93 protein-coding genes, 2 tRNA genes and 1 pseudogene (1 of these 96 running past the window's edge) are annotated in these 115,343 nt (G+C 49.5%); 27 read left to right on the top strand and 69 right to left on the bottom strand.

Annotated elements, in window-relative coordinates; translation table 11 throughout:
- On the top strand, nt 1-1,075 hold the 3' portion of the coding sequence (locus tag DWZ56_RS08795) for a Gfo/Idh/MocA family protein (RefSeq protein WP_118556125.1). Its footprint begins 227 nt before the window's first position; the window shows 1,075 of its 1,302 coding nt (coding positions 228-1,302); the start codon falls outside the window, past its left edge; the stop codon is at nt 1,073-1,075.
- A gap of 6 nt (nt 1,076-1,081) precedes the next feature.
- Here DWZ56_RS08795 and DWZ56_RS08790 read toward each other — a convergent pair whose 3' ends face one another.
- The 15 genes and pseudogenes from DWZ56_RS08790 to DWZ56_RS08720 form a co-directional block, all read right to left on the bottom strand.
- The gene (locus DWZ56_RS08790) at nt 1,082-2,563 is read right to left on the bottom strand and encodes a GH39 family glycosyl hydrolase (protein WP_118556123.1); all 1,482 of its coding nucleotides are present in this window, start codon (nt 2,561-2,563) and stop codon (nt 1,082-1,084) included.
- Nucleotides 2,564-2,581: 18 nt separating this feature from the next.
- A complete protein-coding gene (locus tag DWZ56_RS08785; RefSeq protein ID WP_118556122.1) occupies nt 2,582-3,484 on the bottom strand; it encodes an RraA family protein in 903 nt (300 codons plus the stop codon).
- 36 nt (nt 3,485-3,520) lie between these two features.
- Entirely contained in the window at nt 3,521-4,390 is an 870-nt protein-coding gene (locus tag DWZ56_RS08780; protein WP_118556120.1) for a carbohydrate ABC transporter permease, read from the bottom strand.
- 9 nt (nt 4,391-4,399) lie between these two features.
- Nucleotides 4,400-5,320 (bottom strand): ABC transporter permease, encoded by a 921-nt coding sequence (locus DWZ56_RS08775; RefSeq protein ID WP_118556447.1) that lies wholly within the window; start codon nt 5,318-5,320, stop codon nt 4,400-4,402.
- Nucleotides 5,321-5,325: 5 nt separating this feature from the next.
- Nucleotides 5,326-7,224: a glycosyl hydrolase 115 family protein gene (locus DWZ56_RS08770; protein ID WP_118556118.1), complete on the bottom strand. Its 1,899-nt coding sequence runs from the start codon at nt 7,222-7,224 to the stop codon at nt 5,326-5,328.
- A gap of 17 nt (nt 7,225-7,241) precedes the next feature.
- Nucleotides 7,242-8,198 carry a mannonate dehydratase gene (locus tag DWZ56_RS08765; RefSeq protein WP_118556116.1) on the bottom strand — a complete coding sequence of 319 codons (957 nt, stop codon included), beginning with the start codon at nt 8,196-8,198 and terminating at the stop codon, nt 7,242-7,244.
- 14 nt (nt 8,199-8,212) lie between these two features.
- Nucleotides 8,213-9,052 (bottom strand): SDR family NAD(P)-dependent oxidoreductase, encoded by an 840-nt coding sequence (locus DWZ56_RS08760; RefSeq protein WP_118556114.1) that lies wholly within the window; start codon nt 9,050-9,052, stop codon nt 8,213-8,215.
- Between the two features lies 1 nt (nt 9,053).
- Nucleotides 9,054-10,427, bottom strand: coding sequence for a glucuronate isomerase (locus DWZ56_RS08755; protein ID WP_279220282.1), 1,374 nt, complete (start codon nt 10,425-10,427; stop codon nt 9,054-9,056).
- Nucleotides 10,428-10,437: 10 nt separating this feature from the next.
- Nucleotides 10,438-12,168, bottom strand: a complete 1,731-nt coding sequence (locus DWZ56_RS08750) for an extracellular solute-binding protein (protein ID WP_118556110.1) — start codon at nt 12,166-12,168, stop codon at nt 10,438-10,440.
- A 264-nt stretch (nt 12,169-12,432) separates the two neighbouring features.
- Nucleotides 12,433-14,661 carry a helix-turn-helix domain-containing protein gene (locus DWZ56_RS08745; protein WP_118556108.1) on the bottom strand — a complete coding sequence of 743 codons (2,229 nt, stop codon included), beginning with the start codon at nt 14,659-14,661 and terminating at the stop codon, nt 12,433-12,435.
- 60 nt (nt 14,662-14,721) lie between these two features.
- Nucleotides 14,722-15,633: a nucleoside hydrolase gene (locus tag DWZ56_RS08740; protein ID WP_118556106.1), complete on the bottom strand. Its 912-nt coding sequence runs from the start codon at nt 15,631-15,633 to the stop codon at nt 14,722-14,724.
- A gap of 71 nt (nt 15,634-15,704) precedes the next feature.
- Nucleotides 15,705-15,830: pseudogene (locus DWZ56_RS08735) on the bottom strand (sugar O-acetyltransferase); the annotation flags it as partial.
- 141 nt (nt 15,831-15,971) lie between these two features.
- Nucleotides 15,972-16,466 carry a VanZ family protein gene (locus tag DWZ56_RS08730; protein ID WP_118556104.1) on the bottom strand — a complete coding sequence of 165 codons (495 nt, stop codon included), beginning with the start codon at nt 16,464-16,466 and terminating at the stop codon, nt 15,972-15,974.
- A gap of 200 nt (nt 16,467-16,666) precedes the next feature.
- Entirely contained in the window at nt 16,667-17,317 is a 651-nt protein-coding gene (locus tag DWZ56_RS08725; RefSeq protein ID WP_118556102.1) for a hypothetical protein, read from the bottom strand.
- A 95-nt stretch (nt 17,318-17,412) separates the two neighbouring features.
- Entirely contained in the window at nt 17,413-18,231 is an 819-nt protein-coding gene (locus DWZ56_RS08720; protein WP_147369403.1) for a helix-turn-helix domain-containing protein, read from the bottom strand.
- 438 nt (nt 18,232-18,669) lie between these two features.
- Here DWZ56_RS08720 and DWZ56_RS08715 point away from each other — a divergent pair, with 438 nt between their 5' ends.
- Both DWZ56_RS08715 and DWZ56_RS08710 read left to right on the top strand, forming a co-directional pair.
- On the top strand, nt 18,670-20,301 hold the full coding sequence (locus DWZ56_RS08715; RefSeq protein ID WP_118556098.1) for an extracellular solute-binding protein: 1,632 nt from the start codon (nt 18,670-18,672) through the stop codon (nt 20,299-20,301).
- 14 nt (nt 20,302-20,315) lie between these two features.
- On the top strand, nt 20,316-20,933 hold the full coding sequence (locus DWZ56_RS08710; RefSeq protein ID WP_118556096.1) for an oligogalacturonate lyase family protein: 618 nt from the start codon (nt 20,316-20,318) through the stop codon (nt 20,931-20,933).
- Nucleotides 20,934-21,149: 216 nt separating this feature from the next.
- Here the strand turns inward: DWZ56_RS08710 and DWZ56_RS08705 are convergent, their stop codons facing one another.
- From DWZ56_RS08705 to DWZ56_RS08670, 8 genes are all read right to left on the bottom strand, one after another.
- The gene (locus DWZ56_RS08705) at nt 21,150-21,968 is read right to left on the bottom strand and encodes a sugar phosphate isomerase/epimerase family protein (RefSeq protein WP_243095156.1); all 819 of its coding nucleotides are present in this window, start codon (nt 21,966-21,968) and stop codon (nt 21,150-21,152) included.
- A gap of 2 nt (nt 21,969-21,970) precedes the next feature.
- Nucleotides 21,971-23,608 (bottom strand): glycoside hydrolase family 28 protein, encoded by a 1,638-nt coding sequence (locus DWZ56_RS08700; protein WP_118556445.1) that lies wholly within the window; start codon nt 23,606-23,608, stop codon nt 21,971-21,973.
- Nucleotides 23,609-23,610: 2 nt separating this feature from the next.
- A complete protein-coding gene (locus tag DWZ56_RS08695) occupies nt 23,611-24,459 on the bottom strand; it encodes a carbohydrate ABC transporter permease (protein ID WP_118556444.1) in 849 nt (282 codons plus the stop codon).
- A gap of 41 nt (nt 24,460-24,500) precedes the next feature.
- The gene (locus DWZ56_RS08690; protein WP_118556094.1) at nt 24,501-25,418 is read right to left on the bottom strand and encodes a carbohydrate ABC transporter permease; all 918 of its coding nucleotides are present in this window, start codon (nt 25,416-25,418) and stop codon (nt 24,501-24,503) included.
- A gap of 6 nt (nt 25,419-25,424) precedes the next feature.
- Entirely contained in the window at nt 25,425-26,570 is a 1,146-nt protein-coding gene (locus tag DWZ56_RS08685) for a glycoside hydrolase family 88/105 protein (protein ID WP_118556092.1), read from the bottom strand.
- Between the two features lie 133 nt (nt 26,571-26,703).
- Nucleotides 26,704-28,074 carry an ABC transporter substrate-binding protein gene (locus DWZ56_RS08680; RefSeq protein WP_243095154.1) on the bottom strand — a complete coding sequence of 457 codons (1,371 nt, stop codon included), beginning with the start codon at nt 28,072-28,074 and terminating at the stop codon, nt 26,704-26,706.
- Between the two features lie 25 nt (nt 28,075-28,099).
- Entirely contained in the window at nt 28,100-28,834 is a 735-nt protein-coding gene (locus DWZ56_RS08675) for a cupin domain-containing protein (RefSeq protein WP_118556088.1), read from the bottom strand.
- 61 nt (nt 28,835-28,895) lie between these two features.
- Nucleotides 28,896-30,167 (bottom strand): ABC transporter substrate-binding protein, encoded by a 1,272-nt coding sequence (locus DWZ56_RS08670; protein ID WP_158584506.1) that lies wholly within the window; start codon nt 30,165-30,167, stop codon nt 28,896-28,898.
- Between the two features lie 263 nt (nt 30,168-30,430).
- On the opposite strand from DWZ56_RS08670, the gene DWZ56_RS08665 reads away from it, so the two are divergent.
- Nucleotides 30,431-32,419 carry a cache domain-containing sensor histidine kinase gene (locus DWZ56_RS08665; protein ID WP_158584505.1) on the top strand — a complete coding sequence of 663 codons (1,989 nt, stop codon included), beginning with the start codon at nt 30,431-30,433 and terminating at the stop codon, nt 32,417-32,419.
- Nucleotides 32,397-34,025, top strand: coding sequence for a helix-turn-helix domain-containing protein (locus DWZ56_RS08660; protein ID WP_158584504.1), 1,629 nt, complete (start codon nt 32,397-32,399; stop codon nt 34,023-34,025). Before DWZ56_RS08665 ends, DWZ56_RS08660 begins: the two co-directional genes overlap by 23 nt.
- Here DWZ56_RS08660 and DWZ56_RS08655 read toward each other — a convergent pair.
- Entirely contained in the window at nt 33,970-35,175 is a 1,206-nt protein-coding gene (locus tag DWZ56_RS08655; protein WP_158584503.1) for an MFS transporter, read from the bottom strand. The two genes, DWZ56_RS08660 and DWZ56_RS08655, sit on opposite strands and share 56 nt — an antisense overlap.
- 161 nt (nt 35,176-35,336) lie before the next feature.
- On the opposite strand from DWZ56_RS08655, the gene DWZ56_RS08650 reads away from it, so the two are divergent.
- The 3 genes from DWZ56_RS08650 (at nt 35,337) to DWZ56_RS08635 (ending at nt 38,757) form a co-directional block, all read left to right on the top strand.
- Nucleotides 35,337-37,475 (top strand): glycoside hydrolase family 3 C-terminal domain-containing protein, encoded by a 2,139-nt coding sequence (locus DWZ56_RS08650; protein ID WP_118556078.1) that lies wholly within the window; start codon nt 35,337-35,339, stop codon nt 37,473-37,475.
- 307 nt (nt 37,476-37,782) lie between these two features.
- Nucleotides 37,783-38,247 carry a MarR family winged helix-turn-helix transcriptional regulator gene (locus DWZ56_RS08645; RefSeq protein WP_118556076.1) on the top strand — a complete coding sequence of 155 codons (465 nt, stop codon included), beginning with the start codon at nt 37,783-37,785 and terminating at the stop codon, nt 38,245-38,247.
- A gap of 126 nt (nt 38,248-38,373) precedes the next feature.
- Nucleotides 38,374-38,757, top strand: coding sequence for an MATE family efflux transporter (locus DWZ56_RS08635; protein ID WP_118556072.1), 384 nt, complete (start codon nt 38,374-38,376; stop codon nt 38,755-38,757).
- 113 nt (nt 38,758-38,870) lie between these two features.
- Here DWZ56_RS08635 and DWZ56_RS08630 read toward each other — a convergent pair whose 3' ends face one another.
- Genes DWZ56_RS08630 through DWZ56_RS08610 form a run of 5 tightly spaced genes read right to left on the bottom strand, consistent with a single transcriptional unit; the run spans nt 38,871 to nt 44,398 of the window.
- On the bottom strand, nt 38,871-39,716 hold the full coding sequence (locus DWZ56_RS08630; RefSeq protein ID WP_118556071.1) for a polysaccharide deacetylase family protein: 846 nt from the start codon (nt 39,714-39,716) through the stop codon (nt 38,871-38,873).
- A gap of 47 nt (nt 39,717-39,763) precedes the next feature.
- Nucleotides 39,764-41,227 carry a 4Fe-4S dicluster domain-containing protein gene (locus DWZ56_RS08625; RefSeq protein WP_118556070.1) on the bottom strand — a complete coding sequence of 488 codons (1,464 nt, stop codon included), beginning with the start codon at nt 41,225-41,227 and terminating at the stop codon, nt 39,764-39,766.
- A gap of 19 nt (nt 41,228-41,246) precedes the next feature.
- Nucleotides 41,247-42,422, bottom strand: a complete 1,176-nt coding sequence (locus DWZ56_RS08620) for a SpoIIE family protein phosphatase (RefSeq protein WP_118556069.1) — start codon at nt 42,420-42,422, stop codon at nt 41,247-41,249.
- Nucleotides 42,423-44,156, bottom strand: a complete 1,734-nt coding sequence (locus tag DWZ56_RS08615) for a [Fe-Fe] hydrogenase large subunit C-terminal domain-containing protein (protein ID WP_118556067.1) — start codon at nt 44,154-44,156, stop codon at nt 42,423-42,425.
- Entirely contained in the window at nt 44,156-44,398 is a 243-nt protein-coding gene (locus DWZ56_RS08610) for a (2Fe-2S) ferredoxin domain-containing protein (RefSeq protein ID WP_118556065.1), read from the bottom strand. The genes DWZ56_RS08615 and DWZ56_RS08610 overlap by 1 nt, the downstream gene beginning before the upstream one ends.
- Before the next feature lie 318 nt (nt 44,399-44,716).
- Here DWZ56_RS08610 and DWZ56_RS08605 point away from each other — a divergent pair, with 318 nt between their 5' ends.
- Entirely contained in the window at nt 44,717-45,493 is a 777-nt protein-coding gene (locus tag DWZ56_RS08605; RefSeq protein WP_118556063.1) for a hypothetical protein, read from the top strand.
- Nucleotides 45,494-45,527: 34 nt separating this feature from the next.
- On the opposite strand, the gene DWZ56_RS08600 is transcribed toward DWZ56_RS08605, so the two are convergent.
- The 8 genes from DWZ56_RS08600 to DWZ56_RS08565 all read right to left on the bottom strand — a co-directional run bounded on the left by DWZ56_RS08600 (nt 45,528) and on the right by DWZ56_RS08565 (nt 54,819).
- Entirely contained in the window at nt 45,528-46,502 is a 975-nt protein-coding gene (locus tag DWZ56_RS08600) for a family 43 glycosylhydrolase (RefSeq protein WP_158584502.1), read from the bottom strand.
- A 122-nt stretch (nt 46,503-46,624) separates the two neighbouring features.
- A complete protein-coding gene (ytvI, locus tag DWZ56_RS08595) occupies nt 46,625-47,680 on the bottom strand; it encodes a sporulation integral membrane protein YtvI (protein ID WP_118556059.1) in 1,056 nt (351 codons plus the stop codon).
- A gap of 86 nt (nt 47,681-47,766) precedes the next feature.
- Nucleotides 47,767-48,456, bottom strand: coding sequence for a response regulator transcription factor (locus tag DWZ56_RS08590; RefSeq protein WP_118556057.1), 690 nt, complete (start codon nt 48,454-48,456; stop codon nt 47,767-47,769).
- Complete coding sequence (locus DWZ56_RS08585; RefSeq protein WP_118556055.1) at nt 48,449-49,945, bottom strand: sensor histidine kinase; 1,497 nt, start codon at nt 49,943-49,945, stop codon at nt 48,449-48,451. Before DWZ56_RS08585 ends, DWZ56_RS08590 begins: the two co-directional genes overlap by 8 nt.
- A 230-nt stretch (nt 49,946-50,175) precedes the next feature.
- Nucleotides 50,176-51,459 carry a DUF5711 family protein gene (locus DWZ56_RS08580; protein ID WP_147369401.1) on the bottom strand — a complete coding sequence of 428 codons (1,284 nt, stop codon included), beginning with the start codon at nt 51,457-51,459 and terminating at the stop codon, nt 50,176-50,178.
- A gap of 169 nt (nt 51,460-51,628) precedes the next feature.
- Nucleotides 51,629-52,822 (bottom strand): LysM peptidoglycan-binding domain-containing protein, encoded by a 1,194-nt coding sequence (locus DWZ56_RS08575; protein WP_158584501.1) that lies wholly within the window; start codon nt 52,820-52,822, stop codon nt 51,629-51,631.
- A gap of 69 nt (nt 52,823-52,891) precedes the next feature.
- Nucleotides 52,892-53,464 carry a spore protease YyaC gene (gene yyaC, locus DWZ56_RS08570; RefSeq protein ID WP_118556049.1) on the bottom strand — a complete coding sequence of 191 codons (573 nt, stop codon included), beginning with the start codon at nt 53,462-53,464 and terminating at the stop codon, nt 52,892-52,894.
- Between the two features lie 53 nt (nt 53,465-53,517).
- Complete coding sequence (locus tag DWZ56_RS08565) at nt 53,518-54,819, bottom strand: hypothetical protein (protein WP_118556047.1); 1,302 nt, start codon at nt 54,817-54,819, stop codon at nt 53,518-53,520.
- A 185-nt stretch (nt 54,820-55,004) separates the two neighbouring features.
- On the opposite strand from DWZ56_RS08565, the gene nagB reads away from it, so the two are divergent.
- Nucleotides 55,005-55,730, top strand: coding sequence for a glucosamine-6-phosphate deaminase (gene nagB / locus DWZ56_RS08560; RefSeq protein ID WP_118556045.1), 726 nt, complete (start codon nt 55,005-55,007; stop codon nt 55,728-55,730).
- Between the two features lie 167 nt (nt 55,731-55,897).
- Here nagB and DWZ56_RS08555 read toward each other — a convergent pair whose 3' ends face one another.
- The 3 genes from DWZ56_RS08555 to gdhA form a co-directional block, all read right to left on the bottom strand.
- On the bottom strand, nt 55,898-56,680 hold the full coding sequence (locus DWZ56_RS08555) for a SagB/ThcOx family dehydrogenase (protein ID WP_243095152.1): 783 nt from the start codon (nt 56,678-56,680) through the stop codon (nt 55,898-55,900).
- Nucleotides 56,681-56,722: 42 nt separating this feature from the next.
- Complete coding sequence (locus tag DWZ56_RS08550) at nt 56,723-57,469, bottom strand: GntR family transcriptional regulator (protein ID WP_118556043.1); 747 nt, start codon at nt 57,467-57,469, stop codon at nt 56,723-56,725.
- Nucleotides 57,470-57,845: 376 nt separating this feature from the next.
- Nucleotides 57,846-59,180 (bottom strand): NADP-specific glutamate dehydrogenase, encoded by a 1,335-nt coding sequence (gene gdhA / locus DWZ56_RS08545; RefSeq protein ID WP_118556041.1) that lies wholly within the window; start codon nt 59,178-59,180, stop codon nt 57,846-57,848.
- A 646-nt stretch (nt 59,181-59,826) separates the two neighbouring features.
- On the opposite strand from gdhA, the gene serS reads away from it, so the two are divergent.
- Together serS and DWZ56_RS08535 are read left to right on the top strand one after the other, a co-directional pair.
- The gene (gene serS, locus DWZ56_RS08540) at nt 59,827-61,104 is read left to right on the top strand and encodes a serine--tRNA ligase (RefSeq protein WP_118556039.1); all 1,278 of its coding nucleotides are present in this window, start codon (nt 59,827-59,829) and stop codon (nt 61,102-61,104) included.
- 15 nt (nt 61,105-61,119) lie between these two features.
- The gene (locus DWZ56_RS08535; protein WP_118556037.1) at nt 61,120-62,004 is read left to right on the top strand and encodes a DUF3881 family protein; all 885 of its coding nucleotides are present in this window, start codon (nt 61,120-61,122) and stop codon (nt 62,002-62,004) included.
- A gap of 3 nt (nt 62,005-62,007) precedes the next feature.
- Here the strand turns inward: DWZ56_RS08535 and DWZ56_RS08530 are convergent, their stop codons facing one another.
- The 5 genes from DWZ56_RS08530 to DWZ56_RS08510 all read right to left on the bottom strand — a co-directional run bounded on the left by DWZ56_RS08530 (nt 62,008) and on the right by DWZ56_RS08510 (nt 70,001).
- Nucleotides 62,008-63,207 (bottom strand): mandelate racemase/muconate lactonizing enzyme family protein, encoded by a 1,200-nt coding sequence (locus DWZ56_RS08530; RefSeq protein ID WP_158584500.1) that lies wholly within the window; start codon nt 63,205-63,207, stop codon nt 62,008-62,010.
- Nucleotides 63,200-66,304, bottom strand: coding sequence for a hypothetical protein (locus tag DWZ56_RS08525; RefSeq protein WP_118556033.1), 3,105 nt, complete (start codon nt 66,302-66,304; stop codon nt 63,200-63,202). The genes DWZ56_RS08530 and DWZ56_RS08525 overlap by 8 nt, the downstream gene beginning before the upstream one ends.
- A 163-nt stretch (nt 66,305-66,467) precedes the next feature.
- Complete coding sequence (locus DWZ56_RS08520; protein ID WP_118556031.1) at nt 66,468-68,081, bottom strand: extracellular solute-binding protein; 1,614 nt, start codon at nt 68,079-68,081, stop codon at nt 66,468-66,470.
- A 58-nt stretch (nt 68,082-68,139) separates the two neighbouring features.
- Entirely contained in the window at nt 68,140-69,009 is an 870-nt protein-coding gene (locus DWZ56_RS08515; protein ID WP_118556029.1) for a carbohydrate ABC transporter permease, read from the bottom strand.
- Between the two features lie 20 nt (nt 69,010-69,029).
- Entirely contained in the window at nt 69,030-70,001 is a 972-nt protein-coding gene (locus DWZ56_RS08510; RefSeq protein WP_243095150.1) for an ABC transporter permease, read from the bottom strand.
- A 249-nt stretch (nt 70,002-70,250) separates the two neighbouring features.
- Here DWZ56_RS08510 and DWZ56_RS08505 point away from each other — a divergent pair, with 249 nt between their 5' ends.
- Together DWZ56_RS08505 and DWZ56_RS08500 are read left to right on the top strand one after the other, a co-directional pair.
- Complete coding sequence (locus DWZ56_RS08505; protein ID WP_158584499.1) at nt 70,251-72,560, top strand: helix-turn-helix domain-containing protein; 2,310 nt, start codon at nt 70,251-70,253, stop codon at nt 72,558-72,560.
- Between the two features lie 43 nt (nt 72,561-72,603).
- Nucleotides 72,604-72,677 (top strand) — tRNA-Arg (locus DWZ56_RS08500).
- A 61-nt stretch (nt 72,678-72,738) separates the two neighbouring features.
- Here the strand turns inward: DWZ56_RS08500 and DWZ56_RS08495 are convergent.
- A complete protein-coding gene (locus tag DWZ56_RS08495; RefSeq protein WP_118556025.1) occupies nt 72,739-73,398 on the bottom strand; it encodes a Crp/Fnr family transcriptional regulator in 660 nt (219 codons plus the stop codon).
- A gap of 96 nt (nt 73,399-73,494) precedes the next feature.
- Here DWZ56_RS08495 and DWZ56_RS08490 point away from each other — a divergent pair, with 96 nt between their 5' ends.
- Nucleotides 73,495-74,040 carry an ECF transporter S component gene (locus tag DWZ56_RS08490; RefSeq protein WP_147369400.1) on the top strand — a complete coding sequence of 182 codons (546 nt, stop codon included), beginning with the start codon at nt 73,495-73,497 and terminating at the stop codon, nt 74,038-74,040.
- Between the two features lie 13 nt (nt 74,041-74,053).
- On the opposite strand, the gene DWZ56_RS08485 is transcribed toward DWZ56_RS08490, so the two are convergent.
- Complete coding sequence (locus DWZ56_RS08485; RefSeq protein WP_118556021.1) at nt 74,054-74,953, bottom strand: LysR family transcriptional regulator; 900 nt, start codon at nt 74,951-74,953, stop codon at nt 74,054-74,056.
- Between the two features lie 159 nt (nt 74,954-75,112).
- On the opposite strand from DWZ56_RS08485, the gene DWZ56_RS08480 reads away from it, so the two are divergent.
- A complete protein-coding gene (locus DWZ56_RS08480) occupies nt 75,113-76,396 on the top strand; it encodes an L-cysteine desulfidase family protein (RefSeq protein WP_118556019.1) in 1,284 nt (427 codons plus the stop codon).
- A gap of 216 nt (nt 76,397-76,612) precedes the next feature.
- Nucleotides 76,613-76,963, top strand: a complete 351-nt coding sequence (locus DWZ56_RS08475; protein ID WP_118556017.1) for a hypothetical protein — start codon at nt 76,613-76,615, stop codon at nt 76,961-76,963.
- Nucleotides 76,964-77,081: 118 nt separating this feature from the next.
- On the opposite strand, the gene DWZ56_RS08470 is transcribed toward DWZ56_RS08475, so the two are convergent.
- The 14 genes from DWZ56_RS08470 to DWZ56_RS08405 all read right to left on the bottom strand — a co-directional run bounded on the left by DWZ56_RS08470 (nt 77,082) and on the right by DWZ56_RS08405 (nt 93,930).
- Nucleotides 77,082-77,963, bottom strand: coding sequence for an ABC transporter permease (locus DWZ56_RS08470; RefSeq protein ID WP_118556015.1), 882 nt, complete (start codon nt 77,961-77,963; stop codon nt 77,082-77,084).
- Nucleotides 77,953-78,903, bottom strand: coding sequence for an ABC transporter ATP-binding protein (locus DWZ56_RS08465; protein WP_118556013.1), 951 nt, complete (start codon nt 78,901-78,903; stop codon nt 77,953-77,955). The genes DWZ56_RS08470 and DWZ56_RS08465 overlap by 11 nt, the downstream gene beginning before the upstream one ends.
- Nucleotides 78,903-81,188: a hypothetical protein gene (locus DWZ56_RS08460; protein ID WP_118556011.1), complete on the bottom strand. Its 2,286-nt coding sequence runs from the start codon at nt 81,186-81,188 to the stop codon at nt 78,903-78,905. The genes DWZ56_RS08465 and DWZ56_RS08460 overlap by 1 nt, the downstream gene beginning before the upstream one ends.
- On the bottom strand, nt 81,188-82,324 hold the full coding sequence (locus DWZ56_RS08455; RefSeq protein ID WP_118556009.1) for a sensor histidine kinase: 1,137 nt from the start codon (nt 82,322-82,324) through the stop codon (nt 81,188-81,190). Before DWZ56_RS08455 ends, DWZ56_RS08460 begins: the two co-directional genes overlap by 1 nt.
- Entirely contained in the window at nt 82,314-83,015 is a 702-nt protein-coding gene (locus tag DWZ56_RS08450; RefSeq protein ID WP_118556007.1) for a response regulator transcription factor, read from the bottom strand. The genes DWZ56_RS08455 and DWZ56_RS08450 overlap by 11 nt, the downstream gene beginning before the upstream one ends.
- Before the next feature lie 154 nt (nt 83,016-83,169).
- Nucleotides 83,170-84,660, bottom strand: coding sequence for a glycerol kinase GlpK (gene glpK, locus DWZ56_RS08445; protein ID WP_118556005.1), 1,491 nt, complete (start codon nt 84,658-84,660; stop codon nt 83,170-83,172).
- A gap of 41 nt (nt 84,661-84,701) precedes the next feature.
- Entirely contained in the window at nt 84,702-85,067 is a 366-nt protein-coding gene (locus DWZ56_RS08440; RefSeq protein WP_118556003.1) for a DUF1667 domain-containing protein, read from the bottom strand.
- A gap of 28 nt (nt 85,068-85,095) precedes the next feature.
- On the bottom strand, nt 85,096-86,358 hold the full coding sequence (locus DWZ56_RS08435; protein ID WP_118556001.1) for an NAD(P)/FAD-dependent oxidoreductase: 1,263 nt from the start codon (nt 86,356-86,358) through the stop codon (nt 85,096-85,098).
- A gap of 7 nt (nt 86,359-86,365) precedes the next feature.
- Nucleotides 86,366-87,790 (bottom strand): NAD(P)/FAD-dependent oxidoreductase, encoded by a 1,425-nt coding sequence (locus DWZ56_RS08430; RefSeq protein WP_118555999.1) that lies wholly within the window; start codon nt 87,788-87,790, stop codon nt 86,366-86,368.
- 58 nt (nt 87,791-87,848) lie between these two features.
- The gene (locus DWZ56_RS08425; protein ID WP_118555997.1) at nt 87,849-88,415 is read right to left on the bottom strand and encodes a glycerol-3-phosphate responsive antiterminator; all 567 of its coding nucleotides are present in this window, start codon (nt 88,413-88,415) and stop codon (nt 87,849-87,851) included.
- A gap of 254 nt (nt 88,416-88,669) precedes the next feature.
- Nucleotides 88,670-91,291 carry a bifunctional acetaldehyde-CoA/alcohol dehydrogenase gene (gene adhE, locus DWZ56_RS08420; protein WP_118555995.1) on the bottom strand — a complete coding sequence of 874 codons (2,622 nt, stop codon included), beginning with the start codon at nt 91,289-91,291 and terminating at the stop codon, nt 88,670-88,672.
- 395 nt (nt 91,292-91,686) lie between these two features.
- The gene (locus tag DWZ56_RS08415) at nt 91,687-92,187 is read right to left on the bottom strand and encodes a DUF4446 family protein (RefSeq protein ID WP_118555993.1); all 501 of its coding nucleotides are present in this window, start codon (nt 92,185-92,187) and stop codon (nt 91,687-91,689) included.
- Nucleotides 92,188-92,266: 79 nt separating this feature from the next.
- Nucleotides 92,267-93,166, bottom strand: a complete 900-nt coding sequence (locus DWZ56_RS08410; protein ID WP_118555991.1) for a ParB/RepB/Spo0J family partition protein — start codon at nt 93,164-93,166, stop codon at nt 92,267-92,269.
- The gene (locus tag DWZ56_RS08405; RefSeq protein WP_118555989.1) at nt 93,163-93,930 is read right to left on the bottom strand and encodes a ParA family protein; all 768 of its coding nucleotides are present in this window, start codon (nt 93,928-93,930) and stop codon (nt 93,163-93,165) included. Before DWZ56_RS08405 ends, DWZ56_RS08410 begins: the two co-directional genes overlap by 4 nt.
- A gap of 998 nt (nt 93,931-94,928) precedes the next feature.
- On the opposite strand from DWZ56_RS08405, the gene DWZ56_RS08400 reads away from it, so the two are divergent.
- A complete protein-coding gene (locus tag DWZ56_RS08400; RefSeq protein ID WP_118555987.1) occupies nt 94,929-95,900 on the top strand; it encodes an alpha/beta fold hydrolase in 972 nt (323 codons plus the stop codon).
- Between the two features lie 64 nt (nt 95,901-95,964).
- Here DWZ56_RS08400 and rsmG read toward each other — a convergent pair whose 3' ends face one another.
- The 8 genes from rsmG to rpmH all read right to left on the bottom strand — a co-directional run bounded on the left by rsmG (nt 95,965) and on the right by rpmH (nt 103,019).
- Nucleotides 95,965-96,675, bottom strand: coding sequence for a 16S rRNA (guanine(527)-N(7))-methyltransferase RsmG (gene rsmG / locus DWZ56_RS08395; RefSeq protein WP_118555985.1), 711 nt, complete (start codon nt 96,673-96,675; stop codon nt 95,965-95,967).
- A 24-nt stretch (nt 96,676-96,699) separates the two neighbouring features.
- Entirely contained in the window at nt 96,700-98,571 is a 1,872-nt protein-coding gene (gene mnmG / locus DWZ56_RS08390) for a tRNA uridine-5-carboxymethylaminomethyl(34) synthesis enzyme MnmG (RefSeq protein ID WP_118555983.1), read from the bottom strand.
- 13 nt (nt 98,572-98,584) lie between these two features.
- On the bottom strand, nt 98,585-99,961 hold the full coding sequence (gene mnmE / locus DWZ56_RS08385; protein ID WP_118555981.1) for a tRNA uridine-5-carboxymethylaminomethyl(34) synthesis GTPase MnmE: 1,377 nt from the start codon (nt 99,959-99,961) through the stop codon (nt 98,585-98,587).
- Nucleotides 99,962-100,035: 74 nt separating this feature from the next.
- Nucleotides 100,036-100,818: an RNA-binding cell elongation regulator Jag/EloR gene (jag, locus tag DWZ56_RS08380; protein ID WP_118555979.1), complete on the bottom strand. Its 783-nt coding sequence runs from the start codon at nt 100,816-100,818 to the stop codon at nt 100,036-100,038.
- Between the two features lie 71 nt (nt 100,819-100,889).
- Entirely contained in the window at nt 100,890-102,155 is a 1,266-nt protein-coding gene (locus DWZ56_RS08375; RefSeq protein ID WP_118555977.1) for a YidC/Oxa1 family membrane protein insertase, read from the bottom strand.
- A gap of 29 nt (nt 102,156-102,184) precedes the next feature.
- Complete coding sequence (yidD, locus tag DWZ56_RS08370; protein ID WP_118555975.1) at nt 102,185-102,397, bottom strand: membrane protein insertion efficiency factor YidD; 213 nt, start codon at nt 102,395-102,397, stop codon at nt 102,185-102,187.
- Nucleotides 102,398-102,463: 66 nt separating this feature from the next.
- Nucleotides 102,464-102,805, bottom strand: a complete 342-nt coding sequence (gene rnpA, locus DWZ56_RS08365) for a ribonuclease P protein component (protein WP_118555973.1) — start codon at nt 102,803-102,805, stop codon at nt 102,464-102,466.
- Between the two features lie 79 nt (nt 102,806-102,884).
- Nucleotides 102,885-103,019, bottom strand: coding sequence for a 50S ribosomal protein L34 (rpmH, locus tag DWZ56_RS08360; protein WP_118555971.1), 135 nt, complete (start codon nt 103,017-103,019; stop codon nt 102,885-102,887).
- 1,141 nt (nt 103,020-104,160) lie between these two features.
- Here rpmH and dnaA point away from each other — a divergent pair.
- The 9 genes from dnaA (at nt 104,161) to DWZ56_RS08315 (ending at nt 115,042) form a co-directional block, all read left to right on the top strand.
- Nucleotides 104,161-105,519, top strand: a complete 1,359-nt coding sequence (gene dnaA / locus DWZ56_RS08355; protein ID WP_118555969.1) for a chromosomal replication initiator protein DnaA — start codon at nt 104,161-104,163, stop codon at nt 105,517-105,519.
- Nucleotides 105,520-105,802: 283 nt separating this feature from the next.
- The gene (gene dnaN, locus DWZ56_RS08350; protein ID WP_118555967.1) at nt 105,803-106,912 is read left to right on the top strand and encodes a DNA polymerase III subunit beta; all 1,110 of its coding nucleotides are present in this window, start codon (nt 105,803-105,805) and stop codon (nt 106,910-106,912) included.
- Nucleotides 106,913-106,934: 22 nt separating this feature from the next.
- Nucleotides 106,935-107,144: an RNA-binding S4 domain-containing protein gene (locus tag DWZ56_RS08345; RefSeq protein ID WP_118555965.1), complete on the top strand. Its 210-nt coding sequence runs from the start codon at nt 106,935-106,937 to the stop codon at nt 107,142-107,144.
- Nucleotides 107,145-107,153: 9 nt separating this feature from the next.
- Nucleotides 107,154-108,239, top strand: coding sequence for a DNA replication/repair protein RecF (recF, locus tag DWZ56_RS08340; protein WP_118555963.1), 1,086 nt, complete (start codon nt 107,154-107,156; stop codon nt 108,237-108,239).
- A 19-nt stretch (nt 108,240-108,258) separates the two neighbouring features.
- Nucleotides 108,259-110,175, top strand: coding sequence for a DNA topoisomerase (ATP-hydrolyzing) subunit B (gene gyrB / locus DWZ56_RS08335; RefSeq protein ID WP_118555961.1), 1,917 nt, complete (start codon nt 108,259-108,261; stop codon nt 110,173-110,175).
- A 16-nt stretch (nt 110,176-110,191) separates the two neighbouring features.
- A complete protein-coding gene (gene gyrA, locus DWZ56_RS08330; RefSeq protein ID WP_118555959.1) occupies nt 110,192-112,696 on the top strand; it encodes a DNA gyrase subunit A in 2,505 nt (834 codons plus the stop codon).
- 450 nt (nt 112,697-113,146) lie between these two features.
- Entirely contained in the window at nt 113,147-113,989 is an 843-nt protein-coding gene (locus tag DWZ56_RS08325) for a fumarate hydratase (RefSeq protein WP_118555957.1), read from the top strand.
- A gap of 107 nt (nt 113,990-114,096) precedes the next feature.
- A complete protein-coding gene (locus tag DWZ56_RS08320) occupies nt 114,097-114,660 on the top strand; it encodes a Fe-S-containing hydro-lyase (protein WP_118555955.1) in 564 nt (187 codons plus the stop codon).
- 294 nt (nt 114,661-114,954) lie between these two features.
- Nucleotides 114,955-115,042: transfer RNA gene (locus DWZ56_RS08315), tRNA-Ser, on the top strand.
- The last annotated feature ends 301 nt before the right edge of the window (nt 115,043-115,343 follow it).

Here is a 115,343-nt window from a genome sequence, read left to right as displayed (position 1 = left end):
GATGTTCATCTGCACCCAGGACCGCCAGCATTACGCACAGGCTGCGGCGGCCATTAAAAAGGGGTATCATCTGCTGCTGGAAAAGCCGGTCTCCCCGGATAACAGTGAATGTGCAGAGATCGCCAGGCTGGCCAAGGAATACAAGCGCCTTGTGACAGTCTGCCATGTGCTGCGCTATACGCCCTTCTACCGGGAACTCAAGCGCCTGCTGGATGCGGGCACTATAGGTGAAGTCGTGACGGTCCAGGCCATTGAAAATGTACAGTACTGGCATCAGGCCCATAGCTTTGTGCGGGGGAACTGGGCCAGGGAAGAGGAAACCAGCCCCATGATCCTGCAGAAATGCTGCCACGATATGGATATCCTGCTGTGGCTCACCGGCAAGAGAAGCCGCTACGTGTCCTCATATGGAAGCCTCTTTCATTTCCGGCCTGAAAACGCGCCTCACAATGCGGCCTTGCGCTGCCTTGACTGCGTGGCAGGGGATACATGCCCTTATAATGCGGTTAAAATCTATCTGACCAATGAACGCACCGGCGTTCTGCACGGTAAAACCGACTGGCCCGCCAATGTGCTGGCCTTACGCCCGGATGAGGACAGTATCCGCCGGGCCCTGCGGGAGGGCCCTTACGGAATCTGTGTCTATAAAGCCGGCAACGATGTGGTGGACCATCAGGTGGTCAATATAGAGCTGGAAGACGGTTCCACGGTCAACTTCACCATGAGCGCCTTTACCAGCAGGGGCGGCCGCACGCTGAAGATCATGGGCACCATGGGTGATATACAGGCGGATATGGAAACCAACCTGATCGATGTGGGCGTGTTTGGAAAGGAGCATGAGATCATCGATGTAAATAAACTGGCCGACGATTTCAGCGGGCACGGCGGCGGCGATATCCGCATGGTGGAAGAGCTGCTGGATCAGGTAGCAAGCGGCGCCGAGCCCGGTACCGGCCTCACCTCCATCGACCGTTCCGTGGAAAGCCATTATCTGGCCATGGCCGCGGAATACTCACGGCTGCACCACGGGCAGAGCGTCTCAATGGAGGAGTGGCGGCAGAGGCTCATGTCATGAACAAGTTTAGCAAATTTCCACTAAAGCCACTGAATTATTTTGCATAATTAAGTGCAGGGATTCTTTAAAACTGCAGGATTCTGCGGTCAGAGTCCCCGTATCAGTGATGTCACAAATCTGTTTTGCTGTGGGCTGATTGGGTGCGCCGAGGCGTTCATAAGCTCTGTATGCATTTGCATGCTCACGGTCGATACGCCACAGCTTCGCCTCTCGGAGAGAGGAAATTCCTGTGAACTGTATATCCAGAGGCAGATCCGGCAGTTCTTCGCTAAAGTCTGCTGACGAATAGGATAACAGCACGGTGATTCGGCCGTCTTCCGATATTGCGGGCAGCACTGAGAGATTATCGTTTTCTGCAGCCGTATATGCGAGCTTCTGTGATCCAAGTTTTGCCGCAAGAACATATGCATTGTAAATCGGTTTAGGGTAAAAGTTCAAAGTAAAAAAGCCACGGAAACCTGAGAAGTCTGTTTTCATTTCATGCTGTCCGGACAGACAGATCATCAGCTTATCAATAGGGAGCTGCAGTTTTTCGTAAAGAGTAATCATTTTTATAAAATAAGCTGAATAGACCTCGTTTTCACGGAAAATAAGTTCAGGGCATTCCTCCATATTAAAGAAACCGCAGGAACTGGCTCCCCATTCGTCAATGATAAGCGGACAGTCCCCAAATCCGTACTGTCTTGCCAGAGAGCTGCATTTCATGATTCTGTCTACCGAATTAGCCGCATTGATTGGCAGTTCTTTGCTGTTTATCATGGACGGACTCGTACCATAGGTATGGAAACAGATAAAATTCAACTGTCTTTTGTTATCGCGGATATGCCTTAGGAAATATTCAAAAAAATCCAAATGTCCTGCGAGGGTCGGTCCGCCGATACAGAGGTCTTCACTGACTGACCGGATTCCTCGTTCAAAAGCATCATATAATCTGCAGTATTCAGCGGCCCGTTTCTGCATATCCGGTTCGTTCTTCATCCAGTACGGAGGGATATCCGGTTCGTTATAGCACTGCAGATACCATTTGGATACGCACGGCAAACCGTAACGCTTAACAATGTGATCCGTATAAACCCGGCATATTTCCTCCCATAAGGCATAGTCCTTCGGCGGTGATGTGATAATAAGTTTCCCTTTATATCGGGTGGTGTTTTTGCTCTGGCTGCTGGTTTCATTTGGATCACTCGCGATACAGGCGGGAATATAATTATAGGAAAGAAGGAGGTTAAAGCCCTTGCCGACCATATAATCCATGCGGATATCGTTTTCAGTAAAATCGTACTGCAGAGTGCCATCCGCTGCAATGGTTACAACATCCTCCAACATGGTGTACATGCGTACGGTTCCGGCTATGCCGTCTTCATGTATGCGGTTCAGAATGCGCTGACCCCAATCGTCTTCAATGGCATCCGTAGGGTGAAAATGTATGTGATTCCAGAAGTTATGAATCGTCCGGGTCCGTTCTGAGGTATTGATTTGTAATTCCATAATATTATTTTTCCTTTCTTAAAGGGCTGTCTGGGTATCGGAGGAATCGCCATGGAGGGCGGCATAATACTCTGCCGACCAGTCCAGGCTGCGGTAAGGTAATCCACGTTCATCCTCTCCTATAAATCGGATCAGCTTATCAAGCATATCCTCCGTCCAGACATTTTTGTCAATCTGTGCCGTTGTAAACAGGTTCTTTGAAATCATTTCAAAACCGAAAATGTCCTTAATATGAGTCTTGGCCGCCCCTTCCACCACCTCTGCCACCAAATGGCTGGGAATGAATAAGACGCCTCCCCCGGCTCCGAATACAATATCACCCGGCAGGCATACGGCCTTACCGATCCGTGTTACTGTATTGAATCCGGTCATAACCACTTCTCGGATAGGCGTGGGATCGATCCCCCGGTAGTATACCTGTACAGACGCAGCTTCCCTCATCTGCTCCACATCCCGTATGCCTCCCCAAATGACTCCTCCTCCGTTTTTGGTTTTTGCGGCGATGGCTGTGGTCAGATTTCCTCCCAGAAAAGTTCCTTTATACACCTTATCATACAGGTCGGCGACCACGACATCCCCCTCCTCCAGACTATCGATCACCCATTGATTATAGTTTCCTTTTCTGTGCTCCTTGGCTCCCTGCTCAAAAGCCGCCATATGCAGATCCGGCCTGGCAGGGCAAAAGCTGCATGTAACCGCCCGTCCGACCAATTTCCGCCCGTCGTCATGAAGGGTGTATAGATCCCCTTCAAATTGATTTTCGTATCCTTTCACATAAATGGGCTTCCACACTTCTTCCAGCGTCATATTCCTAAGCGCTTCCAAATAACTTGCGGCGACTTTAGGCCTGCCGTCTGCGAAACGTTCACCCCGCCATAACGGAGTCAGCGATATAATTTCCTCCCGGTCATTGAATTTCATGTTAATCCAACGCCTCCTTTCAAACTGTTTTTGGCTTCAGCCTTTGAGTGATCCTACCATAACGCCTTTGGTAAAATACTTCTGGGCAAATGGGTAGGCACACAAAATAGGAGCTGTTGAGACTACGATCAAAGCATATTTCAGCAGTTCGGCCATACCCCTCATTTTTTCTTCCAGCTCCGGATCCATAATTGTGTCGGCGCCCGCCGTATTCAGGACAAGTATCTCCCGCAGAAACAGCTGCAGTGGGTATAACGCTCTGTTGCTTAGATAGATCAGCGCGTTGAAGTATGCGTTCCAATGGCCAACCGCATAATACAGCATAAGCACGGCGATGATGGCCTTGGATAAAGGAACCACCATTTCAAAGAAATATCTTGCATGGGAGCAGCCGTCTATCATTGCGGCCTCCTCCAGATCGTCCGGAATGGAAGAGATAAAGGTCCTGGCAATAATCATGTTGGTTATGTTAATAGCTCCCGGAAAGATCATGGCGAAAGGCGTATTAATCAGATTCAGGCGGTTCATCACCAGATAAGTTGGCACCAGCCCTCCGGAAAACAGCATAGTAAAGGTAAATAGGAATGTAATAAACTTACGGCCGGGCAGACCCTTTCTGGACAGTCCAAACCCAGTCAGCATGGTGAGTACTACATTTAACACGGTTCCTGCAACCGTATATAATATGGTATTGCGATACCCGATCCAAACATCCGAATACTTCATCACTTCTTTATATCCCTCCAGAGAAAAGTCCACCGGGAACAGAATGACTTTTCCTGTTGAGACCGCATTGGGGGATGAAAAAGAAGCGGATACAATATAGATCAGTGGATACAGCACCACAATCAGCAGCAGGATGAGCACGGTATATACGATACTGTAAAAGAGTTTGTTTCTGTTCATATATCCTCCTTACCACAGGCTGGTCTCACTCAGCTTTCTGCTTATAGCATTCACTGTGCAGATCAGTATCAGGTTAATCACAGAGTTAAATAAACCGATCGCAGTAGAATAGGAATAATCCGGAACAGCGGATCCCACGCCCATACCGATCTTGTATACATAGGTCGAAATCACTTCACTGGCGGAAAGATTCAGATTATTCTGCATCAGGTATACCTTTTCAAAGCCCACACTCATGATTCTGCCGGTATTCAGTATCAGCATGATGGTGATGGTAGGAAGTATTCCGGGCAGATCGATGTGCAGCAGCCTCTTAAAACGGCTCGCGCCGTCAAGCTCGGCGGCCTCATGCAATTCCTGGCTGATTCCGGTCAGTGCGGCTATATATATGATAGAATCCCACCCAAAATTCTGCCAGATCCCGCTTAGTACATACAGATGAGGGAACGCGGACGGATTGGCAAGCAAATCTGAAGGTATGCTGCCGGTGACTGCATTATAAATTACCCCGTAGAGCCCCACTCTGCTGTTGAATATCTGCAGAATCATACCCACCAGCACAACTGTGGATATAAAATGCGGTATATAGGTAATGGTCTGCACGCATTTGCTGAATTTCCCCTGCCTGATGCTGTTTAGCATCAGAGCAAAAACGATCGGGATGGGGAAACTGGCCAATATACCGTATCCCGATATGACCAGCGTGTTTTTCAAAACACGGCTAAATTCATAAGAGCGGAAGAATCTGTCAAACTGGCGCAGACCCACAAACGGGCTGCCCCATATGCCATCAGCCAATGAAAATTTCTTAAATGCAATCTGCAGTCCCGTCATAGGCCAATAGCAAAACAGTATCAGATAGAGGATCGGAAGCAGCAGGAAAAGATAAACCTGCCAATAACGCTGCGCCCTTCTCCAAGTCAGTCTCATATGGCTCAAATAATCCCCTCCTTCAGACAGCGGGTATCCTCCATCAGCTTGCGGATCCCGATCTTTTTATCACCGCGGTACCAGTTTTTCCAAATCCCTTTTTCATCCTCTTGCTGCATGGCAAGGATTTCATCCAGATACTTCAACGCCTCTTCCAGTTCCTTCTGCTCCTTGCTAAGCCCGTAGCGGCAGCAGCACAGGCACCACGATTCCAGAGCTATCATGTACCGGATCTGCCAGATCATATCGTTAAAGTATGTATTGCAGGCAAGCTTCTCCGCCTCCTTAAGCACCTCGCAAAACTTCCGTATGCTCTCTTCAAATAACCGGAGCCAGCCAGGATCCGTGTCACCTGACAGAGCCGCTTTGGCCGTGGATCTCACAATACCATCCGTAGCCGGACAGTAAAGGAAGTCATAGCTGCCATGTTTTAAAGAAAAATGCCGGCTGTACCTTTTTTCCACTTCTTCCGCAGAGAGATCGGCAAATGCGTCAAAGTAACCGAGATATATTTTGTATGCCTGTTCATTGCCATAGTAGACACGGCACATCCTCCGGTAGTAGGCCATTACGTCGAACCTTTGGCCCCAGGCGGTGATGCAGGCATTTGCCTCTATGGACGGAATGAATCCCCGTACATTAGATACATTTAAAATGCTGTATTCCGTATCACCTTTTTGGATGGCCAGATCATAATTATAGGCCATTTTCCGCAGATCCGTTCCCTGGCACAGATGGGGACCGTCCCCGTAGTAACAGATATGGTAATACAGCCCATAGGAGCGGCCCGATTCCCTTTGAATTTCATAGAAATCCGGCGCCATCATCTGCGTCGGCCCCACGTCGGCAAATACAAGCGTCGTATTCTTCGGGAAACGCAGATAGCCCTTTTCATACATCAGCGCTCCCTCCATCCAGAGAGTGCTTGTGGAATAGAAATCAGTTCCGCACAGATCTTTTACAATATCGTACTGTACCTGAATGGCTTCCGATATGACATTACCCCATTCCTCCAGACCATGCGCCGAGGTATCATCATGCCATACCGGCCTGTCGCCCCTGCCGCGCAGGCCAAGCTGCCATATGACATTCTCCTTATACTTTGCCCATTTTGATGCATAATAGGTCCAGGCGGCGATCGCGTTATCTTTATGTGTGACGAAAGAAAACGTGGTATCTCTTCCCAACCGTTTCATATAGTCCTGATAATACCAGTGGCTGACACCCAGAGGCTCAATGTGATGCTGACTCACATACAGGCCGCGCTTGACGCAGTATGCCACAAGCACCTCCTGATGAGGATCGTCTATATCCATAAAGGAAGCAGGTATAATAAGGTTAATATTCATCCTTAAAGCTGTTTCTACTACATACTCAAGGCTTTCCAGCGACGTGATATGCTGATAAAACGGATAATCCAGCTCCCTCGTATACGCGTAGTGCCACTCTGTAAGCAGATCCTCATCATTTAGGAACCAGCCGCGGAATTTATATGTGAACGGTTCCGATTCAAAATCTCCCTCCTCCAGAATATGCCGGGGTTCCTCAAGCAGCTGTGTGAAACAAATGCCTGCCGGAATCCCCAGTAGGCCAGACAGCCGATATATCCCCCACATAGTTCCGCGGGCATCACTGCCTGCAATAATGATTCTGTCTTTTTCAATATGCAGGAGATACCGCTCCCAGCCTTCGGGAACGGCTAGCCCCCATCCCCGCATCTTATCTGCATATTCAACGTCTTGTGCACAGCCCGCGGTTATGGTCCAGACATTTGCAGGCCCCCGGTATTTCAAAAGAGCCTTTTGACCGCTGACTTTATAGCAGTCCTTCTGCAAATCTTCACAGGCGCAGCCTATGCACTCATCACCGTACCAGTTAATCTGCACTATATCTTTAATATTCATTAAAACCCTCCCCAATGTTAAATCAGCCTGATATTTTTACCCTCTGCCAGCCCTCTGATATAGCCTGTAGCAAACAGATTCCCCAAAACGGTATAGCCGGTATTTTCATTTGTTTCCCCCGCCATTGCGGGGGTATGATCCGGACGCACGATACAGTCCGGAATATGCTGTCCTGCTGCCTCCATGAGCGCCGCCATATCCGTGTCGCCGTTGTCATGAAAGGTTTCGGTGAAATGCTCCGCGTTTCCCCGGGCATCCCTAAAGTGCAGAAAGAAAATTCTCTCACGGAATTCATGCATAAGCTCATACACATCCTCCCCCATCATACGGAAGGTCGCCTGACAGAAGGTTATCCCATGAGACGGGCTCTCTGACAGCTCCATCGCCCGCCTAAAGGCTGATGCGCAGGTAAAGATCCTGGGATAGCCCATCAATTCGGGTATTGGCGGATCATCCGGATGCAGCCCCATTTTTACTCCGGCCCGCTCTGCGGCCGGTAAGACCGATTCGATAAAGTATTGATAGTTGTTCCACATCTTTTCATGGGTCAGTTTCAGGGGAACCTCTTCCACGCTGTTTCTGTCAAAACCGCAAGTCAGCGCTCCGCCGCGTTCCAGAAGATTTATGTCGGTTCGAAACCATCCTATGCCACCCATGAAATTATAGCAAAGAAGTTTTATTCCAAGCTGCCCCATATTTTTAAGCATCCTGCAATATTTCTGAATATCTTCTTCACGGCCGGGCAGGCCGAGCTTGATACGGTTCATATCAAACTCGTCGCCTTCCAGCGCATACAATTTAAAACCAGCTTCCTGAAAACGGTCGCATACGGCCTTCAGTGAATCGTAATCGGACGGATCTTTGAGACCGCTTTGTTCAGGTGATGCCTTGGTAACGGCATATTTTATCCCGAGCTGTGCCGCCAGCTCCCACTGCCGGTCAGGGACTGCCGGCAGCATCATACCCAGTTTCATAATAACACCTCTTTTCAGACTCCGCTTCTTGCGAGAAAGCCTCCGTCCAACGGCACAGTAATACCCGTCACAAAGGCAGATGCTCTCTCATCGAGCAGCCAGCTGACACACCCAAGCAGATCTCTGCTTAGGCCAAAACGTTCCATGGGGGTATGGTCAATAACACTTTTTCCCCGTTGCGTCAGCCCCTGTTCTACCGTACCCAGATACTGTGCGCTGCGTTCATTTACAAAGAAACCCGGCGCTATGGCATTTACACGAACATTACAGGGGCCGAAATAAGCGCCAAGCCACTGTGTGAAGTTTGCAACGGCAGCTTTGCTCATTGCATATGCCGGGACACGGGTGAGGGGGCAATAGCTGTTCATCGAAGCGAAATTGATAATGGAGCCTCTGCCCGCATCAAGCATCTGCTTGCCAAAGGCACGGATCGGAATCACGGTGCCAAGCGTATTAATCTTCAGCACACTTTCAAATATATCCAGATCCAGATCAAACAGATTGCGGGCATCTTTCATTCCATCCGTATTCTTATATACGGTTTCAGTGGTCATAGCCGCCGTTTGATTGCCTCCCGCTCCGTTTATCAGGAAGTCGCAGGCGCCCCAACGCGCGCAGACTTCCTGCGCGATATCCATCATACCGGCTTCATCCGTGACATCGCAGGGTCTGACCATAGAACTGCCGGAAAAAGCCTTTATTTTCAACTCCGTTTTTTGAAGCTTATCGGCGCTTCTTCCGATCAGCACCACATTAGCTCCCTTTTGTGCGAGATCCACCGCAATTTCAGAGCAGAGCGTGCCGCCTGCTCCAGTGATAACCGCAACCCTGCCTCTATAATATGTATCCGTCATCTCAGGTTTTTCCTTTCTCCAAAGCTGTCCCAAGCAGCCTTTTTGCATTTCGGTAGCATATGTCTTCCGCAATATCTCTTAACAACTCGTAATCCCGGGGCATTTCCATACGCTCGCTCTTCTCCCCCAGCCATCCGCAGAGAATCCTGCGAAAATAATCATGCCTTGTAAAGGACAGCAGGCTTCTGGAATCAGTGGTCATCCCATAGAAAACGGACAGTACACTGTAAGCGCTGAAGGTTTCCAGTACATCCCGGATCCCCTTGATATGGTCGCACCACCACCATGCGCAGCCCTGCTGTACCTTACCGGGCATCCCCTGTTCCACAAAAGAACCGCTGAGCACGGAAAGCGCTTCATTGCAGGATGGGTTAAGGGTAAACAATATCGTTTTGGGGAGGGAACCCTTTTGCTCCAGATCGTTCAGCAGTCCGGAAAGGTCATCCGCCGCACAGTTTCCGATTCCGGCGTAGCCCCCTGCTGGACCGGTCATGCTGCGCAGACGGCTGCTGGTATAGCGCATTGCGCCCGCATGCAGCTGCATAGTCCAGCCGCGGGCAGCGTATTCACTTCCAAGCATTCTTAGAACCTCGCAGGACAGGGCCATGCTGTCCTGCAAATTCAAAGGCTCCCGTGACATAAGCTGCTGAAACCGCCTCTCATTATGGCCGTCATCCGGTATATAATGAAATCCGTGATCCAGGGCGTGATCAGCAAATCGGCATCCTTCCTGGTGAAACTCATCCAGCCTTGATGAAAATGCCGCTTTTAAATCCTCCCAATTCCGTATTGGGCCGCCCCTGTTTTGCCCGAGCTGACTGACGAATTCTGTGGTCAGCGGCAGGATACCGTCGCCGCGCAAAGACGGATACAGACTGTCAATTTCTCCGAAGGGTCCGAGGTCCTCCAGAATCGTACAGCAGGGTGCCGCATATTCTATGTGAAAGCGCCGCAGGAGTCCCTGCGCAAAATAGCTTTCATCCTCAAGCGCCCGGTTTGCCGTATGCCAGATTCTCTTTCCGCTGTCCGCACACAAGGGTTCTTCTATGCCAAATACCTGCGACAGCTCCATATTTGACCAATGATACAGCGGATTGCCGGCCAGCTTCGGGAGAACAGAACTATAAGCTGCGAATTTATCATAGCCGGAAGCCTTGCCGGTAATGAAGGCCTCATCAATCCCACAGATACGCATAGCCCTGTGTTTATATGGGTCCGCTGCTATCCAGAGTTCTGTTAGGTCACCAAAGTTTCTGTTCTTCGCAATATCTTTAACCGGAAGATGATTGTGATAATCAATGACCGGCAGGCTGCATATGTGTTCATGATAAAGCCGTTGTGCAAGTTTTGTATTCAATAAAAAATTTTCATCCATATTCAGTCCTTTATTTATACATGCGGTCATAGGATGCCTGTACACACTCCAGGATCTGGGAGAGCCCTATGCTATCCAGCTGATCCAGATACTGCTGCCATACGGCGTCGTCATTGATATCCATACCGTCATTGTTTGTACAGAAGTTAGCTATCATTTCCTTAACATAGGTAACCATGGATGCAAGGAGCGGGGTGACTGTTTCCTGTTCTTCCTGCGTATAGATCAGTTTCGAGATAATCTCCTCGGGATGTTTATCCGTATATTCCCCCTGAATGGTTGAGATAAGATAGCTTGTGTTGGACTTATCACCGTTCCATACCTCACCAAGCGCTATACCGTACTGCCTGATATAAGGTCCGGCCTGATACCAGTGGGAATTCTGCAGAGTACCCCAGGGAAGGACCGACTGCAGCACTGCCGGGTATCCCAGGTCTGCAAATATACTGATTTCATTCTCCTCGGGAACCAGCCAGTCAACGCCTTTTTCCCCCCATCGGGTCCAGATAGACATCTCTTCGCTCACCAGATAATCCAGCAGACGGAAGGCCGCCTCCGGATTCTCACAGTTGGAGGTGATTAGTCCGGACGGCTGGGGAGCAGAGGGGTTATAGGGAGTATACTGTGTGCCATCGGATGACAACAACGGCGCTATACCGACATATTCCGAACGGCGCGCGTCTGACGCCGGAATATCTGACATTGACGTGTATACATAAGCGCCTATAATGGGGTCTGTCTGTGTCAACAGGGCCTGTGTCTGGGAAAGATCGTTGGTAAAGCTGAGAGGATCTATTAAGCCCTCATCAAAGAGGCTTCTTAAATATTTGAGCCCTTCCCGAAATCCTTCTGTAGCATATGCCGCAGTCACTGTACCCTGATCTATATTCCACCACATCTGTGGGTCACCGGAACTTAGATATTGGAATGGGGTCATTAGAGCCGCAAACCACAAAAGATCGTTATTGTTTCTGGAAATCAGACCGATTTCATCTGCTTTTCCATTTCCGTTCGGATCCTTTTGCGTGAATGCTCTTAATACCGCTCTTAACTCTTCGGGCGTAGTGGGTACATCGAGATTCAATTTTTCAATCCAGGGACCGTACAGCCACATTTTTGCACTGTATTCGCTTACCAGGGACTGATTATAATAAGGCACATAATACATGTTCCCATCTGCCGAGGTAATAAGCGGATAGAAATCGGTTCCGGTTCTCTGTACTGCCTCTTTAAGATAGTAAGCACTGTGTTCATAATAATCATTTAATGGTATGATGGTCCCTGCCTCGCCCCAGGATGCCACAAGGCTGTCGTTGATTCCCTGTCCCCCGAGCAGGATGTCCGGCAGATCCTTTCCTCCGGCTGTAGCCGCGAGATTGATTTGTGTCGCATATTCTTCGGAGGGATAAATCTTAAAGGTGAGGTCATAATTTCCTACTTCTTCAAGCCAGACAGTCATTTTGTTCGTTTCGAAATCTTCCACATTAGGCTGCTGCGGTAAACCGATCGTCAGAGATACCTTATCCTTACAGATCGGATCCTTTCCTTCTCCTACCTCACCTGGCAGATTCAGATTGCTGTCATGTACAAAAGCATCGCCATCCGTACCGGCAGAAGATACCGGGTCTGATCCGCTGCCGGCTGTTGATTTATTCTGGCTGCCGCTGCAGGCTGACAATACAGAAATACTCATGGAAACGGTTAGTATGATACATATTGCTTTTTTCATCATTCTTTTCATATTGTTCTCTTCCTCCACTTCCGGGTTTGTTTAAAAACTTTTTGGCACCGCAATCTATCCTGCGCAGGATTGACTTGTGCCATCATTCTACAATGCCCATATAGCAGTCACAACTGGAAATATAAGAAAAAACGGCCTCCGATCTGCCTAACCGGCCGAAAAGTATTGAAATATACAAAAAAATATGGGTTGAAATTACCGAAAAGGTCCGAAATTCAGGGAAGAAATGGAGTATACTGAAAAATCAAAGGCGGAGACAATGAATTATTCCATTGTCTCCGCCGCCGCTTTGGGAGATAGATTATATCGTCTCTTAAAAACCTTATACATGGAGTTATAGGAAGAAAAACCGCACTGCAGCGCAACGCTTTCCGCCGGTATGGATGTAGTTTTCAAAAGGCGGACCGCCTGTTCCACTCTGCCCTGCTCCACATATTCGGCAAAAGTCTTACCTACAGCGGTCCTGACAATCTTCTGCAGTGTATTATCTGAAATACGGAAATGGTCTGAAGCCATCTGTGTGCTAAGACCACAGTCCGTTAAGTGCCTGTCGATAAACTCCATCACCTGTTTGCTTAGCTGGCGTCTTTTGGCTGCTTTATTTCCCAGACTTGCGCAGATATCATGGCAGCAGTTCCGGATCTCTTCAAAAAAGGATTCCACGTTTTTGAAACGCTGAATGGTTGGGATGGATACACCGCTTAGAATTTCAAAATAATTAAGCTTAACCTGAAGCAGAATGTTGCAAATACCGGACAGGGTACCCATATATACAGTGCGGTAAACGACCTCACCGATATGCTTATCATCAAAGGCTCCTGTGGTAGCCATGACTTTATCTTCTATTTTCCGTATCAGAGCTATGGCCATCATTTCTTCCCCATTGCTCAGCGCTTCGAAAAACTGCTGGTGATACATGAAATCAAATGATACAAACGGCGGCATTCCTGAAGTGCCGGCGATCCCTTCATTTTTTGTCCGTATTTCCAGCCCGGCTCTAAACCGGTATAAAGTGGTAATATATACGGACGGTATTTCTAAAACATCCGCAAAATTATCACTGACAGCGATCTGTGCCTTTTGTTGAAAACGATCCTCTAAAAATGCCTGCAGATGATTTTCTGTCGTTTTCCCGCTTACCTGCAATTCCTTTTCCACCGGCTCTGGCAGAAGGAACACCAGGGTGTCCGAATAGGTGGAAGTAATAGTTATTTCATATCCGTAAAAAGCTTTCAACGCATGCTGTATCAAGATAAAACGGGATATCTTCATATTCTCGGTGGCCATTTCTTCTTCTTTAAAAATAAGGATACCGATGCGGTAACCGCTTATTAAATCAGGAAAAAGCTGATGGAATTGTACCAGCGAATCATCTGAGCTGATTCCACCCTGAATCGCCTTGTCAAGTAAATGGCGTTTTTCCTCGGCTTTACGCTGCTCCAATTGCTCCGTCATATTTTCTACAGAGGTATGAAGCTGCTTGAGCACGCCGGAAATATAGGTCTGTTCATTTTTATAATAGGAGTCAGGCAGCCGGCAGGTCTGCACATAAGCGCGGGTAGAACTCATCAGGTTTCGCAGCGGTCTGTTGTTACGCCACGCGAAGAAAATACCAAGCATGACACCGCCCAGAAGGAGAAATGTAATATACATAATCAATGTAGATATCAGCGGTCGTGCGGTGATTTCCAAATAATCCCTGGGTATGCCGATCACATAGTTCAGCTGGGTATGAGTGTCAAATTTTTTTATCTCATAAAATTCCGAAGAAGCCGTATCTTCTCCATATCGGTAGGAAAGCAGGCTTTTATCCTGTGAATCGGTAATATAAAAATAACCGGTATCCAGTATTCCTTCGGGTATAAAAAAGCGGGCCAGATCCTCAATATTTAACACTGTGTACAAGGTGCCGTACCCCAAAGGCACCGTCCAGATCACGGCTTCATGCTGTCCGTACTCATGGGACGAAACATTCATTCCTGCGTATAGTGCCGATCTGGCTGACGCAGTCAGACACTGAAGCCACTCATCCCTGGAAAAGCCCTTTACATGAAAATAATTTTTATAGTATTCAAGTATACCCTCTTCTCCTATGTAAGAGCGGAATCTGGTTATAATCACACTGTCCGGATAATAAATGCCACAGTCACTGACCAGCAAATAGGGAAGCATTGTATATGAAAAATCCCTTTGAATCGCCGAAATGCCCACATAATCCGCATTGTCCCAGTCCGCCTTCTGCCGGTACAGCGAACGATATCTTGTATCCAACTCAATTCGCTGCCCCAGGGATTCGATATATGACAGCTGCTTCTGATATTCTGTCACTTTGTCTGTCAATGCCGTTGCATAAAGCTCAAGCTCGTTATTCTGCCAGGAGCGCATATTATGCCTATAATACGCCGCCATTACCGCAAGCAAAACCAGCAGATAAATCATATAGGTGAGCAAATAACGGAAAAAAGCCCCTCTAAAAACTACCGTATGTGACATCGTTACCCCCCATTATCAACCAAACTAAAAAGCACATACATACTAAATTGTAACAGCCGCTCACTCCATACCGAATACTCTCTCCATAAAAAACTTAAGATAAGCTTCCTGATCCACTTTTGCCGCAGCCTCTATCACCGCTGTGCCGGGCCCCGCCCCGTCCCTGATCAGGGTCCTCGCCCTCACCTCTTTCTCCAGCCCTACCTGCACGGGAATCTGCTCAAACTTCACAAAGTCCGGGCACAGCAATGTCCCCACCGTAAGAGGGTCGTGCAGCACCGGCGCATCGTTGCCGGTGGCTTTGAGCCAGCGCTTTGTCAGCCGGTTCAGCAGATTGGCAGGCTGTTCGTCCATACTTTCCAGCCTGTCTAGCATCTCCGGGGTCATGCGGCACTTTAATGTCACATCCAGACCCACAGCACGAATCGGGATGCCGGAAGTAAACACAATGCGCGCCGCTTCAGGATCGCAGAATATATTCCATTCCGGTATATCCTCATGAAAATATCCGCCCATCAGCGTAATGCCCTTCACCTCCTGCGCAATCTCCGGCGCTCTGCGGATGGCCGCCGCGATATTGGTGAGCGGACCGATGGGAACCAGCGTGATTTCTCCGGGAGCGCCATGGATCCGCTGTATCAGATAGTCCACCGCATGCAGAGTTTCATACTGCTCCAGGTCCATATCCGCTTCATACTGGCAGGGCAGAAATTCTCCCTTTTCGTTCACTCTGTCCTCCGGCCGGACCGGCAGCTCCTGAATAAAAGGTATATCCATCCCCGCATAGACCGGGATATCCGTCCTTTCGTAGGTTCTAAGGAGCGCCTTCGCCATCCGCGCCCTCGCCGCAGAACCCCTGAATACGGTTGTAACTCCCACCAGCTCGATCTCCGGGGATCTTACCGCAAGCGCCAGTGCAAACGCATCGTCAATATCATCACCGATATCTGTATCCAAAATTATTTTTTCCATGGTGTTTACCCTTTCTTACGTTTTTTAACTGACATTCCTTACCCGATTCACATGTTAAAACTGCGGTGCAATCACAATGTACGGATTACCTTACAGGGGTTACCCACAGCCAGGCTGTTCGGCGGAATATCTTTGGTTACCACGCTGCCAGCCCCGATCACACTGTTTGCGCCGATCGTTACGCCCGGCAGGATGATAAACATTACATGGTTTAATAATGCGTTTTTACATTTATAATATCATATTGGCTTGATCTGCTCAAGGTAATTTGGAGGCTGGATACTGTTCTATCGTAACAATTCAGACAGCGTATCCGCCGTCTGAACTGTTACGTTCTATCACACCTTTGTCCCTGCATCACCGCATAAGCGGTACAGTCCAAATCCAATAATACCGCCCACTACATGGAGGATCACATCATCCACGTCAAAGGAACCGCATCTCATCAGCAGCTGTCCCGTTTCAAACAAAAGCGATGCGGCCAGCACGGTGATGCTTAGATGCAGCAGTGTCTCTCCCCATTCGGATATATAGGGGAGAAAAAATCCCCACGGTATAAAAATAAACAGATGTATAAATATATTTTTGGCCAGAGCCGCCGCCGGATAGCTGCCCTGCATGCACAGTTCAATGCATTTTACCGTTTCCTTCATCGGTATCAGGTTCGTCATTTGTCTCACGAAATCCGGATACGCCATATACCTGTACAGTTCGCAGTATTCCATAGGAAACATCACATAGCACATCAGCACCAGATAGGGCACAAACACGCATTTGGACAGGACTCGCATAAAGGCCGCCGCATTCCGGTATTCCTCACCTTTACCCTCCATAAACTCACTCCCTTTTCGTATCCGGCAGAGCTGAAGCGGCTCTTTACTGCCGGGATCTGATCATTGATCCGTCTGGATATGCATTATAAAGGGCAAAGGCATCATTTCGGCATCAAACAGCCGTATTATGCGTTAAAAAATCAAAAGACTGAAAGCCATAACTGCCTTCAGTCTCTCACCAAAGGGCCGGGAAACACGCTCTAACCCATCGCAATCAGTGCCGGTATAAAGAAGAAATTTCCCTGCTGTCCTTCCTTACGCATAAAATGAGACTCCGGATCCACCGCGGACCACGCCTCAATCGCCGTGGACTGCTTGGTGAGATCACGTTTTACATTGATCTCCGTCCTGGGTTCCTCAAAGTAGGAGAACAGGATATTTTCATGCAATGCGATGGACTGATACTTATCCCCATGCAGGTATCCCTCTGTCGTGATCGCCACATGATGGTACACATACTGGAAGATCTTATCTGGCTTCAGATACGCGATTCTTCCTCTCCTCATGGCGGGCTCTGCCTTTCTCTTCCAGTCCTTTACACCTTCCGGTATGGCATGGTAGTACACATGGTACATATAAACCCAGTCCCTGCTGCCGTCCTCACCTGGCCATAATTCCAAAAGCTCACCCATGGGGCCGTAGACCTGCTGCGGGGCCAGTTCCTCCCCTATGCTTTCATAATACGCAAACAGCATGTCTTTATAGCGGTACAGGCAGGCGGTCATCACGCGCCCTTCCTCCATCAGTGCAGCGATATTCTTTTCAATTTCACGGATTTTCTCATCCAGTCTCCCGTCCGCGCCTTCCTTAAGCGCAGCCCGGTAATGATAACGGTATACTTTGTCTTCCATATTGCCCTCCTTTATCAACCTTTAACTAAGCCAACAAGAATTTTATCACAAATATTGTAACAGTTCAAACGGCTCATCCGATGGCCTTCCGGGCCTTACACAATCTTGGACGGCGCCACCCCGTATATCTTTTTAAAAGCCTTGGAAAAGGTATACTGATCTTCATAACCAAGACAGTCGGCAATCTCTTTTATAGAATATTTGTCTTCGTACAGAAATTCCCTCGCTTTCTTCATGCGAAGCTGCAGCATAAAGCTGGCCGGTGTGATGCCTACGGCATCTTTGAAAAATGAGATAAAATATTTCTCGGACATGCCGACAACGGCGGCCAGGTCCCTGACAGATACCGACTGATCGATATGCGTGCTGATATAATCAAGCACGGTATGTATCCTGGCAGCGGACTGACGTTTCGGATCATGCATGTCCGTTTCACTGTGTTCTGCATACTGGCTGCGGATGATGCTTGCCAGGAGCATGGTAAAACAGCCTTTGAGGTACAGAAAAGACAGCGTTTTCTTCTCCTTGAAGCTGCGGTAGCCATCCAGGAAAAAAGACAGTTCTCTCTTAATGTGTTCAGACGGTATAAGGCCCGAAAAGGGGAAGGCATCAAGGACCCTGCGGCTGTTCCCAATAATGGCATCAAAATGGACAAATGCGAGATGACAGACAGGCGTGACCGAAAAAGCTTCATACAGGCACTCCGGATACAGCAAAAAGACATCATTCTTGTAGAGATGATATTCTTTATCGGAATAGATCATCTTGATCTCTCCGTCCAATACAATCCACAGATCATAATCGGTTTTTGTGTTCACCTCGTACCAGCTGCTGTCCTTCATGCTGTCATGGCAGCTCTTCAGAGTAATGTCCATATAAGAAATGATGGATTCCCGTGCGCCGTTATCTTCCATATGCTTTCCTTTCACCAACTAATAAAATCACCTCTGTCCCTGTCATAAATGATTATACTGTATACCAGAACCAACTGCAATAGTTAAGATCCGGCGCGCCCCTGTGCGCATCCCTGTGAGTTACTGTTCACGGTTGTCGTAAACCTACCGCGAATGACAGGGCAGAGTATGGTCCTCATTGGGACGCGCTGCTCTGTCGATATCTCCGAGCGGCAGATTCTGGGTAATTTCCCTTCAAATATTTTTGTTATGTTCATTTTTATATTATAAAGTGACTTTTTGACATAAAAATCATACTATATGGCATTTTATAATTAGCCATATAGTTTATTATACTAAGTATATACGTTTTGCCCGCAAAATCCGGATGCGCGCAGGAAAAATTGTGTAAAATGCATACCCAATTTCATTAACCAGAAAATCAGGAGGGATATTTCTATGAAAAAATTCAGCAAAGCGGTCACATTGCTGCTGGCTGCGGCAATGCTCATGAGCGTTTTTGCCGCATGCGGTAAAAAGGGTACGGAACCTGCTGCCACCGATACTACTGCAGCAGGTACACCAGCAGCAACAACGGCAGGTGCAGAAGAAAGCACAGCGGGAACGGATGCCGCCACCGCCGAAAAACCTCACATCACATTTATGACCACAGATCATTACGGCACCGCCCTGACCAATAAAGGGGCCGATGAGGTCAAAAAGGTTTACGAGGAGTACACCAATACCATTGTGGACTGGACCTGGGTCAGCAACGACAACTATGAAGACGTGTTAGGCATCACATTGATGGATAAGCAGAATATGCCGATGGTTCTCACCATTACGGGCACAATTATGTCCCCGGCAGTGATTCAGGCCGCCAAAAACGATGCCTTCTGGGATTTAAACCAGTTTATCTGGGATGAGGAGAAATATCCGAACCTGTCTCAGGCGAACAAAGATGTATGTAAATCCTATACTCTGGACGGGAAACTGATCGGTTTATACCGCGCAAGAGATATCGGCCGCAACGGGCTGGGATACCGCACGGACTGGGCTGAGAAGCTGGGCCTGGATGTGCCGAAGACAATCGAAGACGTTTATAACATGGCCTATCAGTTTACCTATGGCGACCCCGACGGAAACGGCAAGGATGACACCTATGGAATCTCCATGTGTAAATTTACAGGCCCCATTGATATCGTACAGGCATGGTTCGGCGCAGGCAACGGCTGGACGGACAGGGACGGCAAACTGGTGCCGGTTCATATGACCGAAGAATATATGGAAGCGGTGAACTGGTTTAAGAGAATGTATGATGAAAAACTGATCTATGAAGACTGGGCCGTCCGCGATACTATCGCCTGGAAGGATTATGTCCGCAACGGAGAATGCGGTATGTTCCTGGACGTTCTGGACACCTCCAGATCCATCTGGGATTACTTTATCGACAACAAGATTCCATCCGTATTCAATCCCGATGAATATGCGGGCATGACGCTGGTCGGCGGCATTGCAAAGGATGCAAACAGCGAACCGGTTACCTTGGCCACTTCAGGCGCCAACGGATATTTCGTTATATCAAAGGCAGCCTGCAAGACCGAAGAGGAAGTAGAAACATGTCTGCGCTTCCTTGATAAAATGAACGACCCTGAAATGGTCCTCCTGGGAGAATACGGGCTTGAGGGTAAGGACTGGGAGTACGGAGATGACGGACTTGTACATGACTTACAGTCGGCAGCGCAGGCAGGCGAGAGGAGCAGCAGCGGGCTGAACCAGTGCCAGACCTTCGTACCGGGCAAAAATGAACTGCCGGTAGCAAGAACCGAGCGGGTACAGCTTGAGATGGACATCAAGGAAGCCAATATTGATATCGCCGTATTTAACCCGGCCATGGGTTATCTGGCTAATTCCACAACCTATGCCGAAAACGGCGGGGATCTGGATGACATACTGCTCTCTGCCAGAACACAGTATATCTGCGGCAACATTGACCAGGAAGAATTCCAGAAGCAGCTGGAGCTGTGGTTATCCCGCGGCGGCCAGGCTGTCATTGATGAAGTGAACGAACAGTATCAGGCGGATAAATAATTTGGGAGGCGGCAATGAAAGCGTACAAGACGTTCGCATCGGAAAAAAGGACTTTTAAAGACCGTATCACAGGGGCGAATATCACCCAGCTGACCGGATATCTGGGACACAGCTTCCATACTTATTTCACGAATAACGGGTGGTATGACGGAAACAGAAGGCTTCTGTTTACCTCTGACAGGGATAATGCCACGAATCTGTTCAGCATACAGGTCGAAAGCGGCGAAATCAGCCAGCTGACGGATTTTGAACCGGGCAGCAGACCCACCGTCCGTTTTACAAACGATGTGAACCCGAAACGGCCCGAGGTATATTATGCCATAGGACGGGAAATGCGCGCAGTCAACCTGAAGACGCTGGAAGACCGGCTGCTGTTTAAGGTGCCTGATGGGTTCAACGCGAAAGGCGGCAACGTGGGCGCCGACGGACAGTATATGTACGGGGCGCTGATGGAAGATCTGTCCGACCGCATCTATACGGATCTGAAAGCCAGCTATATCGGCATGAAGGAGATATCTTCGATAAGGCCCGGGTGCTGTGCATGCATGATGGCAGCTTCTTTTACGGCAACCACCATCCTCATCCCTGTTTCACCGCAGATGGCACGCAGATCCTGTATAACAGCAATGTGAGCGGCTACTGTAACCTTTATCTTGTGGATGTACCGGAGGATGTGACAGCGCTTCCGTTTGTAGAATAACTATATATACGCAATCAAATAGTCCCCGTATAGCCTATCCGCTTTTGACAGGCTATACGGGGGTTTTCTGTCGCATTACTTTTGCATTGCTATCACTATGCCATCTTAGGCAGCCTGCAGCATATAGATGCGCTGTGCCTCATCCATATCACTGCAAAAGCCTCCTAAGATACTCCAGACTCTTCCTGGCACTGACCTGTGTGGACGGCAGGTTGTTGGTCTCCAGCGCGAGCGCCCCCGCATATCCGATGTCCTTTAGAGCCTGAATGGTTTCTTCAAAGTTATAGTGCGCATGCCCGGGATAATATCTGTCGTTGTCCGCCACATGCACATGGCTGATGAACCCCCGGGCCCCGCGGATCGCTTCTTTGATATCCGCCTCTTCGATATTCATATGCACCGTATCGATGTGCAGCCCCAGCGTCTGAAAGGAGTGTTCCTTTAAGAACTCCACGCCCTCACAGATCCTTATGAGGTAATCGCTCTCAAACTGATTCATGATCTCAAATCCGAGCTTTACGCCATATCCTGCCGCCAGTTCGTCCAGCCGGTACAGGCTGTCGGTCAGGCTGCGCTTAAACTGCTCCGGCGAATCCGCATCGGCAAATCGTCCGGCAATCAGTCCGATGATGACCAGCCCCCCATACGGCCCGGCGGTGATCATGTGTTTTTCCAGGTGGCGTATTGCCGCCTCGCGCACTTTAGGATCGCGGTCTCCCAGATTATAATGCCTGCCTTCATAGATGGAGCCGGTGCCTATGGAGGTCAGCGTCACCCTGCTGGCATCCAGCGCTTTCCATAGCGCCTCCCGGTCAATCTCTCCGGAATCGTAGATATGCAGCTCCACCGCATCATAGCCGTCCTCCGCCATGCGCGGAAGGATCTCTTCATAGGGACCATGGTAGAGCAGAAAATTACCCTCCCTGTTCAGCGTCCCGGTCGCAGCGATTTTCATTTCGGTTCCCATGCTCACTCACCCCCATCCGGTTTCCTGTCTCCGGCACATGCGCGCGCCTGCGCATCCGCAGAACAATTACACCGTTTCTCACCGTCCGCGATCCATTCATCCACATTGTGCACATCGAATGCCGTTCCCCGGCTGCCTTTTATTCTCACGTTTTGGGTGACCAGCCGGCCCACGTTGTTGATATAAAGGCCCATCAGCGTAGCCTCTTCATCCACATCGTCCATCATAGCGGGTTCCATGGGGATGGGATTCTCAGCGTAATCCACGGTAATATTTTCAAATTCCACCAGGCTGATCTTCTTTTCCGGCAGCCCGTACAGAAACGCTCCCGCCACATGGCAGTTATGGCATTCAATATTTTTAAACGAAAGCTGGTTCACCTCCGGGGTGCGCCCGTCCACCGGCAGGGGCCTCTTGCTCTTCACATAATCCGAATGCCGGTCGGGATCACAGCAGTTATAGTAGCAGTTGACCACAAAAGGGGTTCTGACATGATCCATACGGATATCCTCAAAACATATACCCTCCACCACAGCATCCTTTCCGCGCCCCCTCCTTGTCTTGATGCGCAGGCCCCGATCCGTATTTTGGAATATGCAGTCCTTTGCGTGTACGTTTTTCACGCCTCCTGCCATCTCGCTCCCGATAGAGACGCCTCCATGTCCGTGCTGCATAAAGCATTGGCGGATTTCCACGTTCTGTGTGGGCGTCTTGTATTTATGCCCCATATAATACTTGCCGGATTTTAAGGCTATACAGTCGTCTCCCAAGGAAAAGCGCACGCCCACCACCTCCAGGCCGTTTACAGACTCCGGATCCATGCCGTCGGTATTGGGAGAATCCCAGGGATTTAACAGGGTCAGGCCGATGAAACGGATGTCCTCGGAGAAATAGGGATGCAGATTCCATGCGGGGCTGTTCTGTACGGTCAGGCCCTGCACCGTCACATTTTTACAGCCATTTAAAAATATCATGCGGGGGCGGTAGGCCTCGAACTCGGACCGGTCTTCCCTCCACCAGTCCCCTACAGCGGAATTGCCCTCCAGCACGCCTTCGCCGGTGATCACCACATTGGACACATGGATTCCTGTGATCATGCTGGCAAAAGAATTAAGGGGATTTCCCTCCCAGCTTCCCAGGTTGTAATCTTCCTTCTCATCATAGCTCTGGGTCATGCCCGGCAGTATGGGAAGGCTGCTCCTGTCCTTGGTTCCCAGAAGCACCGCGTCTTTCCCGATATCAATGGTCAGATCGCTTTTCAGAAACAGGCTGGTCACCGCATACACGCCTTTCGGCAGATACACCCTGCCGTGCTGAGGACAGGCCATGATGGCCGCCTGGATCGCCGCGGTATCGTCATGCCGGCCGTCCCCGAAGGCATGAAAGCGTTTCACATCCAGAGTGACATACTCATAATCGGTCCGAAAGACCGTTTCCTCCGAAGTCTCTTCCCCTCTTACAAGCTTTAGGCGATAGTCTGTATCCGGCTTTAATCCGGTGAGCGTTTCCACCGTTTTTTCTGAATCCAAAGCCTTAACGCCGTCCAGAAGGATATCATACGTTTTTGTATAATAGGCTCCCTGTCCGGAAAGCTCAATCACCGCCTTCCTGGATGTTTTGAATATGATTTTAAATTCTATCATCAGCCCTTCACACCTCCTGCCGCGATACCTTCCACAAACTGATCCTGCGCGGCAAAGAAGACGATCAGCGTGGGGATAATCGTGATGACGGACAATGCCAGCACCTGGTTCCATTCAAATCCTGTTTCGGTATCCGCGATGATGCGCAGCCCCAGGGACGCCGTATACTTGGCCGTGGTATTCACATAGATCAGGGGGCCCTGGAAGTCATTGGAGGACCACATGAACTGGAACAGTGCACAGGAAACCACCGCAGGCTTCACCACAGGAACCACCACATAGAGCAGCCGCTTCAGGGAATTGCATCCGTCGATCTCCGCCGCTTCCTCCATCTCCCTGGATACGGAACGCATAAACTGAGTCAGCATAAATACAAAATAAGCTTCCCCCGCAAAAAAGGTGGGGACAATCAGCGGCTTATAGGTATCCACCCATCCCCAGCTGGTAAACAGCAGGAACTGCGGAACGTTGAGCACTACCTGCGGCAGAAACAGCGTCGACATCATCAGGGCGAACATAGCCTTTTTTCCGATAAACTCAAATCTGGAAAAACCGTAAGCCGTCAGCACCGAAGAGATCACCGTTCCAATCACCTTGGGGATCACGACTTTATAGGTGTTGAGCATAAACACGCCAAAATTAAAACCGCTGGCCGTCCAGCCTTTCACATACGCCTGCAGGGACGGATGCTTCGGGATGAAATTGATTGTCGCGAAAATTTCATTATTGTTCTCTTTGAGGGAAGCTCCGAACATCCACAGCATGGGATAAAACATCAGAATCCCCACTAAAATCAATACGATATACCGAAAGCAGGTGGACAGAAAACTTCTCGTCTTTCTTCTCATCACATACTTCGGTTTTGCCTGTGTCACTGCGGCCATATCCGCTACCTCCCATCATCCGAATAATATACCCAATACTTCTGGCTGATAAAGGCCACCGCCGAGAATATGCCTACTATGAGAAAGAGAATCCAGGCCATTGCACAGGCCATGCCCATATCATAGGACTTAAAGGCATTTTGATATACCAGCAGAGAAATCAGGGTTGTGGAGCCTAAAGGGCCCCCCTTTGTAATCAGGTATGCGCTGTTGAATTCCTGGAACGCTTCGCACAGCTGCGTCACCAGGTTATAGAAGATGACAGGTGTGATCATCGGCAGCGTGATGCGGGTGAACTGCTTCCATTTGCCGGCGCCGTCGATGGCTGCCGCCTCATACAGGCTGGTGGGAACACCTTTTAATGCCGCCAGGAAGATCACCATAGCCGACCCGAACTGCCAGATCTTTAACAGGCAGATCACCCAGATCGCCGTCTTGCTGCTGCCCAGCCAGTTGATTTCGTCAATCCCGATGAAGCCCAGCGCCTTGTTAACCAATCCGGTGGAATTGAAGATGGATTTCCATACGACGGATATGGCCACCGAGCTTCCCAGGATGGACGGGATATAATAAATCGTCCTGAAGCCTTTCACAAATTTGATGTTAAAATTCAGTATATATGCGATAAACAGAGAAAACATCAGCTTCAGAGGAACCGTGATGAACGCATAGAGAAAGGTCACCTTATATGCGTTTATGTATTTTTTTGTAGCCAGTATTGTGGCATAGTTTCCCAGCCCCACAAAAGAAGAATCTGTTTTGAACAGGTTGTAGTCCATCGCGCTGTAGTACAGGGATGATATAAAGGGAAGTCCCTTAAAGATAATAAATCCGATCAGCCATGGCATCACATATAAAAGCCCTCTGTTGCGCCTCCAGAAACCCTTTCCTGCCGGCCGGACCGCTGCTTTTGCTCCCGCCATTCACTCTCACCGCCCTTTTTCCGGTTCTTTGTTATCGTGTGTCCGCATGTATTCGCTGCATGCCATCATCAGTATGCCCTGACCCTTGGGATCATCTGTCACCACAGGCTCGGACAGGTAATAAGCCACGCTGCCGTCGCGCTCATGCCTGGGGCCCAGCCCCGCGCTTTCCACCGTGCCGTACAGATGCAGGGTATCCCCATCATAGCGCAGCTGCTGATCCAGCACGGCCTGCAGGATTTCCTCTCCGACGGACAGGTATTTATCCGAAAGCAGTATTTCCAGCCTGCACGCTTTTAAGATGGAATACGCCACCATCAGCGTTCCCGAGGTCTCGAAGTAATTGCCCTCCGCCTCCGGCAGGGCGATCAGCTGGTAGAACATGCCGGACTGCCGATCCCGGTAACGGAGCACGCCCCGGATGGCTTCTCGGTACAGATCGCAGAATTCCCGTTTGCAGTCATAGAGCTCCTCGCTGGCCATCTCATAGCAGTCCACCAGGGCCATCAGATACCATCCTATGGATCGGAGCCAGAAGTTAGGCGACAGCCCCGTCTCCTTATCCGCCCAGTCGCGTTCCTTATATTCGTCGTATGCGTGATAATACAGGCCGGTTTGCTCATCATACAGATATTTTCTTACCATCTTAAACTGGTTCACTATATCGTAATAATTTTTTCTGCCGTTAAACCGGTTCTCATATTCCAGATAAAAGGGCTGCCCCATATACAGTCCGTCCAGCCACACCTGGAACGGATAGATCAGCTTGTGCCAGAAGTTTCCGGTGGTAAGGCGCGGCTGGTGCCGGATCTGGTCCATCAGGGTCTCAACCGCCTTCCTGTATTTTTCCTCTCCTGTCACATCGTATAAGAAATAAAAAAGCTTACCGGAATTGATGAAATCCAAATTGTACTCGCCGGGGACATAGCTGTGTATGCCGCCGTCCTCATCCACATAGGGTTTTACAAAGCGCACTGCATAGTCCCTGTAGCTCTCATCTCCTGTCACCTCATACATCATCTTCACGCCCAGCAGAAGGCATCCGTCCTCATAATTCCACTGGCCGAACTGCGTATCCTCATAGCCGTCCTTATACGCATCGATGCCTCTGTACCTGCTCATGTATTCCTTGAAATAATCCTGCAGTCCCATAACCGCCCTCACTTCCTCCTGTTTCTTCTCCGCCCGTCTGACCCGTATGACACCGGACGGCCTTACATATCTGCTCCAACACGCTCTAAGCCACTGACGTATACACACCAATGGCTTAGTCTGTTAACATACATTAATAAGGGTTCGCAGCATTCACATCGTTAACGGAATCGATCAGGTACTGTGCCAGCTCCGCCGGATCACCGCCGGCGCTCAGATTCTCAAATACTTCGATGTATACACCGGTATCCGCATAGAGGGTGGAATTCTCAAAGTTCGGGTCGATGCTGAACGCGCAGGTGTCCGCCACAATGCTGGCCGCCTGCTCCACGACAGGGCTGATCATGCCCTCCGCTTCCAGGTACTCTCTGGCCTTTGTGTTGCAGGGGATCCCCCTCTGGGTTCCCATGGCTTTTACACCGGTCTCATTGGATGTTATGAACTCTAAAAGCAGCGCAGCTTCTTCCTTATGTTCAGAGGTCTCCGTGATCGCAAACCCCTGGGACACCTTCGTAAAACCGAACGGCTTTGCGCCTTCCATGGTCAGAAACTCGCCGGGAACCACTTCCTGATCTTCGTTTACGGAATTTAAATTGTTCTCAGTGCCGGACTCATACTCTAAGAATCCTGCGTAGCGGCCGTCCATCCACTTGGGGTTTGTCAGGTCGTTTTCCACGCCGTCAGCCTGTCTCTGGGCGATGGTTGGCTCCACGTGATTCTCCTCCAGTGAATTGATGAATTCCATACCCTCTTTTACCTCATCTGCCGTGTACTGGCATTCCATATTTTCCACCCACGGTTTGCCGTATTTCTGCTGCAGCCATAAAAGCATCATCCAGAATCTCGCATAGGCGCCGTCGCTCATCGGATAATATTCGTCGCCCAGCTTTTCCTTGAATACGCTGCCGGCAGCGATCAGCTCATCCCATGTGGCGGGTACTGCAAGGCCGGCCTTCTCATAGCTGGTCTTGTTAAAGAAGAACATCTTGGAGCTGACGCTGATCGGCACACCCTGCATCTTGCCGCCGACCGTCATGGCCTCCAGATCCTTTTGCGGGAAATTGCCCAGGGAAATGATGTCGGAATAATCGTTTAAGTCCACAAATTTTGAGCCGTCATTGGAATACTGATACAGCCAGTTCCAGTTGATCTGCAGCAGATCCGGTGCTGTTCCACCCGCCAGCTGCGTGGCAACCTTATCCTGCCAGCCGCCGTCAAATGAGCCGTACTCGCATTCCACGGTAATCCAGGGGTACTCCTTCATAAATGCATCCACAGCCGCCTTTGTAGCTTCATGTCTGGATTCTCCTCCCCACCAGCTGAAACGGATGCTCACAGGCTCCTGGTCAGAGCCGGTGCCGCCGTTGGCTGGCTGCTGTGCCAAAGCTGTCGTTTCTTTTATAGCAGCTGTTGTGCTCTCTGCGGCCGGTGCGCTGCAGCCTGCTGCTGTTAAAAGCATGACCAGCGCAAGAACCAGAGCGAGTGTTTTTGTAAATCTCCTCATAACCTTACCCTCCATTTATTATAATTTACTGTTTTTCTGTTTCTGCCTTAGGAACTTCAATCTCGAACCACACATAGTTCACCTGCTCGCCGTCCCCGATCTCTATCGCATGCTCGATGTCGGTCGGAATAAAAGCCCAGTCACCTTCGGTCAGGACGATTTCCTCGCCGCCGGCACGGTATGTAAACTTTGTTCCGGGCATTCCGTAATACCACTGATACAGGTTATCGTGGCTGTGAGGTTCCGCCTTGTTGGGTCCCTTGCCGATGATGGCTCCCATGGTCATGCGGGTTATAAAATGTGTGTCCAGTATGGAGTATGCCCTGATCGCTTCCGGGCGGAAGCCTTCCACATATTCAATACATCCGCTGATCGGGCAGAACCTGGGAAGCGCGATATGCCAGTGGTTCCAGAGCTCCTTATCCTCCGGCAGCATCACACAGGTCAGCTGCAGCCATTCCATATCGGTAGATGCGTGGAGCCGGTTCTCCTCCCTGTCCATATTGGGGATGAACAGTGACGGCTCATTGACGGAGAAGGCCTTGTCCTTCGTAGTCACGTAGCCGCAGCCCCCGGTGAAATAAATCAGCTGCGTCACATCGGCAAATGTCTCCAGCACGATATCACTTCCTGCTTTTGCCGTGCATTTGTAAGTATGCACGCCTTCCACCGCGCCCTGCAGCATCTCCGCTCTTAGGACTCCGTTCGGCTGTTTTGTGAAAGTCATGTCCTCTCTCTTCTGATACTTGATAATGCTCATGATACCATCCTCCTTGCTTTATTTTAAATCATTGAAATGATTTACAAAGATATGCGCAGTCCTAGCGGAAGCTCTTCCAGTACTGCTGATAACTGTCCAGAAACTCCCTGCGCTGTATTTCTCCGTCTATATACTTCGCCCAAAGCTCTCTGTTATCCTCACATACGGCTCTTGGCAGCATGCCGTTCATATCCGGCGAAGCCTTATCCGCCTGTATCTGTTCACAAGTCTGTCCGGCCAGCACCGTCAGCCCGTCTCTCCTTAGATCCTCTATAACCGGCAGGGCGCCTGCGGCACTTTTTAAGATATCGGCAGCCTCTTCGCTGCGGGCCAGCCAGCTCAAAAACGCGAAAGCATCTTCACGGTTCTTCCCGGAAGAGACCGCTCCGAGCCTGACTACGTCCAGCTGCAGCCTGTTTTCTTCGGAATCCTCCGACATCAGCAGCGGACCGATCACAATCGATTCTTCACTCAGATCCTTGACCTCCCGCATGCCCTTGATGCAGCCCGCCCCGTCATTGGTGAGCATGGCATACTTTCCGATAAAGAAATAATTCCTGGCCAGATCCCGGTCCATCTCCAGGCTGCGCCGGTTTCCGTAACGGATCGTAAGATCCAGATAGTTCATCATCTGATCCCAGCTGCGGTCACTCATTATGCTGTTCTGGTTTCCGTTTTTCAGAAAATCAATATAAAGTTCCGGAGCGGCCTTCATGGAGATCATCTGCAGCAGATCGGTCTCCGCGCAGGAGGTGATGTTATAGCACGAATTCATAAAGGGACGGATATCCTCCTGCTCCAGATCCTCACACAGCATCTCAAGTTCATTCCGGTTTTCCGGCAGACGATGCCATCCGGCCTTTTTAAGCAGTTCGGTATTATACAGAATCCCCTTGCCGTAGACCGATACAGGCACGGTATAACACACATCTTTAATTTTGCTGCCCTTTAAAATCCAGGGATCCATTCCGTATAGGATGCGCTCATCCGCCACAGGCGACAGATGGCAGTACCATGCGTCCATCTCCTCCCCTGCACCCACATCCATGATATCCGGCAGCTGGTTCATAGCCAGCTTCATATTCATCAGATCCCAGTAGGATGCCTCATCAATCAGTTCCCAGCGGATGTCCGCTATCTCCGGATGCAGCAAAAGATACCTCTCCGTAAGCAAATCCGCCGCCTCGCTCCAGTCTGTCCGCGATATGCAGACAGTCAGAATCTTTCCTTCCGCCTCCGCATCAGGCGTCCGTCTCTTTTCACGGCATCCCGTAAGCAGCATAGCCGCGGCCAGCAGCCCCGCGGCCGCACGCAGTAACACTGTCTTCTTCATGTATTCGTCCCCCTGTCCTGTGTGTTCAGGATACAATCCGTAAAGCCGCAAGCCAATGCATGCCCCAATTGTATTCTGCTTCACCTGAAACATAAACTCACAACATTGATAAATGAAGTGGACTATTTTGACATTTCCGATTTGAAGGTCAAAAAAATCCGTTGATTCCTATTATAGCTTATTATAATATGATAACGAAACGGGGAGGGAATCCGGGGCATCGGCAGCTTTCCCAAATAATGTACAAAAAGGAGTCCTGCCTTATGGAACATCCGTCCTATTTCAGCATTCAGAAGAAGCTGCTGACAGCTCTGTCGGTATTTCTTCTGCTCCCTATGATCGTCTACAGCTACCTATCCTATCAGAACATGAAGACCTCCTTCGGCGAAAAATATGAACAGCAGACCTTAAACATACTGGATTCCAGCGCCCAGGCAGTCTCCTCCTATATCACCATGGCGGACCACGCCGTGCGCAGCGTCCACTTCAACAGCCAGCTGATGGAACTGATCTCTCAAAACGGCCAAGAGCTCTCCCCCAGTGAACGCCTGTCCGTTTCCGGTCAGATTTTTTCCTATATGCAGCAGATCTACAGCAGTGTGCCAGACGCTTCTCTCGTGCGTCTGGACGGTTTCCGGCTGCGCAGGCAGATGATCATCACTAAGGATTTCAAGCAGTATGAGAAGGAGCATATCTATATCATGTCAGAGCGCACCTCTGACACCGCTCCCTACAGTACCGCGATTGTGCCCACCCATATGCAGTATGACTATAACTTTATCAACAGCAATATAGAAAGCTATCCCCTAGTTTTTGGCGTAAGCATGCCCATCTATCAGACCCCTTCCATCGAGGAGCCCATGGGCAAACTGACCATCGATATACCCATAGAAATCCTGGCCAAACACTGCAGGGCACTGGCAGAGGAAGAGGAAACCGTATATATCATAGACGGCAGCGGCAGCATCATCTACTCCTCCGATTCCTCACAGATCATGAGACAGGCGGACGGACAGCTGCAGTCCGTCATCAGGCAGGCCTCCGAAAACTCAAGCCAGGTCATCGAATCCAGTTCCCAAAACATCTTTTTCTGCACCAGGATCGAGGGGGCTTCTCTGGACTGGAACCTGATCAAGGTCGCGCCCAAGAGCTACGTCTATGCGGATGCCCGCATATTTTTTCTGAACAGCCTGCTGCTTCTGGGTCTGTGCATGATCATCATCATGGCGCTCTGCTCCATGAGTATCATCCAGTTTACGGTTCCGCTGAAAAAGCTCACCCGGTACACGGACTCCATAGAAAAGGGGAATTTAACCGGACACATGTCCGCCTATCTGACCTACACCAAAAATGACGAGATCGGCGCACTGGTCATGAGCATAAAGAAAATGATGTACGCCATCAATCATTTCACCATACAGCAGTACCAGCTGGAGCTGGCCAACCGCACCAACGAGCTGAAAGCCCTGCAGGCGCAGATCAACCCACACTTTATCTACAACACGCTTCAGTGCCTCGCCTCCCAGGCCCTGGATAACGAAAACATGCAGCTGTACAGCTCCATCGCCACCCTCGGACAGCTCATGCAGTATTCCATGGATACCGGCACCCGTCTGGTGCCATTGGAGCAGGAAATCGCCCACTGTCTGAATTATATCCGGCTGCAGGAGCTCCGGTTTGAGGGCTCCGGTTTTCAGGTGATCCACGAGGCCGGGCCGGATACCCTGGATCTCATGATTCCCAAAATGGTGATCCAGCCCCTGGCTGAAAACGCGTTCAAACACGGAAATCTGCTGAAGCTGAAGGACAGGCGTCTGCTCATACGATGCCAGATCCGGGACCGATCCCTGCTCATACGCATCAGCGATGACGGGGCGGGCATATCGCGGCAGGACTCAGAAAGAGTGAATGCGCTGCTCCTGGAACTTAAATCCAGCCTGAACAACTCCCCCAGCAGCGAAGTGATCAAGCTCTTTGAAACGACGCCGAAGGACGCCGGAAAGAAAGGCGGTTTCCCGGAATCAAAAAAAGAGCCTCCGGCAGGCAAAACGGGAGCGGACTTCATCCATACATCGAACCATATCGGACTCTGCAACGTATTTATGCGCCTGCTGCTGGAATACAAAAACCAGTGCATGCTGCGCATATTTCCCGGAGAGCCCTGCGGTACCATTGTGGAGATTCAGATCAGCCTGAATATGATGCGGCGCTTTGATAAGGAGGAGAACTGTGAAACTTTTAATCGTAGATGATGAATATCATGTGATCCGTGCCATCAAATTTCTGCTGTCCGCAACCAGCCTGGAGATTGACCAGATTCTGGAAGCTTCCTCCGCCAGAGAGGCGATGGATATTATCGGCAGGGAACACCCGGAGCTGCTGATTACGGATATCGCGATGAACGATCTGACCGGCATCGATCTCATGGAATACTTAAACGGATTGGATTATACGGTTAAGACGATTGTCATCTCCGGATATAATAATTTCGATTATATACGCGAGACACTGCGCAACGGCGGGATCGACTATCTCTTAAAGCCCATCGACAGCGCGCAGCTGAACGCAGCGCTGGAAAAGGCCATACGGCGTTACCGCGAAGAGGAGAACAGAAAACAGGAACAGCAAAAAAACAGGGAAATCATCAGCAGCATGAGCGCGCTCTGCAAAGAAACGCTGCTGTACCGGATGATGACCCAGGCGCATTGCGGGAAATACTTTGAAGAGCTGTATCATATCGTTCCCCGCCTGACCTTCTGCACCTCCTGCATCGTGGGCTATCTGAATCTGTCGGACTGCTGCCCGGACTGCACGGAGAGCAGGCAGGAACGCATCACCCAGGCGGCACTCATGCTCGGCGGTGAATTGGAAAGCACCTCCACCGGATTTTGCTTTCTGAATCCTTACCGTGAGGATGAGATGCTCCTGTTTCTGTACCAGGACTGTACGGGGAGCCGCAGACGGCTTGAAAGTCTGCTGCCCCTAATCGGCCGTAAAACTTCCTTAGACCTCACCTTTGGCCTAAGCCTGCTTAACCGGTTCCCGGACGGCATACAAACCGCATATAATCAGGCCGTCACCGCATTTTATGACCAAGATGCCTCCGGCAGCGCCAAACCGGTACTGTCCTATAATCCCAGGAGAGTGAGCCTGAAGCTCCCCGCCAATCCCGAAAAGGAGCGGCTGATCTTTTCCGCGCTGATCACAGGCAATGAGGCGCTGATTGACCGGGCCCTGAACCAGTGGCTGCAGGCCGTATTTCCGGAGGGCAGCTGCCCGCTGTATTATATCTTTGCTTTTATCGATTATTACAATCAGCTGTCGGAAGACTGGAAAAAGCAGCTGCAGACCCATTATCCGAACCTGCACCTTGACAGCTCCCCTGTCAGGCTCCAGTACGCCCGGCTGATCGGGGGCGAGCGGGACAGTCTGCTCCCCGCTCTCTCCGCCCGGATCAAAAAGGACATATTCAGCATGTACCGGGCCCTGACTTCTCAAAACAGCAATCCGGATAACGATGTAATCTATCAGATCGCACATTACATCGATCTGAATTACAACAAGCCGTTCAGCCAGAACGGCTGCGCCCAGCTTTTCTTCATCAACAAGGACTACATGTGCCGCAAGTTTAAAAGCGTGTTCCAGGTCAATATGATCGCCTATCTGACTTCTCTGCGCATCGGCCACGCCAAAGAATTCCTGGCAAATCCGGATATACGGATCAAGGATATCGCTTCACTGGTGGGTTTTGAAGATGAGAAGTATTTCTCGCGTCAGTTCCGCAAGACTACGGGCATGACGCCTAACGAGTACCGGCGCCGCGTGCTGACCTCCCCGGACGCGGACGGATCCGTGTGAGCGCCGCGGTCATAAACGCCGCCAGCCCGAACAGCGCCGCCGAAGCAATAAAGGGCAGCCTGGCGAATATACCGTATAATGCGCCGGAGGACAGGGAGCCGATGATCTGCCCCAGCGCTTCAAAGGACATGTACCTGCCGAATCCGTCACTGCCCGGCGCATCCATTCCAAGCACCGCAATCAGGTTCTGCATAGGCGCCCGGTAGACCACGGCCCAGACATAATAGAGCATATGAAAGGCCACAAACAGCAGAAAAGGAAGCTTCATGCAGACTGGAAGAAGCGTGGCGGCACACAGCAGAAACACGGCCGTCACCGCCCGGTCGGAGCGCAGTTTCTTCCCGATCCAAACGCCCAGCGTGAAATTGCTGATCAGTGCGACCAGACCCAGGCCGGCCCTGACCATACCGTTATAGATAGGATTCAAATCATAGAAATCGCGGATATAGTAGTCCATGGCATTGCTCTGGCAGTTATAGGCCGCTCCCGCAGCAGCCGCGGCGGCAAAAAACAGCAGGGCTGTCCCCCGCCCGCAGATACCGCCTGCGGGGCCGGTTTTTCGGACTTTTGCCGCTGCATCTCCATCCGGTGAGGTATCCGGCGCACGGCCAGTCAGAAAAAACAGGTTGGCCGCCGCAGATATTAGGCAGAGCGCACACTGTACATAAAACGTCACCTTAATGTTTCCGTTACCCAGAAAGCCGCCGGTATAATACCCGATGCACTCCGCCACGGCGCTGACTGCGGCCTGACAGGCCAGCAGTCTCGGACGTTCCTCTTTCTTCGTGATCTGAAAAAAATAGGCCAGATAACCCACCAGAAAACCGGCGTTACATACCCCCGCCCCCGCACGGATCAGTACCACCTGCCACACGGACCGCACATTGGCATATCCCAGCTGGATCAATGCAAAGAATCCGACTCCCGCCGCGATGATCTGATTCTTTTTCATATACGGATAGAGGCGTTTCACCTGAGGGGAGAGCAGAAATACCACCAGTGACAGGCAGGCAAATTGCACCCCATACATATAATCGGGAAAGTCCAGGCTTTTAAACAGAGTGGGCACTACGGGATGAGCCATATTGAGGCTGATGTGTGTCAGAAAGATAACTGCAAAATATTTGCGGACCGTCTTTGATAGTTTCATTTCACATCTCCTGTCCATGATATAGTCGGTATACAGGATTCAGCTTAACAGACTGCGCCCGGAAGGAAACGGACAATTTTGACCCATCCCTTCCACTATTTTGACTTAGCGCCCAACAAAAAAGAACACTAAAACGAATAGACAACGAAATGGAGGATACTATGGAACTTACTGAAAACAAAAAAATGACTGAGATTTACAAGGAGCGGGCCCGCCGTCTTATCAGCCGCATGACTCTGGAAGAAAAGGTGATGCAGACCATGAATTCTGCGCCGGCCATCCCGCGGCTCGGCATAAAAGCATACGATTACTCCAATGAAGCGCTCCACGGCGTCGCCCGCGCGGGCACCGCCACCGTGTTTCCACAGGTGATCGGCCTGGCCGCCACCTTTGATGAGGAGCTGATGGAACAAGTCGGCGATGCTGTGTCCACCGAGGCCAGGGGCAAATACAATATGCAGCAGAGCTATGATGACACCGATACCTACAAGGGGCTCACCTTCTGGGCGCCCAATGTCAACATATTCCGGGACCCGCGCTGGGGGAGGGGGCATGAAACTTTCGGAGAAGATCCCTGGCTGACCGGCCGCATGGCCATGCGCTATATCCGCGGCCTTCAGGGACATGATGAGCATTATCTCAAGACGGCCGCCTGCGCCAAGCATTTTGCGGTGCACAGCGGCCCTGAAGATCTGCGCCATGAGTTCAATGCCGAGGTCTCCGTTCAGGATCTCTATGAAACCTATCTGCCGGCCTTTCGCACCTGTGTCCGGGAGGGCAGAGCAGAGGCGGTCATGGGCGCCTATAACCGCACCAACGGCGAAGCCTGCTGCGGCAGCCGTTTTCTCCTCACCGGACTCCTTAGGGAAACCTGGGGTTTTGACGGCCATGTGGTCTCGGACTGCGGCGCTGTCAAGGATTTCTACGACGGGCATATGGTGGTCAGCACTCCGGCCGAGGCAGCGGCGCTGGGCATAAACAGCGGCTGCGACCTGGAGTGCGGGCACATCTACCTCTATCTGATAGAAGCAGTAAAGCAGGGCCTGGTAACAGAAGAAGCCATCGATGAAGCGGTGGTCCGCCTCTTTACCACCCGCATGAAATTGGGATTCTTTGATAAGGATAAAGGGGACAATCCCTATGACAGCATCACCTATGACGCCGTAGATACCCCGGCAATGCAAGAGCTGAATCTCACCGCAGCCAGAGAAAGCATCGTGCTCCTCAAAAATGAAGACAGCCTGCTGCCGCTCTCGACGAAACGGTATCCTGTCATCGGTGTGATCGGCCCCAATGCCAACAGCCGCACCGCGCTGGTCGGCAACTATGAAGGAACCGCCTCCAGATATGTCACAGTGCTGGAGGGCATACAGGATTTTGTAAAGGGCCGCTGCCGGGTGCTGTATTCCGAAGGCTGCCACCTCTATAAGGACAGAGTGCGCTATGACAGCGGCAAGGAAAATGACCGCCTGTCAGAAGTAAAAGCCGTCTGTGCAGCAAGCGATGCGGTGGTGGTCTGCCTGGGTCTGGACGCGCTGATCGAAGGGGAGGAAGCCACCGAAGCCAACGGGCTGATCGGCGGCGATAAAAAAGATCTCAAACTTCCCGGTCTGCAGCAGAGCATACTGGAGACCGCCTGTGACAGCGGCAAGCCCGTGATACTGGTCATGCTCTCCGGCAGCGCCATGGATCTGTCCTGGGCCGACCGGCATGTCCCTGCGATCCTGCAGGGCTGGTACCCCGGCGCCGCGGGCGGACGGGCCATCGCAGATATCCTGTTTGGCACGGCCAATCCGGAAGGGCGGCTGCCCATAACATTTTACAGAAATCTTGAGGAGCTGCCCGCATTCACCGATTACTCTATGAAAGGCAGAACCTACCGCTATATGAGGCAGGAGGCGCTGTATCCCTTCGGCTATGGCCTTTCCTATACGTGCTGCTCCTATGCCGCTCCCCGGATATCCGGCAAAATCTCCCCCGAAGGCCTGACCGTCCGCTTTACGCTCACAAACGAGGGGGAACGGGCATATACGGAAACCGTTCAGGTTTATATAAAGCGCTGCGAAGGGGATACGCCCAACGCACAGCTCAAAGATGTCCGCAAGGTGCACCTGGCCGCCCGTGAATCGCGTGAAGTGGAGTTCGTCCTCCCCGAGGAGGCGTTTGGCCTGTATGATGAGGAAGGAATATTCCGGATCAGTCCCGGAGAATACAGGGTCTATATCGGGGGATCACAGCCCGATGCGCGCAGCATAGCGCTGACCGGCATGAATCCGCTGTGCCTGCAGGTGCGAAAATAGAGTATGGTCCTCATTGGGACACGCTCTCGCTCCGTGAAGCGCGCAGTAACTGTCACCAACCGTCAGGTTGATGACCTGCGCGCACATCAGTGCGCTTCCTCGTGCGGGCTTCAAGGGATCCCAATGAGGACCATACTCCTTCCCGCCATGCGCTGCTTTACCGCCAACCGTGAATAGTAACGAGATATGGTAACCTGGAAACTCTTTTTTATTTAGCCATTGACAAATGGAGAAAACGCGCTTATAGTTACTAATAGTAATTATTAGTAGTAACAAATAATTCTAAACAGGAGCCGAAGAATACATCATGAATACAACAAGCTTAAAATGTCTGCTGGATGCCTGCTTTGCTGCCAAACGCATCGTGGAAACCCTGCCGGCACTGCCAAAGGGAATGAAGCCGCGTCATATCCATGTTCTGGAAGCCATTTATGAAGTGAATGCCGAACGGTCCGACTGCCGCGTCAGCGATGTCAGCACAAGGCTGAACATTACGGCGCCCAGCATCACCAAGCTCATCCAGGAGCTGGAAGGACTGGGGCTGGTGGAAAAATGTCCGTCACAGTCGGATAAGCGTGTGGTCCACCTGTACCTGACGAATGAGGGCCTGGCCTGTGTCAGGGAACATGTTCTGGATTTTCACCGTGATTGGGCCGCTGCCCTGGGAAGTGTCACGGATGAACAGGCTTCGGAAACGGCGCGCGTCATCGGTGAACTGATGCGGACGATGCCTGGAAAGAGGCAGGAGGCACAAAATGGCCAAAGAAAATAATCAGGAACTCTCTTTCACGGAAGGACCCATTTTCGGATCACTGATCCGTTTCGCGCTGCCTGTGCTGGGGGCGCTGATACTGCAGGCCGCATACGGCGCCGTTCCCGCAGAGGTTTTCTCACAGCTATGGCGGCCGGCTGCATTGCAGGAGCCGCCATCTTTCTGGCCGGTTTCTTCGGCGGTTCGCAGCTGTCCTCGCTGTTTACCAAAGATGCGGAGGTAATCGCCCAGAGCGCGGCTTATCTGAAGGGGTTTTCAGCGGAATGCATCCTGACCTGCATCCTTTTCAGCAGCATCGGCTATCTCAATGGGCGCGGCATCAGCATTCCGGTCATGATCCAGGGCATCACTTCCGCCTTCTGCATCCGCATACCGCTGTCCATCCTGATGTCCCGGCTGCCAGGCACCTCCCTTGCCATGGTGGGATTGGCAACGCCGTTAACTTCATTATACGGCATCGCTTTCTTCCTCATATGCTTTGCCTGGCTTAGGCACAGGAAGCCGGCATAAAATCCTGGAAACATACGCCGTCCGGCACACATACATAAACGCCGCCCTGCAAGACCGGTACAGGCACCTACTGCCTTTGCCGGTTCCACAGGGCGGCGTTTATGTTATGTAAATCAGAGCCTCACGAGTTTACCCGCAGGCACACAGATCTTTTCTTTCGTTTCGGTTTTCAGCAGCCAGACATCCGTGCAGGACAGGTTCTGGATCAGGTTCCCGTCAGCGGAAGTTCTCAAGCCTTTCAGAGACTGAACATAATCATACACTTCGATGTTGGCGGCGTACCAGATCTCATCCCGGTTTCCCAGCCTGCGGCACACGTCCTCCATATGCTCCCAGTTGTTTTTCGCTTCGAACTCATAGCTGTGCCCCCAGATATAGAACAGGGAAAAGCCGGAATCGTCGGGCAGCCCCAGGAAACGGTCGGTCAGCGGCAGTATCTGTTCGTCATCGTGATGTACGGTGGGATGCCAGGTCAGAAATTCTGCCGGCAGCCCGAAACCGTGAGTCGGCACTACAGTTCTGGCGTAGGCCACACCCATGCCCCTTAGCCGTTCCACGACCCTGGCATTATACCTTCCAAACGCGTATGCATAGCCTTTCACGGGATAGCCTGTGACAGCCTCCAGCTTCGTGCGGTCCCGGTGAACCTCATCCGTGATCTCGGTATCGTTCAGATCCTCCATACACAGATGCTGCAGACCGTGTCCCGCAACCTCCATACCTTCATAAATCTCCGGAACCTCAGCGGCATCCACATGCCGCACCCGGGTCTGCGGATATCTGGCCCAGCAGCTGACCTTGTCTGCGCAGAGACTGGCGCCGTTGAGATTGAAGGTTCCCTTCAACCCGTTCTCTCTGAATATTTCGATCAGCCTGCGGTCAGCTATGACTCCGTCATCATAGCTGAAGGTCAGGGCCTTTGTCCTCCCACCCGGGAAGAGATAACTGTAATTTTTCATTTCAAATGCCTTTCCCGGCGGTTGCTGCCGATCCGTTCATACGCACATCAGTGTTTGCGGTGCATGGAGAAGGATTCCAGATCCACATTCAGCTTCAGGTTTTCATGTACCTGGCGCGCGTCCGCCTCACCGATCAGTTTATCGCGGTCCTTCTTGGCTTCCTGCTCTTTCTTATGCCTGCTGGGGCCGCCCACACAGCCGCCCACACAGGCCATACCCTCAATGAAGTCCGCCGGGAGACGCCCGGCTTTCAGAAGCAGCAGCGCCTTGCGGCATTCCGCGGCCCCGTCACACTGCATCACCTTGATACCGTCGGCATCCTCTCCGGATTCCTTCAGGCATTCCAGCACCGCAGCGGTAACTCCGCCGCCGTTGCCGAACCGTTTGCCAAATATGCTCGCCTGCTGAGTATCGTTGGGTTCAGGAAGAAGCTGCACGCCCTTCGCCCTGAACATTGCGCGGATCTCGCCGAAGGTGAGCGCGTAGTCCGCGTTTCCTTCAATATTGAGATCCAGTGTCTCGCTCTTTTTAGCGATACACGGTCCTATGAAAACGGTGATGATCTCAGGATCCTTCGCCTTGAGCATCCTGGATACCGCGCACATCGGGGATACCGTTGTGGACATGTTCTCCAGCAGCTGCGGGAAATGCTGTTTGATCATATTTACAAATGCGGGACAGCAGGAGGTGGTCATCTTCTTGCCTTCCTTATAAGCTTCCGCCCATTCCTCCGCCTCGGCCGCAGCGGTCAGATCGCCGCCCAGGCCGACTTCCACCATATCTTCAAATCCTAGTTTCTTTAAAGCGGTTCTCCAGCTGGACATCGTTATATCCGGCCCGAACTGGCCTTCCGTGGCCGGCGCCAGCATGGCGACCACGCGCTTGCCTGCGCGCAGCAGATTGATGATATCCACCATGAAGCTCCTGGCTCCGATCGCCCCGAAAGGACAGCTATGGATACAGGCGCCGCACTGGATACATTTCTTCTCGTCTATTTTCACGATGCCGGTCTCCTCTTCCATGGAGATCGCATCCACAGGACAGCTTCTCTTGCAGGGGCGCATCAGATCCGCAATGGCGTTGTACGGACAGGCCTGTGAGCATTTGCCGCATTCCTTGCACTTGGACGGATCGATATAAGCCCTGTCCCTTCCCATTGTGATCGCTCCGAACTTACAGGACTGCTGGCAAGCCTTTCCCATACACTTCTGACAGTTGTCGGTCACCACATAGCGGGCGATGGGACACTCCTCGCAGGCGGAGCTGATCACCTGTACGATGTTCTTATTGTTGGCATTGCCCGGAGTCTTTCCCTCAGCCAGACGGATCCTCTGACGGATGACTTCCCTCTCCTTATAGATACAGCAGCGGAACTGAGCTTTGGGGCCGGGGATCATCTTAAACGGAAGCTCGTCCCTTTTCTCCTCCAGTTCGCCGCTGAAAGCCAGCTTTGCCACCTCATACAGCACCTCATGTGTAATGCGTAATGCCGTAGCGTCATTTGTGATCATTGCTTTATCCTCCAAATTTCTAATAATAAGTTATCGTTACCGTTTTTCCCATCTTTTCCGCCGTGACCTTCAGCTGCTCCACCAGGTGCTGCCGGATCCCCAGGTCGAAGGGCAGGTCCGGATTCTGGTGGGCCACATTGATTGCCTTTCCCACAAACAGGTTCAGGTCCGTGCAGTCCTCGATCAGCATCTTGGCCACCATGGAACCGCCGTTCTTCTTGTCCAGCTCCAGGAAAAATTTCTCGTTGATATTCTCGTCATTGGCGTAGCGTTTCATCAGGTTCACCGCGCGGTTTAACGTCAGCACGCCCTCGGTCACAAGCTCCAGCCCGTCAATATAAGCGATAGGCGGGATTTCCGGGTCCACATAGTCCAGCGTGGGTTTCAGCTTGCGTCCCAGCACACGGGACACGATATTGGCGCTGGTGCCGCCGCACACGATGCGTTTTGCCTCTCCTTCCATGAAGGAAGCCACCATCTGCCCGTCATCCTCAGCCTTTTTGGGCGGTCCGGTAAGCAGGTTCACCACCTTTCGGTCGATGATCCTCATGCAGGCCACCGTCGTATCGTCTCCGGGACGTCCCAGATAGAGGTCATCGCAGGCCTTCACCATCATGGCCGCCATACGGGAAGCGGATACGGTCAGCCGGTACTGCTTCACCGCGTACTCGGCGATCTCCTTCCAGTCCCAGCCGAAGTTGAGGATCATGCCCACGCCGGCATGGATCGTGCCGTCGCTCATGAGCAGAAAACAATCTCCTCTCTGCACACGGAACCGGTATTCGTTGATCTTCTTGCCCTCCAGCTCGCGGATATTGCTGGGGATCTCCATCAGCCTGCCGTCCCGCACAAAGATGCAGCCGGGATTGTCGAATTCCACCAGATAAGCGTCGCCATTGTGGAACACCTGCAGGATGCTGAAGGTGGCGTAAGCCACCTGGCGCACCTGGCAGACCGGAAGGGTCTGCACGATGGTTTCCACACATTCCTCCAGCGTGGCGCCGTTTAAGAACATGTTCCCCAGGATCTTGGAGGTCAGCGTGGCCAGTATATTGGCCTTCACACCGCTGCCCATGCCGTCCGCCAGAATCATGATATCGGAATCCGCAGTTTTAAGCAGCTCCACCTTGTCGCCGCAGAGTTCCTCCGTAAACTTGTTCAGACTCTTATATGCAACATCTACCGTAACCTGCATCTATCTGACCTCGCTTTCACTGCCCTCTTCCAGCAGGGAGCGGCAAAGCTTTGTTAAAGTGGTCTTGGTCTCGGCCGTAGTTTCCCCAAGCAGGCCCGCGATCTCCTGAGCCACCATCATCTGCCTGTGGATGACATTCTGAGCCAGCTCAATGGTATCCAGCTTTTTCTCATACTCCTGCTTCTGCTGTTCCTCTTCCTTGGTGATATCAATAAAGGTGGCGAGGACACAGTTTTCCTTTTCGATGTATACGATATTCTGCAGGGTAGACAGCCCGTATTCCTGATAGGTCACTTTCTTTCCGTGTATGTTCTGATGGGTATCAAATACCCACTGGAAATCGGAAGGATCGATGAACTCATACAGGTACATCTGGGTCGCTTCCGCCTTGGTCTTGCCGAAATACTTCTCTCCCACCGCGGAATACTCCAGGATCTTCATATCAGAATCCACGATCAGCACGATGTTGGGGGAAGTCTCCATAACCAGGTTGGACAGGGATTCCGCCTTGTCATGCATATAGGGGATGCACATGGTAAGCTCCGCCTTTTTCTGATATACGGCGATGGCTTTCTCACGGCAGGTGGAATAACCGCAGGCGCCGCAGTTCAGCTCGTGTTCGGGCTTTGTCTTGCCGATCTTGCGCAGAATCGCATCGATCTCCTCCACCGTAGGCATCGGATCTTTGGGTGAACGGTCCAGATATGCCTTATGGAAATTCAGGCCTTCGGCTCTCTCCTCATATACCTTGGTGTCCACCGGCTTTTTCTCTATGGTCTCCTCCATATCCAGCTTGACCTTAAAGCGGGATATGCTCTCATCGTTGACCGTAGGCCCTTTAATGCAGCCGCCGGAGCACATGTTCATCTCGATAAAGCAGCCCGATATCTCGCCGCGCACCATGCTCTTGCACAGATCGATGCAGTTGGTCATGCCATGGACATAGAACTTGCGGTATCCGTCGCCGCCCTTCTCCGTGGCCAGCACGGAATTAACCACCCCGTTTGTGATCGGATACAGACGGTTGACGGCCGGGTCCGGGCAGTCAAAGGGGATATCCTCACAGTCTTCGATCACGACCTGCTCATCCTCCAGCCAGCGGTTGATATCGTTGAAATTGAGCACAGCATCTATGTATCCCGCATGCCTTAAATCCTGAGCTTCTCTCTTTTTCGCGATACAGGGCCCTAAAAATACGACTTTGGTCTCCCTGCCGAATTCCTTCTTTAGAAGCTTCCCGTGGGCGATCATCGGAGATACCACAGGGGCCATAAAAGGGATCAGCTCCGGGTAATAGATCTCGATCAGCTCGTTCACGCTGGGACAGCAGGTGGTGATGATGTTCTCCATCTTTCCTTCCTGCAGAAGCTTCGCGTACTCTCCGGTCACATAAGCGGCTCCCTCCGAGGTTTCGCGCACCTGTGAAAACCCCAGCTTTTTAAGAGCCGCGTTTACCTGGCCGATCGTCTTATACTTAAGCAGTCCCATGTAGGACGGCGCGACGGATACCACCGTGGGAATGCCATCCCGTATGAACCCTTTCACCGTATCCAGATCGCTGATCAGCGTTTTTGCCGTCTGCGGACAGGCCTGGAGGCAGTGCCCGCACAGCACACACTTATCCGGCATGATCTCCGCCTGTTCATTTTTCACCATGATGGCTTTCACTTCACAGGTCCGCACACACTTGTAGCAGTGCTTGCATTTATTCGCGGCAAAATTAATAATATTCATCAGCCAAGCCTCCCGAGCACTTTTTCTTCAAAAAACGTTTCGGTATCTTCCGGTTTTAAAGAAAACAGTTCCCCGTCGACAGTTACACATACCCCTTTCACACAGTTTCCGGTGCAGAACGAACCGTTTAAGTCCACCTTTTCCTCAAGATGATTCTGACAGACCAGTTCCTGCAGCTTCTGGATAATTTCCCTGGAACCTTTCAGGTGGCAGGAGCTCCCAATACAAATTGTTACTGTCATGATAAATCCCTCCATCGTATGTAATAAAATATTCGGATTTTTCCGGTTTTTGCTTTCTCTATTATCTCATATTGTAGAATATTTATCAAGCGGATTGCCAGCGGGTTGCTGTACCATTTTCAGTGCAATGATAATTATTGTTCATGGGGGGATGCTTTTCCCGCCAGACTCCTGCTGCGTTATCGTATGCGCCATGAATGATAATTAGGGGGGACCTTATTTATGTGCGTATAAATGAGGGGGCTATGGGCTGCTTTTAGTTGAATGACTGGGTTATATGAGATACAATAAGTTATCTGATGTAAGGGAGGGATTGTTGTGAAGCTGCGGTTTGAATATCCTGGGATTGAATACAGTGTTGACAGTATTCTGGAATTTACCGGGGAAGAGTTAAGTGATTTTTGGAGCGGACCGTTTTTTCATTTTTTTCCGGATGTGGACAGGACTGCTTATATGGCTATGGATGAGGGACGCCGCAGAGATTATCTGACGGATTATTTTACGGCGTTTGAAGAGAAAAACATTGAGATGTTAAGGGAAAAGGCAGTTTTATATAATGAATACTGGATGAAATATGAGGATCAGATCACGGCGGCCCTGGAGGACGCTTTTGAAGTTGATCTGACGGATCTGTTCAATGATATGACCTGCATGATTACTTTTAATCCGGTCAGTCCCCGTTATCTTGAAAGCCATACGTTTGACAGTTTTTATCTGTCCAGTGAAAAGGGTGCGCTCGGTTCTGCCATTCATGAAATCATCCACTTTGTCTGGTTTTATGTCTGGCAGAGGACTTTTCGGGACGATGTAACGGAATACGAAACTCCGCATTTAAAGTGGATCTTCAGTGAAATGGCCGTGGAACCCGTGATGCGGGATGAACGCCTGGGTTCCATAAATCCCTATTATCTGCACAAAGCATGCGTGTATCCTTACTTTTATACACTGCTTATTGAAGGAAAGCCTGTTTTGGATACTCTGTATGAAATGTTTAGCTCCATGCGGATACAGGAATTTATGCAGGCGGGTTACCGGTTCTGCACCGATCATGAAGAGGAAATCCGGAAACATATGGAAGAGAGTGAGTCAGCATAAATAAGCGCCTTCGGAAGGCAGGCCGGGCCTGATATTAAATTTTCCATTCCTTCCGGTATGTAAGGCTCATCGTATGGTCCTCATGAAAATCAATGGGAAGCCATATATAGGAGCACCGTTCGAAATTGTCCGTGTTATGCCGTTCCGCCATATGTATGTAAAGGTCCTCCTTTCCCTCCACCTTAAAGATATAGGTGCTCTGGGAATGGAATGTGGTATGCGTATCGTCTCCCACGCAGGGATCCCCCATATCCTCCCATGGGCCGAACAGTTCCTTCGCACGGAAATACTTAGCCTGATTGGCTGCCCAGGAAGTCAGACCCGATGTGATCATATAATAATATCCGTCACGGTATACCAGCGCCGCGGCTTCCCTCCAGAAGGCCTTATCCAGCCTGCGGTACTGTGAAGTAAAGGACAGATAATCCTCCGACAGCTTTACGATGTGCTGGCACCGGTCTTCTCCCACCTGCCTGTCATAGATGAAATAGGCGCTGCCGTCCCGGTCCTTATATACGGTGCAGTCCCGCACCAACCCTTTATCGTCAATCGGGCGGGTATATCCAAGCCATTCATAGCGGCCGTTTACCGTATCGCACACGGCGACGCCGGCTTCCGCAGTTCCCTCCGTAAATCCGTGATCACCCGGGTATTTCACAAAATGGCACCACAGCACATACTTCTCCGTCTTTTCATTATAAATGATTTTGGGCCTCTCAAACCGCATCGGCGCATACAGATCGCTGGCCGGGTCCGCCGAGCAGGGAAGAATCACTCCCTCATAGCGCCAATGATACAGGTCTTTCGACGCATACATGACCACGCCCGTTGTGGTGGTCTGGCCGCCTTTTCCATCCCCTGCAAAGGGAAGCGGGCGCAGAGCCAGCCCATACCAGTGGTATACTCCGTCAACGTAGATCATCCCGCCGTCGCTGGCGTTGATTATCTCTCCCTCTTCATCGTGCCAGGGCACGAATTCATCCAGTTCTCCATGTTTGAAAACATCCATCCTGTTTTTCCTCATACTTTCCAATATACTGGCACAGCTTCATTCACATCAAATATATCATTGGAAACATCCTTTCCGCAATAACCGTTATTCAGGTTTACCGGACAATAAGTATGATTTTGTTACTGTTCACAGTTACCGCAGTCTTCCGGTGCGTCCCCAAGTTCCCGTATGATCAGATACCCTGCCGGCCCCAGCAGAAATCCGATCAGACCGAACAGCTTCAGCCCCACATACATGGCGATCAGCGTCTGCAGCGGTGAGATGCCGATCTTGTCTCCCATCACCCGCGCTTCCATGAATTCCCTCAGAAAATAGCAGATCAGATACGTGGTGGCAAGTCCAGCTGCCGTCAGATAGCTGCCGCTGAATATTGAGATAATCACCCAGGGGATGAATACAGTTCCGGTGCCAAAGATCGGCAGCGCGTCCAGCAGCCCGATGCCTATGCCGATCACAAGCGCATACTGATAACCCAGCAGCCACAGGCCGATCACACAGATGCAGGCGGTCAGCGTCATGATCACCAGCTGGGATTTCAGATAAGCGCTGCCCACCCTGCCCAGTTTCCTGGAGAGCATTGTTATCTCTTCGCGAAAAAGGGACTTATTGATCTTTCGGTTAAATTCATCTTTCTCTCCGGTGATCAGTATGCTGGAGATCACCACAATCACCGAGATGGCAGAGATGTTGATGACCCATTTTGCCAGGTTCATGGAGTTGTCCATCACAAATGGCAGCGCCTGATCCCGCACCTTGGCTCCCGCGGCGTCTCCCATCTCATAGACCGTATGGATCAGGCTGTCCGTCTCCAGATGCAGCAGCTTTTCCAGCTCGCTGCAGCAGTCCTTTACCCAGAAATCCACATACCGCATATATGCGGGCAGGTGTTCGGAAAGAGCAATGAGCTGACGGATCAGGTTCTGAAGCAGAAACCACAGCCCGATTCCCACCGTGCCGCCCAGCAAAAGCAGCATGAGCACCGCGCCGACCGGCTTTTTCAGATGAAATTTTTTATGAAGCCATAATACCGGCTTTTCTATCATTTTTGCCAGCAGAAAAGCAAGTAAAAAAGGAATTACCAGCGGCAGCAGATATCTGAAGGAAACGTAGACCGCCGCGGTAACTCCTATTAAAAATATTGCTCTCTTCTGTTTCTCATTCAAAGGCATATCCATGGAATTCACCTGTTTTTATGATTCGTACATATTTGTCTCTTTCGTACACACATTATTATGGACAGGATTCCTTTGATTATACATGCTCACACTTTAAACCTATATCCAACTCCCCAGATCGTCTCAATATACTGCGGCTTGGCCGTATTAAATTCGATCTTCTCACGGATCTTCTTGATATGCACGGTAACCGTCGCAATGTCGCCGATGGACTCCATGTCCCAGATCTTATTAAAGAGCTCTTCCTTCGTAAATACATGGTTGGGATTCTGGGCTAAGAAGGTCAGCAGATCGAATTCCTTGGTCGTAAACTGCTTCTCCTCCCCGTTGACATAGACTCTTCTGGCCGTCTTGTCGATCTTGAGGCCGCGGATCTCAATGATCTCGTTCTCCACCGTGGTGCTGCCGATCAGCCTCTCATAACGGGCCAGATGGGCCTTCACCCTGGCTACCAGCTCGCTGGGGCTGAAGGGTTTGGTAATGTAATCGTCCGCTCCAAGTCCCAGGCCTCTGATCTTATCAATGTCATCCTTCTTGGCGGAAACCATCAGGATCGGTGTGTTTTTCACCTTTCTGACGCGCTTGCAGATCTCGAATCCGTCCACCTCCGGCAGCATCAGATCCAGTATGAACAGATCAAACTCCTCTTTCAGAGCCCTCTCAAGTCCCACTTTTCCGTTGGTTTCAATCTCCACATCAAAGCCGCTAAGCTCCAGATAATCCTTCTCCAGCTCCGCTATGCTCTCCTCATCCTCAATAATCAGTAATCTACTCATTGTTATTTTCTACCTCCTGGTATTTTCTCATCACAAAATGCATAACCGTTCCTGTATTCTCCCGGCTGGTAGCCCAGATCCTGCCGCCATGATCCTCAATGATCTTGCGAACGATGGATAGGCCGATGCCGCTGCCGCCTTTGGAAGAATTTCTGGAAGAGTCAGCCCGGTAAAAGCGGTCAAACACATAGGGCAGATCCTTCTGGGCGATTCCTCTGCCGTTATCCTCTATCTCCACCTGAATAAAATCCCCGATATCCTTGATCCGGATATTGATGATGCCCTTTTTCTTATCCAGGTATTTGACGCTGTTGCTGATAATGTTGTTGATCACCCGCTTGAGCTGTTCCGCGTCGGCGATGATCACCACATCGTCGCCGGTATAGTTGAAATAGCCCAACTCAATTCCCTTTGCCTCCAGATCCAGGCCCACCTCTTCAATGCAGTCCTTAAAATAGCTGTTCACATTGATCTTCTTAAAGGTATAAGGGATGCGGTTCGTATCGATCTTGCTGTAAAAGGTCAGTTCATCGATGAGCTTATCCATATCGTTGGCCTTATTATATATGGTACGAATGTATTTATCCAGCTTCTCCGGGGAGGATGCCACTCCGTCCATGATGCCCTCGCAGTAACCCTTGATGGCCGTGATCGGGGTTTTCAGGTCATGGGAAATATTGCTGATCAGCTCTTTGTTTTCCTTGTCATAGGCCAGCTTCTCCTCCGCGTTGTCCTTCAGGCGTTCCCGCATGGCCTCAAAGTCCATACAGATCTGGCCGATCTCGTCCTTCTCCTTGATTTCCATGGAAAAGTCAAGATTGCCCTCCTTGATCTCCTTGGTTGCCTTCTGCAGCTGGCTTAACGGCCGCAGAATGGAACCGTAGATCCACATCGTGAGCATCACCGCCGTAAACAGCAGGATCATGACCACCGCGACCACCATATCCGCGAACATGGTCTTGGCCTCCGGCAGTATGCCCCCCACCGGCGTTACAAAGAAAGCCGAGCCGTCCGAACCGTCCGCAAAGCGGAAATCATGCTGCTTCACCAGACATTGGGTGGCCTTGCCCGTATAGAGGCTGCCGCCGGTGGCGGCATCCGCCTCCCCATAATCCGGCAGCTGGTCAAGCAGGCCGTCAGGCAGGTGTTCCTTTCCGATGTATATAAAATCCGCTCCCTTTCGCACCATCAGATAGGAGTGTTTCATCGAAAGCTCTTCGTTGAGGTTCTTCCAATACTCCAAGGTTTCCAGGTTTTCCGGCTCGCTGTATATGGTATTGAGCAGTTCCTCCTGGCTCTTCTGGGTAAGGGAATCAAATATCTGTATGGACGCGCCGGTGAAAAGGTTCTGGCCGCTGTTGATGCCATAGGTTTTCTCTATCGCCTTCGCCTGATAGGTGGTCAGCATCATAACCGACATATAAAACAGCAGCGCCGGCACCAGCACAATCGTAAAAAACGCTATTAACAGCCTGGTTCTTAATTTCATAAATGATCGAATCTCCATTCCGCAGACATACTTAGTACAAATGCAGATTTATCCAGCATGGTATACTGTATTAGAATTATAGCATAGCTTTCCCTGTTTTACATAAAAACTGTGGTAAAAATTATAAACTTTTCATAAAAGCTCACAAAAATAATCCCCGGAAAAGGCATGAACATCCATGCCCTCTCCGGGGAAATCCTATCCGATCCACCGTATTGATCCGTTAAATCTCACTCCAGCTTCAGCCGGCGGATTTTATCCGCTCCGGCGGCGATATACTGGTCGTCCGAAACATACACCAGCTTTGACAGCGATTTATCCAGCGCTCCCTGATACTTTACATTCCCTTTGATATCCCTGATCGTACATTCCGATTCATTATAGATAAGCAGGGTATCCCCGGAAAATTCTGCATGGGTATAGCGCATGTTCATGGGCCTGTGAAACAGCAAAGTCCCGCTGCCATTATAGACGTACAGCTCATAGGCCTGTCCGTTTTCATTGCTGTCCGTGATGACGCCCAGGTACTTTTTGTTGGTAAATACGCTCCGGATCTCAGACTCAAAGGTCACAGAACCTTTCAGCGCCGGCGATGTCTCATTTTTGGTGGAATAGAAATCAATGCCGCCATCGGTGATCACGCAGGCTTCCGTATCGGTCATGAATTCCACCTGGCCGATCATGGTCTCCTTGTAGTGCTCAAAGCCTCCCACCAGCTTGTCCTGCACATCCTTGCCCACCGATGAATAGTTGTAAAAGATCACTTTGTTCAGTATGGTTCCCTGATTCAGATAGACATAGGACGCGGCGAGCAGGTGTCCGTTGGGCGAAAGGCTGATATCCGTCGGATATCCGTTGCTGGACAGCAGGGTCCTGACTTCCATATCCATTTGGCGGCCGCTCTTGTCAAAAAAGCGGATGTAATTGGCCTCCGTATCCTCCAATATCGCGGCGGCCATACCCTGCCCCGCTATGGTCACCCTCGAGATCGGCAGAGTGGTGCCTGCCGAACCAGTAATGCCTTCGGTGCTGAAAATATACATCGTGTAGCCGCGCCGGTCCGCCACGATGCCGAAATCTCCGCAGGTTTCCACCACAGGGGATTTCATCTCATATCCCTGCGTCCACACCGTCTCACCGTTTCTGTTTATGTAGGAGATGCCGTCCCTGTTGAATTTCAGCATATTATCCCCAAAGTCCGCATACTCGGTCAGGTTGCCTTCAGCCAGATCCTTTTCCCACATGACCTGATAGGTGGCGTACTGACGGCTGCCGCGCCGGAAGATGAAGACCGCCCCAATGGCGGCCAGCGCAATCACAGCCCCCATCAGTATGAGCCTGCGCAGGCGCCTGTGCCGTTTCAGCGACTTATCATAGCCGTCTTCCCTTTCCGGCTCCTCCTCATATTCCTCTTCCAGCTCGTCCTCTTCATCCGTCAGGTTCTTATTCTCTATAATGCCTTTTCTCAGATTGCGCTTCTGGCGCTCTCGGAAGTAATCATTCGAATTTCCCACATTTTCCTCCATTGCCCTGCCATTCAGGCGTGCCTTCCAAATACGGCGGCCGCCGCAGGCCTTTTTCACATTTTAGAGCCTGGAATGCACGATGTCAATAAGGAAAAACAATATACATCCAAATATAAATCTGCCGTGTTACTTTACATCTGCCGTACCCCTGACGGCATCAGGGCAGCGTCAGTTCCTGCCCCACATAGAGGAAATCAGGATTGGTGATCCCGTTGGCGTCGCAGAGCGCCTGCACATGCTTATCGTCACCGTAGATCTTCTTGCTGATAATGCTTAACGTGTCGCCGGACTGAACTATGTAGGTGGATACCGCTGCCGCTTCCGTGGCCGGCGGCGTCTCGGGGGCATTCGTTTCCGGAGGGGCTGTCTGTTCCGGCTGGGGGTCCGGCGCCTGTGTTTCGGGTGCCTCTGTAGGCGCTTCTGTGGGAGTTTCCGTCGAAGGCGCCTCTGTCGGGAACACATTTCCAGGCACTTCCTCTATCACCACTCCCTGGCTCTCACCGGGCTGGCCCTGCGTAGAAGGCGCGGATTCTCCGGAGCTTCCCCCGCTTTCAGATATACCGCTTCCGGATACGGAAGTCCCGGAACCGGAAGGAAATGTCTGTTCCACATTGTCGGAAAAAACAGCCTCCAGCTTATTGTTCTTAAGCATATAGCTGCCTGTCACCACAGCCGTAGCGAGCAGCAGCATGGCAGCGCTGGCCGCAAAGCCGGAGGATTTTCTCTGCTGCGACTTCTCCTTCTGCTGCTGCATTACGCTCCGGAAATTCTGCATGACCGGCTCTTCTTTCGGTTCCTCAATATGGCGCTGCGGATTGACTGAAATCAGATAATCCTGCATCTGCTCATTGCGTTCATAATAGATATTAAAGCCTTTCAGCTTTTCAAAAGAGCTGATCCTGCCCAGATAGAAATTCTCTTCCTCATTTTCCCTGTACAAAAACAGGACTTTATCTCCGCCGCGGAAATACATGTCATGGGTAGAAAACAGGGTTCTAAGATCAGCCTCTTCCTCCTCTCTGCAGCAATAAAACCAGCCGCAGATCGCCCTTTGGGGGAAAAACTTGTCCAGCTTATCGTAAACGGCCGCCCATGTCATCTCATTGATGCGGACCGCGCCTTCCTCCATATAACTTCCGTATACTTCCAGGGCTCCGTTAATAAACAGATACGGCCGCTCCGTCTCCGCCTGTCTGGTTCCTACCAAAATGCCGACACGGGGCTTCTCGTCTGATCCCACTTTCAGCCTTCTGATATAAGTATTCACGTAATCTTCCATGTATATTTTGACTTTCTCTTCCCGTTCCCCTATCTGGCGTATGTTCTTTGGTAACTTTATTTCCTCTGCCATAACATCACCTCGCCGACCCAAATGGATACTCTTACCTTCCATATTAGCACGGGAGAAACGCAAATCTTGTCAATTCCTGGAAGCTTCCAGACAAAAGTTTTCGACAGCGCCGATTCCCCGGCAGATGCAGTCCGCCATCTCCATCACCATGGACAGTCTGGTGTTCTGCAACATCAAGGGTTCAAATCTGCCGCAGGCCCCAACTATGCCGGTAATAAAGATGTCTCCTACCTCTGCCAGATCCTTGCTCACGCCAAGTCCGGGCTTTATTGACCCTCTGCCCAGCGTGATGCACCCGATATGTTCCCGCTTGCCTACCGATGCATCGATTGCCACCACGATGCTGTCGCTGAATTCCGTTTCGATCTGTGTAAGCGCCTCCTCCAGATTTACTGCGTGTACGGGATAGGTCAGTGTGCCGAGGACTGCTGTGGACAGGCCGCTTTCCTTCTGCAGCATATATCCGATCAGAGGGCCCAGGCTGTCGCCTGTAGACCTGTCACTCCCGATACATAGGTACAGCACATCCTCTTTCTTCTCTTCCCGCCTGATATCTTCAATCAGTTCTGATAATTCTTTTCCAAATGCATCCGGACAAAATGCGCTGCCTGCCGGATAGTAGGATATTTCTTTCACATTCATATACTCACCTGCTTCACTCCCGCGGCGTCGCGCCGCAAGGTATGGATTTGGTTTTAATTATTGCCCAATTTTATCTCCGTATACCAATATCCATATTCTCCTGCAGGCAGATAATTCTCAAAGCCGAACATGGCCGCCATAAATTTCTCACTGTTATGATTAAGCCCCGGCACTCCAAGGATGCAGGTGCCGCCCAGGCGGGCAAGTATCAGGTGGCGGTACTGATAATACCCATGCAGCAGAAAGCTGTTATTGCCAAAGATCCAGGTCTCCCGGGGGAGCAACCCGATATCCTGCGGCTGAATCTGCATGACCTCCCATACCCCGGCATCGCTGCGGATCGCCCTTTTGGGAAATCTTTTTGCCAGGCGGTTCCACATGGCGTCCCCGCTTTCCGACCGGCCGGCTCCAAACCTTATCTCGCCGTGCTTTATGCCGTCTGTGTTCGCTGCCGCATCATTTCTGTCTGTTTCCGGCGCGCCATCTGCGTCCGAACGTATCTCCTCCACGATTTTGCGGTCAGATGTCCCGGAAGCCTCTTCTTGTATGTAATCTGCTGTTTCGGATTCCTCCTGCCCGGAAGCAGCCGCCCCGGGAGCCTGCTTCTGCTCAAAGGCAGTCCGGATCTCTTCCTCCACCCCTAATTCCACCGGATCAGACGCGGTTACCGTCTCCGGTTCCAGCCGGACCCCGCTCTCATATCCGTACACACTTTCAACGTCTTTTACCGCACCTTCCGCCGGCTCCTCTGTTCGGATCAGCTCCACAGGCGGTTCCTCTGCAGGAAACAGGATGCGTATCTTGCTGTCTCTGTTTGTGCTGCTTTGAACTGTCTCCACGCTTTCCGGCTCCTGCAGCACGGTCTCAGCTGCGGATACCTCCGCAGCCCGCAGAAATCCCTGTCCCGGCGTCGTATGCGGCCGCTCCCCCCGGTCTGGCCGGCCGCCTGCTAAGGCAGGCTCATCCTGGAATTTGGAGGTCCAGATCGGCTTGTCGTCCCACGCTGTTATATACATGGTTTTCGTCACACCGGCGCTCTTAATCACCAGCCCGTTCATTCCTGACAGCCCGACTCCGCTGCCGCCCATATCGTTCTCTTTTCCTTCATAGCGGAATTCTCCCATACCGCTCCTAAGCAGTACCTGCCCCAAAGGGATCTTCTTTATATTTTCTTTGTCCCGGCAAAATCCGCATACCATCAGGGGGCCTGCCGCGCTGCCATAAGCCCCTTTCAAACTGATCAGCAGCTTGCACTGCCCATTTCTTGCTTCCACTTTGGCGAATCCCACATTTTTATTTTTTACCTCTCCGTTATAGGCATATATGTAGGAAACAAATCTCTGATATTCAGACATGCTATCACTCCCCTTTATGTCTATTTTATGTGCATGGGTACGCAGACATTCTTAAAATCACTGTAAAAGAACCAAAAATTGTACCAATTTACCTTGTTCGCGCCCTGGAAACATGTTATGCTGATAATAACGAAAAAAGGCCGCGCAGATTGGCTGCGGCCTACTACATATCAGGAGGGGAAATAATGAGAATTTACAGAGCAAAAGACTACAGCGATATGAGCAGAAAAGCTGCCAACATAATTTCCGCACAGGTGATTATGAAACCTGACTGTGTGCTGGGACTGGCTACGGGCTCCACCCCCATCGGCGCTTATAAACAGCTGATCGAATGGTACCGCAAGGGTGATCTGGATTTTTCCGAGGTAAGAAGTGTAAATCTGGACGAATACAGAGGGCTGCCCAGGGAGAATGACCAGAGCTATTACTATTTCATGTATCATAACTTTTTTAAAGATATCAATATCTCCATGGACAACACCAACATCCCGGACGGCACCGAGCCCGATGCGGACAAGGAATGCGCCCGGTACAACCATGTCATCGAATCGCTGGGCGGCATCGACCTGCAGCTGCTGGGACTCGGCCACAACGGCCATATCGGTTTTAATGAACCTTCCGATGCATTTGAAAAGCTGACTCACTGCGTGGATCTGACCGAGAGCACGATCGAAGCGAACAAGCGATTTTTTGAGAAGGCCGAGGATGTGCCGAGACAGGCGTATACCATGGGAATACAGAACATCATGCAGGCCAGAAAGATCCTGCTCATCGTCAGCGGCGAAAGCAAAGCAAAAATCCTTAAGGATGTGCTCTGCGGTCCGGTGACTCCCAACGTGCCCGCATCCGTTCTGCAGCTGCACAATGATGTGATTGTTGTGGCGGATGAAGCTGCACTTTCCCTGATGTAAACGCGGGCCTGCGGTTATAAATCGCAGAGTTTCCACCATATAGCCTTTCCACCATATAGCCGGGGCTGTCGCACTAAAAATAGTGCTGCAGCCCCTTTACCGTGCATAAATCATATAAAAATTTATGCATGCAAAGGGGCTGTCTGCTCATAAATGCCGCTATTTTTCTATATCTTCCCAACGGGAGCTATATATATTACGAATTCGCTGTCGTTGTCATAAGACGGACCGGTGGGGAGGTTTAGGAGTTCATCGGCGAGAGGCTGTTCATAGGCACCGATGGCACAGGTTCCGCAGCCGACGGCCTCGCAGGCCAGATACAGATTCTCGCAGGAATGGCCCGCGTCCAGAAGTATATACTTCTGTGCTTTTGCCTGATATCTCCACTCGCTGCGGTATGGCACCGCAGTCCAGAAAAAGGTCGCGGGAGCGGTCCCCACGAATGCCTGGCCGCAGCAGGCCGCGGTCACGCGGTTCTCCTGATCCTCCACCTCTCCCAGATATTCCAGCTTATGCTCCAGGGCCAGATAATGGTACAGCCCGCGCGACAGCCCTTCCACCCCGGTCACAAATACATAGAGTTCCAGCGGATGTCTGGCTCCGGCGGACGGCACGGTGCGCAGCGTGGCGTGGTTCTTTTTGCCGATCACTTTCTTAACGCCCAGGCTGGACCATAAAAGAAAGGCCAGCTCCTTAAGGCTTAGCGGCCCGTCTGCGTACTGACGGCGGCTGGTTCTCTGCTCCAGCACATCCATGATATCGCGCTTTGTCAAAATATCCTCAAAATCCCTGGGCAGCGATATGACCGGGCTTCCCGGACAGGCTTTATCGAGCGCAGGCTGTGGCAGTCCGCTCTCCTGATCGGTGACTTCGTCATCGGCGTCCGCATCGGTATATCCCTTCATAACTTCCCTCTGCTCCATGATCCGCAGTTTCATCTTATCTTCCATCTTGCAGTCCTCCTTCACAATGCCGCCGGCATCCTTTTCCCGCTATTCCGAATATACCTGAAACTCGAAATGGTGCGTGTTGCTGGGATAGGTTTCCAGGCTGTAATCAATCATTCTTCCATCCTGATCGAAGGCAAGGCTCTCCACCTTGTGAATGGCTGTTCTCTTTTCCACATGAAACAGCGGCGCCAGCCTGGCATCGATAATTTCTGCCCGGATGGACCTCTGAGCCTTTACGGGATGGGTGCCGTAGTCTTCCTTTAATATATGATACAGGGATACGGTCGCAAAATCATAGTTCTCAAGCCCCGGAAACAGGGCGAGCGGAACGAAATTCTCTATATAGGTAAATGGCTCGCCGTTGGCATACCGCATTCTCTCAAGATGCAGGCAGGGCTGCCCCTGCTGCAGATCCAGCCTGCCGTACGCGTCCAGCTCAAATGTCAGAATTTCCTTTTTCATGAGTCTGGTGGAGGGAGTCATGCCGATCATGTTCATCTCATCGTTGTAGCTGGCCAGCCTCATCATCAGCATGCCGCGGTCCAGGGATTTCACAAAGCTTCCCCTGCCGCGCTTTCTCTCCAATATCCCTTCTTTTTCCAGAGCGCTGTATGCCTGGCGCACCACAGGGCGGGAAATCCCAAGATGCCTGCAGAGCTCTTCCTCCGTGGGAAGCTTCTCTCCCGGCGGCAGTGTCCCCCTCTGTATCGCATCACGCATGCAGTTTTTCAGCTGCTCGTGAAGAGGTATTGAACTGTATTTATTAATTTTAATATAATCCGGATCCATAGTCTCTTTTCCTTACTGACAGTTCTGCCCACTTCGCGCGCACTGTCATTCCTTTGCCTGAAGTAATACAAATGGTCAACATCTATATAACGAATACTACTAAAGATAAGCTCGGTTGTCAACCGAACCAGCTCCCGGGCTGCCGGCAGTTCTTACCCGCGGTTCCTGTCCGCAATACTGTAAAATTTCCGCCCATGGTGGGGCACTAAACGGCTTCTTCCATAAGGATACCGCCGAAACCGCCCTGTTTCAATAGTAATCCGGACGTATTTTATAATAATTCCGCCCGGATTTCCCTATTGAACGAAAAATCCTGCAAACAGGCTTCCTCTGCCTGCTTACAGGACTATCCGGGTTATCTATCAACTGTTTTTTATTATACAATCCCCTGTGCGGTCATGGCTTCCACTACCTTTTCAAAACCGGCAATATTAGCGCCGGCCACGAAATTATCTTCCACGCCGTAACGGGCAGCCGCATCGCTGACCTTGGCATAAATGCCCTGCATGATGCCCTTAAGCTTTTCATCCACCTCTTCAAAGGACCAGCTAAGCCTCTGGCTGTTCTGGCTCATCTCCAGGGCCGATGTCGCAACACCGCCGGCATTGGCAGCCTTACCCGGCATGAACAGGATCTTCTTCTCCAGGAAGAGCTCGGTTGCTTCTCTGGTAGAAGGCATATTGGCGCCTTCCGCCACACAGTAGCAGCCGTTATCTAACAGCGCCTGTGCATCTTCCAGATTCAGCTCGTTCTGCGTAGCGCAGGGCAGAGCGATATCGCACTTCAGAGTCCAGATGCCCTTGCCTTCCGCATAAGCCGCGGAAGCGACCCTGTCCGCGTACTCTTTGATACGGCCGCGCTTCACTTCCTTGATATCCTTAACCACATCCAGACGGATGCCTTCAGGATCGTACACATAGCCGTTGGAATCACTCATGGCCACTACCTTGCCGCCCAGCTGCTGCGCCTTCTCAGCCGCGTAAATAGCCACATTTCCGGAACCGGAGATCACGATGGTCTGTCCTTCAAGGGATTTTCCCTTCGCCTTTAACATCTCGCTCACGATATAAACAAGTCCATAGCCTGTAGCCTGTGTACGAACCAGGGAACCGCCGTATGTCAGGCCCTTGCCGGTCAGTACGCCTTCATACTTGCCGGTCAGCCTCTTATACTGTCCGTAGAGGAAGCCGATCTCTCTGGCTCCCACGCCGATATCACCTGCCGGCACATCCACGTCCGCACCGATATATTTGCTAAGCTCTGTCATAAAACTCTGGCAGAATGCCATCACTTCTCTGTCTGATTTCCCCTTGGGATCAAAGTCGGAACCGCCCTTGCCGCCGCCGATCGGCAGTCCGGTTAAGGAGTTTTTGAATATCTGCTCAAAGCCCAGGAATTTAATGATGCCCTGATTTACGGAAGGATGAAAACGAAGGCCGCCCTTGTACGGTCCGATCGCGCTGGAAAACTGCACTCTGAAGCCTCTGTTCACCTGAACCTGGCCGTTATCATCCACCCAAGGTACGCGGAAGGAGATAATTCTCTCCGGCTCAGTCAGACGCTCTAATAAGGCCATTTTTCTATATTCTTCTTCATGGGCGTCAATCACCAGTGCCAGTGAATCCAACACTTCTTTTACTGCCTGGTGGAACTCTGTCTCCGCGGGATTTTTCGCGACTACGCGTTCCATAACTTCTGATACATAAGACATAATTTTTCCCTCCTGTATTATCTGTGACAAAGTGGCCGGTATCGGTTGAAAGTGCATATATCTGTAGTTTTGTCCTGGCTTTGTCCAGATAACAGTATAATGGTTTAGTGTGTTAAAGTCAATTATTTTTTCACTTGCAAAATGCATACCCATGTACTATAATGGGCAATAACTAATACAAGCAATGCGTATGAGAAAAGCTAAGACTGTACATGTCTTCAGAGAGCCGGCGGGCGGTGTGAGCCGGTGGCGGACACAGCCGTTCCACTTTTCCAGCAGCCGGCGAGGAGCCGGAAGGCCGGTACCCTATATCGTACTCAAGAGTGGCCGGCGATCGCCGGCAATTTGGGTGGCAACGCGAGAACTTTCGTCCCATGTCAGGGGACGGGAGTTTTTTTATTCACTAGTACATCGTAAACCAAATAGCTATACTTTTTACTGAGCATATTTTTTCGAGAGTGCGGATCAAAAAACGCAGGCGTAGCGGGCTACGTTGAGGCTTTTTGATCCGTGCTATCGGAAAAATAGGCCAGTAATAAAGTGTAGTTATTTGGTATACGAGGTACTAGAATAATACGGCCTATTGAATAATCCGCGCTTGCAGGATTTTTTTCCACAGACGATAATATATATTAAGGAGGAAACTATGTTAGATATCAACTTACTGCGCACAAACCCGGAACTGGTTAGAGAGAACATCCGCAAGAAATTCCAGGATGAAAAGCTGAAGCTTGTGGACGAGGTCATCGAATTCGACCGCAATTTCCGTGAGGCGAAACAAAAGGGCGATACCCTGCGCAACCAGCGCAAGGTCATCAGCAAGGAGATCGGCGCTCTGATGGGCAAAGGCCTGAAGGAAGATGCCGAAAAGGCCAAGGGCAGGGTGGCCGAGATCGCGAAGGAGCTGGAAGATCTGGAAGTGCTGGAAGCGGATCTGACCGCTAAAATAAGGGAACGCATGCTGGTGATTCCCAACCTCATTGACGAATCCGTGCCGATCGGCAAAGATGACAGCGAAAATGTGGAAGTGGAGCGCTTCGGCGAACCTGCTGTTCCTGATTTTGAAATTCCTTACCATGTGGATATCATGGAACGCTTAAAAGGCATCGATCTGGACAGCGCCAGAAAAACCAGCGGAAACGGATTTTACTATCTCTGCGGCGATATCGCCAGGCTGCATTCCGCAATCCTCTCCTATGCGCGCGACTTCATGATCGACAGGGGCTTTACCTATTATATACCGCCCTTTATGATCCGCGGGGATGTGGTGACCGGCGTCATGAGCTTTACCGAGATGGAAAACATGATGTACAAGATCGAAGGCGAAGACCTGTATCTGATCGGCACCAGCGAACATTCCATGATCGGCAAATTTATCGATACGATACTGGATGAGGACCAGCTTCCTCAGGCCTTAACCAGCTACTCCCCGTGCTTCCGCAAGGAAGTAGGCGCACACGGCATTGAGGAAAGAGGCGTTTACCGCATCCATCAGTTTGAGAAACAGGAGATGGTGGTGGTCTGCAAACCCGAGGAAAGCAAAGAGTGGTTTGTGAAACTCTACACCAACACGGTGGATTTCTTCCGCTCCCTGGATATTCCGGTACGCACGCTGGAATGCTGCTCGGGCGACCTGGCTGACTTAAAGGTTAAGAGCATAGACGTGGAGGCATGGTCCCCCCGCCAGCAGAAATATTTTGAGGTGGGCAGCTGCTCCAATTTAGGTGATGCGCAGGCGCGCAGACTGGGCATCCGCGTCAGAAAAGAAGGCGGCAACTACTATCCGCACACATTAAATAACACCGTAGTCGCTCCGCCCCGCATGCTGATTGCATTCCTTGAGAACAATCTGAATGAGGACGGCAGCATCAATATTCCGAAACCGCTTCAGATGTACATGGGCGGTAAAGAGGTAATCCGATAACCCCTGGAGGTTTTCATGCACAAATATTTAAGATCGATCGGCTTTAGCCAACACACCTCGAAAAAGGACATCGACGGACTTCTGGAGGAGATTGTCTCCTCCGCGGAGTCCGTCGATGTGATCCATCTGGAACACGGCAACTTCACCTGCATCTCCAAATCCTTCGGCCACGGCATCGGCCTGACCGTCTGTGGGGAGTATGATGAACATGACGTATTTCAGAGAGAATATTATTTCCCTTATGTGCTTGGCGACAAGCTCACTACCTCCGCGGCCTGCAGCATACAGCGGCATGCGGAGAAATGTTCCTTTTCCGGCCTCTGTGAGGAAAATAAGCTGGGGATTTCCCTGATCTTCTACCTGCAGAATCCCGCCGATTACATGCGCCGGGGGATTCCGGGAGATGCGCTTCTCTCCAATGCCGATATCGTGATGTCCGCCCTGTCCACCAGCGGCAAAATCCTGCTGCCGGTCAAAAAGACGGAGAATGAAGCGGCCCGCTGCAAGGTCGCACAAAACCGCTACGATCTGATCGAAGCGGCTAAAAACGGCGATGAGTCCGCCATGGAAAGCCTCACGCTGGAAGACATCGATCTCTATGCACAGATTTCCAGGCGCATCCGCAGAGAAGATGTCTACAGCATCGTGGATTCCACCTTCATGCCCAACGGCGTCGAATGCGATCATTACACCATCATCGGCGAGATCCTGGACATGGAGCTTTGCGATAACAGCATGACCGGAGAGCAGATCTATTCCTTTCTCATAGAGTGCAACGACCTGCCCTTCCAGGTGGCGATCAACAAGATGGACCTGCTGGGAGAACCGGCCGTAGGCCGCCGCTTCAAGGGCGAGATCTGGATGCAGGGTCTGGTGGATTTTGAGACAGGGGATTATTAAGCTTTACCCCTGTCTTTTTAATTCAAATACCGTCTCCATATCCGGGCGCTTCAGCAATGCGCCGTCGATTCCAAGCCCCAGGCCCTCCGGAATGCGGACGCGGCCGTCCTTTATAGCGAGCCCTCCGTTTACGTAATCGCCCAGTTCCCCAAAACCCTTGTACTCATGGTAATGGCCGGCATTGGGTATGACGGAGCAAAACAGCAGCGCGTTATATGAGGTGAAGCCGCCCGACACATGGGGTGTGACCGCCATGCCGGCTCTCTCGGCCATTCTCGCCGCCTTCATGCACTGGATGAAGCCGCCCGTATACTGCAGATCCGGCTGGATCACCTGAGCTGCGTTATTCTCAATCAGCCAGGCAAAGCGCCTAAGGCTTGTCTCCTGTTCCCCGAAAGCCAGCGGCACATCCAGCGCATCCGCCACCTCCTTTGTATCCCACAGATCGTCAAAAGGGCAGGGTTCCTCATAGAAATACGTGCCCACGCTCTCCACAATTCTGCCGATCTCGATTCCCTTTTTTGCATCGAAGGATCCGTTTCCGTCCGCATGGATGATAAAACTGTCACCGAAATGCTTTCTGGCCAGGCGAAGCAGCCCTTCCGTCCTGCCTGCCAGGGAATCCGCATTTCTGCTCATCCGGCCTCCCAGCTTGAACTTGACCGCTTTAGCGCCTGTCCGGTCCACATACTGCTGGAGGAAATCCACCTCTTCCTCCGGAGTGGTCTGACGGTTGCCCGAGGCCACATACATCTCCAGCTCATTTCTTACCCGTCCTCCCAGCAGATCGGTCACGCCGCAGCCGGCAGCTTTGGCCAGCATATCCAGAACGGCGGACTCCAGCCAGGAGATGCAGCACCAATACGCCAGGCCCTGGATTTTATAATTGATATCGGTCACATAAATCTTGTTGAGTATAGATTCCAGATTCCGGGCATCTTCGCCCAGCGTCAGGAGCAGAAACCGCTTTAACAGCAGATACAGATATTCCGCCCGGTCCGAGCAGGGGGCAAATCCCTCCTCACCGTTCGTGCCTCTCACCTTTAAGAACCAGTTATTCCCGCTCTTTAAAAGCGTATAGGAATCAATGATCACCGGTAAGGGCAGTCCGTCCGTCCTGACTACCGGCCGGTCCATAATCTCCTGAAGCTCCTCCCAGCCGACAGGATGAAATACATCAAAATCCGGATGAATCTTATACATTCTGTTTCTCCTCTCTATCATCAGCCTCTCCCGGGGCATCCCAAACGGATACCGGAATACGGCGTGTATAATCATAGCGGCGGCCTTCCAGCATATTGATCAGCGTATTGTCCACGGTTACGGTGATCTGCGATACCGGACATCTCTGCGGATCAGCCGGGACGTTCCATTCATAAGGCAGAAACGCGCGTGTTCCCAGCTCTTTCCCATCCACCTGCAGTCCGACACACTCAAAACATCCGGCATTTTCCGGCAGCGCAAGCGTCACAGCCTCCTTAGGCAGCGCAAGCTCCACGGAATACCACCGTTTTCCGCTGTAATAAGGATATCCCCCTTCCCCTTTAGCCGTCACACAGTCCCTGTCCACGCCAAACCTTCCCAGCAGATAGACCGGATCGCTTAAACCGTGCCAGTCCTTCCATGCCGTGACCTCAATCTCCAGAGTGTTTTCACCCTCCGCCAGCCATTCGGCCACATCGCACATGAGGTTATTCTGATCATAGATAAATTCCCTGAAAAAGCGGTCACGGCCGAGCTGCCGGCCATTCAGCCAGATCGCATACTCTCCCATAATGCCCCTTTTGTCATGCATCAGGAAAGCTTTTTCCGGGCATCTGCGGACTGTAAACTTTGTCTCATAGCGCAGTCTGACCGGATACCAGTATTCCATCTTTGCAGGAACTCCAAAGCCCCCGCGAAATGCCAGTCCGCACCAGCCGGTAAGGCCGGCATCCTTCACCTGATCGGTCCACATCTGGGGCAGGACATCCGCCCAGGGAGAATCCTGCACAGAAAAGCGGAACTTTTCGAACCGCAGCACATTATAACCGCAGATGCCGGTCTTAAGCGTTTTATCCACAGGCAGTTTAAGAACCGTACGGGGCTTCGCCGGCGCCGCCTGGGCTTTCGCCGCCTCCAAACCGCTGCCGGGCCTTGCGGCCGCGATCAGTCTGGATTCCCAAGGCCCGATATGGTCTTCCAGTTTCCCGCCATCTTTTAAGAAGACCGTCTTCCCCGTTTCCAAGTCAAGCTCATAATAGCGCCTGTTATCCTTTCCCGATACGGTAAAATCCGTCCCGGCGCCGTCACAGCTTGTGAGGAACACATAGTCAAATGCCTCATCCTCCCTGCGGCAGCAAACCGCTTTTCCTCTCGCTTCTTCGGGGATTACAACTTCCGTCTCGAAGGGAGAATTTTCTTTGACCGCACGCAGCACCGCATTCTCCCACGCCTTTATCCCGCCCGCAGACGGCGCATCAATGTAGGTCACTCCCGGCAGTTCTTCCGACTGCCACTCTTTGGCAAAGCTGTATCCGTCGATCTCCTCATGCGGAAGGGTGCCGCAGAAGATCACCCTGCCTTTGCATCGGACAAACTCCTTGAGCATTTCTCCCGCAGCCCCTTCCATATTCGTGACCGACGGAACCAAAACCGTATTGTACGATGCTCTTCCGATCCTTATGGTACTGCCTTCAATCCGCGCCCGGGCAAGCGTCTCCGTGTCGAGATCATCGTAATCTATGCCGTGAAACAAGAGCGTCCTGCAAAGGGAGAGATAGCCCTCCGTAAGACGCCTTGCCTCCTTTTCCTCGCCCGCATCGGATCCTGTATATTTCATCCGCAGCATCGGGTTGATCAGGGCCGTCCACCAGCTGGTAATCGGATGAAATACCGCGATCCTGGCCGAAGACTGCGTCTCCGTTATGAAGCGGCTCGTTCTGGCACAGTAATCCGCCAGCTTTTTATAATGCTCCCAGTACGGATTCTGCAGAAACTGTGACGGAGCCGCGTCATGCTTGGTGATTCCGTCCACCGTATAGAAAAAAGCATGGAACACATGAAAGGACGCCCCCATCAGAGTCTCCCGGTCAATCATCCATTTAGCGTCCTGCAGCGTCATGCTCCAGCCGATGCTGTGAAAGCTCTCGATCATGCTGTCGCGCCGGTCATACTGCCTGGCCGTCGCGCTGATGATCTTGGTATTGGAGCGAAAGCCCGCGAAGTCCCGCTCTATCACATCCGCCAAAGGAAGGCCGATCTTATCGTGATTGGGATCTCCTCCCGGTATATGGCTGTACATCTGCCCGCTCATCCTCATGGACGGGATCTCCGTCATATACTTTATGCCATGCTCCCCGCACCACTCCGAGATCCTCTTATGATAACGGTCGCGCAGCAGCTCATGCATGCACTGAAAATATTGATACCTAATCCTGGCGCTGCCCGGGTATTCCCGGTCCAGGATGGCCGCAAGCTCTTTAACGATCTCTCCTCCGAATCGCTCCCTGTAATAGTCCGGCAGCTGAAACGACCAGAAATGATCACCCAGAAAATGCGTTTCATCGGCAAAAATGCCCTTGATCACCGTTCCCATAAGGGAGCCGAACACCTGATAATACCGCTCATAAGTTGTCTCCAGAAAGGCTCCCACCGCATCCGGATTGGCCGGGTCCATGAACTCCCCATAGTATTTGAAATGATCAATCTTTTTCGCCGCCGCCACAATGATGCGCCATCTTCCCCCGGGATTTCTCCAATAAAGCTCCTTCTCCGGCCCATACGAGAAAAACCGCTTATTGTTCAGCGCATTCTCTTTGTCCTGACGCTGATAGATCTGCACCGGCTGTATGATCCCGATGCTGCCGGCAATATCCTTCCCCTCATCCCAGCAGGTCTTTCCCTCCGCCACCGGATAAGCCATTGCAGACAGCACGGTCACGCCTCCCAGCTCCATAACGGCCTTTTCATCCTCCACGAAGCATTCCCGGAACATGAGCTCATGCTGGCACGCCTCCGGATGGCGGACAGTCACCTCGCCGCCGCTCATGCCGCTAGGATAGGGGAACTCATCATAGAGCCACACCTCCAGCCCCTGCTGCTTTGCCAGCTCCACAATCCTCCTGCCGATCGCAAACCATTCATCCGACAGATACGGAACCGTCATCCCCTGCCTGGCGCAGAGTATAAATCCCCCCAGCCCCTTATCCTTCATCTCCAGAATCTGTTTCTCTATCTGCTCCTCTTCGATCTCCCCGTTCAGAAACCAAAACGGACGTATCCTGTTTTCCTTTGGCGGATCATTAAAATTGGGTATCATATTAAGGAAATACTCCTTCCCGGCAGAACCCTGCCTATGTTCACAGCCATTCCGTAAGAACCGCAGGCCCGCTCATATGTCTTGTATTTCTGCTTCCATAAACGGTCGTCACATCAACTATAAGAGTACTATATAATCCCCCATTCCGCAACAGTGCATCCCATTAATTCCCCATCTGCTTATAGGCCGCAATCTGTTCCTCCGCGCTCTCCTGGCCTCCGGCATTTTTATAGTCCTCCAGGAACTGATCGTAAATCCTGTCAAATTCGCCGGGAGCGGCACAGATAATCTTAGCGATATTATCCGTCTGCATCTGAGCCAGCGTTGCGGACACCTCATCCGTTACAGGCGTCGGCACCGAAAGCGTCGGTCTGTAATACTTCACCTCCGAGAGGCATTTGGCCGTGGCAAGAATCTCCTCATGGTAATCGGAATTGAAATCCTTAATATAATTCTTAATGAAATAATCCTTATCTTCCGCGCCGTTAAACGGTTTGCCGATCGTTCCGTACTGCGGCTCAATCCACGTTACACGCGAATTCTCCGTATCCACCAGCGGTTTAGGCACGCCGTCCTCCATGACATAGTCCTCACCTTCAATGCCGAGGCAGCCGACCATATATCCTTCCTCGCTGCTCATCCAGTTTAAGTATTTGACAACCGCCTCCACGTTCTTGCAGGAGGACGGGATGAACCACATATATTTATACATGGGCGCGCTGTCATAGATCTGATAATAGTTCTCACCGCTTTCGTTCTGCCACGGCCATATCGCTGTCAGCTTGGCTTCCGGCTGATTGCCCCTAAGCGTGTCATACAGATTTCCATAGGCGCTGTGGTAAGGGTACTGACCGCTTGCGATAAACGCCGCCATCTCCCCCCTGGCGATCTTCTGCCGAAACAGCGACTCATCCTTATCCAGTACAAATTCACCCAGCAGGCCGTCGTTATACAGACCGTTCAGATAACGCAGGCATTCCTTAGCTTCCGGCCACATGATTCTGGGCGTGAGCAGCTTCTCCACCGTGGGTTCCTCATTTACAAATGCCGGCAGCATGACCATATCCCACGCGCTGAACACCTGTCCGATCAGCCCCAGCGTGATGAGGGGATCCCCCACATTGCCCGGATCATTTTCCTTAAGGGCTACAAGCATATCGCGAAACTCCTGCGGATTGGATGGAAGAGGGATATTTAACTGATCCAGCCAGTCCTCCCGCACAAATGTGGTGCGCATAAAATCATTCTGCTTGTGATAGAGCATATACTGTTTTCCTTCGCTCTGCCCGTCCTTCAGCTCTTCATCCGAATAGAAATTCTGGATATTCTGTCCGAATTCCTTAAGATAGGGTCCCATATCCGCTACGCCGCCCTTGCTGATATAAGATTTCAGCAGCGCGATATCGGATGTTTTCACCAGATCAGGCGCATTGTTGGCAGCCAGCATAGTGGACAGCAGCTCAGTGTTCTGCTGCTTGGGCACGATTACATAGTTCACCTTGATGCCCAGAGGGCGCATCTGCTCATTCACATAGTCCACCCACCAGTTATCCTCAAGCGTCCCCTGATCCGCCGGAATCGTACCGCGGTCCCATACAATTTCTGTGATCTCAATCAGATCCTCTTCCGGTATTTCCGCCTGCTTTGTCTGCCCGCCCTCTGCGTCCGGCGTCCCCTGCGTCTGACCTGTCTGGCCTGAAGTCCTGCATCCCCCCAGCAGGAAGGACAATGTCAGAACGGCCCCCAGTAAAACCGATATTACCCTGTACTTTTTCACTGTATTACCTCCTCTTTTTTATAATGCCGGCCATTGGCCGATACTCTATGGTTAACGGTCAGCCCTTTACCGCTCCGACCGTCACTCCCTTGACAAAATAGCGCTGCATAAACGGATATACACAGATGATCGGCAGCACCGCCACGACCACTGTTGTTCCCTTCACGTTCTCCGGTATGACGGTGGCGGAGATGCCCCCCGCCGGATCCAGGCTGTCGGAGAACATGTTCAGCACCTGATACAGCTTGACCTGCAGCGTCAGCCGCTTCTGATCCTGGATGTACAGCAGCGCATTAAAAAAGGTGTTCCAATATGCGACTGCGTAAAAGACGGTCAGCGTGGCCAGAGACGGTTTGGCCAGCGGAAGAAATACCTTCCGGAATGTCTTAAAGTTGGAACAGCCGTCCACCTTCGCCGCCTCCTCCAGCTCCTGCGGAAGGCCCCGGAAGTAATTGATCATGATGATCAGCAGGAAGGTATCCACCATATTGGGCAGAATCAGCGCCCACATGCTGTCAAACAGCCCGATGCCCCGCACCACCATATAGGTAGGTATGATGCCGCCGCTGAAATACATGGTAAATACGATCAGTCTCATGAGTATTCCTGAGCCTTTCAGGTGCTGTCTGGACAGAGGGTACGCCGCCACCGCCGTAATCAGCAGGCTGCAGGCCACCCCTGATACCGTCAGCTTCACGGTGAACCAGAGGGAATGAATGATCGAACTGTCCCGAAACAGCATGGCATATGCATCCGTGGTAAACTTTACCGGGAACAGAACCACCCGCCCCTCGATGATCGCCGTCGCATCCGACAGAGACAGGGCGATGATGTAGCACAGCGGATATAAAAACATTGCGCTAAGCAGGATCATCAGGGTTATATTAAAGACGTCAAACGCACGCGAAGCAGCGCTTTTGGATTTCATGGCCGTAACCTCCCCTTCTTTTATCTCTTCCTCTTTCCAATCTTGCTCTCAAACAGCCCCGGTTCGCCCATGAGCTTGGCGATTCGGTCCGCACCCATCACAAGGGCGAAATTGATGACCGACTGGAACAGTCCCGCTGCGGTTGTTATCTCATACTGTGCTCTGGTGATACCCATCGTATAGATATAGGTGCTCAAAACAGTGGAGACATCGCTCACCATGCTGTTGCCCAGCAGGAACGGCTTCTCAAAGCCGATGGTCATGATCTTGCCGATTTCCAGGATCAATATGACCACAATCGTGCTGCGTATGCCGGGAAGCGTGATATGCCACAGGCGTTTAAACCTGCCAGCGCCGTCGATGGCCGCCGCCTCATACAGCTGCTGGTCCACCCCTGAAAGCGCCGAAAGATACAGGATCGCCTGCCAGCCCGTCTCCTTCCATATGCCGGATACCACATAGATAAACAGCCACCAGCCCTTCTCTGTCAGGAAATTCTGCTGCTCCAGGCCGAGGCTGCCAAGCAGTATGTTGACGATTCCGGTGTTCTTTGAGGTGACCGCCACGATGATCCCGTAGAAGATCACCCACGAGACAAAGTGGGGCAGGTAGGAAATCGACTGCACGATCTTTTTGAACTTCACCTGCCGGATCTCATTTAACAGCAAGGCAAATATAATCGGGATCGGGAAGCCGATCAGCAGGGACATGAGATTGAGCAGAAGCGTATTTCTCATGGCGAGCCAAAACGTCCTGTCCCTGAACAGCTTCTCAAAAACTTTCCATCCCACCCATTCGCTCCCCATTATGCCTTCCGCGAAGTTATAATTCTTAAAGGCAAGCACGAGCCCGTATATCGGCACGTACTTAAATGTGAAGTAAAATGCAATCGGAAGCAGAAGCATGAGGTACATATCATAATTACCCTTAAAATAAGTCCAAAAGCTTCTGACTCCCGTGTTGCAGCTGTTTCTCTTACCTCTGGCTTTCATAGTCAGCGCCCCCTTTTACCCATTGGCGGTAGATTGTGTTCCGGTTTTGTAACGTGATTATATCCTCCGCCGCACTGAGCGTCAATTTCACATATTTGCTTTTCTTTGACTTACGTCCTGACTTCGCCGGACGCCGCTTTAACTAAACTATGATTCTGTAACCAAACGGTGATCTTTGGGTAACAGTCTTTCTATTGAAGCGTTTTTTGGGTATAATACCGATAGATGTGCAGTCTGGGGGGAATGGCAGTGATATGGAAGAATCGAAACAGAGCCAGAAAGTATACGGAAAAACTTTTCAACGCATTTTTAGCCATGGGTCTTGTGCTCATCGGCTTTACCGGCACTCTGGTGAGCCTTGTGTCCATACACTCCCTGCGTGCCAACGAGATCGAATCCAGCCAGAAACTGCTGACGCAGTTCAGCAACTCTGTGGATACCACCCTTTCCTACATAAATACGATCATGCTCAACTATTCATCCAACCGGAAATTCCGCAGTTTTCTTCATTACTATGAAGCGATGGACGTGGATTCCCTGTTTGACGTTTCCAATCAGCTGGAGGATATGATCGCAAATAACTCTTATATCCATTCCATCATATTTTATTATCCGCAGGATCAGCTGGCATATGTTGCCAACTCCGGCGTCATGCCCGTGGACAGCTGTTTTGATGGCGCATTTCTCACCTCCATCGACCCGGCCGGGGCTTCCGTTTCCGGAACCTCTTCCAGGACCGTGTGGGACTCACAGAAGCAGGCCAGGGTCTCCCTCTTAAGCCTGATGCGGCCGCTGCAGTATACGGGCGGGGAGCTGGAATCCCTTCTGATCATCAATCTTGACACTTCCTTTTTCAGCGACATGTTCAATTCCGTCGGTGAAGGGGAAAACGCCTTCTTCGCGCTGAACGAGGATGCATTAACCGTCACGGGCTCCGATAACTGCGCCGGTTACGCCGGTTATTTTCCGCAGATATTCGACCGGCTCTCCGAGTCGGGCAGCATCGAATTTTCTATGGAGAATGAGCAATATCTAATCTCCTGTGTCAGTTCACCCGGCACAGGATGGCGATATTACAGCATCACCTCCACGGCTGTTATCTATAAGGAAGTCCGGGCTCTCTTAATCCTCTCCGTACTGATCCTAAGTTCAGGTATCGCCATGGCCGTACTCTGTTCCGAAATCATTTCCAGACGCCTGTCCCGGCCGATCTTAAAGGTTGCGCGCCAGTTCGACCAGCCGCTGCAGGCCAACGATGATATTCTGCATCATATCGAGACAAACATTGACCATCTGAAGCAGGAGAATAAAAGCATACGCGAAAGCCTGGATGAGAGCCTGCCCGTCCTGAAAAATAACTTCGTCATATCACTGTTAGGAGGATATGTCGTCCGGCCGGACGAGATCGATAAAAACCTTTCCTATTTTGACATCGGGCTTAGCAGAACCTGCCCTGTATTCGTATGCGTCATCAAGCTAAATGAACTCAATGCATCCACAGGAGAACATTATCTGCCGCTTCAGATCCACTCTCTCACCGCTATGGTCATGGATCTGCTGGCAGAAGAGTTCTCCGATTCCGGCAGCTACCTCTTCTGTAATTCCTATGAGGAGGAAATCACGGTCATCTGCGCACTCACAGGACAGGAGAACGCCGGGGACCGGACCGGACATGTGCTCGCGCTTCTTGTACAGCTTTTTAAGGACATAAAGAAATACATCACGCGGATCGGTATCGGGAGCATTGAACAAAATATCTACAATATAAGCCTTTCTTACCGCAACGCCAAAAAGGCTCTGGCGCTGGGGTTCCTATCTTCCGAGCAGATCATCTGCTATGACGATATCCCTTCCCTGTCCGCCCTGTCGGATCAGATCGAGGGCTATCCCTATAAGCTGGAATCTGAGCTGATTGCAGCCGTCCGTGCCAATGCCGGCACGGAAGAATGCCTGGCCTCCATTATCGGCACGATCCTGTCCGTTACAGGCCGGGACAGAAGTAAGCGCTCCTACTTTCTCCTGCAGCTCTACCACCGGCTGCTCAAGTACGCATACGATGCAAACATCACGGAGGATATTAACCGGACCGATCAGTGTGCAGAACTTTTGTCCCTTCCCGAAGACCAGCTCTTTTCCTGGTTTAATGCCTACATAAAATCTGTCATAACACAGATCCTGTACAAAAAGACCAATCCGGACAATCAGCTGTCTGAGCGCATCAAAGCCTACATAGAGAAGAATTATGATCAGGATATCAGCATACCGCTGCTGGCGGAGGTCTTTCTGTTCAGCCCCACCCATATGTCCCATCTGTTTCACGAGCAGACCGGAAGCAGCATAAAACAGTATCTGATCAGGGTGCGCATAGAAAAAGCCTGTGAACTGCTGCGGGACGGCTCTCTCAAGATCGCCGATATCGGGCAGATGACAGGCTATCCAAAACCTCACGGTTTTCTGAAGCAATTCAAAAGCTATACCGGGATGACGCCCAGCGAATTCCGCCAGCAGCTGGCGGAAGGACGGACGGAAAATACATTTTTCCCTCTTGACGAATCGTGAAACTATGGGTACAATAGTAGATGCGCTAATATTTTACTTATACGTTTCCGTAGCTCAGCAGGATAGAGCGACCGCCTCCTAAGCGGTAGGTCGGGTGTTCGAATCACCTCGGGAACGCTGTTAAAAAGACGGGAGCCTTGATAAGTCAAGACTCTCGTCTTTTTTCGGTCTAAAGAAATTACCGCAGTCTGAACGTATTCTTATAATAGTCAATAATTCCGTCACGTTTCATATAGGACAGTTCTCTGGAAAGCGCGCTGCGGTCCACATTGAGATATTCCGCCATCGCATTTCGGTTGATTGGCAGGCTGAATATTTTGCTCTTCTGTTCACGTGATATTCTCCATAAATAGCTTAATATCTTCTCACGCACGGTAGGCCGGAGCAGACAGTCCATCCGTTCATGCAGCAAAAGCCCCTTTTCAGCGACAATGCGGATATAATTGCGCAGAAATTTCGCGTGCCCGGGACAGGCCTTTTCACACTGGGTGAAAACACGCTCAAAAGGGATTTTCAATACAGATACCTCATCCTGAGCCTCTACGGTAACTGGGCTTTCACGGTCTCGGCTTGCCGCCAGAATAACTCCTATCTCACTTCCCTTTTTAAGGAGACTGATAATAATTAATCTGCCTGACGGATCCCACTTAATGGCACGGCAATGTCCTGACAGTATAATGCTGAAGCTCCGGACTCTGCTGCCTTCTTCAACGATGTATTCACCCCTGGCATAATCGGCGCGCTCTGTACAAAGACAGCGGAACAATCCGTCAATATCCTGCGGTTCCATATCCGAAAACAGATTTGTATTCTTTAAATCCTCAATAAATTCATTCATAAGCAGTCCTCACATTCGGTTGCACCCGCAACAGGAGATTCAGCCAAATTGTACTATAATAAAGGCTATAAATCAATGGAACGGAGACAGCAGATTATGAACAAACGAACACTATGGATCACCCGCACCGCAGTTCTAACCGCAATGCTTGTTGTATTGCAGGCAACCACCCAAGCTACAGGAAATACAGTTATCACAGGGTCTGTTGTAAATATGCTGCTCATTATTTCAGTCATGGCCTGCGGCATTCTCTCCGGGATAACCGTCGCCGTCATCTCGCCTGTTATGGCAAAGCTTATCGGAATAGGCCCGCTTTGGAGCCTGATCCCCTTTATCATGGCAGGAAATATCACCCTTGTACTGGTTTGGCATCACTTAGGAAACTGGAAATGGGGACACAAATACGCCGCAAACATCGTAGCTTTAATCGGTGCCGCCTTCGCTAAGTTTGCAGTGCTTTATGCCGGAATTGTACTGATAGCGGTGCCGCTGCTTTTACGGTTACCACAGCCGCAGGCTTCGGTAATTACCGGCATGTTCTCCATATCGCAGTTTATAACGGCGCTTCTGGGCGGCGCTGCCGCTCTGCTCATACTTCCGACGGTCAAAATTGCGCTTGCCGGACGGAGCGCACAGAGGTGAGCCTATCTACTAGCTATCTGGCCGACAGTTCCCGCCCAAACAGCTCCAGTTCCCGCAGAAATGCCTTCACGGCCGGTGAAATCCACCGGTTTCGGTTATAGATGACCTGGACCCACAGCTGTATACGGTAGCCGCTGACCTGTATGAGGGAGATCCTTCCCGAATCCAGCTCTTTTTTCAGTGTAAAATAGGGAAGCAGCCCAATGCCCCGCCCTTCCGATACCGCGCCAATAATAAACTCGGTATGCCCGATCTCCATGTCACAGCTTAAGCTTTTTCCGGCCGCGGCCAGATCATTTTCAAAAACATACCGGTAATTGCATCCCTTCTCAGTGAGAATAAAATGCTCCTGTAAAAGGCGGTCCAGAGGCACATCCCGTTTGCCGGCAAGCGGATGCTCTGGGGCGCAGAAAAAAGAAATGTCCGCAGGGAACTCAGCCGCGGTTACCCAGTTCGGCCTGCTGATCCTGTTATCCAGCAAAAAGATCAGGTCAAATTTGCCCCTGTCCAGATTTTCCATGGCCTCAAATGTGGTAGACACCTCCAGCTTTAGCGATACCCCAGGATACTTTTTCAAAAAATGGTAAAACAGGTCCGCATAGCCGGAGGCGCATACCGTTTCCATCACCCCTATGCAGAGCATTCCCTCGGGTTGTGCATCCGCGCGGAAATGTTCCAGCGCCATGGCGTCATACTTCACAATCTGGTAGGCATACTGCAGAAATTCCTGCCCAGCCGCCGATAAAGCGATCAGCTTGCCGTTTCTGGTGAATAGTTCTGTCTGCAGTTCCTCCTCCAGCTGTTTGATCTGCATTGTAACTGTTGACTGTGCATATCCCAGCTCCAAAGCCGCCTTCGTAAAATTCTCCAGCTCCGCCACTTTAATAAATGTCCTGATATTCCGAATCTCCATCTCCCCATCCCCTTAACCGTAATTTCTGTTTTCACAGCATTCATATCATTTTTTATGATAACTAATATTCTACATTTTAATTTTTCAAATATCAATAGGTACGCTATACTAAATAAAAGCTGTTACAGCAAAACAAACTCACTAAAGGAGAATACCCCAATGTCTTTATCACCTTCCGTCTACAACACCTTCATTGAAATATTAAAAGAGGAGCTCGTGCCTGCCTTCGGATGCACGGAACCCATCGCCATCGCATACTGCGCCGCAAAGGCCCGCGATCTCCTGGGCGCCCTTCCGGAGCAGGTCGTAATTGAGGCCAGCGGCAACATTATTAAAAACGTGAAAAGTGTGATCGTCCCCAACACCGGCGGTCTGAAGGGAATACCCGCTGCCGCTGCCGCTGGTATCGTCGCCGGAAATGCAGATAAAGTCCTTGAGGTAATCGCCGAGGTGCCGGATGATAAAAAACAGGAGATCCGCACCTATCTGGAACAGACAGCATTTGCCGTTAAGCCCCTGGAAGACGGCGATAAGCTGGATATCCTGATCACCGTCTCGGCCGGTTTCAGCACCGCTAAAGTGCGGATTGCCCGCCATCATTCCAATATTGTGCTGTTGGAAAAAGACGGAAGCTGCCTGTATCAGGCACAGTATAAAGAGGAAGCATGCGCTTTGGACGAGGCCGACCGCAGCTGCCTCTCTGTCGAGGCCATTGTGGAATTTGCGGACTCCGCAAATCTGGAGGAGGTAACCGAACTGCTGGACCGGCAGATCAGCTACAATTACGCGATTGCCAAGGAAGGACTCGCAGGCAATTGGGGCGCTAACGTAGGAAATGTGCTGCTGAAATCCTATGGCCCGGATGTGCGCACCCGGGCGAGGGCGATGGCGGCCGCGGGTTCAGACGCCCGCATGAGCGGCTGCGAGCTGCCCGTTGTCATCAATTCAGGCAGCGGCAATCAGGGAATCACCGTATCCGTGCCTGTCATCGTATATGCAGAAGAACTCGGATCATCCAGAGATCAGCTTTACCGTGCCCTGCTGATTTCCAACCTCATCTCCATTCATCTGAAACACGGCATAGGTCCGCTTTCCGCATTCTGCGGCGCGGTGAGCGCCGGATGCGCGGCCGGATGCGGCATTGCCTATCTCCAGGGCGGCCGTCTGAAGGAGATTGCTCACACACTGGTAAACAGCATAGCCATCGTGTCCGGCATCATCTGTGACGGAGCCAAGCCTTCCTGTGCGGGGAAAATCGCCTCCTCCGTGGACGCGGGCATCCTTGGATATGACATGTACATAAACGGACAGCAGTTCTACGGAGAGGACGGAATTGTATCCAAAGGCGTTGAAAATACCATCAAAAATATCTACCGCCTCGGAGCACAGGGCATGTTCGGCACGGACAAAGAAATCATACGCATCATGACTCAGTGTGACTGATCGTTTAAAGTGATAATATGCTAAAGTGATTGAATCGGCGCTCCTCTTATGATATAATGTCGGCAAACATTATACCGCGCTGATTTCCGTCCACGCAGCGGACAATTTCCATTGAAAATCATGCGCATCCCCCCGGAGGGGCCATGTCAGCTTGCTGACATGGTATAATAAAGGCGTTTTTTAACTGTATTTATGTTCTGGGGATTGGAGGAGATCATGGAACATCAAGAGAACAGAAAGCTGAACTGTAAAAATATATGGATTCCTCTGCTGTTTGCAGTGCTTTTTCTGGCGCTGGTTCTGATATCTTCCTGCCAGCTCTATCAGAGCGGGCTTTTAAGGGACGAATTGGGATACCGGTATGAAGCGGTATTTTACAACGGTATTGGATTGTGGCTGTCCTTTTTTGTGTCCGTGCTGATGCTCATCCTGTCCCTGGTCAAGCTGATCGGATGTTTTACAGCACATGTGCCGATCCGTCCGTTTTATCTGGTTATATCCGTGCTGGCTGTGATATTCTGCCTGATCATAGATGTACTCTGCATGCATTACCATATGCTGCTATAGTATTCAGGCAGGGCATATACTCCCTGCGCTTAGATTATAACGGTGTTAAAAAGTATCTTCCCTATTGAAAAAATCCTCAGAGATGTGAATTTTCCCACTCTGAGGATTTTTTGTTGAATTAAAATCTCTTTCTGCCAGGATCAATGGCTTTGACCGCAATATATATGCACACCACCGCCACGGCAATCTGCAGAACAATGCCGATCGTTACCCAGTTATTAAAAAAGAAATTCTCTGAATAATTAAAGAAGCCGCCCAGCAGTTCCTTCAGCGCCCTCCGGTTGCCGGCCTGCTGATTTATAAAGCTATAGAAATTGACGCCCGGATTGGTGATCAGCAGATAGACCGCGCCTCCCGCGCCGGTCTGTTCCGCCACGATATCCGTGCTGTAGTGGATGTCTGAAACTTGTTTTGCAAAATATACGATCAGATAAGAACCGCCTAGCAGAACCACCTCTGTCAGGTAGGATACCACGGTCGAAATCATAGTCTTTTTAAATACCGAAGAAAACATGATGCCGATGCTTCCCACAAAAAAGGCTGTCACCAGAAAATATAGATACAGAAAAAACAGGTCCAGCATCTTCAGGCCGCCATAGATAAATACCAGCGACAGGATCGGGAATGTGGACAGGATCAGTATGCTTGCCACCTCCAGAGCGGACAAAAGCTTTCCTATGATGATCTGCCTTGGCCTCATCTTGGTGCTTAAAAGCAGATCCAGCGTCTGCCTCTCCCTTTCGCCGGATATACTGCCGCTGGTCAGCGCCGGCATGACCAAAAGCAGCATCGCAAATTCGAATTCCGCAATCAGCATGTACAGCTCCAGCATGGAGGAAAACTGCACCTCTCCCGTATACCTTAAAGACTCTACCATAGAATACAGATTCAGAAAGGCCACCGCGGCCAGCACACCGTTAAACAGTAATATGATGACGGCCGTTTTCACCGTACGGCTGCTGGTCTTGGATTCTTTCAGATATACCGGATTAAGCTTCATTGCTGCTCACCAGCCTTTCGTCCTTATTTTCCGTGATCTGCATAAACAGCGTTTCCAGGCTGCCCTGCTTGCGGACAAAGGAATTGACCATCACTCCGGCCTCCACCAGCATCTTCAGCAAAAACGCCTCATCCTTCTGATTGCCGCCGAAAGTAACCACGATCTTCGGACTGTCCACGGATATGGTCCTGACCAGCTTATGTCTGCGCAGCAGCTTCAATGCCTCATCCAGCTTGTCGCATACTACAATTTCCAGAGGATTGGCGCTGTTGACCATGGTCAGTATCTCCACCATGCTGCCTCTTAACACCATCCGTCCCCCGTCAATGATTCCGATATCCGTACACATCTCCGAGAGCTCCGACAGGATATGGGAACTGATCAGTATGGTCTTTCCCATGGTATTCAGATCCTTAAGGATCTCCCTGAACTGATATCTTGTTCTCGGATCCAGCCCGGACGCGGGTTCATCAAGGATCAGAATCTTCGGGTTGTGGATCAGCGCCCTGGCTAGGCACAGCCTCTGTTTCATGCCTCTTGAAAGCCCATCCACATAGAAATCCTCCTTATCGGCGAGATCCACCATATCCAGCAGCTCTCTGTACTGGGTCCTGGCCTGCAGGCCGTAGATTCCATACGCTGCCGCATAAAACTCCATATATTCTGAGACTCTCAAGTTATCATATACTCCGAAGAAATCCGGCATATATCCGATGGCCTCTTTCAGCCTGTTGGGCTGTTTCAGTGCGTTTACACCGTCGATCACCACCTGCCCCTCATCCGCCTTTAACAGGCCGGCCAGGATTTTCAGTGTGGTAGTCTTGCCCGCCCCATTGGGTCCCACAAAACCGAACAGCTCTCCTTCCTCCACGATCATGTCCAGGTGATTGAGCGCGCGGAACTTGCCATAATTTTTGCACAGATTTTTTACTTCAAACATCAGCCGGCCCTCCTCACCAGAGAAATGATAGGCAGCGCTACCGATGAACGGCTGTCTCCGCTCTTTTCCTGCACATAACGCACCTGCAGACTATTGCTATCGTTGATATATGGCGCTAATTCTGCCCTTTGATAGGCTTTCTGCAGATCCATTTTATCATATCTGCCGGTCTCAAAGTTGTAGAAATAGCAGCTTCCGACAAATTCCGTCCTGTAGTCATAGGAATAGTCCTTATCTGTCACACCGTCCCGGAAACAGAGCTCAACCAGATCCTCCAGCGCCTCATTGAGGCTGATTTCCAGTGTCACGGCTGACGAACTGCTCATGGCGATGGAGGATCCGTCATAAAAACCGTCCAGCACCACCGGATCCTCTTTCAGGTAAGGCTGATAGATCAGCCCGTCCTTTTCAAAGCTTACAGGTATCTCCGTGGCATACAGCGTCCTGCCATAACCTGATGTGCTGTCATCCGCCAGAAACTGTGCCGGCTCTTCTGTGTCCCTGTATGCGATCACGCGGGCGGTGTCCGTCTTCTGGGAGAAGAACTCATCGAGGTAATACTGTACGATCTGAGCCTTCTGGATGACTTCCGTATATTCCGCCTGCCCCACCTTATTTTTCAGATTTTCATAAAACCCTGCGATTTTTCTGGAAGTATTATAAGGATACTCCGATGCGCAATCCCTAATCACATAATTGGAGAGATCCACCTCTTCCTTTGGTTCCATGCTCCCAATTTCAATGATCTGCCCGTACAGCACCACTGTAACATTTCTAAGAGGCTCCTCTGTATTGTTTATCAGACGGCCGCCCACCTGGTCTTTAAAGACAGACAGCTCACCGCTCACCGTTGCCTCTCCTTCAATCGCATAGGACCTGGCGGCTTTGAATGTATTGGGAGAAAAAGCGACCATGTCGCGGATCCTGATCTCGTCGCCTTCCCCCGCATATCTGATCCCCACGTTGTAATCATAGTCCTCCCTGGGAATGACCCTCTCCATTCCGTAAGAAAAAGATTCCCGGTTGCTTCCGGCGATGGCGATCAGCGAATACCCTTCCTTCAGCTTCACTTTATAGTTCCTGTTGTCCGGAGATCTTAGGCTGAAATAGCTGGTCTCGCATACCCGGTCCCGGTTCTCCTCCACGATCGTGCCGTAATTGACAAAAGAGTTCTGAAATCTGGTATCTGAGCTGATCGCAAATATAATTCCGCAGAACAGAACCGCAAAGGCGGCGATCAGCGCCCTCTGCACATCCGGCTTATGGCGCTTTTTAAGAAACAGGTAAAGACCCGGACCGATCAACAATATATACGCCAGCAGCACCAGCACATATTTCGCGACGCTGGGGATCTTCCCCGGAGGAACAGAGTTGACCATGCTGTATACCGACCAATAGTCCGGCATACTGTTGCTATAAATCTCGCTCTCCAAATTCATCAGCCTGTTTTCCGTCAATGCTCTGTTAAAAAAGTTGCCCGCCTCAGATCGGCTCCCCATGTCTTCACAGTAATTCATCAGATCTGACATGGAAAAGCCCGTGTGAATGATCAGGCCCTCACCTGCCGCCTCGGATGACTCTATACCGCCGTCCTTCTCATAGCTGCCAGACTGCTTCTCAAAGATCAAAACCCCCCCGGAGAAAACCCAGGATACTACCGTTTCCTTCTGAACTTCCGTCAGGCCTTCATAACTGTCATCCGCAATAATGATATCCAGCATATCCAGCTCCAGGACTTCCTCCGGCATGAGTTCCCCTGTCAGTCCGGTGACGCGCAGATAAGTATCCATGTAGTCATTCAGCGATACGCCATTAAAATACGAAGCGGTATCGTGATTGGCCGACAAGACACCCAAATTTATATCTGTACTGTCCTTCGGCGCATTCAGAAGGATTGTATCTTTATACAGCACATCTTTGCCGTCGTTTAAAATACGCAGAAACAGAGCTTCCATGCCATAGCTTAAGGGGATATAGAATACCTTCTCTTCGGAGTCTCCCGCCGCCAGCACAAGCTCTGTTTCATAGAGATAATTTTCCTCATCCTCTTCCGGCGCGAATATCTGGAGCATGCCGCTGACATCATCCCCGAAGTTTTTAACGAGGATATGCAACGGCAGATATCTGCCATATTTAGCACTATCTGTAATTCCAAAAGTTACAGTTATATTCAGAGGAGACGCCGTATCCTTATATGCATGGACACTGTCCCCCGCCATCATGCTGCATGCAATGATCAGCGCTGTGCAGATTGCTGCCAATACCCGTATGCCAGGTTTCCTCATCAGCTTATCCTCTCGAAATTTTCTTTATTGATATCAAAATCTTCTTTCAGCTTCACTTCAAATACAGTGCCTTCCAGGCTGCTGCGCGCTTCTATGCTGCCGCCGTGCATCTCCACAATATTTTTCGCGATCGCAAGGCCCAGACCCGTTCCTCCCGTTCTTTCCGCACGGGACTGTTCCACCCTGTAAAACTTTTCAAAGATGAGCGGCAGTTCCCCCGGAGGTATGACCTTGCCATAGTTTATCACCGATATGATCGCGACATTATCCTTCTTGTCGATTCTTACATCGATCTTCTTTCCGTCCGCGCCGTATTTAATCGCGTTTCCGATCAGATTATCAAAAAGCCTCGCCAGCAGATTACCGTCCGCCGATATTTCCAGAGTATCCACAGTGGTCTTCAGTTCATATGCAATATCGTTTTCCGCAAAATTAGGATAAAATTCATCCAGCAGCTGTGAAAGCAGTTTTACCAGATCCACCTTCTCCACCTTCATGGAGATTTTTCCATAATTGAGCTTGGTAAAACCGAACAGATCGTCAATCAGTTTTTCCAGACGTTTGGATTTATTATATGCGACAGCAATGAATTCCTTTTTTCTCTCTTCCGGTATCTTTGTATCGCGGTTGAGCAGTTCCAGATATCCGATCATGGAGGTGAGCGGCGTGCGCAGATCGTGAGCCACGCTGGTGATCAGCTCGTTCTTTGTCTTCTCCGACTCCCGCTCCTTTTCTATCAGCATCTTTATGTCCTCCGCCAGCTTGTTTAATGTGGCGGCCATCTCTGAAAACTCATTGTCTCCCCGCACTTCCACAACCGTGTTGAGATCTCCCTCAGAAATCTGGCTCATCGCTTCCGATATTTCTGAGATATAGCGGACGGTCCTATCCTCCAGACAGACAAAGCAGACGCAGAAGACGAGCATACCCAGCAACACGAACAGAGTAATCCAGAAAAGGTTCCCGTAATTACCTCCTGCCAGGGAAGAATTGTAATATCCGGTTCTGTTTATCACCTGCTGGAGCATATTAAAGTTCACAATCACAAAGATCTCTATAATCGCGGTTATCAGTCCGCTGATCAGGGTATTGACCACCGCCCGCTTCAAGGAGCTTCTTCTGATATCACTTTTCAATTTTATAGCCTACCCCCCAGACCGTGGTTATAATCTTATCCTGCCTGGTATCCTCTTTCATCTTTCCGCGCAGCCTCCTGATATGGACCATAACCGTATTGTTTGCCTCATAGACCTTTTCGTTCCAGACCTTTTCAAAAATCTCATCCGTGCTGAATACCTTGCCAGGGTTGGAAGCCAGCAGATACAGTATGTCAAATTCAATGGGCGTCAGCTTCACCTCTTCACCGTACACGGTCACCTTATGGTTGTCCTTGTTGATGTTCAGGCCGCGTATGGAGATCTCGTTGTCCGCAGTCTGCCCCTGGCTTCCGGGATTTAATTCCGTGTACCTGCGCAGCTGTGATTTTACCCTGGCCGTCAGCTCCAGCGGGTTAAAGGGTTTCGTCACATAATCATCCGCTCCGGTACCAAGTCCCATGATCTTATCCAGATCCGTGGATTTCGCGCTTAAGAATATGATCGGAATGTTATTGGTCTCCCTGATCTTACGGCACATCTCCAGTCCGCTCATGCCCGGCATCATGATATCCAGAATCACCAGCTGAACATCCTCCGCCGCCAGTATGTTCAGGCCCTCCAGCGCGTCATATGCCTTAAATACTTTATAGCCGTCGCTGACCAGATAGATCTCCACCAGGTCTGCGATTTCTTTCTCATCATCCACAACCAGTATGCTTGTCTGCGCCATAAAAACCTCCTGTTTTCTGTCATCCCTATACATAGCATAATATCTATATTATACAATATCACAGTTTTTCCTGTTTTTCTTTACTTTTCTCTTACATCTAAGGGACTGCGCAATATCTGAAAGGGCCCCGGCAGATTTACCGTGGCCCTTATCCTTATTCTTCCCAATCCAGCGCTCTGGATACCGCTTTTCTCCATCCTTTTACCAGTTTCTCTCTCTTGGGTTCCTCCATGCGTCCGATGAATTCCCTGTTCAGATTCCATTTGTTTTTCAGCTCTTCCCGATCCTTCCAGTATCCGACCGCCAGACCGGCCAGATAAGCCGCTCCGAGTGCAGTAGTCTCTATACAATCAGGACGCTGCACCCTGGTGTTCAGAATATCTGCCTGAAACTGCATGAGGAAATTGTTGGCGCAGGCGCCGCCGTCCACCTTCAGGCTCTTTAAGCAGATGCCGGCGTCATTTTCCATCGCCTTAACCAAATCATAGGACTGATAGGCTATGGATTCCAGCGTGGCGCGGATCATATGCTCCTTTTTAAAGCCTCTGGTAATGCCCACAATTGTGCCTCTGGCATACTGGTTCCAGTAGGGCGCACCCAGTCCGGTGAACGCAGGCACCACATACACCCCTGCCGTATCCTCCACTGCCAGAGCATATTCTTCCGACTGGGCGGCTGTCCTTATCATGCGCAGCTCATCCCGCAGCCATTGGATGGAAGCTCCGGCCACAAATACGCTGCCCTCCAGGGCATAATATACTTTTCCGTCAATTCCGGCCGCGATGGTTGTGATCAGATTGCTTTGGGACTTCACAGGGGTTTCGCCGGTGTTCATAAGCAGAAAGCATCCTGTTCCATAGGTATTTTTTATATCGCCCATCTCAAAGCAGCACTGCCCGAAAAGAGCGGCCTGCTGGTCACCGGCAGCTGCTGCAATCGGAATCTCTCCCCCCAGCACATCCTCGCTGACATAACCGTAGACACAGCTCGTGGGCTTTACCTCCGGAAGCATACATCTCGGTATATTCAGTATGCTTAGGATCTCGTCATCCCAGCACAGGTTATGTATATCAAACATCATGGTCCGGGAGGCATTGGTATAGTCTGTTACAAAGACTTCTCCCTTAGTCAGGTTCCAGATCAGCCAGGTGTCAATGGTCCCGAACAGCAGATCTCCGTGTTCCGCGGCCTCTCTGGCCCCCTCCACATGATCGAGTATCCATTTCAGCTTGGTGCCGGAGAAGTACGCGTCCGGTATCAGCCCCGTTTTACTGCAGATCATCTGTGAATAACCGTCTTCCTTCAGGCGGTCCACAATTTCTGAGCTCCTCCGGCATTGCCATACGATCGCGTTATATATGGGATGGCCTGTATGCCGGTTCCATACCACCGTGGTCTCTCTCTGGTTTGTGATGCCGATGCCGGCGATATCCGCGGAATCCGCGCCGATCTTGGCCATAGCTTCCATGGCTACGGAAAGCTGTGACGACCATATCTCCATGGGATCATGCTCCACCCAGCCCGGCCTGGGATATATCTGCGTAAATTCTTTCTGAGCCACGCTGCAGACATTCGCATTTTCATCAAATAAAATACACCTGGAACTCGTGGTGCCCTGGTCCAGGGCCATAACATACTTAGCCATACCGCTCTTCTCCTTTTCCTGCCTTCCCCAGTACTGCAGTACTAGGCCTTTTCTACAGATTTTGTTGCGATCAGGTCCGCCCCCGTGCCTGCAATGTCATGTACCAGCACCGCGCCTTCACAGATGGGCGCATCCACTGTGACCGTCCTGATCTTCTCCATACACTCAAATATCTTGTTTTTGGGGATATCCTCCCTGGTCTTAACGGAAACCATCGGGATCCTTCCCCCTCTCACCCTGACGGAGGAAGTCACAATCCTGGTGGGATCGGTAAGCTCTTTTCTTGCATAACGTTCCCCCCGTATGCAGGTATTGCCTGAAACCGATACCACCTCGCCGCCCTCCATGCAGGCGGTCATGGCGCATCCCATCGGACATCCTATACAGATCAGCTCTTTATTTTCCATCGCGTTTCCTTTCCGCTTACATCCGCACTCACTGTTCCTCTACTCTGAATATGATCCGGTCCAGGCCGGCCGCCGCCTTTAGATCCTGTTTTTTCAGAGTGATTTCCTCCATCTCTCCGGGCGTCATCACCATGCGTTTTTTATGGATCACCCGGTCCGCGCCGAAGTAAACATTCAAATAACAGTTTTTGTATACGCCGTCCGTTCTCATGCGGATCACTGCAGTTTCCTCCATGCGGTCCGCATTGACAGTCCTGGGCACCGTATAACGGATGCCGTCCGACGGAATGAGAGGAATATCCTTCCCCGCAGTCTCCGGCCTGCCGTTTTTCACATACTGCGCGGCACTCCTGCCGGCATGCCCTGCCTCTTCCGATACATAGTCAACCAGATCATGCACATGGAGCACATTGCCGCAGGCATATATGCCTTCCTGACTGGTTTCCAGACTTTCGTTCACCACAGGACCCGAGGTGAGCGGTTCGATCTCAACGCCCATATCCTGGGACAGTTCATTTTCCGGTATCAGTCCAACCGACAAAAGAAGCGTATCACAGGATATATATTCCTCCGTTCCCGCAATGGGCTTGCGGGCTTCGTCCACCCTGCTGATGAAAACACCTCGCAGCCGGTCCTTCCCGTCTATCCCGGTCACCGTATGGCTGAGCTTAAGCGGTATCCCATAGTCATCCAGGCACTGCACAATATTTCGTTTTAAACCTCCGGAATAAGGCATGAGTTCCGCCACCAGCTTCACCTTAGCGCCTTCCAGAGTCATTCTCCTGGCCATGATCAGGCCGATATCACCGGACCCTAAGATCACAACTTCCCGCCCGGGCATAAAACCCTCAATATTGACCAGGCGCTGAGCGGTGCCGGCGCTGTATATGCCGGCCGGACGGAAACCCGGTATGTTTAATGCTCCTCTTGGACGTTCCCTGCATCCCATGGCCAGTATAATCGCTTTCGCCTTATATTCCACATACCCTTCCTGTCGGCTGACAGCTGTTACTATTTTATCCTTTATTTCTATTACCATTGTATTTAACTTATAAGGGATTTGCAAGGCCTTTAACTCTTTTATAAAACGGCCCGCATATTCCGGGCCCGTCAGCTCTTCCTGGAAGGTATGCAGTCCAAATCCGTTGTGGATGCACTGATTGAGGATTCCTCCCAGATCGCTGTCTCTTTCCAATATCAGAAGGTTATCCACACCGGCCTTCTTAGCCTCGATTGCTGCCGCCAGACCCGCAGGCCCGCCGCCTATGATGATCACATCGATATTTTCCATCTCTTATCTATCTCCTTTTAGCAATCAGTTCTGAGCCCGGCCCCTTCTTGCGGATGTGTTCCGGTTCTAACGACAGTTCTCTCATCAGTATCTCCATGGTTTTCGGTGTACAAAATCCCGCCTGACACCTTCCCATACCCGCTCTTGTCCTCCTCTTTATGCCATCCAGCGTTGTGGCGCCCAAAGGTCTGTGTATGGCATCTAGGATCTCCCCTTCCGATACCATTTCACATCTGCAGATGATATTTCCATAAGCCGGATTTACCTCGATCAAACGCTTTTGCTCCTGAGTTGTGCACATTTTCATGTGGATAACCCCTTTTCTTCTGTGGATAAATGTCGTTTTTTCCACAATTCCTAATTTTTCGACAACAAGATCCGCGATATATTTACCGATTGCAGGAGCGCTGGTAAGCCCCGGTGACTCAATGCCGGCAGCGTCATAAAATCCCGGCGCCCCCTTTGCTTCTCCCAGCACAAAATCATCCGAATCCTCATGGGCGCGAAGCCCCGCAAATGACGTAATTACGTCCCTTACGGGCAGTCCCGGAACGCTTATTTTCGCCATATCAAGCACCTGGGAAAGCCCTTCTGCGCTGGTATCAACCGCTTCCTTATCCGATAAGTCACTTGCTGTAGGTCCTGTCAGCAGATTGCCGTGAACCGTGGGGGTAACCAGTATCCCCTTGCCCATTGCCCCCGGAAGCTGGAATATGGTTTTATCCACAATGCCGCCGTCCTTTTTATCCAGCAGGCAGTATTCACCTCTTCTTGGAGTGATATGTATCCGCTCTTCACTGATCATATTGTGGAACACATCCGCGTATACTCCCGCCGCATTCACCACGGTCTTTGTCAAAATCTTTCCTTTATCCGTTTCCAGCTCATATCCCTGTTCAGCCTTCTTAACGGATAGGACTTCGGTTTCAAGCATAAATTCTGTTCCGTTTACAAACGCGTTTTCCGCCAGAGCCATGGTCAGTTCAAATGGACACACAATGCCGCCTGTCGGCGCGTAGAGCGCTGCCACAGTTTTATTTGACAGCGCCGGTTCCATCACCCTCACTTCCGAGGCGCTTAACTGCTGCAGCCCCTTCACACCGTTTGCGCAGCCCTTTTCATATAGCTTTTCAAGCGCGCCTTTATCCTCTTCCCGAAAGCATAGAACCAGAGATCCGTTCTGCCGGAAGGACACATCCAAATCCTCGCACAGCTGCTTCATCATACGGTTTCCCTCCAGGTTCATCTTCGCCTTCCAGGAACCGGTGGCCGCATCGTGTCCGGCATGGACAATGCCGCTATTGGCCTTCGATGTTCCCTCGCAGATATCGCTGCACCTGTCGATCACGCAGACCTTTACCTCATAACGGGACAGCTCTCTGGCGATCGCACACCCAGTCACGCCCGCGCCTATTACTGTTACATCATACATTGCACTTTCCCCTTATCATTTTATTTTACTTCACTGTTACTGCACTGCTGTTACCGTTTTACTCAAACCACAGGCCGCTGTTGGTGGTCGATATGGAAACTGCTCCGGCCGACAGAGCGTGTATCACATCCTCACGGTCTGCGATCAAACCTCCAGCAATAACCGGAATCTTTATCTTATCACAGACCCTGCGTATTACCTTGGGCATAGTTCCCGGAAGAAGTTCAATCAGATCGGGGCTGCAGGCGGCCGCCTGTTTCTCTATGCTGTTGTAAGCCATGGAATCAATCATGAACATCCTAAGTATAGCGAACATTCCCAGATCCCCGGCCCTTTTGATCAATGCGGGCTTCGTCGTTATGATACCGTCCGCCCGGGTATTGCTGCGGATAAAATCCACTGAGATTTCCTTGCTGGCCAGGCCGGAAATCAGATCCACGTGCACGAAGGCCATTCTGCCCGCATTCTTTATCCTGGAGACGATATCCCCGATATCACATATGTTTCCGTACAGGATAAATATAATCCTGCTCTCAGACTCCAGGCTCTTTGCAAGTCCTTCACTGTCTTTTACCGCGGCAATCACCGGACAGTCCTCCAGAGCCTCCATGATCTCATCCTTCATCCTTCACCTCTACTCCCTGGTTCAAAACAAGGGTATTAACCATCCGCAATTTTTGTGGACGGTTAATACCCTTTTTCTCTCATCTCTATGGGATTATTTTAATTTTCATAAATTCATATTAGCATATCATGGGGAATGATTCAAGAGTTAACTTATGTATTTATATACCATATTCTCGCCATGTTACTGTTCATACAGAAAAGAAGGCGAAAGCAACTGCTGCTTTCACCTTCTTCTGTGATACATGCCTTTATTTATTTGCCATAGTATGCTCTTAAATACATTTCCTTGAGTTCGCTCATCAGAGGATACCTGGGGTTAGCTCCTGTGCACTGATCGTCGAAAGCCTGCTCCACCATCTCATCCAGACGGTCCAGGAAGTCCTTCTCATCAATGCCATATTCGGCAATGGTCTTCTTGATGCCTACTCTGGCTTTCAGCTCTTCGATGCCTTCAATAAATTTATCCAGGCATTCCTGATCATCCTTGCCGTAGAATCCGCAGAATCTCGCGCATTCCGCGTATCTTTCAAGGGTGTGGGGATACTGATACTGGGAGAATGTACCCATCTTAGTGGGGCATTCTTCTGCATTAAATTTCATTACTTCCGTGATCAGCAGTGCATTGGCAACACCGTGGGGCAGATGATGGAAAGCGCCCAGCTTATGCGCCATGGAGTGGCAGATTCCAAGGAAAGCGTTGGCAAATGCCATACCGGCCATGGTGGAAGCGTCAGCCATCTTTTCTCTGGCGATCACATCGGTCTGCCCGTTATCGTACGCGGAAGGCAGATAGGTGAATACATTCTTCATTGCCTTTAAGGCAAGGCCGTCCGTATAATCGGTAGCCATTACGGATGCGTATGCTTCCAGCGCGTGAACGAGGGCGTCAACACCGGATGCGCTGGTCAGACCCTTAGGCTGGCTCATCATGTTATCCGTATCGATAATCGCCATGTTCGGCAGTAACTGATAGTCTGCAAGAGGATATTTCACTCCCGTCTCCTGATCCGTAATAACCGCAAAAGGCGTTACTTCAGAACCTGTACCGGATGAAGTCGGGATCGCAACAAAGTATGCTTTCTCGCCCATGGTAGGGAAGGTATATACACGTTTTCTGATATCAATGAAACGCATGGCCATATCCTGAAAGTCAACTTCCGGATGCTCATACATCACCCACATGATCTTGCCCGCATCCATTGCAGAACCGCCGCCCAGCGCGATGATGACATCGGGCTTAAACGCGTTCATTGCCTTCGCACCGGCCTGTGCATTTGCCAGCGTAGGATCCGGCTGAACATCTGAGAAGGTCTGATATACAATTCCCATCTCATTCAATTTATCCGTAATCGGTTTTGTATAGCCGTTCATATACAGGAAGGAGTCTGTTACAATAAATGCTCTCTTCTTGCCCAGCACTGTCTTTAACTCATCCAAAGCCACAGGCATGCAGCCCTTCTTGAAATAAACTTTCTGAGGCGCTCTAAACCAAAGCATATTTTCTCTCCTCTCGGCAACGGTCTTAATGTTCAACAGATGCTTCGGACCTACGTTTTCAGAAACTGAGTTTCCGCCCCAGGAGCCGCAGCCCAGTGTCAGGGAAGGAGACAGTTTGAAATTGTAAAGATCTCCAATGCCGCCGTGTGAAGAAGGTGTATTGATCAGGATACGGCAGGTCTTCATTGCCTGTGCATGCTTTGCCATCTTTTCTTTTTCAGTCAGAGTATTGATATACAGGGAAGAGGTGTGCCCATAACCGCCGTCTGCGATCAGATGCTCAGCCTTTTCAATCGCCTCATCAAAGGTCTTTGCCTTATACATCGCAAGTACCGGGGATAATTTCTCATGGGCAAACTCTTCTTTTATGTCAACGGACTCCACTTCGCCGATCAGGATCTTGGTGGATTCCGGAACCGTCACGCCGGCCAACGCAGCTATGTTCGCGGCCTTCTGTCCTACAATCTTAGCATTTAAAGCGCCGTTGATGATGATGGTCTTTCTGACTTTTTCAGTTTCCTCCGGATTTAAGAAATAGCAGCCGCGTTTTTTAAACTCCGCCTTTACTTCTTTATAAATCTTATCCATTACAATTACGGACTGCTCCGAGGCACAGATCATGCCGTTGTCAAATGTCTTGGAATGGATGATGGAGTTTACAGCCAGCTGAATATCCGCTGTATCGTCAATAATTACCGGTGTATTGCCGGCGCCAACGCCCAATGCCGGTTTGCCTGAAGAGTAAGCAGCTTTCACCATTCCGGGACCGCCTGTTGCCAGAATGATATCTGAATTTCTCATCACTTCATTGGTGAGTTCCAGTGAAGGCACATCGATCCATCCGATGATCCCTTCGGGGGCTCCGGCCTTTACAGCGGCCTCCAGCACAACTCTCGCAGCCTCAATCGTACACTTCTTTGCACGGGGATGAGGAGAAATGATAATGGCATTTCTGGTTTTTAAGCAGATCAGAGTCTTAAATATCGCAGTGGAAGTGGGGTTCGTAGTAGGGATGACCGCCGCAACAAGGCCGATCGGTTCTGCAACCTTCTTAATGCCGAATGCCTTGTCTTCTTCAATTACGCCGCAGGTTTTCATATCCTTGTAAGCATTATATATATATTCAGCAGCATAGTTGTTCTTTATTACCTTGTCTTCTACAACGCCCATTCCGGTCTCTTCTACAGCCATCTTCGCAAGAGTCAGTCTCTGTTTGTCAGCCGCCGATGCCGCAGCAAAGAAGATCTTATCTACCTGCTCCTGTGTGTAAGTAGCAAATACCCTCTGCGCTTCTCTCATCTCTTTCATCTTAAGGATAAGTCCGTCTACACTGTCAATTATCTGCGGTGCTTTCATTTCTTCGACTTTTTTTGTCATACCTGATTCTCCTCTTTCTCCTGATTTCTATACGTTTTCTCAGCCTCATTGACTTCAATAACTATGCATGTGTTTTCTACTTGTTATTTTTTTAACAATTAAATTATATAATGTCGTTATTTTTTTGTCAATCCGAGTTAGCACCAAAATAACCGAAATTTCGGTCTGCTTTTTGTGTAGTTTCTACATATAAATAGCTTATCACTGTCTTATTGCCGCAGAGCGCCGCATTTTTGAATCTAAATTCTGTAATTTGTTACTATCCCTAAGCAGAGGAATTACTATTCACGGCCAATACAACAGCGCATAGCAGGATTCAACACATCCCGATATTACCCAGCCCCGCGATGCGTGGGAAATTACGGTACCTGTGAATAGCAACATCAAGGATACAATTATCTCTGCATTGCATGGGACAACGCCTTTTTCTCCTCTTCACCCAGCATAATCTCGCTCTCTCCCCCCTTTACTTCCTTAATATATAAGTAGCAGCCTTCCCTGCTGTGCATACAGTTTAAAATCATGCCGTCATTTTCCTTATCGAGCATGGCCAGAGCAAAGCTGGCTTGTCCGCCCATCCCCTGAAAGGCGTCGTATTTGGATATTCCCATTTTCTGTACGGTTTTACCAAGAGTTCTGTTGATCACTTTAATAGAATCCTTGATCCCACGGTCCTCCGATTTCAGCTCTTTAATATCCTCTATCTGGGACAGTATAATATCCTCTAAAGATTCCGCATCCTTGCCCCTCATAAACGAATCATACTTGTGGTACAGTTTGTTCATCTTAACTGCACATATAATAAATGCGATTAGTAAAGCAATGGATATCACTGCAAGTCCTATGATCAGATAAGCCGGATCAAATAAAAGATTATTCAGCATACTGTTGTTCATGGTTTAACCTCATTTCTGCGCCAAGCACCGCGCCCGTTTCTCTGTTGTCTGATTTGTCACTTGAATTTAGTTACTGCATCTAAATTTTTTCCATCAACTCTATTATTCTATCCAGATCTTCCACAGAATAGTATTCTATCTCTATCTTACCTTTATTGTTATCCTTTTTCTGAATAATAACCTTTGTTCCTAAAATGGATTTCAGTTTGTCCTCCGCCTCTCGATATGCAGTTAATTCAGATTCCAGCTGTTTCTTAACCGGTTTTTTCTCCTCTGAAGTCTTTACTTCCGGATTCAGCAAGTCTCTGACCATCTGTTCTGTTTCGCGAACACTTAACTGTTCCGACACAATTCTCTGAGCCGTCTGATGCTGTACCTCTTTGTCCTCTATTGCTAAAAGCGCCCTGGCATGTCCACTGCTTATCTCGTTTTCAATCACCATATTCTGAATTTTTTCATCCAGCTTTAGCAGTCTCATGGTATTGGTAATTGCTGTTCTGCTTTTGGAAACTCTCCTGGCCACTTCCTCCTGTGTGAGATGAAACTCTTTCAGGAGTTTTTGATATGCCTGTGCCTCCTCTATTGCATTTAAATCTTCTCTCTGAATATTTTCAATCAGAGATATTTCCATGATTTCCTGATCCGTATATTCTTTAATTATTACAGGTACTTCTTTAAGGCCGGCAAGTTTTGCCGCTCTCCATCTGCGCTCTCCTGCTATTATCTCATAATAATTATCCTTCTTAGTAACCACCAAAGGCTGTATAATGCCAAACTGTTTTATGGATTCTGCAAGTTCCAACAGAGGTTCTTCTTCAAAAACTTTTCTGGGCTGATCCCTGTTCGGTTCTATCAGCGAGATTTTGAGAATTGTATCGGCTTTTTGATCGCTGCTCCTGCCGCTTGCCGTCAGCTCCATTACTCCCTCGGGGATTAATGAATCCAGTCCTTTACCTAGTCCGCCTCTTTTTGCCATTATGCTTCTCCTCTTTTAATCACTTCTTTTGCTAATTCTCTATAACTTTCTGCACCCGCTGACTTCGGGTCGTATATATTAATGGGCAGTCCGTGGCTGGGTGCTTCCGCCAGCCTTACATTTCGGGGAATTATCGTCTTATATATATTCTGATTAAGATTGTTTTTAACGTTTTCTACGACCTGCAGAGACAGGTTGGTTCTGGCATCATACATTGTAAAAACAACGCCTTCCAGCTCAAGGTCCGGATTCAGTCTGCGTTTAACCAAGTTAATAGTATGCATCAGCTGACTCAATCCCTCTAATGCATAAAATTCACACTGAATCGGAACTAATACGGTATCTGCCGTAGTCATAGAATTGACTGTCAGCATACTCAGGGAAGGCGGACAGTCAATAATTATAAAGTCATAATTATCGGCCACCTTTCTCACCTGCCACCTCAATATGTACTCCTTCATATCCACGCCGATCAGTTCTATTTCAGCGCCGGATAAATTAACATTTGCAGGAATAATATCCATATTGTCCAGCACATTTTTTATGATGCATTCTTCAATATCACTTTCTCCTAATAAGATTTCATAGACAGTGTTCTCGATATTATTCTTATCCAGACCGAATCCACTGGATGTATTGCCCTGCGGATCCATGTCTATTACCAAGACCTTTTTATTTTCCGCTGCCAGACATGCGGACAAATTGATCGCGGTAGTGGTTTTTCCAACACCGCCCTTTTGATTTGCTATAGCGATAATTCTTCCCATTGTTTCCTCATTTCTTTATCCGTACAAAAGATTTGCATAAACAGAGCTGATTAGCTATGTTATTCCGTCAACGTGTTACCGTTGTTAACGATACGATTTATATTATAGCATTAAATATTACGGATTGCTATTACTTCATAATTCTTTTATAGGTATTAGTTGTTGCTTGTTACTGTTCACGGTTGTCGTAAACTTACCGCGAATGAGAGGGCAGAGTCTGGTCCTCATAGGGACGCGCTCTCGCTCCTTGAAGCGCGCAGCGGTTCTAACGCTGCAAACTACGCAGCGAAAGAACCGGCGGGCTTCAAGGGATCCCTATGAGGACCAGACTCTGCCCTCTCATTCGCTGCTTTATCGGCAGCCGTGAACAGTAACGTTGCTTATAACCAACCGCCCGCTTTATGATTTATGTGCATATCAGTGTGTATTTTTGTTTCACGTGAAACATAGATAGATGTATAGTTGGGGCAGTGCATATTTCCCTGAGAACTATACACTGCTCCGACAGGTACTGCTTTATCAGCAACCATAAATATCTGGCCGGGTAACAATTTTATATATATAATATTGCTACTTATAGTTGCCCCAAAAAAAAGTGTAATAGACAAATGGTAATAGCATATCGTACAACGCAGTATACTGACATTTATGTTGATCAACCACTAGACGATTATTAACGATCTGTGCCACTTCATAAAGGAAAGTATATATTTATAGCTAATAATTAATTTTTCTCAAAACAAATTTTAGTTAAACAAAAAAGCTCAAATGTTTCACGTGAAACAAAGTACACTTTATATTTCCATCAGAAATCCGCCAGACATGTGCGTGAAATCTACGACACTGTGAAGTGTAACCTCCAAACCTTAAAATAAAATTACAATCTTACATTTCCGTTGTATATCCTGGTATAATATATTATAATTACAGTAACTGCAAACACATATTTTCTGTGCCGCTTACAGTTCAAATATATAATCCAACAGGAGGCAGACATTATGAAAACAAACAGAAACAGCAGTAAGCACAATTCGATCCTTATCGTATTATTTCTGATAACGATTGCGACGGCCGTTGTTGCATTAATAAATAAATTGATTTTTATTTATTCCACTGCAAAGGATTATCTTTCATCAGAAAAATCCAATACCTATAAATGGCGTTTTGGTGATATTTCTTATACCCGGGAAGGCGATGGCAAGCCCATTCTGTTGATACATGATTTGAGTTCTTCTTCCTGTAACTATGAATGGAATAAAGTTAAAAAAACCTTTGCAAAAAAACATACTGTCTATACAATCGACCTGCTCGGATGCGGAAAATCAGATAAACCCGGCATAACATATACCAATTACCTATATGTGCAGCTGATCACGGATTTCATTCGCACTGTAATAGGACATAGAGTAGATGTTATCACCAGTGGCAAAAGCAGTTCCATTGCAATTATGGCCTGCAATCTCAATCAGGACATCTTTGATAAACTGATTTTTGTAAATCCTGAGTCGTTTCTGGAGTCCAGACAATCTCCGAACAGGAAGTCCAGATTTTTTAAGTTTGTCATCGAACTTCCCATAATCGGAACACTGCTGTATAACATCACCTATAACCGTAAAAATATCACCGATGCACTGATGGTAACCAAGTATTCAGATCCTTATAAAGTAACTTCTGACGAAGTGAATACGTTCCATGAATCCGCACACCGCAAGGGATTAAATTCCAAAATGTTGTACTCCAGCATAAAAGGCAATTACACGGCGATCCCCATAGAAAACGCCCTCAAAGGAATTGATAACAGCATTTATATTATTGGAGGTTCCGACTATCCCAATATAGATGAAAGAATGGAAGAATACCGCAGCACAAATCTGGCTGTGGAAGGAACGGTTATTAAGGATACAGCGGCATATCCTCATATGGAACGCCCTGAAGAGTTTGCCAAAACCGTCTCTATTTTCTTAGACTGACAATACGCCAAAATAAGCAGAAACGCTCCGCCATATAAGCGGAGCGTTTCTATATACAATACTATTATAACAATGGCTGCCTGGCTGGTAATCCTGCTTTTCGCGGATATTTCATGGATGTGGCTTTTACTTTTTCAATACAAATCAAAGACCTCTCTATATCCGTTTCCGGTAATACAAACTTCTCTGTCTTAAGCAATTTTCCACCGAGTATCCGTACAGCTCCCTCTGCCTGTGTTGCCTCATCTTCCACTTTGCCAGACTTGTATGACACAAACAGGCCTGCGCATTTGACAAACGGAATACAGTATTCTGCCAATGTCGCAAGATTGGCCACCGCTCTGGATACACAGCAATCATACTGTTCCCTGTAGCTTTTATCTCTTCCGAGATCCTCTGCTCTGGCATGTACTGCCTGTATCCCGTCCAGTTTCAGTTTCCTGCACACATCTTCCAGGAAAAGTATTCTTTTATTCAAAGAATCCATCAGAGTAACCTGCAGTTCCGGAAAAAGTATCTTTAACGGTATCCCCGGAAAACCCGCGCCGGTACCCACATCTATCAGCTTTTTCTGTCCGGTCAGATCCACACAGCGGATAATCGATATGCTGTCCAAAAAATGTTTTATGAGCACATCTTCATAATCCGTTATGGCGGTGAGGTTCATCACCTTGTTTTTTTCGGTCAGCATCTCATAATACTGTTCATACTGATCAACCTGTTTTTCCGATATAACGGCTCCGTATTCTGCAAAAATTCTCTGTATTTCTTTCATCCGCACTCCCCCTTCAGCAAGTACCTATTTTCCGGTAAGATACACGAGAAGCACCGATATATCCGCCGGTGAAACGCCGGATATCCTGGATGCCTGCCCTATGGACATAGGTTTATACAGATTTAGCTTTTGCACCGCTTCCTTCCTAAGTCCGCTGATCTTTGTATAATCAAACTCCGGGTCCAGCTTTCTTCCTTCCAGTTTTTTAAACTGAGCGACCTGCTGGAGCTGCCGCCGGATATACCCCTCATATTTGATATTTATATTTACCTGTTCACAAACTCGCTCATCAAGCTGCGGACGGTTTTCATCTATCTCCGCCAGCTTCTCATAATCCAGCTCAGGACGCTTGATCAGCTCTGCGAGCGTAGCCCCACTGTTTAATGGTGTGCTATCATATTTTTTTAAAAGCGCCTGAACCGAAGCGGTGGTACCTACAGTCGTTTCCTCCAGACGTTTTATTTCTCTGTCGATCGCCTGTTTTTTCTCCTGTACGCTTTGCCAGCGGGACTCATCTATCAATCCGACCTCATATCCGATCTCAGATAAACGCAGATCCGCATTATCCTGGCGCAGCAACAGCCTGTATTCGGCGCGCGACGTCATCATCCGGTAGGGCTCATGATTTTCCTTTGTGACCAGATCATCAATGAGCACCCCTATATATGCCTGTGATCGGTCCAGCACAATCTGCTGTTTTCCTTTCAGCTCCATCACGGCATTGATCCCTGCTATCAATCCCTGAGCCGCGGCTTCCTCATAACCGGAACTTCCGTTAAACTGTCCGCCGCTGAACAGCCCACGGATCATTTTAAATTCCAGCGTGGGTTTTAACTGTCTCGGATTAATACAGTCATACTCAATGGCATAAGCATTGCGCACAATGCGGACATGTTCCAGACCCGGCACTGTTTTATACATCGCATACTGGACATCTTCGGGCAGTGAACTGGACATTCCGCCCAAATACATCTCGTTGGTATGCAGACCTTCAGGTTCAATAAATACTTGATGCCTGTTTTTGTCTGCAAATTTAACTACTTTATCCTCAATTGACGGACAATATCTGGGGCCTGTTCCCTCAATTGCACCCGAAAAGAGCGGCGAACGGTCCAGATTTGCCCTAATGATTTCATGAGTAGTTTCATTCGTATATGTCAGCCAGCAGGAAACCTGATCTTTCTGTACGGAGTCAGGATCAGTGGTGAAGGAAAAGGGCACCACGCGTTCATCGCCAAACTGTTCCTCCATCCGGGTAAAATCAATCGATCTCTTATCCACTCTGGCCGGAGTTCCAGTCTTAAACCGGTACATCTCAACCCCGTTTTGACGCAGGGAATCCGTGAGGTGTCTGGCGGCCTGCAGTCCGTTCGGGCCGGTAGGATTGCTCACATCACCGTAGATACATCTGGCATTGAGATAAGTTCCGGTGCAGAGTATAGCAGCTTTACAGTGATATATTGCACCGGAATAGGTCTTAACTCCGGCCAGCTCTCCGTCTTTTACAATTATTTCTGAGACCTCCGCCTGACGGATGGTCAAATGATCCGTGTTCTCAAGGGTCTTACGCATTTCCCGCGTATAATCCTGTTTGTCTGCCTGGGCGCGTAAGGAATGCACTGCCGGCCCTTTGGAACGGTTCAGCATCTTGGACTGTATAAAAGTCTTATCAATATTTTTTCCCATCTCACCGCCCAGCGCGTCGATCTCTCTCACAAGATGCCCTTTAGAACTTCCGCCTATATTCGGATTACAGGGCATAAGAGCGATGCTGTCCACACTGACGGTAAACATGATTGTTTCCATTCCCAGCCTTGCACAGGCCAGTGCAGCTTCACAGCCGGCGTGGCCGGCCCCCACCACGACGATATCATAACTCTCCACTAAATTCGGCATATTTTTAATCCCCTTATTTGCCCATACAGAATTTGCTGAAAATTTCGTTCACCAGATCCTCTTCCACTGACTCACCGAGAATCACTCCCAGCTGTTCATAGGCATCCATTAAATCGATGCTGAAAAAATCCTCCGGAAGTCCTCCCTCTATGCTGCTCTTTACGAGTTCAAGGCTTTTGTATGCATTCTGCAGGGCAATCTTATGTCTTTCATTAGTGATATACAGTTCCTCGTTGATGCTGACATCACCGCTGTAAAACATCTCTTTTATCGCCTCCGTCAGCGCTTCTATGCCCGTATTTTCTCTGGCGGATACAGAGATTACCTTTTTATCAGTTCTATCCTGCAGTTCTTCTACGGACACATAGGTTTCCAGATCGCTTTTATTCAGCAGCACGATGGATTTTCTGTTCTGAATAAGTTCAATTATTTCAAGGTCATTCTCATCAAGAGGAACTGAAGAATCCACCACATAGATAATCAGGTCCGCATCCTTTGCCTGATCCTTAGCCCGTGAAACTCCTATTTTTTCTACCGCGTCCTCCGTCTTTCTGATGCCGGCAGTATCCACCAGAGATATACCTATTCCATCCAATATAATCTGTTCTTCCAGTATATCCCTCGTCGTTCCGGCTATATCGGTCACGATTGCCCGTTCCCTGCCGGCCAGTATATTGAGCAGTGAAGACTTGCCCGCATTTGGCTTTCCCAGTATGACAGTCTTTATGCCATCGGACAGTATATGGCCGTTATCATAGCTTTTCAACAGTTCCGACAGTTGCAGAGCCAGAGGATTTATCGTATCAAGCAGCTGCTCAGGGTATCCATCCAGCGATATATGCTCCGGGTCATCCAGCGCCGATTCTATAAAAGCGATCTGATACAGCAGCTTTTCCCTGACCTCCCTGATTTTTCCTGAGAGTGAGCCCTTTAACTGGCTCACTGAGGATTTCAATGCAAAATCATTTCTTGAGTTGATCACATCGATGACCGCCTCTGCCTGACTTAGATCCAGTCTACCATTTAAAAATGCCCTTTTGGTAAACTCCCCCGGATCCGCCGGACGGACTTCCGTTTTCAGCACAGCCTCAAGTATTCTCTTTACCACAAGAATACCCCCGTGGCAGTTGATCTCCACCGTATCCTCCCCCGTATAGCTGTGAGGACCCTTCATAACGGATACCAAAACTTCATCCAGCAGCTGACCGCCGTCATAGATATAGCCATAATGTATGGTATGGCTTGCTGATTCTGCAAGTCTTTTTTTACCGCATTTTGAACGGTACAGCCGATCCGCAGCCGATATCGCTTCGGGTCCGCTGATCCGGATAATTCCGATACCTGCCTGACTCATGCCGGTCGCGATCGCCGCAATCGTATCCTTTTGCACCGGTTAGCCTCCTTTCTTTCGGGCCTATAACGCATACAGGGACACACCGAACCGGCATGTCCCTGTCCCTGTCATTATTTATGATATCTTTCTCTCTTAAGAGAAATCACCACATGTCTGTACGGATCTTCGCCCTCACTTCTGGTCACCACATATTTGTCGTTCTGAAGAGCGGAATGGATAATCCTTCTCTCATAAGGGTTCATAGGCTCCAGTGATACCGGACGCTTTGTCCTCTTCACTTTATAGGCGATATTTCTGGCCAGCGTTTCCAGAGTTTCTTTTCTTCTCTCCCTGTAATTCTCTGTATCCAGCTTCACCCTGATGTAATCGTCCTCTTCCTTATTTACAATCAGGCTGACCAAATACTGAAGGGAATCCAGAGTCTGTCCGCGTTTGCCGATCAGAACACCCATATCCTCACCGGACAGATTAATGTCCATGGTCTTTTCTTCCCTGTTCAGCGAAATATCAATCTGAACTTCCATTTTCATAGTTGCAAAAATCTTATCCAAAAATTCCTTTGCCGCTGCTTCGCTGTTGCCAGAAGCAGATTTTTTGGCCGCCGGTTTTTTCACCTGATCATCCGCAGCTGCTTTTGATTCTTTTATTTCTTCCTTAACAGGCTGCACACTCTTTTCCGCCCTGATCTCCGGCTTCACCGGCTCTTCAGCCAGCTGATCCGCCTTTCTCCAGGCTTTGATTACCGCAGGTTTGCTTCCGATAAATCCCAACAGGCCGTTGCTGCCCTTTTCAATGATTTCATACTCAATCTTATCGCTGGTGGTCTCCAGCTGAATCAGAGCCTTTGTAATCGCATCATCAATATTTTTTGCTGAAACCTCGATATATTCCATATATGCTCCCATCTGCGCACAGCGTACGCGTAAAAATCAGGGGATGAATCATTCTATAAGCAAATCTAAGGCTATTTACCCCCATGCTTTTTGTTATAATCATTTACCATATTTGCTTTGGAAGAAATACTTCCAGGCTTCTTGCTTCTGGAATTATAGTACTCGGAATTATCCACTTTCTTCACCGGCTGCTTTGCTATTGAAGCGGCTTTGGCCCTGCTCTCTTCTTCCAGCTGCTTGAAGGTCTTATGTTCCATATTCTTCATATTCGCATTCTGCTTCAGCGGAGGAAGGCCTTTTTTTGCCCTCTTTTTATTTTTCTTTTCCACACTCTTGGCAATCAGCTCATTTACATTAAGCTTGTCCATGTAAGCGTTGATCGCCAGCTGCTGAATAACCTGGAACACACTGCTGGCCACCCAGTATAAACCAACACCGGTAGGAATAATCACACAGAAGAATACGGAAGTCAGAGGCATGATCGTATTCATCATCTTCATGGTAGAACCCATGGTATTATTCTCACCGTCACTGCTGGGCGCGGGCTGTGACATCAGTTTCGTGCTAAGCCACTGGGAAAGACCTGCCAGAATAGGGATGAGCAGAGCCCAGGAAAGCTTCCATCCGGGAGCCTCAGCCAGGTTAATGCCTCCCAAAAAGGAGTTCATGTGCATGATCTTGTCCACGAACTGGCCTACCTTATCCTGTATACCGTCAAACATGGTATAAAACTGGTTCCAATCCGCCATATCAAATTTATAGAACAAATCCACGATCAGATTTTTAGACTCTACCGTCGCACCGCTGTAATCCAGAGTGGCGCTCATCTGATTGCTTGTGGCAAGCTCAGCTATCTTCGTCGCAAAGCCAGGCTGTTTGACAGCCACATCCACGATACCCATAAACTGATCCTTAATACCGGTTACATAAGCGGGTATATTATAGATAACCTTGTATAAAGCGAACAGAATCGGCATCTGAATCAAAAGCTGCAGACATCCGCCCATGGGGGAAGCGCCGTATTTATCATATACAGCCTGTGTCTCCCTCTGCATCTTCTGCATGGATTCCTGATCCTGTTTTCCTTTATATTTTGCCTGAACCGCCTGCAGCTCAGGATTCATTACACTCGTAAGCTTTGAATATTTCTGCTGTTTAACCGTCATGGGAAGCATCAGAAGCTTCACGATCAGGGTAAACAGAATAATGCACAAACCGATATTCTGTACGCCGAACAGACTGCAGAACTCAAAAATGCCGTTCATGATATAGCCTAAAAGGCTGGCTATAGGGCCCAGAATAAATGTGGTGCTCTTAGTAAGTACTAGAAAATCCAATGGTTTACCTCCTCTTGTCCCACACCGGACTACGGTACAGGATCATAACCGCCTTTTGCGAAAGGATTACATCTTAAAATTCTCTTTACCGCCAAAAATGTCCCTTTTAACGCACCGTACTTCTCAATAGCCTCCAAGGCATACTGCGAGCAGGTCGGAAAATAAATACAATGACAGCTTTTCTTTAAAGGCGACAAATATTTGCGGTAAAATCTGATTCCGCCAAGCAAGAATCTCTTCATCTGTTCACCACTTCATCCGCTCCCCGGCCATAAAAAGCCGCACAGAACCGCCCCTAAAAAGGCAAATCACTGTGCCAGTATATGGTGGAGCTTACACAAGTGCATCAAAGCACTTTCAATCTCACTGTAATCCCTGTCTCTGGCATCCTGCCGGGCTACCACCACAATGTCGTAACTGCCAGAGATCTTTACGGCATTTAAACGGTAACTCTCTTTAATCAATCTTTTTACACGATGTCTTACTACGCTGTTGCCAACTTTTTTGCTGACGGATATACCGATCCTGTTGCCGGCATTCTCCTCGTTTTTCATCACATACATGACCAGGTACTTATTGGCATAAGACCTGCCTGTTTTGAAAACCTTCTGAAAATCTCTGTTTTTCTTAACCGATATAACTTCACTCATACAATTCCTTGCTGTCAGGAACAAAAGGAAACTCCCAACAAGAAAATAATAAGAAAATAAAAGGCCACATATATGCGGCCTAAGCGGATAACTGTTTTCTTCCTTTTGCTCTTCTGGCAGCCAATACTTTTCTTCCACCAGGAGTACTCATTCTGGATCTGAAGCCATGAACTTTTGCTCTCTGTCTTGTCTTCGGCTGAAATGTCATTTTCATAACGGGGACACCTCCTTCTATATCCGGATATCCACAATACCCGGTCTCTAATTTCAAAATTCAATCAGCATAATAAAGAACATCATTTCAATTATATTCAACTCCCCCCCACAAGTCAAGCAAAAAATGTGAACTGGCTTTAATTTTCGGTGATGATATTTAGTTTTCGCGCAGTTTCCGCGCAGTCCGGGGGAGAGCAGGGGGCTTATCGGGACACGCTCTCGCTCCGTGAAGCGCGCAGCGGTACTAACGCCACAAAATACGTGACGTAAGTACCGGCGGGCTTCAAGGGATCCCGATAAGCCCCCTGCTCTCCCCCGAACTGCGCTGCTTTACTGGTGACAAACAATATATGATTACAGTCGGGACGAAAATCAGAGTCAGTATGGAGGCCGTAAAAAAACAAAAGAATCATACCTTTTATCCACAGCTATATTTTAATTTACATATTAACATTCCTTTAGTCGGGTGCCTGTTTATTACCGTTTTTCCCTTTCTTCTATATTATATAGCACAATGATATCCACAATTTGTTGATAACTTGTTGATAACTTTCTAATTTCATATGGACAAGTCTTAAATTATGTGTATTTACTAAGGTGGATTCTGTGGAATGAGTTATTCACATTCCTTTAAAACAATACTATATTCTCTCAGATTTATCATTTTATCCACAATCATTTTTTTTCATTTAAACCGACTATACCGCGCTTTGCATCAATCATACAGACTGCTATTAAAATATCTGCAGATCTGCTTTTCAACGAGAAATTCTCAGCATTAGGGTTGCTGTTTACTGTTTTAGTTTTTAGGGTTGCCGATAAAGCAGCGAAAGGCGGGGGCGGGTATGGGCTGTATTGGGATCCCTTGAAGCCCGCCATAAGGTAGCGCACTGAAGTGCGCGTAGGTCATCAACCTGGCGGTTGGTGACAGTTTGCGCGCTTCACGGAGCGAGAGCGTGTCCCAATACAGGCCATACCCGTCCCCGCCTTTCGCGGGAACTTTACGCCAACTCTAAGCAGCAACACCGTAAACAACACCCCTAAAATAATTTATTGCCTTTGTTTATTTTTTGTTGTAGAATAGGTCTATGTAGGTTTTAATTTAGAATGCGGATATTATGCAGTTTAGGAGAGATTTTATGTTGCAGATAATTAAGGACAATTGGGACAAGATACTGGATACATTAAAAGAAGAACAGGAGCTTTCCGATGTGTCCTACAATACGTGGCTGGTTCCTCTGGAGCCCTATGCGCTGGAAGACGGCGTATTTACAATCCTCTATCCCGGAGAGCCCATGGGGCTGGGATACATAGAGAGAAAATATAAACTCTTCTTAACCTTCACAATTGAAGAGATTACCGGGATTAAGTGTGAGATTAACTTCATACTCCCTTCAGGGCTGGAAAGCGGCGGGAAAAAATCCAAGGCGCGCCCTGAAACCACAATATCCACAGCCATACAGGAAGCCAACTTAAACCCCAAGTATACCTTTGATACATTCGTGGTTGGCTCCAACAATAAGATGGCGCACGCAGCGAGCCTTGCGGTGGCCGAATCTCCTGCAGAGGTTTATAATCCTCTGTTTATTTATGGCGGCGTGGGATTGGGGAAAACCCACCTCATGCATTCTATCGCCAACTTCATATTAAAGAATAATCCTAAATCGAAGGTAATGTATGTTACCTCTGAGAAATTTACAAATGAACTGATCGACGCGATCCGTAATAAAAACAATATATCCACAACGGAATTCCGTGAAAAATACCGTACCATCGATGTGCTTCTCATCGACGATATCCAGTTCATCGTGGGCAAGGAAAGTACACAGGAGGAGTTTTTCCACACCTTTAATTCCCTGCATGACGATAAGAAGCAGATCATTATTTCATCCGACCGCCCTCCCAAGGACATCGAAACCCTGGAAGAACGTTTGAGATCCCGGTTTGAATGGGGTCTTACCGTGGACATCCAGCCTCCGGATTATGAGACCCGCATGGCGATCCTGCGCAAAAAAGAGGAGCTGGAAGGTTATAATATTGACAATGAAGTGATCAAGTATATCGCCAACAACATTAAATCCAACATCCGTGAACTGGAGGGAGCTCTCACAAAAATTGTCGCCCTTTCCAAGCTGGACAAGAAGGAGATCACCATTGAACTGGCGGAGGAAGCGTTAAAGGACCTCATTTCCCCCAATCAGTCCCGGGAAATCACACCTGAACTCATCATCCAGGTGGTGTCCGACCATTTTAACCTGAACCCTCTGGACATCGCGTCCGTTAAGAGAAATAAAGAGATCGTCTATCCACGGCAGATCGTCATGTATCTGTGCCGGGAGATGACCGCCGCCCCCTTACAGATGGTGGGCAAATATCTGGGAAACCGCGACCATACAACCATCATACACGGCCACGATAAGATCCAGAAGGATCTGGAAACCAGTGAAACGCTTCGTAACACGATCGAAGTATTAAAAAAGAAGATCAGTGCCTCCTAAAGCGCGGTCGGAGCTTTAAACTGCTGTTCATAAACTTAAGGATAACCATGTGGATAATATGTGAATTTGAAGTTGAATAAAAAAATGAAAATTTGAGCTGTTGATAACTTGATAGGTTATACCGCTTCATCCTTCACCTTTGCACTGAGTTATTAAACTTAAGAACCCTGATGTTTATTAGCTTAAAGGTACTTATGAACATATTCACACCCCCTATTACTAATACGTCGGAATTAAATCATATATTCATTCATGCATCGCCCAGAAAGGAGTTATACACACCATGAAAGTAATCTTTCCCAAACAGTCTTTGTTAAACGGCATCAATATTGTACTTAAGGCGGTCCCTTCCAAGACCACCATGCCCATACTGGAATGTATTCTGATAGACGCCACTGAGAATAACGTAAAGCTCACCGCCAACGATATGGAACTGGGTATAGAGACAAAAGTAGAAGCTAATATTGTCGTAAAGGGCAGGGTGGCGATCGATGCCAAACTTCTCTCAGAAATCGTAAGGAAACTTCCGGAAAGCGATGTAAGCCTGGAAGTGGACGGGGATTTTGTCGTTACCATTACCTGTGAGAATTCCAAATTCAAAATCTCAGGAAAGTCAGGGGAAGAATTTTCCTATCTGCCTGAGATAGAGAAGGATAAATATATCTGCATCTCCCAGTTTGGCCTTAAAGAAGTGATCCGCCAGACCATCTTTTCCATCGCCGCCAATGAAAACAATAAACTGATGACCGGCGAGCTTTTTGAAGTGAACGAAAATATGTTAAAGGTTGTATCCTTAGACGGACACCGCATTGCCATCCGGAATATCGAACTGAAAGATTCCTATGAGAGCGAGAAGGTCATAGTGCCGGGAAAAACACTGGGTGAGATCAGCAAGATCCTTTCTGGGGACAAGGATAAGGATGTATCCATCTTTTTCAGCAAAAACCATATCAGTTTTGAATTTGAAGATACCATTGTGGTATCCAGGCTGATTGAAGGTGAGTATTTCAATATCAAGCAGATGCTTTCCAGCGATTATGAAACAAAGATAACCGTGAACAAAAAGGAACTCCAGGACAGCATCGAGAGATCCACGCTTTTAATCAGGGAGAGCGATAAAAAGCCGATCATTATCAATATTACAGACGCGACCATTGAGTTAAGCCTCAACTCAGCCATCGGTTCCATGCGGGAAGAGATTCTTTCCAGAAAGCAGGGAAAGGATATCATGATCGGATTTAATCCAAGATTTCTGATCGATGCGTTAAGAGTGATTGATGATGAGGAAGTAAATCTCTATATGATCAATGCCAAAGCACCTTGTTTCATCAAGGATGATGAGGAAAAATATATCTATCTGATCCTGCCTGTCAATTTTAACAGCGTGAGGTAGGAGAGAAGTTCGGAGGAACGGAATGGAAGAAATTAAACTGAAAGAGGAATATATTAAACTAGGCCAGGCATTAAAGGCAGCTAACCTGGTATCCTCCGGCGTGGAAGCAAAGATCGTAATCCAGGACGGGACCGTCAAGGTAAACGGCGAGACGGAAACCCGGCGCGGCCGGAAGCTCTATGATGGGGACAGTGTGTTCTTCCGGGGTCAGACAATAAAAATAGTGAAATAGTGGTGTGAAATGATTATTAAATCATTGGAACTGGACAGGTACCGCAACTACGATACCCTTCAAATTTCTCTGGATCAGGGGATTAATATATTTTACGGAGACAATGCGCAGGGTAAGACCAACGCTTTGGAAGCCATCTATCTCTGCTGCACCTCCAAATCCCATAAGGGGAGCAAGGACAGGGAAATCATCCAGTTTGACAGAGAAGAATCCCATATCAAGCTGTATGTGGAAAAAGATGGGGTGGAATACCGCATCGACATGCATCTGAAAAAAAACAAATCAAAGGGCATCGCGATCAACGGAATGCCTATCAAAAGAGCCAGCGAACTGTTTGGCATAGTAAATGTCATCTTCTTTTCTCCGGAGGATCTTAATATTATAAAAAACGGACCTTCGGAGAGAAGGCGGTTTATTGATTTAGAACTGTGCCAATTGGATAAAATATATACAAGCGACCTGATGAATTATAATAAAATTATTCTTCAGAGAAATAAACTTCTGAAGGATCTGTCCTATAAACCGGAAACGCTGGATACTCTGCAGGTTTGGGATATGCAGCTTGTGCATTTCGGCAGAAAGGTGATCCGGGCCAGGGAAACATTCATCGGCCGGCTGAATGAGATAATCACAGGAATACATAGTAAGCTGACCGGCGGCAAAGAGAATCTGACGCTGCACTATGAGCCGAATGTGGCAGCGGAGGCGCTGGAGAGGGAGCTGTTACGGGGAAGAGAAAGGGATATCCGTCAGAAGATGTCGCTCACAGGTCCCCACAGGGACGATATAAGTTTTCTGGCGGACGGCATCGATATACGCAGATTCGGTTCGCAGGGACAGCAGCGTACCGCCGCTCTGTCTTTAAAACTCTCAGAAATAGAACTTGTAAAACTGCTGGTAAAGGATAACCCGGTGCTGCTGCTGGATGATGTGCTTTCAGAACTGGACAGCGGCAGACAGACCTGTCTGCTTGACAGCATCAGTGATATACAGACGCTTATCACCTGCACCGGTTTAGATGATTTTGTAAATCACAGATTTCATATAGATAAGATTTTTAAAGTGACAGAAGGCAGAATCTTTAGCGAAAATTAATAGGAGGCAACGAAATAGAATGAGCGCAGATTATAATGCAGATCAAATTCAAATATTGGAAGGGCTGGAAGCGGTCAGAAAAAGGCCGGGCATGTATATCGGCTCCACCTCCTCGAGAGGTCTTCACCATCTGGTATACGAAATTGTGGACAATGCCGTGGACGAATCCCTGGCCGGCTTCTGTAATACGATATTGGTTCAGATCAACGAAGATAATTCCATAACCGTTACGGATAACGGAAGGGGTATGCCGGTGGATATTCATCCCAAGGCAGGTGTTCCAGCCGTGGAGGTAATATTTACTAAACTTCATGCGGGCGGCAAGTTCGGCGGCGGAGCCTATAAGGTATCCGGCGGATTGCACGGCGTGGGAGCATCCGTTGTAAACGCGCTTTCGGACTGGCTGGAAGTAACGATTTACTCCGAAGGAAAGGTATACCGCCAGCGTTACGAGAGAGGTAAAGTGGTAAGTAAGCTGGAGAATATAGGATCCTGCGATCAGGATAAACACGGTTCCAGCGTGACCTTTAAGCCGGATGAGACAATTTTCGAAGAGACGGTATTTGAATACGATGTGCTGAAGCAGCGTCTAAGAGAAACTGCCTTTCTGACCAAGGGGCTGAAAATCATCCTGAAGGATGAAAGGGATGAGGAAAAGACCGAAAGAGTCTTTCACTACGAGGGCGGCATCAAGGAATTTGTAACCTATCTGAACAAGAGCAAGACCGCTCTGTATGAGGATGTGCTTTACTGTGAAGGCATTAAGGACGGGATCTATGTGGAAGTTGCGATGCAGCACAACGATTCCTACAATGAGAGCATATACAGCTTTGTTAACAATATCACCACTCCGGAGGGAGGCACCCATCTGTCCGGTTTTAAGAATGCCCTGACCAAAACATTCAATGATTATGCCAGAAACAATAAGCTTTTAAAGGACAGTGAGACGAACTTAAGCGGTGAGGATATCAGAGAAGGCCTGACTGCCATTGTAAGCATAAAAATCGAGGATCCTCAGTTTGAAGGACAGACAAAACAGAAGCTGGGCAACAGCGACGCGCGCGGAGCTGTGGATTCTGTGGTGAGCGAGCAGCTGACGTATTATCTGGAGCAGCATCCCCAGGTGGCGAAGATGATCTGTGAAAAGTCGATTCTGGCTCAGCGTGCCAGGGCGGCGGCCAGAAAGGCCCGGGATCTTACCAGACGGAAGACAGCTCTGGAAGGAATGGCCCTTCCCGGAAAACTTGCGGACTGTTCCGATAAAAATCCTGAGAACTGCGAGATTTATATCGTTGAGGGTGATTCCGCCGGTGGATCTGCCAAAACAGCCCGCTCCAGAAATACTCAGGCCATTCTTCCTTTAAGAGGTAAGATCCTCAATGTGGAGAAAGCGCGTCTGGACAAAATATATGCCAACGCTGAGATCAAGGCCATGATTACGGCATTCGGCACGGGCATTCATGACGATTTTGACCTTTCAAAGCTTCGCTATCACAAGATCATTATCATGACCGATGCCGATGTGGACGGCGCACATATCAGCACGCTGCTTCTTACGTTTTTATACCGCTTTATGCCGGAGCTGATCAGGCAGGGATATGTGTATCTGGCTCAGCCGCCGCTTTATAAGGTGGAAAAAAATAAAAAAGTATGGTATGCCTACAGTGATGACGAACTGAACAGCATACTGACGGAGATCGGACGAGACCAGAATAACAAGATCCAGAGATATAAGGGTCTGGGTGAGATGGACGCGGAACAGCTGTGGGAGACCACCATGGATCCTGAGCGCCGTATCCTGCTTCGGGTTACCATGGAAGATGAGGATTCCGCGGAAGTGGATCTTACATTTACCACTCTGATGGGAGATAAAGTGGAACCCAGAAGAGAATTCATTGAAACAAACGCGAAGTATGTGAAGAACCTGGACATCTAACGGAGGAAAGCAAACAATGGATCAAAATATATTTGATAAGATACATGAGGTTGATCTGAAAAAGACCATGGAAACATCCTATATCGATTATGCCATGAGCGTAATTGCAGCCAGAGCGCTGCCGGATGTAAGAGACGGCCTCAAGCCGGTTCAGAGAAGAATCCTGTTCTCCATGATCGAGCTGAACAACGGTCCGGACAAGCCGCATCGTAAATGCGCCCGTATCGTCGGAGATACCATGGGTAAATATCATCCTCACGGCGACAGCTCCATCTATGAGGCGCTGGTTAAGCTGGCTCAGGATTTCTCAACCAGATATCCTCTGGTGGACGGACACGGTAATTTCGGTTCCGTGGACGGTGACGGCGCTGCCGCCATGCGTTATACGGAAGCACGCTTAAGCAAAATCTCTATGGAAATGCTGGCGGACATCAATAAAGACACGGTGGATTTTGTCCCTAACTTCGATGAGACAGAGCGGGAGCCGGCCGTGCTTCCTTCCAGATTTCCCAACCTTCTGGTAAATGGCACATCGGGAATCGCGGTGGGTATGGCCACCAATATACCTCCCCACAATCTGCGGGAGATAATCAATGCAGTGGTGAAAATCATCGATAACCATATCATGGAGGACCGTGAGACGGATATTGATGAGCTGATTGAAATTGTAAAAGGCCCGGATTTCCCTACAGGCGCTGAGATATTGGGAAGGCAGGGAATTGAAGAAGCGTACCGCACCGGAAGAGGTAAGATCAGGGTACGTGCGGTGACAAATATCGAGCCCATGCAAAACGGCAAGAGCAGGATCATCGTGACAGAGCTGCCCTATATGGTTAATAAAGCGCGGCTGATTGAAAAAATGGCGGAGCTTGTAAGAGATAAAAAGGTAGACGGCATCACCGACCTTAGAGACGAGTCCGACCGGACCGGCATGCGCATCTGTATTGAACTGCGCCGGGATGTAAATCCCAGCATTGTGTTAAACCAGCTGTTAAAGCATACACAGCTGCAGGATACATTCGGTGTCATCATGCTCGCGCTGGTTAACAATGAGCCGAGAGTGCTCAATCTGGCTCAGATGTTGAAGCTGTACTTAAATCACCAGAAAGAAGTGGTGACCAGAAGAACCAGATATGAACTCAATAAAGCGGAAGAGCGCGCACATATCTTAGAGGGTTTGCTGATTGCGCTGGATAATATCGATGAGGTGATCAGCATTGTCCGCAGTTCCAGAACCACTCCGGAAGCCAAGGAAAGGCTGATGGAGAGATTCTCATTAAGTGACGCACAGTCACAGGCCATAGTGGACATGAGAATCCGTGCGCTGACAGGTCTGGAAAGAGAGAAACTGGAGGCGGAGTACCGGGAACTGCAGGAGAGAATTACTGAGTTGAAGGCGATACTGGCTGACGAGAAGAGGCTGCTCGCTGTTATCCGTGAAGAGATTCTGATAATAGCTGAAAAATATGGAGATGAAAGAAGGACGGCCATCGGCTATGACGACGGGGAACTGATGGATGAGGATCTGATTCCCAATGAAAATGTCGTGATTGCCATGACGAATCTCGGATATATAAAGAGAATGTCCGTCAATAATTTCAAGAGCCAGCATAGGGGCGGCAAGGGAATCAAGGGCATGCAGACGCTGGAGGAAGATTTCATAGAGGATCTTCTGATGACCAGCACCCATCACTATATCATGTTCTTTACCAACAAGGGCAAGGTTTACCGTCTCAAGACCTATGAGATCCCAGAAGCTGGAAGAACGGCCAGAGGGACTGCGCTGGTAAATCTGCTGCAGATAGATTCCGATGAGAAGGTCACGGCAATCATACCGATCAGAGAATATAAAAACGGAAAATATCTGTTTATGTCCACGAAGAACGGTATGGTAAAGAAGACTGAGATCACCGAATACGAAAATATCCGTAAAACCGGTCTGCAGGCCATAAATCTGCGCGAGGACGATGAACTGATCGAGGTGAAAACCACAAATAACGAAAAGGATATCGTTCTGGTTACAAAGAAAGGCCAGTGTATCCGGTTCCCGGAAACAGATGTGAGACCTACCGGACGCACATCCATGGGCGTGATCGGCATGAAGCTGGACCGCGACGATGAAGTGGTGGGCATGCAGTTGAATACTCAAGGCGAGGCCCTGCTTATCGTTTCCGAATACGGCATGGGAAAGAGAACTCTTATGGAAGAGTTTACACCGCAGAACCGCGGCGGAAAAGGGGTAAAATGCTATAAGATAAACAGTAAGACCGGCGATATCGTTGGCGTGAAAGCTGTGAATGACAGCCACGAGATAATGATCATCACAACAGAAGGCATCATAATCCGTCTGAATGTCAGTGACATATCCATACTGGGCAGAGTGACCTCGGGCGTGAAACTGATCAATATGGATCAGGATATTACGGTTGCCAGCATCGCAAAGGTGCGCGAAAGCGACAACGCTACGGATGAAGAGATGATCCGGCTGCTGGAGATGGAACAGGAAAGTGAGGATAAATAACTGTTCCCGGTGTGCTCACTTGGAAATGTAACAGTTCAGACGGCGCATCTTCCTGACAGAAAAAGCCGGTCAGGAAGCACCGGATATATATCCGATGTGAAAATTGCTGCGTGACATACAGGAATGTTGGCCGCAGGATAAATTGATATTCTGAAGGACAGGGTATTGTATTTATCCTGCGGCTGTTTTTTTATTACATAGGAAAGTACTCCTATGTAATAAAAACGCTCCGCGTGGATCGCACTGCGGCGCAGCTAAATCTTGTCGCCAAAGCGACCCGCCGCAGGCGGAGAATCCCGCGAGCGGGATTCTTTTTCAAATAAAAGGTGTATTTATGTATTTTACGATATGGGCGAAAATCCATGCAGCGGTACGCAGAAAAGATCTGCTTCATCGCTGAAAAATAGGGATAAGGCTCGGCCAGTCAAAATAGGAGTTGCGGAGGCAGATATGCGGAATATACAGGTAAGAGAAATAACAGAAAATATAAAGGAAATGTGTATTGAAGCCAATTATGCGCTGTCACAGGACATGAAAGAAAAACTGGATGAAGCCATCAGAACGGAAAAATCCGGGCTGGGACGGCAGATTCTGAATCAATTGGATGAAAACTTAAGGATTGCCCAAAGTGACAGGATACCGATCTGTCAGGATACCGGTATGGCGGTGGTCTTCTTAAAAGTGGGGCAGGAAGTGCATTTTGAAGGGGGAAGCCTGGCGGAAGCGGTCAATGAAGGCGTAAGACAGGGCTACAGTGAGGGATACCTTAGGAAATCTGTGGTAGGTGATCCTTTAATACGGGAAAATACAAGGGATAACACCCCGGCTGTCATTCATTATGATATCACAGAAGGGGATAGGGTAGAAATAACAGTTGCTCCGAAAGGATTCGGAAGTGAGAATATGAGCCGTGTGTTTATGTTAAAACCTGCGGATGGCATAGAGGGAGTCAAAAGGGCGGTACTATCTGCTATAGAAGATGCCGGTCCCAATGCCTGTCCTCCCATGGTAGTGGGAGTAGGTATTGGCGGAACGTTTGAAAAGTGTGCTCTGATGGCTAAAAAGGCACTCATCCGCGATGTGTCTGTTCACTCAGAAATACCGTATATAAGGGAGATGGAAGAGGAATTGAAGGATAAGGCAAACCTCACCGGCATAGGTCCGGGAGGGCTTGGCGGCACAACCACTGTTCTGGCAGTCAATATAGAAACCTATCCCACCCATATCGCGGGACTTCCGGTAGCCGTCAATATATGCTGCCATGTAAACCGTCATGTAAACCGGATCCTGTAAAAATATATCTTATTTCTGGGAGAAAATAATTTCTGAGAGGAAATAAACGGATTGTGGAGTTTAAATGGCACGAAATTGGTGAAACAAATTAAAAACGGAGAATAATTATGGATAAAAAGGTAAATACTCCTATAACGGAAGAAACAATTGAAAACCTGACAGCCGGTGATTATGTATATATAAGCGGCACTATTTACACAGCCAGGGATGCGGCTCATAAGAGAATGTATGAAGCTCTTGAAAGAGGAGAAGACTTGCCTTTTTCCGTCCGGGGACAGATCATCTATTATATGGGGCCGTCCCCTGCCAGAGAAGGAAGGCCGATCGGTTCTGCAGGACCTACCACGGCCAGCAGAATGGATAAGTATACGCCGGCCATGCTGGAACAGGGTCTGAAAGGGATCATAGCCAAGGGAAAAAGAAACGAAGAGGTTATAAAATCTCTGAAGGATCATCATGCAGTTTATTTTGCAGCTGTGGGCGGCGCGGGAGCGCTGCTGTCCAAATGCATTCTTTCTTCAGAAGTAATTGCATATGAGGATTTGGGCACAGAGGCAATCCGCAGGCTGGAAGTCAAAGATTTTCCGGTCATCGTAGTGATTGATAAAGACGGAAATAATCTGTATGAAACGGCTGTAAAGAAATATGTTGCTGTTCACGGCTGCCGATAAAGCAGCGAATGACAGGGCAGAGTATGGTCCTCATAGGGATCCCTTGAAGCCCGCCGGTTCTTTCGCTGCGTAGTTTGCAGCGTTAGAACCGCTGCGCGCTTCACGGAGCGAGAGCGTGTCCCAATGAGGACCATACTCTGCCCTGCCATTCGCGGTAGGTTTACGACAACCGTGAATAGTAACAGAAATATCGTTCAGATGCTGCCTTTTTGTAAAATATGGGTTGACAATAGTTTTTTTCTTTAGTATAATCAACAATGCGTCAAATGGCGTAACATATGGAATTATTAATTCGGAGAAATACTCAAGAGGCCGAAGAGGCGCCCCTGCTAAGGGTGTAGGTCGCGCAAGCGGCGCGAGGGTTCAAATCCCTCTTTCTCCGTTTCCATTCCATATGTACTGCGCGATTTGTTTTTTTTGCCGTAAGATCTGTTTAAATACTATAAATATACTGTTCTCGACAAAAATGGGAAATAAGTAAAAAAAAGTATTGACGATTTAAGGCGAAAATGCTATAATGTAATTCCACTCCGTTCAAACGGTGTTGGAAAAGCAAGAAAAAAGTTTGAAAAAGTTGTTGACAACAAAGACCGATTATGGTAGGATATAGAAGTTGTCGCTAAAACAACAAAAACAGAACCTTGATAACTGAACAGTATATTCCAACCCTGAAAATTCTTCAA

It is taken from the genome of Lachnotalea sp. AF33-28, from assembly GCF_003477885.1.
Classification (GTDB): Bacteria; Bacillota; Clostridia; order Lachnospirales; family Lachnospiraceae; genus AF33-28.
Note: the sequence above shows the minus strand (reverse complement) of the source record. Positions and strands in the feature narration are given on the sequence as shown.

Bases quoted from the DNA above. Each gene is read 5' to 3' on its own strand.
- DWZ56_RS08790 (WP_118556123.1), bottom strand. From the start codon at position 2,563: ATGGAATTACAAATCAATACCTCAGAACGGACCCGGACGATTCATAAC.
- DWZ56_RS08785 (WP_118556122.1), bottom strand. From the start codon at position 3,484: ATGAAATTCAATGACCGGGAGGAAATTATATCGCTGACTCCGTTATGG.
- DWZ56_RS08780 (WP_118556120.1), bottom strand. From the start codon at position 4,390: ATGAACAGAAACAAACTCTTTTACAGTATCGTATATACCGTGCTCATC.
- DWZ56_RS08775 (WP_118556447.1), bottom strand. From the start codon at position 5,320: ATGAGACTGACTTGGAGAAGGGCGCAGCGTTATTGGCAGGTTTATCTT.
- DWZ56_RS08770 (WP_118556118.1), bottom strand. From the start codon at position 7,224: ATGAATATTAAAGATATAGTGCAGATTAACTGGTACGGTGATGAGTGC.
- DWZ56_RS08765 (WP_118556116.1), bottom strand. From the start codon at position 8,198: ATGAAACTGGGTATGATGCTGCCGGCAGTCCCTGACCGGCAGTGGGAG.
- DWZ56_RS08760 (WP_118556114.1), bottom strand. From the start codon at position 9,052: ATGACGGATACATATTATAGAGGCAGGGTTGCGGTTATCACTGGAGCA.
- DWZ56_RS08755 (WP_279220282.1), bottom strand. From the start codon at position 10,427: ATGGATGAAAATTTTTTATTGAATACAAAACTTGCACAACGGCTTTAT.
- DWZ56_RS08750 (WP_118556110.1), bottom strand. From the start codon at position 12,168: ATGAAAAGAATGATGAAAAAAGCAATATGTATCATACTAACCGTTTCC.
- DWZ56_RS08745 (WP_118556108.1), bottom strand. From the start codon at position 14,661: ATGTCACATACGGTAGTTTTTAGAGGGGCTTTTTTCCGTTATTTGCTC.
- DWZ56_RS08740 (WP_118556106.1), bottom strand. From the start codon at position 15,633: ATGGAAAAAATAATTTTGGATACAGATATCGGTGATGATATTGACGAT.
- DWZ56_RS08730 (WP_118556104.1), bottom strand. From the start codon at position 16,466: ATGGAGGGTAAAGGTGAGGAATACCGGAATGCGGCGGCCTTTATGCGA.
- DWZ56_RS08725 (WP_118556102.1), bottom strand. From the start codon at position 17,317: ATGGAAGACAAAGTATACCGTTATCATTACCGGGCTGCGCTTAAGGAA.
- DWZ56_RS08720 (WP_147369403.1), bottom strand. From the start codon at position 18,231: ATGGAAGATAACGGCGCACGGGAATCCATCATTTCTTATATGGACATT.
- DWZ56_RS08715 (WP_118556098.1), top strand. From the start codon at position 18,670: ATGAAAAAATTCAGCAAAGCGGTCACATTGCTGCTGGCTGCGGCAATG.
- DWZ56_RS08710 (WP_118556096.1), top strand. From the start codon at position 20,316: ATGAAAGCGTACAAGACGTTCGCATCGGAAAAAAGGACTTTTAAAGAC.
- DWZ56_RS08705 (WP_243095156.1), bottom strand. From the start codon at position 21,968: ATGGGAACCGAAATGAAAATCGCTGCGACCGGGACGCTGAACAGGGAG.
- DWZ56_RS08695 (WP_118556444.1), bottom strand. From the start codon at position 24,459: ATGAGAAGAAAGACGAGAAGTTTTCTGTCCACCTGCTTTCGGTATATC.
- DWZ56_RS08690 (WP_118556094.1), bottom strand. From the start codon at position 25,418: ATGGCGGGAGCAAAAGCAGCGGTCCGGCCGGCAGGAAAGGGTTTCTGG.
- DWZ56_RS08685 (WP_118556092.1), bottom strand. From the start codon at position 26,570: ATGGGACTGCAGGATTATTTCAAGGAATACATGAGCAGGTACAGAGGC.
- DWZ56_RS08680 (WP_243095154.1), bottom strand. From the start codon at position 28,074: ATGAGGAGATTTACAAAAACACTCGCTCTGGTTCTTGCGCTGGTCATG.
- DWZ56_RS08675 (WP_118556088.1), bottom strand. From the start codon at position 28,834: ATGAGCATTATCAAGTATCAGAAGAGAGAGGACATGACTTTCACAAAA.
- DWZ56_RS08670 (WP_158584506.1), bottom strand. From the start codon at position 30,167: ATGAAGAAGACAGTGTTACTGCGTGCGGCCGCGGGGCTGCTGGCCGCG.
- DWZ56_RS08665 (WP_158584505.1), top strand. From the start codon at position 30,431: ATGGAACATCCGTCCTATTTCAGCATTCAGAAGAAGCTGCTGACAGCT.
- DWZ56_RS08655 (WP_158584503.1), bottom strand. From the start codon at position 35,175: ATGAAACTATCAAAGACGGTCCGCAAATATTTTGCAGTTATCTTTCTG.
- DWZ56_RS08650 (WP_118556078.1), top strand. From the start codon at position 35,337: ATGGAACTTACTGAAAACAAAAAAATGACTGAGATTTACAAGGAGCGG.
- DWZ56_RS08645 (WP_118556076.1), top strand. From the start codon at position 37,783: ATGAATACAACAAGCTTAAAATGTCTGCTGGATGCCTGCTTTGCTGCC.
- DWZ56_RS08635 (WP_118556072.1), top strand. From the start codon at position 38,374: ATGGCGGCCGGCTGCATTGCAGGAGCCGCCATCTTTCTGGCCGGTTTC.
- DWZ56_RS08630 (WP_118556071.1), bottom strand. From the start codon at position 39,716: ATGAAAAATTACAGTTATCTCTTCCCGGGTGGGAGGACAAAGGCCCTG.
- DWZ56_RS08625 (WP_118556070.1), bottom strand. From the start codon at position 41,227: ATGATCACAAATGACGCTACGGCATTACGCATTACACATGAGGTGCTG.
- DWZ56_RS08620 (WP_118556069.1), bottom strand. From the start codon at position 42,422: ATGCAGGTTACGGTAGATGTTGCATATAAGAGTCTGAACAAGTTTACG.
- DWZ56_RS08615 (WP_118556067.1), bottom strand. From the start codon at position 44,156: ATGAATATTATTAATTTTGCCGCGAATAAATGCAAGCACTGCTACAAG.
- DWZ56_RS08610 (WP_118556065.1), bottom strand. From the start codon at position 44,398: ATGACAGTAACAATTTGTATTGGGAGCTCCTGCCACCTGAAAGGTTCC.
- DWZ56_RS08600 (WP_158584502.1), bottom strand. From the start codon at position 46,502: ATGGATGTTTTCAAACATGGAGAACTGGATGAATTCGTGCCCTGGCAC.
- ytvI (WP_118556059.1), bottom strand. From the start codon at position 47,680: ATGGATATGCCTTTGAATGAGAAACAGAAGAGAGCAATATTTTTAATA.
- DWZ56_RS08590 (WP_118556057.1), bottom strand. From the start codon at position 48,456: ATGAGTAGATTACTGATTATTGAGGATGAGGAGAGCATAGCGGAGCTG.
- DWZ56_RS08585 (WP_118556055.1), bottom strand. From the start codon at position 49,945: ATGAAATTAAGAACCAGGCTGTTAATAGCGTTTTTTACGATTGTGCTG.
- DWZ56_RS08575 (WP_158584501.1), bottom strand. From the start codon at position 52,822: ATGGCAGAGGAAATAAAGTTACCAAAGAACATACGCCAGATAGGGGAA.
- yyaC (WP_118556049.1), bottom strand. From the start codon at position 53,464: ATGAATGTGAAAGAAATATCCTACTATCCGGCAGGCAGCGCATTTTGT.
- DWZ56_RS08565 (WP_118556047.1), bottom strand. From the start codon at position 54,819: ATGTCTGAATATCAGAGATTTGTTTCCTACATATATGCCTATAACGGA.
- nagB (WP_118556045.1), top strand. From the start codon at position 55,005: ATGAGAATTTACAGAGCAAAAGACTACAGCGATATGAGCAGAAAAGCT.
- DWZ56_RS08555 (WP_243095152.1), bottom strand. From the start codon at position 56,680: ATGGAAGATAAGATGAAACTGCGGATCATGGAGCAGAGGGAAGTTATG.
- DWZ56_RS08550 (WP_118556043.1), bottom strand. From the start codon at position 57,469: ATGGATCCGGATTATATTAAAATTAATAAATACAGTTCAATACCTCTT.
- gdhA (WP_118556041.1), bottom strand. From the start codon at position 59,180: ATGTCTTATGTATCAGAAGTTATGGAACGCGTAGTCGCGAAAAATCCC.
- serS (WP_118556039.1), top strand. From the start codon at position 59,827: ATGTTAGATATCAACTTACTGCGCACAAACCCGGAACTGGTTAGAGAG.
- DWZ56_RS08535 (WP_118556037.1), top strand. From the start codon at position 61,120: ATGCACAAATATTTAAGATCGATCGGCTTTAGCCAACACACCTCGAAA.
- DWZ56_RS08530 (WP_158584500.1), bottom strand. From the start codon at position 63,207: ATGTATAAGATTCATCCGGATTTTGATGTATTTCATCCTGTCGGCTGG.
- DWZ56_RS08525 (WP_118556033.1), bottom strand. From the start codon at position 66,304: ATGATACCCAATTTTAATGATCCGCCAAAGGAAAACAGGATACGTCCG.
- DWZ56_RS08515 (WP_118556029.1), bottom strand. From the start codon at position 69,009: ATGAAATCCAAAAGCGCTGCTTCGCGTGCGTTTGACGTCTTTAATATA.
- DWZ56_RS08510 (WP_243095150.1), bottom strand. From the start codon at position 70,001: ATGAAAGCCAGAGGTAAGAGAAACAGCTGCAACACGGGAGTCAGAAGC.
- DWZ56_RS08495 (WP_118556025.1), bottom strand. From the start codon at position 73,398: ATGAATGAATTTATTGAGGATTTAAAGAATACAAATCTGTTTTCGGAT.
- DWZ56_RS08490 (WP_147369400.1), top strand. From the start codon at position 73,495: ATGAACAAACGAACACTATGGATCACCCGCACCGCAGTTCTAACCGCA.
- DWZ56_RS08485 (WP_118556021.1), bottom strand. From the start codon at position 74,953: ATGGAGATTCGGAATATCAGGACATTTATTAAAGTGGCGGAGCTGGAG.
- DWZ56_RS08480 (WP_118556019.1), top strand. From the start codon at position 75,113: ATGTCTTTATCACCTTCCGTCTACAACACCTTCATTGAAATATTAAAA.
- DWZ56_RS08475 (WP_118556017.1), top strand. From the start codon at position 76,613: ATGGAACATCAAGAGAACAGAAAGCTGAACTGTAAAAATATATGGATT.
- DWZ56_RS08470 (WP_118556015.1), bottom strand. From the start codon at position 77,963: ATGAAGCTTAATCCGGTATATCTGAAAGAATCCAAGACCAGCAGCCGT.
- DWZ56_RS08465 (WP_118556013.1), bottom strand. From the start codon at position 78,903: ATGTTTGAAGTAAAAAATCTGTGCAAAAATTATGGCAAGTTCCGCGCG.
- DWZ56_RS08460 (WP_118556011.1), bottom strand. From the start codon at position 81,188: ATGAGGAAACCTGGCATACGGGTATTGGCAGCAATCTGCACAGCGCTG.
- DWZ56_RS08450 (WP_118556007.1), bottom strand. From the start codon at position 83,015: ATGGCGCAGACAAGCATACTGGTTGTGGATGATGAGAAAGAAATCGCA.
- glpK (WP_118556005.1), bottom strand. From the start codon at position 84,660: ATGGCTAAGTATGTTATGGCCCTGGACCAGGGCACCACGAGTTCCAGG.
- DWZ56_RS08440 (WP_118556003.1), bottom strand. From the start codon at position 85,067: ATGGAAAATAAAGAGCTGATCTGTATAGGATGTCCGATGGGATGCGCC.
- DWZ56_RS08435 (WP_118556001.1), bottom strand. From the start codon at position 86,358: ATGGAAAATATCGATGTGATCATCATAGGCGGCGGGCCTGCGGGTCTG.
- DWZ56_RS08430 (WP_118555999.1), bottom strand. From the start codon at position 87,790: ATGTATGATGTAACAGTAATAGGCGCGGGCGTGACTGGGTGTGCGATC.
- DWZ56_RS08425 (WP_118555997.1), bottom strand. From the start codon at position 88,415: ATGAAGGATGAGATCATGGAGGCTCTGGAGGACTGTCCGGTGATTGCC.
- adhE (WP_118555995.1), bottom strand. From the start codon at position 91,291: ATGACAAAAAAAGTCGAAGAAATGAAAGCACCGCAGATAATTGACAGT.
- DWZ56_RS08415 (WP_118555993.1), bottom strand. From the start codon at position 92,187: ATGAACAACAGTATGCTGAATAATCTTTTATTTGATCCGGCTTATCTG.
- DWZ56_RS08405 (WP_118555989.1), bottom strand. From the start codon at position 93,930: ATGGGAAGAATTATCGCTATAGCAAATCAAAAGGGCGGTGTTGGAAAA.
- DWZ56_RS08400 (WP_118555987.1), top strand. From the start codon at position 94,929: ATGAAAACAAACAGAAACAGCAGTAAGCACAATTCGATCCTTATCGTA.
- rsmG (WP_118555985.1), bottom strand. From the start codon at position 96,675: ATGAAAGAAATACAGAGAATTTTTGCAGAATACGGAGCCGTTATATCG.
- mnmG (WP_118555983.1), bottom strand. From the start codon at position 98,571: ATGCCGAATTTAGTGGAGAGTTATGATATCGTCGTGGTGGGGGCCGGC.
- jag (WP_118555979.1), bottom strand. From the start codon at position 100,818: ATGGAATATATCGAGGTTTCAGCAAAAAATATTGATGATGCGATTACA.
- yidD (WP_118555975.1), bottom strand. From the start codon at position 102,397: ATGAAGAGATTCTTGCTTGGCGGAATCAGATTTTACCGCAAATATTTG.
- rnpA (WP_118555973.1), bottom strand. From the start codon at position 102,805: ATGAGTGAAGTTATATCGGTTAAGAAAAACAGAGATTTTCAGAAGGTT.
- rpmH (WP_118555971.1), bottom strand. From the start codon at position 103,019: ATGAAAATGACATTTCAGCCGAAGACAAGACAGAGAGCAAAAGTTCAT.
- dnaA (WP_118555969.1), top strand. From the start codon at position 104,161: ATGTTGCAGATAATTAAGGACAATTGGGACAAGATACTGGATACATTA.
- dnaN (WP_118555967.1), top strand. From the start codon at position 105,803: ATGAAAGTAATCTTTCCCAAACAGTCTTTGTTAAACGGCATCAATATT.
- DWZ56_RS08345 (WP_118555965.1), top strand. From the start codon at position 106,935: ATGGAAGAAATTAAACTGAAAGAGGAATATATTAAACTAGGCCAGGCA.
- recF (WP_118555963.1), top strand. From the start codon at position 107,154: ATGATTATTAAATCATTGGAACTGGACAGGTACCGCAACTACGATACC.
- gyrB (WP_118555961.1), top strand. From the start codon at position 108,259: ATGAGCGCAGATTATAATGCAGATCAAATTCAAATATTGGAAGGGCTG.
- gyrA (WP_118555959.1), top strand. From the start codon at position 110,192: ATGGATCAAAATATATTTGATAAGATACATGAGGTTGATCTGAAAAAG.
- DWZ56_RS08325 (WP_118555957.1), top strand. From the start codon at position 113,147: ATGCGGAATATACAGGTAAGAGAAATAACAGAAAATATAAAGGAAATG.
- DWZ56_RS08320 (WP_118555955.1), top strand. From the start codon at position 114,097: ATGGATAAAAAGGTAAATACTCCTATAACGGAAGAAACAATTGAAAAC.